Consider the following 115,042-nt stretch of genomic DNA (forward strand, 5'->3'; position numbering starts at 1 on the left):
CGGGTAGAAGTAGTTCTTCCGGGCGAACACGTTGTGCTGGCCGATCTCGGCGTCGATGGCCAGGCCGAACTTGACCGCCATTTGCACGGCTTCCTTGTTCAGCACCGGCAGCGTCCCGGGCATGCCCAGGTCGACCAGACTGGCCTGCGTATTGGGCTCGGAGCCGAACGTGGTGGCGCTACCGGAGAAAATCTTCGATTGGGTGGTGAGCTGGGTATGAATCTCCAGCCCGATGACGACTTCCCATTGCATGTGTTTTCTCCTTAGAAGCCTGCAGGTGAACGCAGATGCCAGTCAGTGACCTGCTGGTATTGATGGGCAACGTTCAGCAAGCGGCCTTCCTGGAAGTACGGCGCGAGCAGTTGCACGCCCACCGGCAGACCGTCGGCGAAACCGGCTGGCATCGACAGCCCCGGCAGGCCCGCGAGGTTGGCGGTGATGGTGTAGAAATCTTCCAGGTACGCGGAAATCGGGTCGGCGTTCTTGGCACCGATTTTCCAGGCCGGATTCGGCGTGGTCGGGCCGAGGATCACGTCGACATCCTTGAACGCGCTCATGAAGTCGTTCTTGATCAGGCGACGAATCTTCTGCGCCTGGAGGTAATACGCATCGTAGTAACCGGCGGACAGCGCGTAGGCACCGACCATGATCCGGCGCTGCACTTCCGGGCCGAAACCTTCCCCACGGGAACGCTTGTACAGGTCGGTCAAGTCTTTCGGGTCTTCGCAGCGGTAGCCGAAACGCACGCCGTCGAACCGCGACAGGTTGGAGGAGGCCTCTGCCGGTGCGATCACATAATAAGCAGGGATCGCGTGTTGCAGGTTCGGCAGGCTGACCTCCTTGACCACGGCGCCGAGTTTTTTCAGCTCCTCGACGCTGGCCATGACCAGATCGGCGATACGGGAGTCGAGGCCCGCGCTGAAATATTCCTTCGGCACGCCAATGCGCAGGCCTTGCAGCGAACCGTTCAGGCCGGCGCTGTAATCGGGCACCGGCTCATCGATGCTGGTGGAGTCGTTGATGTCGAAACCGGCCATGCCTTGCAGCAGCAGGGCGCAGTCTTCGGCCGTACGCGCCATCGGGCCTGCCTGATCGAGGCTTGAGGCGTAGGCGATCATGCCCCAGCGCGACACGCGACCATAGGTCGGTTTCAGGCCGGTCAGGTTGGTCAGCGCCGCCGGTTGGCGAATCGAACCACCGGTGTCGGTGCCAGTGGCGGCAGGTAACAGACGCGCCGCCACCGCAGCTGCCGAACCGCCGGACGAACCGCCCGGCACGTGTTCGAGGTTCCACGGGTTCTTCACCGCGCCGTAATGGCTGGATTCGTTGGCCGAGCCCATGGCGAATTCGTCCATGTTGGTCTTGCCCAGCGTCACCGTGCCCGCCGACGCCAGCTTGGCGACCACGGTCGCGTCATACGGGGCCTTGAAGTTGTCGAGCATCTTCGAAGCGCAGCTGGTACGAATGCCCTGGGTGCAGAACAGGTCCTTATGGGCCAGCGGGGCGCCCAACAGTGCGCCGGTCTCACCACCGGCACGGCGCGCGTCTGCAGCCTGGGCCTGAGTGATGGCCAGGTCTTCGGTGACAGTAATAAAGCTATTGATCTGCGGGTCCAGCTGGGCGATACGCGCCAGCAGCGAGCGGGTCAGCTCTTCGGAAGAAAACGTTTTGTCGGCGAGTCCGCGAGCGATCTCTGCCAGAGTCATTTCATGCATTGCAGGCACATTCCCTTAGTCGATGACTTTCGGAACCAGATACAGGCCGTCTTCGACCGCTGGTGCGATGGCTTGATAGGCGTCGCGGTGATTGACCTCGCTGACGACGTCTTCACGCAGACGTTGCGAGGCTTCGAGCGGGTGCGCCAGTGGTTCGATGCCGGTGGTGTCCACCGCTTGCATCTGGTCGACCAGCCCGAGAATGCTGTTCAGTGCTTCGGTTGTACGCGGGATATCGGCGTCATTGAGTCCCAGTCGGGCCAGATGAGCGATTTTTTCCACGTCGGAGCGATCAAGCGCCATGGGGTTCTCCAGTGGAATGCGCACGGCATGGACCGTACGTCAGATTGCGGAACACTACGCGATTCAGACAGTCATAAGGCCGCGATCGTCGAGGGTAGTGCTCGGAAAAACCGCCAATTTAGCATATTGGCTCCTTGCCCAAAATCCCTGTCGTTGTTAGAGTTTGCCGCACTTTTTTACCCACGCGTTCCCTAGGGTCCCTTTCCCATGTTCAAGAAACTGCGTGGCATGTTTTCCAGCGATCTTTCCATCGACCTGGGCACTGCCAACACCCTTATTTACGTGCGTGAGCGCGGTATTGTCCTGAACGAGCCATCGGTTGTGGCCATTCGGACCCACGGAAATCAGAAGAGCGTCGTTGCTGTCGGGATGGAAGCCAAGCGTATGCTGGGCCGTACCCCGGGCAACATCGCGGCCATTCGTCCGATGAAAGACGGCGTGATCGCCGACTTCAGCGTGTGCGAAAAGATGCTCCAGTATTTCATCAACAAAGTGCACGAAAACAGCTTTCTGCAGCCAAGCCCGCGCGTGCTGATCTGCGTCCCTTGCAAGTCCACTCAGGTTGAACGCCGCGCGATTCGCGAGTCGGCCCTGGGTGCTGGCGCCCGCGAAGTGTTCCTGATCGAAGAGCCCATGGCCGCTGCCATTGGTGCCGGTCTGCCGGTCGAAGAAGCCCGTGGCTCGATGGTCGTCGACATCGGTGGTGGTACCACTGAAATCGCGCTGATTTCGCTGAACGGTGTGGTTTATGCCGAATCCGTGCGTGTGGGCGGCGACCGTTTCGACGAAGCGATCATCACTTATGTTCGCCGCAACTATGGCAGCCTGATCGGTGAATCCACCGCAGAGCGCATCAAGCAGGAAATCGGCACGGCCTACCCCGGCGGCGAAGTGCGTGAAGTCGACGTACGTGGCCGTAACCTGGCCGAAGGCGTGCCACGTGCCTTCACCCTGAATTCCAATGAAGTGCTGGAAGCGCTGCAGGAATCCCTGGCGACCATCGTTCAGGCCGTGAAAAGCGCGCTGGAGCAATCGCCTCCGGAGCTGGCATCGGATATTGCCGAGCGCGGTCTGGTCCTGACCGGTGGCGGCGCCCTGCTGCGTGACCTCGACAAGCTGCTGGCCCAGGAAACCGGCCTGCCAGTGATCGTCGCCGAAGACCCGCTGACCTGCGTCGCTCGCGGCGGTGGTCGTGCGTTGGAAATGATGGACAAGCACACCATGGACTTGCTCTCCAGCGAATAAGTCGCCGGATGGCTCCATGCTGTCGAACGGGTGGCGCTTACGGCGCTGCCCGTTTGTGCATGACCTGTTGACGTCTTCTCTTGATGTTGCAAGGCTTGCACACCTTCTTTCCCTCAATCCGCACCAGGCCGGTTTCATGTCGCATGAGTAAGCACAGCCAAACACAAGCATCCCTGGAAGGAGCGGCCCATTAAACCGCTTTTCTCAAAGGGCCCGTCGCTGGGCGTTCGTCTGCTGGTGCTGGTCGTCCTCTCCGTGGCCGTCATGGTCGTGGACGCGCGTTTCACGCTGCTCAAGCCTGTCCGTAGCCAAATGTCGCTGGTGCTGATGCAGTCCTACTGGATCGCCGATTTGCCCGAGCGTCTGTATCAGGGGGTGGCCAGCCAGTTTGGCAGCCGCACCGAACTCGCGGCCGAAAACGAAAAACTCAAGACCGAAAATCTGCTGCTCCAGGGCCGCCTGCAAAAGCTGGCCGCGCTGACCGAGCAGAACGTGCGCCTGCGCGAGTTGCTGAACTCGTCCGCGCTGGTCAACGAAAAGGTTGAGGTCGCCGAGCTGATCGGCATGGACCCGAACCCTTTCACCCATCGCATCATCATCAACAAGGGTGAGCGCGACGGTGTGGTGCTGGGTCAGCCGGTGCTGGACGCGCGCGGTCTGATGGGGCAAGTGGTCGAGTTGATGCCGTACACCTCCCGTGTGCTCTTGCTCACCGACACCACCCACAGCATTCCCGTGCAAGTGAACCGCAACGGTCTGCGGGCGATTGCCAGCGGCACTGGCAACCCGGAGCGCCTTGAGCTGCGCCATGTGGCCGACACCGCCGACATCAAGGAAGGCGATCTGCTGGTCAGTTCCGGTCTGGGTCAGCGCTTCCCGGCGGGTTACCCAGTGGCCACGGTCAAGGAAGTGATTCACGACTCCGGCCAGCCATTCGCGATCGTCCGCGCCGTGCCGACTGCTGCGCTGAATCGCAGCCGTTACTTGCTGCTGGTGTTCTCGGATGGCCGGTCCCCTGAAGAACGTGCCGCCGACGCGGCGCAACAGCAGGAATCGCTGGATCGTCAGGCCGCCGATCCATCTGCCGTGCCGTCTGCAACCGTGCCCGGTGTTGCACCTGCAGCGACCCCGAATAAACCGGTGGTGCCTGCAACCGTGCCGAAACCTGCTGCGACTGGGCACGGCACGTCGTCCGCCCCGACCGCTGCACCTGCAACGACGCCCGCTGCGACGCCCGCCACTGCGGCCAAGCCTTCGAGCAAACCACCTGCCAAGCCCCCCGCCAAGCCTGCTGCGACCCGACAGGCCACGCCAGCGGCGGCCCCGGCGGCGACGCATGAGAGGGAAGAATAATGGCGCGTCATGCTCCTGCACGAAACGGCTGGGTGGTCTGGTTGACCTTCGCCATCGGCCTGCTGCTCAGCGTTTCGCCGCTGCCGCAATTCATGGAGATTTTCCGCCCGCTGTGGCTCGCGCTGCTGTTGGCGTTCTGGGCATTGGCCTTGCCACACAAGATCGGCATGGTCACCGCGTGGATGCTCGGCCTCGCTGAAGATGTGTTGTACGGGACGTTACTGGGGCAGAACGCGTTGATCCTGACGCTGATCACCTTTCTCGTGCTGTCGTTGCAGCAACGTCTGCGCATGTTCCCGATGTGGCAGCAATGCCTGGTGATTCTGGTGATCTTCGGCCTGGCGCAGTTGGTGCAGCTGTGGCTCAGCGCCCTCACCGGCAACCGTCAGCCGACGCTCGCGTTGGTGTTGCCCGCATTGGTCAGCGCCTTGCTCTGGCCGTGGGTGAGCTACGGGCTGCGCGGGTTGCGGTTGCGCTTGAAGATCAATTGAGTGGTTCAAGGAGCAGGCACTGCTCTGACCACGGCCAGAAGCAGAGCGTCGTGCATCGACAGCTTCCCCACTTGAGGAGTAGCGGTTCCGATACAACGCCTAAGCTTGTGATCACTGACACGGAGACGTCCCATGCCCCAACTCCTTCTCGCCTCCGGCTCCCCGCGCCGTCGTGAATTGCTGACGCAGATCGGCGTGCCGTTCACCACGCTCAGCGCCGATATCGACGAAACCCCTCTCAAAGACGAAACTCCGGCGGCCTATGTCGAACGGCTGGCCCGGGGCAAGGCTGACGCCGGGCTGCTGCAACTGGCCAACGACCCGGCGTACCCGACCGCTTGTGTCCTTGGCGCCGATACGGCGGTGGTCCTCGACGGGCGCATTCTCGGCAAACCGGTCGATGAAGCGGACGCATTGGCCATGCTCGCCGCGCTGTCCAATCGCGAGCATGAGGTGCTGACCGCCATTGCCGTGGTCGATGAGCAGCATTGTGAAACCCGCGTGGTTAGCAGCCGCGTGCGCTTTCGCACCCTATCCCCCGAAGAAGCCCGTGCCTACTGGGCCAGTGGCGAACCCCAAGACAAAGCGGGGAGCTATGGCATTCAAGGGTTGGGCGCCGTATTTGTCGAACATCTGAGCGGCAGTTATTCGGCCGTCGTCGGCCTGCCTTTGTGCGAAACCGCAGAAATTCTCCAGCGTTTTGGCATACCCTGCTGGCAATGCTTGGAAGGTGAAAAGCCATGAGTGAAGAAATTCTGATCAACATCACGCCGATGGAGTCGCGCGTGGCCGTCGTTGAGAACGGGGTTTTGCAGGAAGTCCATGTCGAAAGGACCCAGCGTCGCGGGATCGTCGGCAATATTTACAAAGGCAAAGTCGTGCGTGTACTGCCGGGCATGCAGGCAGCGTTCATCGACATCGGTCTGGACCGAGCAGCCTTCATTCACGCGTCGGAAATTTCCATGCGCGAAGGCCCGGCGGTGGAAACCATCAGTTCGCTGGTGCACGAGGGCCAGAGCCTGGTGGTGCAGGTCACCAAAGACCCGATCGGCAGCAAAGGCGCGCGCCTGACCACCCAGTTGTCCATCCCTTCCCGTTACCTTGTGTACATGCCACGCACGGCCCACGTCGGGATTTCCCTGAAGATCGAGGACGAAGTCGAGCGCGAGCGGCTCAAGCAAGTGGTCAGTGATTGCGTGGCCAAGGAAGGGATCAAGGAAAAAGGCGGGTTCATTCTGCGTACGGCCGCGGAGGGCGCTGGCGCCGATGAAATCATGATGGACATCCGCTACCTGCGCCGCCTGTGGGACCAGATCGGCGAGCAAATCAAAACCATCAGCCCGGCCAGCGTCATCTATGAGGACTTGGGTCTGGCCTTGCGTACCCTGCGCGATCTGGTCAGCCCACGCATTGAGAAAATTCGCATCGACTCGCGGGAAACCTTCCAGAAGACCACCCAGTTCGTGGCCGAGTTGATGCCGGAAATCGCCGACCGGCTGGAACATTACCCAGGCGAGCGACCGATTTTCGACCTGTATGGCGTCGAAGACGAAATCCAGAGAGCGCTGGACCGCAAGGTGCCGCTCAAGTCGGGCGGCTATCTGGTGATCGACCCGGCGGAAGCGATGACCACCATCGACGTCAACACCGGTGCCTTCGTCGGCCATCGCAACCTCGAAGAAACCATCTTCAAGACCAACCTCGAAGCGGCCACGGCCATCGCCCGGCAACTGCGACTGCGCAACATCGGCGGGATCATCATCATCGATTTCATCGACATGGAAGACGGTGAACACCAGCGCCAAGTGTTACGCACGCTGGAGAAACAGCTGGAGCGCGACCACGCCAAGACCAACATCATCGGCATCACCGAGCTGGGCCTGGTGCAAATGACCCGCAAGCGCACTCGCGAAAGTCTGGAACAGGTGCTGTGCGAACCGTGCAGCAGCTGTCAGGGGCGCGGCAAACTGAAAACCCCGGAAACCATCTGCTACGAGATTTTCCGCGAGATCCTGCGCGAGGCGCGGGCGTATCAAGCCGTTGGCTATCGGGTGCTGGCCAACCAGAAGGTGGTCGATCGACTGCTGGACGAAGAATCTGGCAATGTCGCCGAGCTTGAGGTGTTCATTGGCCGGACCATTCGTTTTCAGGTCGAAACCATGTATTCCCAGGAACAATACGACGTTGTGCTGCTCTGATTGGGCTCAAAACATTGCGAGCCGCCGCGCCATTCACCGCGCGGTGGTTGACCAGACAATAAGGCCTCTGACGGGCTGATGGCATGGATGCCTTTTAAAGAGAATTTTGCGTGGCGAATGAGCACTTCCCGGACATAACCGTCACCGCACGACTGAGTCGGATGCCATTGAAGGGCGCGCTGCAGGGAGGCGCAGCCATATGGAGCGCCTGACCCGATTCCTTGCCGCACTGACCCGTTGGGGCCTGAGCCTGTGTGCGCTGGTATTGGTGCTGATCGCGCTGTACGTCAGCGTCGGACGCCAGCTGGTGCCGATGGTCGCCGAATACCGGGCGGACGTAGAGAGCAAGGCGCAGGCCGCCGTGGGCATGCCAGTGAGCATCGGTCGGCTGGAAGGCAGCTGGAGCGGCTTTGCGCCGACTTTCACGGCGCGGGACGTGATGGTGGGGCAGGGGTCTGCAACGGTGCGTCTGGACCACGTGCGCGCGGTGCCGGATCTGTGGGCCAGCCTCAAGGCGTGGCAGGTCCGTATCGCGCGGCTCGAACTCGATGGCCTGCAACTGGGGCTCAAGGAAGACAAGAACGGCCATTGGGCGCTCCAGGGCGTGCCGCTGCCGAACGACACGCCGTTCGATCCCGAGCAAGTACTGAGAAACATGCAGATGATCTCGACGCTGTCGTTGTTCGACAGTCAGATCACCTTGCAGCCTTACGAACAGGCCCCGCTGACCCTGACCTACGCCAGCATGACCCTCAAGACCGGGCGCTTTCACCAGCGGCTCGATGCGCGCGTGACCCTGCCTGACGGCCAGCCGCTCTCGCTGAACGTGCGCTCGAAAATGCGTGCCGAGGCCTGGCGGGATGCTGAGGCCGAGGCTTATCTGAGCCTGCCGCAAAGCGAGTGGTCCAAGTGGCTGCCGAAAAGCGTGACGCGGGACTGGAAGATCAAGACCCTCAAGGCAGGCGGCGAATTCTGGCTGACGTGGGGCAAGGGCACGCTGCAATCCGCCGTGGCGCGGCTGAATGCGCCGCTCTTCAAGGGTGCGTACGCCGATCGCAAAGCTTCGAAGATCGACAACCTTGCGCTCAACGCCTGGTTCCAGCGTGACGGCACCGGCTTCGCGGTGTCGCTGAACTCATTGGCGATGGACATCGCGAGCAAGCGCTGGGAAAGCCGACTTCAGATCAAGCAAACCGCAGCGACATCCGACGCAGAAGAGCTCTGGCATCTACAGGCCGATCGGCTGGATCTGACGCCGGTGACGCCGCTGCTCGATTCGCTCGGGCCGCTGCCGGACAAATTGATGGAGGTGCTTGATCACCTGAAGGTCACCGGCGGCTTGCGCAACGTGCTGGTCGATTACCGACCGCAGACCGAAGGGGCGAAGCGCCTGAGCTTCGCTGCCAATCTGGACAAGGTTGGCATCAGCGCCTATCACGGGGCGCCAGCGGCTGGAAACGTCAGCGGCGCGATTAGCGGAGACTTGGGGCAGGGCGAGCTGCGGCTGAACACCGACGATTTCATGCTGCACCTCGACCCGATCTTCAAGAATCCGTGGAATTATCGCCATGCCGATGCGCGGCTGACTTGGGCGCTGGACGACCAGGGTTTCACGCTGATCGCGCCCTATATCAAGGTCGTCGGCGATGAGGGCAAGATTGCCAGCGATTTCCTGATCCGCTTGCATTTCGATCACACTCAGGAAGATTACATGGACCTGCGGGTCGGCCTGGTGGATGCCGACGGTCGCTACACGTCGAAATACTTGCCTGCCGTTTTGAGTCCGGCGCTGGACCATTGGCTGCGGACGGCGATCGTCAGCGGCAACGTCGATCAAAGCTTTTTCCAGTATCAAGGCTCGATCAACCACGACGCCCCGGATGTCGCGCGGGTCATCAGCCTGTTCTTCAAAGTGCGCAACGCTGAGCTGGCGTTCCAGCCGGGCTGGCCGTCACTGACGGGTGTCGATGGCAATGTGTTCGTCGAGAACAGCGGCGTGCGCATTCGCGCGACCAAAGGCAAATTGCTCGGTACGGACGTGTGCAACGTCGCAGTGGACGTGCCCCATGTCGCGTCCGGCCGGGCCAGCCATTTGCTGGTGGACGGCGACTTCAACGGCAGCCTGCAAGATGGCATGAAGATTCTTCAGGAAGCGCCGATCGGGACTGCCCAGACCTTCACGGGTTGGCAGGCCGAAGGGCCGCTTCAGGGGCATATCAACCTGGACATTCCGTTAGTCAAAGGCCAGGAGCCGAAGGTCGCCGTGGACTTCAACACCGACGGCGCGCGGCTACGGCTGCCGGATCCGGTGCTTGACCTGACCCAGCTCAAAGGCAATTTCCGCTTCGATTACGCCAAAGGCCTGAGCGGCAAGAACATCAAGGCCGTGGCGTTCGACAAACCCGTCAGCGCCGAAATCTTTGCCGAAGGCAAGCCGGGAGCGCCCATCACGCGGATCACGGCCAGCAGCCAGATCGCGACCAAGCGCCTTACGGACTGGCTGAGCGTCACCCAACCGCTGCCGATTTCAGGTGACCTCCCGTATCAGTTGCAACTGACGCTCAATGGCGCTGAAAGCCCGCTGTTGATCAATTCAAACCTCAAAGGGGTGGCGATTGACCTGCCTGCGCCGTTCGGCAAAACCGCCGATGAGACTCGCGACACCGATTTCCGCATGAACCTGCAGGGTGCCGAGCGGCGCATCGGCGTGGGCTACGGCAATCTGGCGAATTTTGCGTTTGCCGCGCCAGGCGGAAAATTTGCCGAGGGCCGGGGCGAACTGTTCATCGGCGACGGTGGGGCGATCGTGCCGGACGCCAAGGGATTGCGAGTGCGCGGATCGTTGTCCGAACTGGACATTGCGCCGTGGCAGGCGATGGTTCAGCGCTACGCCGGAAATGATCCGGGCGGCAGCGCCAAACAGCTGGTCAACAGCGTCGATCTGCAAATCGGCAAGCTGACCGCCATGGGCACAACGCTGGATCAGGCCGATGTGCAGCTCAAACGCAGCGACGCCAGCTGGTCAGTGTCGCTGGACAGCCCAAAAATCAAAGGCACGGCTACGCTGCCGGACAATCAGGCGATTCCTGCGGACATCAGCTTGCTGTACGTGCGTTTGCCAGCGCCCGATCCGAATGCCGCCGTGGTCGAGAACGCTCCCGATCCGCTGGCGGACGTCGATCCGCACACCATTCCGGCGATGAACATCAAGATCACCCAGCTGTTTCAGGGCGATCAATTGGTCGGCGCGTGGTCGTTGAAGGCTCGGCCCACTGCTGCGGGGCTTCAGCTGAACGACATGGACCTCGGGCTGAAGGGCATTTCGCTGGTGGGTAACGGCGGCTGGGAAGGCACGCCGGGTGCCACCAGCAGTTGGTTCAAAGGCCAAGTGGCGGGGAAAAACCTCGCAGACGTGCTTAAAGCGTGGGGCTTCGCGCCGACGGTCACCAGTCAGGAATTCGAGATGAACGCCGATGGGCGCTGGCCGGGTTCGCCTGCCTGGGTCGGGCTCAAGCGCTACTCCGGCAGCCTGGACGCCACGCTCAAGAACGGGCAGTTCGTCGAAGTGGAAGGGGGCGCGCAGGCGCTGCGGGTGTTCGGCCTGCTCAACTTCAATTCCATCGGCCGCCGTTTGCGCCTTGACTTCTCGGACCTGCTGAACAAAGGCCTGAGTTACGACCGGGTCAAAGGCCTGTTGGTCGCCAGTGATGGCGTCTACGTCACTCGCGACCCGATCACCATGATTGGCCCGTCGAGCAATCTGGAGCTCAATGGCACGCTGGACATGGTGCGTGACCGGGTCGATGCCAAATTGCTGGTGACCCTGCCGGTGACCAACAACCTGCCGATTGCCGCGCTGATCGTCGGTGCGCCGGCCATTGGTGGCGCGCTGTTCCTGGTCGACAAACTGCTGGGCGACCGCGTCGCACGTTTTGCCAGCGTGCAATACAAAGTCGAAGGCCCGTGGAAAGAGCCCAAAATCACCTTCGATAAGCCGTTCGAAAAGCCGCAGTAGGCAGAAGCGATTGGCCTCCATCATGAATTGGGCTGATACATGGCCTGTAGGAGTGAGCTTGCTCGCGATAGCGTCCCATCAGCCGACATAATCGTCACAGATACATCGGATCGCGAGCAAGCTCACTCCTACAGCGAACATCGTGCTTCGTCTGGAGTACAGTGCAGTTCTATCGATCAAGGAGCGTTTCATGTCCTTCGCAGTGATTCAGATGGTCAGTCAGAGCGATGTCGAGGGCAATCTCGTTCAGGCGCGCAAGTTGTTGGAGCAGGCCGCTGCGTCGGGCGCGAAACTGGCGGTGCTGCCGGAAAACTTCGCCGCGATGGGCCGTCGTGACATCGCGGCCATCGGTCGTGCCGAGGCACTGGGCGAAGGTCCGATCCTGCCATGGTTGAAACTTGCCGCTCGCGACCTCACGTTATGGATTGTCGCCGGGACCGTGCCGCTGCCGCCGAAAGATCGGCCGGAGGGCAAAGTCACGGCGTGTTCGTTGTTGATCGACGATCAAGGCGAACAGGTGGCGCGTTACGACAAGCTGCACCTGTTCGACGTGGACGTCGCCGATGCGCGCGGGCGGTATCGCGAGTCTGACGATTATGCGCATGGCAACAACGTCGTGGTCGCCGATACGCCTGTTGGAAAACTGGGGTTGAGCGTGTGTTACGACCTGCGCTTCCCCGAGCTGTACACCGCCCTGCGTGAAGCGGGCGCCGAATTGATTACCGCGCCGTCTGCATTCACCGCCGTCACCGGCGCGGCGCACTGGGACATCCTGCTGCGTGCGCGGGCCATCGAAACCCAGTGCTACGTGCTGGCGGCCGCGCAGGGCGGGGTTCATCCGGGGCCAAGGGAAACATTTGGACACGCGGCGATCATAGATCCATGGGGCCGCGTGCTGGCCGAGCAGGCACAGGGTGAAGCGGTGCTGCTCGCCGAGCGAGACAGTGACGAACAAGCGTCCATACGGGCGCGAATGCCGGTGACGAATCATCGGCGATTTTTTTCGCAGGACGCCGTGCGGCCTGCCAACACCCCGGAGTGAATATGAGCGACTTGTCCTCTGTCAGCGAACACCTTCTGGCGCCAGGCGGCCTGAGCATCGACAGCCTGCAATCGGTGCTGGGTGAGCTTGCCGGTCCCGGAATCGACGCCGCTGACTTGTATTTCCAGGGCCAGATTTCCGAGTCCTGGGCGCTGGAAGACGGCATCGTCAAGGAAGGCAGCTTTAACCTCGATCAAGGCGTTGGCGTGCGCGCCCAGTCCGGTGAAAAGACCGGCTTCGCCTACAGCAACGCGATCACCCCGGACGCATTGAGCCAGGCTGCCCGCGCTGCTCGCTCGATCTCCCGCGCCGGTCAGAATGGCCGCGTGCAAGCCTTCACCACTCAGGACGTAACCCAACTGTACGCGCCGGACAATCCGCTGGAAGTCCTGACCCGGGCTGAGAAAGTCGAATTGCTCAAACGCATCGACGTCGCCACCCGTGCGCTGGACCCACGTATTCAGCAGGTCACCGTGAGCATGGCCGGGGTTTGGGAGCGCATTCTGGTGGCGTCCACCGATGGCGGCCTGGCCGCCGACACCCGTCCGCTGGTTCGCTTCAACGTCAGCGTGATCGTCGAACAGAACGGCCGTCGCGAACGTGGCGGGCATGGCGGCGGCGGGCGTACCGACTACCGCTATTTCCTCAATGAAGACCGCGCCATGGGCTATGCCCGGGAGGCGCTGCGTCAGGCCTTGGTCAACCTCGAAGCGATTCCGGCACCGGCGGGCACGCTGCCAGTGGTGCTGGGTTCGGGCTGGTCCGGCGTGCTGTTGCACGAAGCCGTGGGCCATGGCCTGGAAGGCGATTTCAATCGCAAGGGCAGTTCGGCCTACAGCGGTCGCATGGGCGAAATGGTGGCCTCCAAGCTGTGCACCATCGTCGATGACGGCACCCTGGCCGGGCGTCGGGGTTCGCTGAGCGTCGATGACGAAGGCACCCCAACCGAATGCACCACGCTGATCGAAAATGGCGTCCTCAAGGGTTACATGCAGGACAAGCTCAACGCGCGGCTGATGGGTGTTGCGCGCACCGGCAACGGTCGTCGCGAATCCTATGCGCACCTGCCGATGCCCCGCATGACCAACACCTACATGCTCGGGGGGCAGAGCGACCCTGCAGAAATCATCGCGTCAGTGAAAAAGGGCATCTACTGCGCCAACCTCGGCGGCGGTCAGGTGGACATCACCAGCGGCAAGTTTGTTTTTTCCACCAGCGAGGCCTATTTGATCGAGGACGGCAAAATCACCGCGCCGGTCAAAGGCGCGACGTTGATCGGCAACGGCCCGGAGTGCATGAGCCGAGTATCGATGGTCGGCAACGATCTGTCGCTGGACAGCGGCGTGGGCACCTGCGGCAAGGATGGGCAATCGGTGCCGGTAGGCGTGGGTCAGCCAACGTTGAAGATCGACGCGATCACTGTGGGTGGCACAGGGTCGTAAGCGAGGAATGCAGCACTGTGGGAGTGAGCTTGTTCGCGATTGCGGAATGTCAGACGCTTGATTTGAAAATGACACACCGTAATCGCGAGCAAGCTCACTCCTACAGATGGGAGCGATCCGCGCCGCGGGTAGCGGGGCAGAATTAACGCAATCCGCGCTTGGTTTCGTCCAGATCGCGGATGTATTTGAAGATTTTGCGTGTCGCGGTCGGGGCCTTGTTTTGCCGGGCCTCGTGCTGAGCGTGACGGATCAGCGAACGCAAATGCTGGCGGTCGGCTTCCGGGTACTCATTGACGAACTGTTCAAGGACGTCGTCAGTGCCGCCGACCAGGCGATCACGCCAGCGCTCGAGATTGTGAAAGCGCTCGTTGTACTGGCGCGTGGAGGCGTCGAGTTGATCGAGCAGAACCAGGATCTCATCCAGGTTCTGATCGCGCATCAGCCGGCCAATGAACGAAATGTGGCGCTTACGCGCGATGTGCGCGGTGTGCTTGGGGGCATCGGCCAGGGCCCGACGCAACTCGTCGGTCAACGGCAGTTTGGCCAGCACATCGGGCTTGAATGTCGTTAAGCGTTCACCCAGTTCGACCAGCGCGTGGAGCTCTCGCTTGACCTGAGTTTTGCTTTTCTCTCCTTCGAAGGAGTCGTCGTAAGAATCAACCATGGGGGCAGTCCGCAAATAAACGCCGCCATGATAACCAGTCAGGGACCAAATGTCCGGCCTGGCTGCCGAAATCGGAATTTGATGGAGTAAGTCATGAGTGCATCAGAAAGCGTCGGTCCGCAGGCCCTCCCGGCACTGCAACAGCAGGTCGAGCAGATCGTCGCCGAAGCCAAACGCCAGGGCGCGACCGCCTGCGAAGTGGCGGTGTCTGTGGACCAGGGGCTGTCGACGTCGGTTCGTCAGCGCGAAGTCGAAACTGTCGAGTTCAACCGCGATCAAGGCTTCGGCATCACCTTGTATGTCGGCCACCGCAAAGGCTCGGCCAGCACGTCGGCCAGCGGCCCGGACGCCATTCGCGAAACGGTCGCAGCGGCGTTGGCCATCGCCAAACACACGTCTGAAGATGAAAGTTCGGGCCTGGCCGATGCTGCGTTGATGGCCAAGGAACAGCCGGATTTCGACCTGTTCCACCCTTGGAACATCACACCGGAAGAGGCCATTGAGCGCGCATTGATCTGCGAAGCGGCGGCATTCGACGCCGACAGTCGGATCAAAAACGCAGACGGCACCACTCTCAACGTGCATCAGGGATGCCGCGTGTACGGCAACAGCCACGGCTTCATCGGTGGTTATGCCTCAACGCGTCATAGCCTGAGTTGCGTGATGATTGCCGAAAAAGACGGCCAGATGCAGCGCGATTACTGGTACGACGTCAACCGTCAAGGCGAGCTGCTGATGGACGCAACACTCATCGGTCAGAAAGCCGCCGAGCGCGCCGCGAGCCGTCTGGGCGCACGCCCGGTGCCGACTTGCGAAGTGCCGGTGCTGTTTTCCGCTGAACTGGCGGGTGGCTTGTTCGGCAGCTTTTTGGGGGCGATTTCCGGGGGCAACCTGTACCGCAAATCGTCGTTCCTCGAAGGCGCGATGGGTCAACGGCTGTTTCCGGAATGGATGACCATCGACGAGCGTCCTCACCTGCGCGGCGCCATGGGCAGCGCGGCCTTCGACGGCGACGGCCTGGCCACGTACGCCAAGCCGTTCGTCGAAAATGGTGATCTGGTTTCCTACGTACTCAGCACTTACTCGGGCCGCAAGCTTGGCCTGCCAAGCACCGCCAACGCAGGCGGCGTGCACAACCTGTTCGTCTCCCACGGCACTGAAGACCAGGCCGCGCTGATTCGCCGCATGGGGCGTGGATTGCTGGTCACCGAGCTGATGGGTAGCGGACTGAATATGGTCACCGGCGATTATTCCCGTGGCGCGGCGGGCTTCTGGGTCGAGAACGGCGAGATTCAATTCCCGGTTCAGGAAGTGACCATTGCCGGCAACATGCGCGACATGTTCAAACAAATCGTCGCCGTTGGCAGCGATCTTGAGCTGCGCAGCAACATCCGCACGGGGTCGGTGTTGATCGAGAAGATGATGGTGGCGGGGAGCTGATTTTCCCAGCTTCATAGCATCACCCCAAAGGCCTGTCCCGGTTTCGGTGCAGGCTTTTTTGCTTTCTACATAACTCGACACACCGCTGAACCTTGTGGGAGCCGGCTTGCTGGCGAAAGCAGTAGATCAGTCGCCTCATCTGCCATTGACCCACCGCATTCGCCAGCAAGCCGGCTCCCACAAGGTGCAGATGTCAATCCAATGTCGGGGTTGTTTTGATTCTTAAACTCATTTAATAATGAATCTCATTCGTTAAGTGAGCCTGAGGTCATGCCGACCGTTTTGCACGAGTCCCCTTATCTGGAAAACTGGCGCGCGCTGAGTCTGCGGATTCGCTGCGCTTTCCATCCCAACGAGCCCCGTGCCAGCGAGCATTACCTCGCCGAAGGCCGCTACCTTGCGCGCTTCACTGCAACCCCGCACGTGCTGATCGCCGAAAGCACCTTTCGGCTGCTGATTGACACTGCCCATGACACCGCGTTGCCCTGGCATTGGCGCTCCCTGTGTCTGGATCAGGCCTGGCGCCCGTTACGGGATTTGCAGGCGCTCGCCCATTCCCCGCTTCAACGCCAGCGCTGGCAGGCTTTCGCTCATCAATTGGCGACCTGCGTGCTGCAGCCCTCGATTTCGCTCGCTGAACTGACGCAAGGATCTGCCGATGAACCCTACCGGTCTTGAACGCGACTTCATGGCGCCTTTTCCGGTGGACGTATTCCGGAAGCGCCCGCGCATCAACCCAAAAAGCTCACCGCTGGCGGCATTGCAACGCCTGCGATCACTCACGTAACCGACCGAGGAGACGCGCCATGGAGCATTGGAAAAGCACCATTCTGAAAGGCAATAGCTGCTTCAACCGTGGCGATTTGGTCGACGCCCGCGAACTCTATCTGCAAGCCCTGGCCCTTGCCCAAGTGCTGCTGGAACGTTGGAAAGACCCCGACGAAGCGGTGGCGGCGTTCGTGATTTCCCACCACAACCTGGCCGATCTGCATCTGAGCCTGAACCAACCGGAAGAAAGTGCCGAATACCTGTGCTCGGCGCACCAACGGCTGCTCCACGTGATCCAGAACCCGCGCCTGACCCCGGCGCTGCGTCAGGCTGCGTTCCGTCACAGCAACAAGACCTACAGCGAACTGTTGGGCTTCATCGGCGAACACGGTGAATACCCACGCACTCACCGACTGCTCAACAGCAGCGGCGAACACTCACGCTCGGCGCTACAGCGCAACGCGGCTGCCGCCGGCACCTTGTCCTTTGGAGTCCATTGATATGCCGTATACCTTGCCAGCCTTGCCCTACGCCTACGATGCCCTTGAACCGCACATCGATGCGCAGACCATGGAAATTCACTACACCAAGCACCACCAGACCTACATCAACAACCTCAACGCAGCCGTCGAGGGCACCGAATACGCCGAATGGCCCATTGAGACGCTGGTCGCCAGCGTCGGCCAACTGCCGGAAAAACTGCGCCCGGCGGTGATCAATCAGGGCGGCGGTCACGCCAACCATTCGCTGTTCTGGGAGGTCATGAGCCCCAACGGCGGTGGCCTGCCCAGCGGTGCGCTGGCCAAAGCCATCGACGAACAACTGGGCGGCATCGACGCTTTCAAAGAGGCGTTCACCAAAGCCGCACTGACCCGTTTTGGCAGCGGCTGGGCCTGGCTGAGCGTCACACCCGAGAAAAAACTGGTGGTCGAGAGCAGCGGCAATCAGGACAGCCCACTGATGAACGGCAACACGCCGATCCTCGGGCTGGACGTCTGGGAACACGCCTACTACCTGCGCTACCAGAACCGTCGCCCGGAATACATCTCAGCGTTCTACAACGTCGTGAACTGGGACGAAGTCGCCAAGCGCTACGCGGATGCGTTGATCTGATTTTCAATAATAAAAAGTAGACGATTTATGCCTTCGGATTTACTCACCCTCAGCAGCGGACGACTGTTTCGTCTGGCCATCGGTTCGGTGTTGCTTTTGGTTGGCACCGGGCTGCTCATCGCCCAAGGGCTGACGTGGCTGAGCCTCGAGCCCCGCATGCTGAGGGCGCTGGAAGGTGGGGCGTTATGTGCACTGGGCACGGCGCTCGGTGCGGTGCCGGTGTTAGTGATTCGTGGGATGCCGGTGAAGGTGTCCGACGGGTTGCTGGGTTTCGGCGCGGGGATCATGCTCGCGGCGACCGCGTTTTCGTTGATTGTGCCAGGCTTGAGCGCGGCACACGATCTGGGCTTTTCGCCTTGGGGCGCGGGTGCGCTGGTCAGTGGCGGCATTCTGGTCGGGGCGGTGGGGTTGTTCATCGTCGACACGCTGGTGTCGCGCGACCCGCAACTGTCTGAGGCCTCGGACAAGCCGGCGATCCCGTCGAATATCTGGCTGTTCGTGATCGCGATCATCGCGCATAACATTCCGGAAGGCATGGCGGTGGGCGTGTCGGCAGGGGGCGGCCTGGCCCATGCCGATAGCCTGGCGATGGGTATCGCGTTGCAAGACGTGCCGGAAGGGCTGGTGATCGCGCTGGTCCTTGCGACGGCGGGGATGTCCCGTCTGAATGCGTTTCTGATCGGCGCGGCATCGGGGCTCGTGGAACCGGTGTTCGCCGTGCTCTGTGCCTGGCTGGTGGAAATCGCTGCGTTGCTGTTGCCCGTGGGTCTCGCCCTGGCGGCCGGAGCGATGCTGCTGGTGGTGACTCATGAAATCATCCCCGAATCCCGCCGTAACGGGCACGGCAAAATCGCCAGCTTCGGGCTGCTGGTCGGGTTTTGTCTGATGATGGTGATGGACACGGCGCTGGCCTGACAGATTAATCGAGTCAACGTTCTGTGGGCGTGAGCTTGCTCACGAAGACTGAGCTCCAGGCGCTACATCCTCTAAGGGCGTGACGCCATTCGTGAGCAAGCGCACTCCCACAGGCGTTTACCTGGCCGGCGTCTGTTGAGTTTTTTCGATTCGAGACACGGTCGCCGTATCCGGCTTGCCCCCGAAAAACCCGTCGATGACTTCCTGAAATACCCCAGGCTGCGGGGCGACACGGGCAAACAGCGTCATGCTCGAACGCAACTTCACGTCATCCGGCGCGCCCATGATCTCGGTGGCACTGCGATGCTTCCACTGTAATAACGCGCGACAGCAGCTTTCCAGCCGAGCGCCCAGACTGGGGTGATGAAGGTAGGCCAGCGCCTCTTCGCGTCCGGAAATGCCATAGCGCTGCGCCATCTCGCTATGCCCCAGGCCCTTCAACTGGGGAAAGATGAACCACATCCAGTGACTGCGCTTGCGCCCGTTACGCAACTCCGACAGGGCGCGCTCGAAGATGGGCTCCTGTGCATCGAGAAAACGTTGCAGATCGTATTCGTCGTTCATGTCGAAGTCTCCCGCATCGTTCCGCCATGGTTGGCGAGGCATAACGTGTATGACTGCGGTGAGTCGCAGGGTTCCGAGGGATTCAACCTTATTGTCCGCAGGGGAATAAAAACCCTTATAATCCTGCGCCTATTTTTCCTGATGCGAGAATCGCCGTGAGCTTACCGCCGTGCCCCAAATGCAATTCCGAATACACCTACGAGGACGGCACCCAGTTCGTCTGCCCGGAATGCGCCCACGAGTGGTCGGCCGACGGCGCGGCTGACGCCAGCGACGACGTGAAAATCATCAAAGATGCGGTGGGCAATACGCTGCAAGACGGCGACACCGTCACCGTCATCAAAGACCTGAAAGTCAAAGGCTCGTCGCTGGTGGTCAAGGTCGGCACCAAAGTCAAAAACATCCGCCTTGTCGACGGCGATCACGACATCGACTGCAAAATCGACGGCATCGGCGCCATGAAGCTGAAGTCGGAGTTCGTCAAGAAGGGCTGACCTCCCGGCTGAGGTGCAACGCCTGTGAGAGCCGCCTTGGTGGCGAAAGCCGTGAGTCAGTCGACTCCTTTGTATCTGACCCAGCGCTTTCGCCAGCAAGCCGGCTCCCACAACGTCGGTTGCAGATTTTATGACCTCTGCAAAGCTCCTGCGGGAGCCGCCTTGGTGGCGAATGCGCGCATCAGAGTACTGGGAAGAAAACGCGGCGTTCGACGCCATGCATATCCTCTGTAGGCGCGTGGCTTGTCCCGCGATCTGCCGGGGACCGGCAGCAACCCCTAACCATGCATTGTGTCCGGTACACCGCGTTTGCAGGTTTTACGACGGGTTCCCCGCCGATCGCGGGACAAGCCACGCTCCTACAGATTACTGCCGACTCAACACGGCAAATTCATCCCGAACGTGTTCTCCCCCCGCTCGCTGCGCGCAAATACGGTACCGCCGTGCATCAGTGCAATCGCTTTGACGATCGCCAGCCCCAGTCCATGATTCGCGCCGCTGTTGCTGCGTGAGGCGTCGACCCGGTAGAACCGTTCGAAGAGTTTCGGCAGGTGTTCACCGGAAATCTGCGCGCCGGGATTGGTCACTCCGATGCTCACATGGTCCCCCTCATTCAGAATGTCCACATGAATGACCTGTCCCGGCGAGGTGTGCTGTACGGCGTTGTGCAGCAGGTTGATCAGCGCGCGGCGCAGGTGGGCTTTTTCGATGGGGGCGCTGGCATCGCCGCGCACCTGAACCTGCACCTGAGCGTCTTCGAGGATAAAGTCCAGATAATCCAGGGTCGTCGCCACTTCCTCGGCCAACGACGCTTCGGTCAATGCCGTGGCCTTGCTGCCTTGGTCGGCACTGGCCAAAAACAGCATGTCGTTGATGATCGAGCGCAGCCGCTCCAGCTCTTCAAGGTTGGATTGCAGCACTTCGAAATAATGCTCGGCGGACCGCCCTCGGGTCAGCGCGACTTGGGTCTGGCCGATGAGGTTGGTCAGCGGCGAGCGCAGTTCGTGGGCAACGTCGGCGTTGAACGATTCCAGCCGAGAATACGCGTGCTCGACCCGTTCCAGCGTCGAGTTGAAGGAGGTCACGAATTGATCCAGTTCGGGCGGCAGCGATGACAATTGCAGCCGACCCGACAACCGCGGCGGCGCCAGCTTGCGGGCTTCCAGCGAGAGGTTGAGCAGCGGCTTGAGACCGATGCGCGCCACCCAGTAACCCAAGGCCGATGCCAGGGCGATGCCGATGGCGGCCAGACTGATCAACGCGATCAGCAGCGAATGCTGGGTTTGCCAGAACGTCTCGGTGTCGATGGCGGTGAGGAAGCGCAGGGGAGGGCGCTGGTCCTTCGCCGGAAACTCGCTGACCAGTACTTTGAACGGGTAATCGTGGTCGTTCAGGTTCAGGTCGCGCATGCCCAACGGACCTTTGGCGAAGGCGCGAATCTGGGCGTCGGGGTTGCCGAACTCGTAGGTTGGGTTATCGCTGACGACCCAGAAGCGCAAACGCTTGTCCTCTTCGCTGAGGAGTCTGAGCTTGGTGCTGAGTTTGCCCCAATGCTCCAGGTCACCGAAGCGCTGAACCTGCGACTCCAGCACGCTGTAACGCGCATCGACTTCGGCCTCCGGCAGCAGGCCCAGGCCTTTGTCCACTTGCAAATACAACGCCCAGCCGATCAGCAGAAACACCAGCAGCGCCACGAGGGCGAACATGCCACTCAGGCGCAGGGCGATGGAGTTACTCGCCACGACGGCTCTCCAAGACGTAACCCATGCCACGAATGGTGTGCAGCAATTTCTGTTCGAACGGCCCGTCCAGCTTGGCGCGCAGGCGTTTGATCGCAACCTCGACGACATTGGCGTCGCTGTCGAAATTGATGTCCCAGACCATTTCGGCAATCGACGTCTTGGAAAGGATTTGCCCCTGTCGCCGGGCCAGCACGCTGAGCAGCGAGAACTCCTTGGCCGTTAAGTCCAGACGCGAGCCGGAGCGCGTAGCCTTGCGACTGATGAGATCGATCCACAGGTCAGCGATGCTGATCTGCACTGGCTCGTGGCCACCGCTGCGCCGGGTCAACGCTTGCAGGCGCGCCACCAACTCCAGAAAGGAAAACGGCTTGCCGAGATAATCATCGGCCCCTTCGCGCAGGCCGCGAATGCGGTCGTCGACGTTTTCCCGGGCGGTGAGCATGATCACCGGGGTCTGCTTGCGCGCACGCAGGGCACGCAACACGCCATAACCGTCGAGGCCGGGCAGCATGACGTCGAGGATGATCACCGCGTAATCGCTTTCCAACGCCATGTGCAAGCCTTCAATCCCTTCCCGGGCAACGTCCGTGGTGTACCCCTGTTCGGTCAGACCCCGGTGCAGGTAGTCAGCAGTTTTTTCTTCGTCTTCGATAATCAGGACACGCATGGGTGCATTCTCAAGGCTGCGGTGCTCGCGACGGTGCTGCTCACTTTTCGGCGACGAGCAACGCTGCCGTTTTCTTGTTCGTTGAAGGTGCGGTGGGTGTCACGGTCGGATGCCTGCGGTGGAAGATTCGTTCCAGCTGCAGGTAGATGACCGGCGTGGTGAACAGCGTCAGCGCCTGACTCACCAGCAAGCCGCCCACCACCGCGATGCCCAACGGCTGACGCAGCTCTGCACCCACACCATAGCCAAGCATCAGCGGCAGGGCACCGAGCAAGGCTGCCAACGTGGTCATGATGATCGGCCGGAAACGCGTCACGCAGGCTTCATAAATAGCGTCGTGCGGCGACAGGCCGCGCTGGCGTTGCCCCTCCAGCGCGAAGTCCACCAGCAGGATGCCGTTCTTCTTGACGATGCCGATCAGCAACACGATGCCGATCAGGCCCATGATCGAGAAATCCTGACCCATCAACCACAGCAGCAACAGCGCACCGATACCCGCCGAAGGTAGGGTCGAAATGATCGTCAGCGGGTGAACGAAGCTTTCGTACAGCACGCCGAGGATGATGTACACCGCCACCAGCGCCGCCAGAATCAGCCACGGCTGGTTGGCCAGCGAACTCTGGAAGGCCTGAGCTGCGCCCTGAAAATTGCCGATGATCGAGGATGGCATGCCGATTTCGGTCTTCGCTTGATCGAGGATCTGCACTGCGTCACCCAGCGCCACGCCTGCCGACAGGTTGAACGACAGATTCGCCGCCGGGAACATGCCGTCGTGGGCGATCGACAGCGGCCCCATCTTCGGCGCACCGACCTTGGCCAGCGCCGACAGCGGCACCATGTCGTTGGTCAGCGGCGAGCGCAGGTAGAAGTAATTCAGGCTCTCGGCCTTGCCGCGCTGCGACGGGTCGAGTTCGAGGATGACTTTGTACTGGTTGATGTCGGTCTGGTATTCGTTGATCTGTCGCTGACCGAAGGCGTCGTACAGGGCCTGATCGACGTCCGCCGTGGTCAGGCCAAAACGCGCGGCGGCGCTGCGGTCGATGTCCAGATGCGTGACGCTGCCCCCCAGTTGCAGGTCGTTGGACAGGTCACGAAACGCCGGGATCGATTTCAGTTTTTCCGTGAGCTTTTGCGTCCATTCGTTGAGCAGGGCACCGTTGTTGCTCTTCAGCACATATTGATACTGCGCGCGGCTCGGGCCGGAACTCAGGTTGATGTCCTGACCGGCGCGCAGGTACAGCACGATGCCCGGAATTTTCGCCAGTTTGGGGCGGATGCGGTCAATGAACTGGCTCGCCGACACGTCGCGGTCCTCACGGTCTTTCAGCGCGATCCACACCCGGCCGTTGGCGATGGTCTGGTTGCTGCCGCTGACGCCCACCGAGTGCGAGAAGGCTTTGACGGCCGGGTCGGCACCGATGATCTTCGCCAACTGTTTGTGTTTCTCGACCATGTCCGGGTAGGAAATGTCCGCAGCCGCTTCGCTGGTGCCTAGCACCATGCCGGTGTCCTGAACCGGGAAGAAGCCCTTGGGAATCAGCACATAGCCCGCCACAGCCAGCACCAGGGTCAGGCCGAAGATACCCAGCATCAGACGCTGATGGGCAAGCGCGTAACGTACGCCGCGCGCGTAATGCGCCAGCAGGCGCTCGCCGAAGCCGGGGTTGGCGTGGGCATCATGTTTCGGCGCGCGCATGAACAGCGCCGCCAGCGTCGGCGCGAGGGTCAGTGACACCATCACCGAAATCAGAATGGTCGATGTCGCCGTTAGCGCGAATTCCTTGAACAATCGCCCGACCACGCCGCCCATGAATAGCAGCGGGATGAACGCGGCAATCAACGAGAAACTGATCGACACCACGGTAAAGCCAATCTCACCGGCGCCTTTGATCGCGGCCTCGCGCATGCTTTCGCCCGCTTCGAGGTGTCGGTGAATGTTTTCCACCACCACGATGGCGTCGTCCACCACAAAGCCGACCGCCACCACGATCGCCACCAGCGTCAGGTTATTGAGGCTGAAACCGAGGACGTACATCAGCGCGAAACTGGCCACCAGCGACACACCAAGCACAGCGGTCACGATCAGGGTGGCCGAGAGTTGACGCAGAAACAGCGCCATCACCGCGATCACCAGCACGATGGCGATCAAAAGCGTCATTTCCACTTCGTGCAGCGAGGCCCGAATGGTTTTGGTGCGGTCGCTGAGTACCATAACCTCCACCGACGCCGGGAGCATTTCCTGCAAACGCGGCAACTCGCCGAGCACCCGATCCACGGTCTCGACAATGTTGGCGCCGGGCTGCCGGAAGACCACGATGTTCACGCCTTGCTGATCCCCGGACCAGGCGTTGACGTAAGCGTTTTCTGCGCCATCGACGACTTTCGCCACATCGCGCAGGTGAACCGGGGCGCCGTCTTTGTAGGAAACGATCAGCTGATCGTAATCCTTTGCGCGAAACAGCTGGTCGTTGGACGCGAGCGTCGAGACGCTGTCTTTGCCGTACAAGGCCCCTTTGGCCAGGTTGAGGCTGGTCTGTTGCAGTGCAACCCGTAGATCGGCAAGGGTCAGCCCGATGGACGCGAGTTTATCTGACGAGGCCTGCACGCGAATGGCGGGGCGTCGCTGGCCGGTGATCGCGACTTGGCCGACACCGTTGATCTGACTCAACTGACGGGCGAGAAGGGATTCAGTGACATCGCTCAGTTCGGTGGCAGGCATCAGGTTAGAACTGACGCTGAGGATCAGCACGGGGCTGTCCGCCGGATTGACTTTGCGCCAGGTCGGCGCCGTCGGCAGGTCTTTGGGCAGTCGCCCCGACGCGGTATTGATGGCAGCTTGCACTTCTTGCGCAGCGGTGTCGATACTCTTGTTCAGCACGAATTGCAGGGTCAGGTTGGTCGAGCCCAACGCGCTGCTGGATGTCATTTGAGTCATGCCGGGAATGGCACTGAACTGCACTTCCAGCGGCGTGGCCACCGAGGACGCCATGGTTTCCGGGCTGGCCCCGGGCAACGTGGCCGAGACCTGAATCGTCGGAAATTCCGCTTCCGGCAGCGGCGCCACCGGCAGGCGCGGGAAGGCGATGCAACCCAGTAGCACCAGCGCGAAGGTCAGCAGAACCGTGGCGATCGGGTGATTCACGCACCACGCGGAAATCGAACCGTGGCCCTTCATTTCGCGGCTCCCGCCGCGCCCGTGGCAGCATCGGCCAAGGTGTCCACCGGCTGCGCCTTAATCACTTCGATGCGCGCGCCGTTTTTCAGCCGCGACTGGCCATCGCTGACCAACACGTCATCGGCATTGACGCCACTGATCAGAGTCAGATCGCTGTCCTGATACAGCACCTTTACCGGGACCACCTCAACGACATCGCCCTTCACGCGGTACACGTAGTGCTGGTCGATGCCCCGTTGCACCACCTGGGGCGGCACCTTCAATGCATCGCGGTCGATGGCGGTCTGAATGCGTACGGTGACCAACTGACCGGGCCAGAGTTTTTCGGCCGCGTTATTGAACACGGCTTTGGCGCGGATGGTGCCCGTGGTGGCGGTCACCTGATTGTCAATCAACGTCAGTTTGCCCTCGCCCAAAAGCGTGCCTGTCGCACCTTCGCCCATGTACGCATTGACTTTGGCGGGATCAGGCGATGCCAACAGGTCGTGCAACGTCGGAAGCATCTGTTGCGGCAGTGAAAACTCCACCGACACCGGGTCGATCTGGGTCACTGAAAACAGGCCGGTGGCATCGCTCACCCGTAGGAAGTTGCCTTCATCCACGTTGCGAATGCCGACGCGCCCTGTCACCGGGGAGCGAATCTGCGTGAAAGACAGTTGAACCTGCGAAGCGTTGATCGAGGCCTGATTGCCCAGCACCGTGGCCTTCAACTGATTGACCAGCGCCTGCTGCTGATCGAATTGCTGCCTGGAAATGCTGTTGTCGACGGTCAGCAGCTTGTAGCGTTTGAGGTCCACCTCTGCCACGTCCAGCTGCGCCTGGCTCTGGCTCAACTGCGCCTTGGCCTGTTCGAGGGCTGCGCGAATGGAGCGGTCGTCGATAGTGGCCAGCAAATCGCCGGTCTTGACCTGCTGCCCTTCCTTCACCGCCAGTCGGGTCAGGATGCCGTCGACCTGGGTGCGAATCACCACGCTCTGCAGCGAGAGCACCGAGCCGATGCCGGTCATGTAACGGGGCACGTCCTGCCTGACCACATGAATGACCTGAACGGGCACTGCCGTTGGAGCACTGACTTTTTTCTCCACAGGACGTTTGACTGCCCAGATGCCGACCGCAACCAGCACCACAAGAACAGCAACGCCTAGCACAGATTTTTTACGGTTGGGCATACAGATATAACGCCAGCGAAAAAGTGAGAAACGGACAATTGACCGCTTCTTTATAAACCTTCGACCCGGTCAGCAGAATGACTGCTGCCTGTCAATATTGTCAGCTGCAGAAGGGCGGAGCATGAAGTTGCATCAAGAAAGCGCATCAGATGGCGATAACAAAGGGAGGGAAGGGAATATTCCTACAAACAAGTGCCCAAACGTTGGTCCATTGTCGGTGACTCGACTTAACTGTGACAGGCGGGACATCACTCCGGAGTGTAGCGATGAACAGTAAAAAGACAGTTTCGACGCTTTTTTCTATCGCGTTTATCGGGGCTTTCATGCTGTCTGGCGCAGCGGCCTCTGCACAAGGAAGTGCCCTCATGTTTCACGGACAGCTTGTCAACGGGGGATGCGAAGCGAAAGTGTCCATGGCGCCAAGTCAACTGCACGATCGCAAGTCCTTGACCGTGAATGCCGGTCTCACCCTGGGGCTGGTCAATCATGACGACGCCTGTGAGGGTGCCGCGGTGCCGGTATCCATGGCGTATGTCGAGCAGATCCCGGCCGCGGCCGGTGCGCACAGTGGGGTCGTGACCCTGACCTATCAATAACGGCGGCGAACGCGCCAGATCCTGACTTCGCTTCGAACGCAAAAGACCGCCCCAGTCAATTCGGCTCAGGCGGTTTTTTTTGCGTCCGGGGATTGCCCGTGGTGACGAATCCTTACACCGCCCCGGCAATCCTTCATTCACCTTTTTTTCAGACGATATCCCGCGAAGCCACGCCGTTCGTGGGTTGTGTCATAGCTCTGTCATGTCCTACGGAAATGTCCGGCGCACTGCACTGTCATTTCTGCAAGTTCAAAGTACATAGCCTGACAGCCGCCTATCAGGCGTTTCCTTATAGTTCTCATCGTCCTCTTGGGCACACACGAATTGACACAAGGAACGTCGTTAACATGAAAAAGATCTCTCTTTCTCTGGCTATCGTGGCCGCAATGGGCTTGGGTGCAGTGGGCAGTGCCAACGCAGCGAACAATGGCAAGCTGGTCTTCAATGGCACCCTCACCAATATCACCTGTGACATCGGTGCCGGTACCGGTGCCAGCCCCGGCACTAATCCGGGCGAAATCAACGTCGACATGGGCAACGTCTCGTTCTCCGAGATTGGCCGCTTCGCCGACAACAAACTGGCCACCGCGTCGCCAATTCAACTGCTGGTCAACTGCACCGGCGGCGCTGCGCAATACAACACCGTCGACATGCGCTTCGTCGCGCGTCAGGGCAGTGGCCTGGATAACCTCGATCAGAAGCTGCTGCGCACCACCGGCGCTGCCGACGGCGTGGGCATTGGCCTGCTCAATTCTTCGTATCAGTTGATGGACCTGAGCGGTAACGAAACCATCGACGCACCGCTGGTCCAGGATGGCGCAGGCGGTGCCACGGCTGAACTCAACTTCGGTGCGGTGTATGTGCTCAACGGCGCAAGCACCAACCCTGGTAATGCGGATGGCTTCCTGCCGTTCGTGATGGATTATCAGTGAGGCCTCGGCGGGGCCAGCATTGCTGGCCCCGCCACCCTCCGATCAAGAGACGCCCCTCATCATGTTTTTTCATCTTCTACGACGCCCGGCGCTGTGGTTATGCGCAGCACTGGCGATGACCCCGGCCGTTCAAGCGCAGGCCGGTATCGTGTTGAACACCACCCGTGTGATCTACCCGGCCACGGACAAGGAAGTCAGCCTGCAAGTTCACAACACCGGCACCTCCGAAATCCTCGCCCAGTCGTGGCTCGAAGCTGACAACGAGAGTCCGTCGGCCAGCCATCCATTGTTCGTGATCACCCCCGCGCTGGCGCGACTGGCTGGCAATGCCAAGCAATTGATCCGGATCATCTACGCCGGGGAAGGCTTGCCGAATGACCGGGAATCGGTGCTGTGGCTCAACGTTCAGGAGATTCCGCAGGTCGCTCGTGAAAACGAGCTGCAGATCGCCATCCGTCAGCGCATCAAATTGTTTTATCGGCCCCGAGGCTTGACCGAAGACCCGCTGCAGGCCGCGCAGGCCCTGCAATGGCAACTGCGCGACGGGCAACTCGAGGTCGTCAATCCCGGCCCCTATCACGTCTCGATGATCAAGCTTTCGGCAGCTCATCGGGGGGAGGTGGCGTTTGAACAGGACAGTCGAATGCTCACTCCCCATTCGCGCGTGCGATTCCCGTTGAAAGAAGGGCGTCGCAATGACCTGTTGGACCTGACATTCATCAGCATCAACGATTTCGGGGGCCAGGAGGCCTACCGCGCGAAAGTGTCAACCGACCGACCCACTCAGGCGACCAAGTCCGAGTCACGCCCCGACTAGCCACCGCCACGCCGGTCGGGATTTTTCGTTACCCCACCTTTTCAAGCCGGAAATGCATCCGGCTTCTGCGTCGCACGCCTGTGAGAAAGGAATCCACGGGTGCATCGACACTCAGAGTGCGAGTGAAATCAGCTAATGGAACGGCGAGACAACAACACCCCGAAACGTAGTTCGAAACCCGACCTGCCCGACAAACCAAGGCCTGCTTGCACGCTGCGCATCCCCATGGAGCGTCATCCCCTGGCCGCTCGCGTCACCGCTGCCGTTGCGTGGATGGTCAGCGTGAGCGCCCTGGCAATGACCGACGGCAGCGCTGACAGCGAGGCATCCGCATCGACCGCCTCAACCCTGAAATTCAACACGTCGTTCATCCAGGGAACCGATCAGCCCGCTGATCTGGAGACGTTTCTGCAAGGCAACAGCGTGGTGCCGGGGACTTATCGTGTCGACATCTACGTGAATCGGACCTTGAGCGGACGGCGCGACGTGCAGTTCATGGCGAACGCGACAACTGGCGTGATCGAAGCCTGCCTGACCCTTGAGATGCTGACCCAATTCGGCATGGACACCTCCGCGTTGAACACTACTGACAGTGTGCCCGACCGCTGCTTCGATCTCGCCGCCAACGTCCAATTCGCTCAGGTCGAATATCAGCCCACCAGCCTGCGGCTGAACATCAGCATTCCGCAGGCCATGATGCTGCGCAGCGTACGGGGCTACGTCCCGCCCGAGTTATGGGATGAGGGTGAAACGGCAGCGTTCATCAATTACAGCTTCAATGGCGCTCGTCGTACGCGCGGCGATCAGACTCAAGATCAGTATTACCTGGGTCTGCGCAACGGACTGAACCTGGGGGCGTGGCGGCTGCGCAATGAATCCTCGCTGGCCTACGGCGATGCACAGCCTTACCGCTTTCGCAGCAATCGGACCTTTCTCCAACGCGACGTGACAGCGCTGAAAAGCCAGCTGACCCTGGGTGAAACCTTCACCGATTCCCAGGTCTTCGACAGTGTGCGTTTTCTCGGCGCCACGCTGGCGTCCGATGACGGCATGCTTCCCGACCGCGAACGGGTCTATGCGCCGATCATTCGAGGCATCGCCGAGACCAACGCGACCGTGGAAGTGCGGCAGAACGGTTTCATGCTCTTCAGCGGCAACGTGTCGCCGGGGCCCTTCGTAATATCAGATATTTACCCCAGCGGCTCCAACGGCGATCTGGAGATCACCGTGGTCGAGGCCGACGGCCGCAAGCGCGTTTTCGTACAGGCCTATGCGTCACTGCCGATCATGGTGCCAAAGGGGGCGTTGCGCTACAGCCTCGCCGCGGGGCAGTACGACAGCCATGACGCTTCGGGAGCGTCACCGGCATTTACCAGCGCGACGTTGATCTACGGCCTGACCGAGCAGGTCACGGTGGCTGGCGGTACGGAAATCGCCGAAGACTTTCGGGCGGGCAACATCGGGGCAGGGGTCAACACCGGCCTGGGCGCGGTGTCGCTGGACCTCACCCAATCCGTCAGCGAGCAGCCCCGCACAACCCAGACCGGACAGAGCTTTAGAGTGCGTTACGCCAACACCTTGGATCTGACCCATACCACGCTGGCAGTGGCCGGCTATCGCTATTCCACCGACGGCTATCGCACGTTCGCCGAGCATGTCGAAGAGCGCTCGGCGTTGAACGGCGTCGGCCTCGGGCGCGCCAAGGACCGCGTCGAATTCAGTCTCACCCAGGCGCTGCCCGCGCAGTCTGCGTCGCTGAGCTTTACCGGTTCCGAGCAACGTTACTGGGATTCCGCCAGCAAGACTCGACAGTTTTATCTGACGTGGAACGCGGCTTGGCGCAGCCTCAGCTATGGCATTTCCGTCGAGCGTAATCAGACTTTTCTGATTGACGGCCAGCGCCAATCGGATAACCGCGTCGCTTTGACATTGAGCCTGCCCTTGGGGAACAGCCCGTCATCTTCGAGAGCCTTCCTCAATGCCGTGCGCGACAGCGCTGGCGATCACGACCTTCAGGCGGGGCTCAGTGGTCAGGTATTCGATGATCGAAGCACCTTCTATTCGCTGCAGACCGGGCATGACAGCCGTTCGGGGGCGTCCGCTTCCGGCAAGATCAACACGACCACCTCATTCGGGCGGTTCGATGCCGGGTATGGCCAGGGCCGCGATTACCGGGCGTTCAATGTGGGCGCAGCGGGCTCGGTGGTCGCCCACGCGGGCGGCGTGAACCTTGGCCAGCCGCTCGGCGAAACGTTTGCCTTGGTGCAAGTCAAGGATGTCGCCGGGGCGCGGCTGAACAATGACAGCCACATCGAAACCGCCGCAAACGGCTACGCGGTGTTGCCCTATGTCCAGCCGTATCGCGGCAACTGGGTCAGCCTTGACACCCGCCAATTGGGCGCCGATGTGGAGCTGGAAAACCCGGTCACGCAGGTCATTCCTCGTCGGGGAGCCGTATCCCGGGTGAACTTCAAGGCGAAGGTCGGGCGTCGCGTGCAGTTCGAAATGACGCGCGAAGACGGCAGCCGCCTGCCGCTCGGCGCAATGGTCGAAGACGACCACGGCAAGTCGCTCGCGGCGGTCGACCCCACCAGCCGTGCATTGGTATTGAGCGAGGAGGATAGCGGCACCCTGGTGGTCAAATGGGCCGATCAGCAGTGCCAGGCGCGGTTCGCGTTACCGCCGCGTGACCCGCAGCGCACCTATGACCGAATCAAGGTGACGTGCCAATGAAACAGGTGATTGCGATGTGCCTCGTTGCGCTGCTCGTTCCTTTGTGGGCATGTCCGGCACAGGCCGTAGTGTCATTGGGCGGTACCCGGTTGGTGTTCGACGGTCGGTTCCGAGAGGCGATCCTCGACGTCAGTAATCCGGGTCAGGCGCAGGTGCTGATTCAAGCGTGGATCGCGAAGCCAGGCGCCGCTCCTTCAGCCCAAGCGGATTTGCCGTTCGTCCTTACGCCTCATCTGGCGCAGATTCCGGCGATGGGGCGGCACAGGCTGCGGGTGCTGTATGAGGGCGTCGGCATGCCGCTGGACCGCGAATCCTTACTGCACCTGTACGTGCTGGAAGTGCCCCGCCGCAGCGAGGCCCGGCAGCAGTTGAGCATCGCGGTGCGCCAGCGCATCAACATGTTTTACCGACCAGAAGGTCTCGCTGGCGATCCTGCTGACGTGCCGCTACGTCTTCGCTGGCAGCGGGGAAAGCCAGATTCCCACACCCTCAATGTGCGCAATCCAACGCCTTTTCATGCCTCCCTGCTGAACATTGCATTCAATGGGGTCGAGGTCAGTGAAGACCTGATGATCGAGCCGTTCTCCGAGCGCTTATTGCCCCTGCCGAAGACGCTACCGGAAGGGCTGTCACGTCTTGCCGGGGAGGGATGCCTGAGCTTCAAGGCCCTGACCGATTACGGCGGTCAACGCGACTTTTCCACCCAAGGACATGACTCGGAGCCGTTCACGGCGCGCCTGCGCGACGCCTCCGGTCGCACCCCTGCGTCTCCTCAATTCATCGAGAAATGCTGAACATGACACCGTTCATATTGACCCGTTGGTGCACGACGTTTCTGTGCGCACTGCTGCTTCCCGCAACCGGCATGGCCATGACCTGCAAAACCCAAGACACGGGCGACACCGTGATGCGTGCCGACCTCAGCAGCAGTGTCGCGATCCCGGCGAGTTTGCCTGATGGTAGCGTCGTCTGGCGTTCGGAACGGCTGAACGCGGTCGTTGAATGCTCCCGCGAAGCAGCAGGGCCTGCGGAAGAGGTTGTGCTGTACTTGAATCCTGAAAATGTCCAGATCGGTCAGGGTATTCGTGCGGGGCTGACACTCAATGGCGTCGATTACCTGCAAAGCAGCGGGCGGGTGCCTACACAACAGGTGCTCCCCGCCTGCACTGAGGGCTTGGGCAATATCGCGGCCTGTCCGAAGGTCAGCTTCAATTTGCCGTTTTCAGTGTTCATCGAGAAATACGGCCCCACTCCGCCGTCCGGGGCCGCCAGCGATGTGTCCGACTACCGCATGTTCCAGGTCGACAGCGGCAACGGCATGAACCCGCTGCCGGACAACAACCTCAACTACATCATCAACAACCTGACGGGCCTGCGATTCGTGGCGTGTAATGCGCAGCTGCGCGTGCTGCCAGAGACCGTCGACTTCGGGAGCGTGCCGATCAAGAACGTTCGCGTGGGCGAAGTGGCGACGTTTGAGCGATTCGCCCTGGCGACGAGCCGAACCTGTGATTCGCCCTTTAGCCTCAATGCCCGATTCACCCCGGTGTCCGGCACGCTGGCGGGCGATGTGCTAGTGCCCGTCAACAATGACAGCATCGGCATCCGCATCACCCACGCCCCTGCCCACCGACCGATTCGCTTCAACGAGCCGTTTCACATCATTGACCTGCTGGACGACACCTATTCCGGTACGGCGGATTTCAACGCCGAGTTGGTGTGGCAAACCAACGCCCCAACCCCCGGCCCGTTCTCGGCGGAGGTGTTCGTGGACCTGTTCTACGAGTAGCCGTTGCTCGGTTGCCATGGGCGGTGGAGGGCGATTCAGGTATGCTGCGCGGCCTGCGGGCAACGCCTGTTCGCCCATCGATCTTCCAGCGCTCACGGAGCTTCCATGACCACCCCCGAACACACGCCAGCTCCCGACAGCGCGGACGTTACCGCCGATACCTACGCCGAGCCGGGTGAGAAAAAAGCCGCCATTCCCGCCTTCGGTTTCCCGTTCAAACCGGGCGAATTGCTGCAGGCGAAGAAGCCCTCGTCGCACTACAAGGGCGCAGGCAAATCGAATCACGACAAACGCCCAGGCGCGGCGCCTTCAGGCACCCGCCGCTCAATGGGCAAGCGCTGATCACGTTAGACAGGGCTGTGTCGGCTGTTCTGCGTGAATTTACTGGCGAAAGCGGCCGGCCTGTCACTGCGACTGCGACTGACACAGCGACTTCGCGAGCAAGCTCACTCCCACAGCCCTGAATTGTCGAGCCTGCGGCGTGTTCAGCCCTCTTTGCGAAAGCTGTCCCGGTACTGTGTCGGCGTGACTCCCAGCCGTTGGGTGAAGATCAGCCGCATGCGCGCGGCGCTGCCGAAACCGCAGTGATACGCCACTGCCTTGATCACCATTTCGCTGCCTTCCAGCAAATGCCGGGCAGCGTCGATGCGGGCGCGTTGCACAAACTCGGCGGGGGTCACTTTTGCCTCGCGGGCGAAAACGCGGGCGAAGCTGCGCGGACTCATTGACACGACTTCAGCCAAGCGTTCCACCGAGAAAGGCTCGCTGATGTGCTCCATCACGTAGCGTTGAATCTTCGTCACCGGCGAATCATCGTCTGTCGATGCACTCAGGTAGGGGCTGAACTGCGATTGCCCGCCTTGGCGCTGGGCCACCACCAACAACCGCTTGGCGACCGCCAGCGAGATGGCTGGGCCATGGTCCTCAGCGACGAGCGCCAATGCCATGTCGATCCCCGCCGTGACCCCTGCCGAGGTCATCAGCTTGCCGTCGCGCACATAGATCCGGTCAGGCTCGACCCTGGCGTTCGGGAACAGGTCGGCCAACTGCTGAGCATGGCTCCAGTGGGTGGCGGCCTGTTTGTCGTCAAGCAATCTGGCGTGCCCGAGGATGAAGGCTCCGGTGCAAATGGAGCCGTAACGGCCCGCTAACGGCGTCACTTCATTGAGCCACGCCGTGATGTGCGGCATTTCTGCGCTTTCAGGTAACGAAGGGCCGCCTGGCACCAGAACGATGTCGAATTGCTTGGGTGCATCGGCCAAATCGTATTGGGCGCCGAGGGGCATGCCATTGGAGGCGAGGATGGGGTAGGGCGCCGCGCCGATGGTCACGATCTGATAGCCCTCGCCCTGAGGCACGAAGCGGTTGGCTTCGGCGAAAACGTCCAGTGGGCCTGCAACGTCCAGGGACTGAACATCGGGGAACAGTACAATCGCAACGCTTTTCATCGATGAGTCTCAGGCGCCCGGCAAAGGGATGAAGATATAGCCTATTTCTTCGGCACCGTAGTGACGTTATCCCACTCGGTGATCAGCGCTTTCTGGTTCTTGCGGTCGTACAAGCACAGCTCAGTGCCGGTTTTGTTCTTCATGAACGCCTGCTTGTACTGGCCTTTGATCAACAGCGCGTTGTACCCGACGCTGTCGTCGAACATCGCAGCGGCGCCGGCAGGTTTGGCGTTTTTCAGGGTACTGGCTGCGACACAGCTGTCGATCAGGGTTTTGTCGAAGGCTTTCCAGGCGTCCGGGCTGGATGCACTGGCCTGACCTGCAACGGCCGTCAGGGCCAGCAGCACTAAAGTGGTCCGTTTCATAGGCGTCTCCATCATGGTCTTATCAGCGTAATGACAGCGCGTTTGACTGAATCAGCGGCGTTCTAGTTCGCGACGCTGCACGTAGTACATTTCAGCCCGTTCATACAGACGCCGCGCCGTCAGATTGCTCTCCATGACCTTTAGATCAACATACCCTTCGCGTCGCGTGGCGAACGTCTTGAAGATGTGATTCAGCAATGCAAGCCCTACACCCCGACGCTGCATACGTGGATGCACCACCAGATTGCGGATGAACGCGCTGCGCCAGCATTGCGCAACAGCGACCACCCCTGACGGGTCTTGCACCACAAAACACAGCCCTGGGTCGAATTCCGGATCGTCCTCGAAGCCGCTCAGCCACGTCGCGAAATCGGCCACCCGCCCTCCACCCAAGTCAGTGCCGAGCGTGAGCAGCTGGTGCACCGCAGGGGCGTTTTCGAAGCAGAAGTCCACCGGATACGACAACTCGGGCCATGTCACCGGCGGCCGGGGCCGGCGCAGGTCGCGACGCATCAACCAGTAATGATCTGATGACGCGTCGTTAATGTCGGGCTTTACAGACCCTGGGCTTCCACCGTACGGGCGGCTTCGATCAAACATCGTGTCAGCTCGGGTGAGGAGAACTTGGTCAGCACAGCATTGGCGCCTGCCGCCTTGGCTTTTTCGGCGTTCATCGCGCTGTCCAGCGAAGTGTGCAACAGCACGTAAAGCGCTTGGAAGTCCGGGGTTTCGCGCAAGGTACGGGTGAACGCATAGCCGTCCATTTCCGACATCTCGATGTCCGACACCACCACATTGATCTGTTGCGCGGTGCCTTGCAGGTCAAGCAGATGATCGATCGCTTCACGGGCGCTGCGGGCGGTGTGGCATTCGATACCAAGGTTGCGCAACGTGATTACCGACTGCTGCAACGCCACCTGGCTGTCGTCGACGACCAGAATCCGTGCCTTACTCAAGACTTCGATTTCTTCCGGCTTGAGCTCGGCAGCCTCCGCGACGATCTGCGCTGGGGCAATACCGTGGATGACCTTTTCGATGTCCAACACTTGAACCAGCGTCCCGTCGACCTGCGTCACGCCGGTGATGAATGATTTGTTGCCCGAGCCAAAGGGCGGCGGGCGAATGTCGGTGGTCAGGCAATGCACGATCTTGCTTACCGCTTGAACGTGCAGCCCCTGTTTGGAGCGGCTGACGTCGGTGACGATCAGGCAGCCCCCGTCCGGATCGAGCAACGGGCGCTCGCCGATGGCACGGCTGAGGTCAATCACTGACAGCGAGTTACCCCGTAGGGTCGCAACACCTTTGACGTGCGGGTGCGATTCCGGAAGGCGGGTGAGGGGAGGGCAGGGGATGATTTCACTGACTTTGAGCAGGTTGATTGCCATCAGCTTGCCGCTGCGTAACGTGAACAGCAGAAGCGAAAGCGAATCCGCGCGAACGTTTTTGGACATGTGAACCTTCTGTCATGCAGTGTCTGAATGCGCCTGAACGCGCAAACAGCTATCGATGACGGTTTATCGACCCTGTGCACTCAGGCTTTAGCTTTTTGCCGAAGCGCGTCGGACTGTTCGTAGTCATAGTGACTTTTTACGTGTCTTTTTGACCCCATAAAGGCCCGAGTCAAAAAGACTCTTTAGTGCTAACAGATTGATTAAGCTGATAAATTTATCTGGCACGATTCCTGATCTATCACAGGCATTCTTTCTCCACCAAGCCTCAGGAGTTCATCATGTTGAATGCTTCGGATCGTGCCATCGTCAAGTCCACTGTCCCGTTGCTGGAAAGCGGGGGCGAGGCGCTCACCACGCACTTTTACAAGAAGTTGCTCGACAGATATCCACAGGTCCGCCCGCTCTTCAATCAGGCGCATCAGGTGAGTGGCGACCAACCCCGCGCCCTGGCCAACGGTGTCCTGATGTACGCCCGCCACATCGATGAGCTCGAACAATTGGGCGGTCTCGTCACCAAGATCATCAACAAGCACGTTGCGTTGCAGATCCTTCCGGAACATTACCCGCTGGTGGGTGAATGCCTGTTGGAAGCGATTCGCGAAGTGCTGGGAGCGGAAATCGCCACCGACGAGGTGATCACGGCCTGGGGCAATGCTTACCAGCAACTGGCCAGCATCCTGATCGGCGCCGAAGAGAACATCTACGAGGAAAAGGCCGAGGCCCCTGGCGGCTGGCGCAGTGCGCGTGAATTCAAGGTGGTCAACAAAGTGGCCGAAAGCGCCGAGATCACCTCCTTCTATTTCGCCCCAGCCGATGGTCAGCCCATCATCGACTTCATGCCCGGTCAGTACATTGGCATGCAGCTGTTGCTGGATGGCGATGAGATCCGTCGCAACTACTCGCTGTCAGCGCGGGCGGGAGACAATCAGTATCGCATCAGCGTGAAACGCGAACCTGGCGGTCGCGCCTCCAATTTCTTGCATGATCGCGTGCACGTGGGCGACAGCATCAATCTGTTCCCGCCATCCGGGGAATTCACCCTGGCGCACAGTGACAAGCCTTTGGTGTTGATCAGCGGAGGTGTCGGTATCACGCCAACCCTGGCCATGTTGCAAGCGGCGCTCGACACACCACGTCCGATTCACTTCATTCACTGCGCGCGCAATGGTTCGGTTCATGCGTTTCGCGACTGGGTGGAAGGCCTGGCAGGGCAGCATCCTCAATTGAAGCGGTTTTATCTGTACAGCGAGGATGACGGCGTCAGTCCTGCGGCCGACGCGGTGGGCATGCTGGATCAAGCGCGATTGGAACAGTGGCTGCCTGAGGATCGCGACCTTGATGCCTACTTCCTCGGACCGAAGGGTTTCATGGCCGCCGTGAGACGCCAGTTGAAGGCGGCGGGGGTGCCGGAAGCGCAAGCGCGGTACGAATTCTTCGGTCCCGCCTCGGCGCTTGAATAACCCTGCGCTGCGACAAATAGACGCATCCTTCTATATATATGGAAGGGTGCGGCGTTTCGCCCCTGCGTCAAAGCGTCGCACGCTTCTATATATAGAAGGGGGTGGCGGGTGTAGCCACTCAGATCAGGGTATCGGGGTTAATGTCTGGCTAATGGGAGTGTGCTCAACATCTTATCCGACGTGCGGCGGCGACGATGGTAGAATTGCCGGCTTTCCGGGCGCCCGGCGCACGCGACAACGTAGATCTTCGATCTGAACGGGCACTACATCCAAAGGGTATGTGAATGACTGACGAGACGTTTTACCTGCGGCGCGAAAAGCAGTTCCTGGTGTTGCTGGGCATCATCTGCCTTGCACTGATTGGTGGCGCTTTGTACATGCAGGTCGTGCTGGGCGAGGCGCCTTGCCCACTGTGCATCCTGCAACGCTATGCGCTGTTGTTCATCGCCATCTTCGCATTCATCGGCGCAAGCATGCGCGGGCGCACGGGGCTGAGCATTTGCGAAGTGCTGGTGACGCTAAGTGCCGTAGGCGGCGTCATCGCGGCCGGGCGGCACGTCTGGATTCAGACTCATCCTACTGAAAGCTGCGGCATCGACGTCTTGCAGCCGATCGTAGACGGTTTGCCGCTTGCCTCGCTGTTTCCGCTGGGTTTTCAGGTAGCTGGCTTCTGCGAGACGCCATACCCGCCAGTCTTGGGACTTTCACTTGCACAATGGGCACTGATTGCTTTTGTTCTCACCGTGATTCTGGTACCCGTAGGCATCATCCGGAACAGGATGAAAGCGCGTTAATTACAAAGTGTTGCGCAAAAAATCGCCACAAATGCCCCAGGAACTCTGGGGCCTTTTCCGGTTTTGTCGGTGCGACATAAGCGCGCATTCTTACTGAATCGGAAATTAACTGTTGCGCAGAAACTCATAGTCAATAAAACTTTACGTATCTACAATCGCCCCCACTTAACGCCCCCCCATCACGTATGGACGGCGTAAATCGAGGTCGTGAAGGGGATTTGCCCCTTCGTAGACGCCGTTTGGTTGGCCTCTTGAGTCAAATTCTGAATGTCTGCGCCAAGGGATTTGGACCGCATCGGCGGTTGCCACCATTCGAATAAGAAACCACAGCTAAACCCGGATTTGTTACGAGGCCGAACGCTTCCTGACAGGCCCCTGTTCAATCCAAAGAATTTGCCAGCACCTGGCAGGGTGAAGTGTTGGCGGTCGAAACCCAACTGCGATGCGAAAGCTGCTTTTAGAGGTCGTGAGATGAGTAAAAAAAGGTACCCCAGATTTTTTGGCTTCTTGGCCCTTTTCAGCATGCTCCTGCTTAGCGGGTGCGATTACACCCTGCTGGATCCCAAGGGCCATGTCGGCGTGCAAGAGCGCGATCTGATCATCACCGCGACCTTGCTCATGCTGCTGGTGGTGGTGCCGGTCATCTTCATGACCATCATCTTCGCCTGGAAGTATCGCGCGACGAACAAGAGCGCTACCTACACGCCTGACTGGGCGCATTCGACCCGTATCGAACTGATTGTCTGGCTGGTTCCGTTGGCCATCATCATCGTGCTGGGCTATGTGACCTACAAGTCTACTCACGCTCTGGACCCGTACCGTCCGCTGGAGTCCGACGTGAAGCCTGTGACCATCCAAGTGGTCGCGCTCGACTGGAAATGGCTGTTCATCTACCCGGAACAGGGTATTGCCACCGTCAACAAAATTGTGTTCCCGGCCCACACCCCGATCAATTTCCGCATCACCTCCGATTCGGTCATGAACTCGTTCTTCATCCCTGCCCTGGGTGGCCAGATTTATGCGATGGCCGGCATGCAGACTAAACTGCACTTGATCGCCAACGAAAACGGCGAGTTTGACGGTATCTCCGCAAACTACAGCGGCGCGGGTTTCACCGGTATGAAATTCACGGCAACCGCTACCGATCAGGCCGGTTTCGACGCTTGGGTGGCAGAGGTCAAGAATTCACCTAAACAGCTGGCAACGGCTGAGTACACCGCTCTGGCCAAACCTAGCGAACGTAACCCCGTTGAACTCTACTCCACGGTCACTCCTAACCTGTTTCAAATCATCATCGACAAATATGAAGGTATGAAGCCGGGCAAGATTGTCCACGAGAAGAAAGAAGTGGCCGGTATGGAAGGGATGGACATGGGTAAGCATTCAGCTGCTGAGGCAGAGGAGTAAACGATGTTTGGTAAATTAACGCTCGACGCGGTTCCGTTTCACGAACCGATAGTCATGATCACGCTCGCGATGATCGCTATCGGCGGTGTGGCGGTTCTCGGTCTGATCACGTACTTCAAGAAGTGGACCTACCTCTGGACCGAGTGGCTGACGTCGGTCGACCACAAGAAAATCGGCGTGATGTACATCGTCATCGCCATGGTCATGCTGCTGCGTGGTTTTGCCGACGCCATCATGATGCGTTCCCAGCTGGCCCTGGCCACCGAAGGTTCGCCTGGCTACTTGCCGCCTGAACACTATGACCAGATCTTCACCGCCCACGGTGTGATCATGATCATCTTCATGGCGATGCCATTCTTCACTGGCCTGATGAACATCGTTGTGCCTCTGCAGATCGGCGCGCGTGACGTTGCCTTCCCGTTCCTGAACTCCTTGTCCCTGTACCTGCTGATTTCCGGCGTGGTGCTGGTGAACGTGTCCCTGGGCGTCGGCGAATTCGCACGCACCGGTTGGGTAGCCTATCCGCCGCTGTCGGAGCTCGGCTATAGCCCTGGCGTGGGTGTGGACTATTACATCTGGGCACTGCAGCTATCGGGTCTGGGTACGACACTGACGGGCGTTAACTTCCTGGTTACCGTTCTGAAAATGCGCACCCCCGGCATGAAACTGATGGACATGCCGATCTTCACCTGGACCTGCACCTGGGCCAACGTCCTGATCGTGGCTTCGTTCCCGATCCTGACCGGCACCCTGGCGTTCCTGACCCTCGACCGTTACCTGGACTTCCACATCTTCACGAACGAGTTGGGTGGTAACCCGATGATGTACGTGAACCTGTTCTGGGCGTGGGGTCACCCTGAGGTTTACATCCTCATCCTGCCGGCGTTCGGGGTCTTCTCCGAAGTCATCTCGACGTTCACTGGCAAGCGCTTGTTTGGCCACCATTCGATGATCTACGCTTCTGGCGCAATCTCGGTGCTGGGCTTCATGGTATGGCTGCACCACTTCTTCACCATGGGCTCGGGTGCGAGCGTCAACGCCTTCTTCGGTCTGGCGACGATGCTGATTTCCATCCCGACGGGTGTGAAGCTGTTCAACTGGCTGTTCACGATCTATCAGGGCCGTCTGCGCTTTACCGCGCCAGTGTGCTGGACCCTGGGCTTCATGATCACCTTCTCCATCGGTGGTATGACCGGCGTACTGCTGGCCATCCCGGGTGCTGACTTCGTTCTGCACAACAGCCTGTTCGTGATCGCGCACTTCCATAACGTGATCATCGGTGGTGCGGTATTCGGTTACATCGCCGGCTTCGCGTTCTGGTTCCCGAAAGCGTTCGGCTTCAAGCTGAACGAGAAGTGGGGCAAGGCAGCGTTCTGGTTCTGGATCTCGGGTTTCTACGTCGCTTTCATGCCGCTGTACGCCTTGGGCTTCATGGGCATGACCCGTCGTCTGAACACCACGGACAACCCGGACTGGACGCCTTACCTGCACGTTGCCTTCTGGGGCGCCGCGCTGATCGCAGTCGGTATTGCCTGCCAGCTGATTCAGATCTACGTAAGTATCCGTGACCGTGAACAGAACCGCGACCTGACCGGTGACCCATGGAATGGCCACACCCTGGAGTGGTCGGTGTCTTCGCCTCCGCCGTTCTACAACTTCGCAGAGCTGCCAAAGGCTGACGAAATCGACGCGTTCTATGCGGCCAAGCGTGATGGCGAAGCGTACAAGGTCCCGGCCAAGTACCACGACATCCACATGCCTAACAACACCGCGACCGGCATGATCATGGGTGGTCTGCTGACCGTCTTCGGTTTCGCGATGATCTGGCATATCTGGTGGCTGGCAATCGCGAGTCTGGTAGGCACTGTCGTTTACCTCGTCATCCACGCTTCACGTGACGATCAGGGCTACATGGTTCCTGCTTCGGAAGTGGCACGTATCGAAGGCGAGCAGCACAAGATCCTGGCTTCGGTGCGCGCTGCCGAGGCGAACTCTCCTGTCAATAAGCTGGAGCAGGCATAAACAATGTCGAACTTAGTATTTGAAGGGGCGAAAGGTCACGATCACGATCATGACCACGCCCATGATCATCACGATGCCGGCGAGATGAAGATCTACGGCTTCTGGATCTACCTGATGACCGACTGCATCTTGTTTGCGTCGATCTTCGCAATCTATGCAGTGCTGGTGAACAATGTTGCCGGCGGTCCTTCGGGCCACGACATCTTCGAACTGCCTTACGTGCTCGGCGAAACCGCCTGCCTGTTGCTCAGCTCGATCACCTACGGCTTCGCCATGCTGGCGATGCACAAAGGCAACAAGGCGGGCGTACTGGGCTGGTTGTTCATCACCTTCCTGTTCGGCCTGGGCTTCATCGGCATGGAAGTCAACGAGTTCCACCTGCTGATCGAAGAAGGCTACGGCCCTAACCGCAGCGGTTTCCTGTCGGCGTTCTTCACGCTGGTCGGTACCCACGGTGTGCACGTGACCAGCGGTCTGATCTGGATGGCAATCATGATGTACCAGGTCAGCAAGCACGGCCTGACGTCCACCAACCAGACCCGCTTGAGCATGCTCAGTCTGTTCTGGCACTTCCTGGACGTGGTCTGGATCTGCGTGTTCACCGTTGTCTATCTGATGGGGACCCTTTAAATGGCTAACTCACCACATTCTCATGACGACGCCAGCCACGGCAGCTTCAAGTCGTACATGGTCGGTTTCGTCCTGTCGATCATCCTGACCGCGGTTCCATTCGGTCTGGTGATGTTCCCGACCCTCTCGAAAGTCGCCACCCTGTGGATTGTGCTGATTTTCGCGGTCGTGCAGGTCCTGGTTCACCTGGTGTACTTCCTGCACCTGGACCGTTCCGCAGCCCAGCGCAACAACGTGATCGCGTTTGCGTTCGCGACGTTGGTGATCTTGCTGCTGGTAGGTTTGAGTGTCTGGATCATGTTCAGCATTCACACCTTCATGATGGCGAAGTGAGGAAAACCTGATGTCACTGAAGCACTTTATCCAAATCACCAAACCGGGGATCATTTTCGGTAACGTGCTTTCGGTGGCTGGTGGCTTTTTTCTCGCATCCAAGGGGCATGTCGATTTCGGCCTGTTCCTCGTTGCAATGATTGGTACGTCGCTAGTCGTTGCATCCGGTTGTGTCTTCAACAACTGCATCGACCGCGACATCGACCAGAAGATGGAACGCACCCGTAATCGTGTGCTCGTACAAGGGCTCGTCTCGCTAAGACTGGCCCTGGTCTATGCCACGGTTCTGGGGGTTGTCGGCGTCGGCCTGCTGTATTTCAAGGCCAACGCGCTGGCGGCACTGTTTGCCGTTATCGGGTTCGTGATTTATGTCGGCTTCTACAGCCTGTACCTGAAACGCAAATCGGTTCACGGCACACTGGTCGGCAGCCTTTCCGGGGCAATGCCGCCTGTGATTGGCTATGTGGCCGTCAGCAACAGCTTCGACCTGGCTGCGCTGACCCTGTTGGTCATGTTCAGCTTGTGGCAAATGCCTCATTCGTATGCGATCGCGATCTTCCGTTTCAATGACTACCTGGCTGCCTCGATTCCGGTTTTGCCGGTCAAACGTGGCATTCGGGTCGCCAAGCGGCACATCCTGATCTACATCCTGGCGTTCCTGCTGGCGACCCTGATGCTGACGTTCGGCGGCTACGCCGGGCTCAATTATCTGGCAGTCGCAGCGGCCATGGGCATGTACTGGTTGTACATGGCCTGGACGGGCTACAAAGCCAAGGACGACACCGTATGGGCACGTAAGCTGTTCGTGTTCTCCATCTTCACGATCACTGCTCTGAGCGTGGCCATGTCGCTGGATTTTCAGGTAACTAAGGAACTGCTGATTACATACGCGGCTCCTTGACCTGCCTGAGTGCAGTTGAAAAAAGACCCCGTTGTTCTCAGGAACAACGGGGTTTTTTATTGAGTTATCCGAAAGCTTCAATGCGGATTGGTTACCGGCATGAGTGGGAAGAATCCGGTTTTTGCGTACTCAAGGGCTATTCAGCCATGACAAAAGCCATCGCTTTGCCGCATCATGTGGCTGTTTTGTACAAGGATCGTAGCGAAATGCCTTCGATCCAGTCGTAGAGACATAACAAACAGAATTATGACTGACCAAATCATTCCAGAAATCCGGCCCAACCATGACTCGATGCCTTTGGTATCGATCATTGCGCCCTGCTACAACGCAGAAAAGTATCTGGACGCCGCCATTGCCAGCATCTTCGCTCAGGATTACCAGAACTTCGAAGTCATCATCGTGGATGACGGTTCGAGCGATAACAGCGTTGCCATGCTGCAGGCGTTGCAAAGCCAATACGACTTTCAGCTCTATCGCCAGGCTAACCAGGGCGTTAGTGCCGCGCTTAACCATGGGCTCAAGCACGCGCGCGGCGAGTACGTGTGCACGCCTGACCTCGACGACATCATGCTGCCGTCATCCGTGCGCTTGCGCGCCGATTACCTGAATCAGCATCCCGAGGTTGGCTGCGTGGGCGCGCTGATCATCTACATGGATTCGGATGGCAACGACACCAAGATGCAAAAGCTGTCGGGCATCAAGAAGCTCAGCTTTGATGAAATCCTCGGCGATGCCGTCGTGGTGGGCGCGCCGGTTTCGCTGTATCGCATGGAAGCGTTAAGGGTCGTGGATTTCTATGACCCTGAGATTCGCGTCCAGGATTTCCAGATGACCCTCAAAATCGCCAGCAAAGGCTATGAGGTGCATGTACTGCCGGTAAACGTTACGCGCTATCGCCGTCACCCGAACAACCTGTCGCGTCGCTACAAAGTGCTGCTCGACGCCGACATGCGCACCATCGCCCCTTATCGCGCGCATCCGGCCTACAATCGCGGCTTCACGGCGATCATCAACAAAGCGCTGAAATACGCCGTGGTGAGCGACAAAAAGTACGCCTGGAGCCTGTTGCGCTCGATTCCGCTTCGGCAATTCAACAAAACCACTTTTCGCCGCTTCAAGCGCCTGTTGCTGCACCGCCAGAGCAGCTGACCCGCTACCTCGCGCCTGCTCTCGTTCACGGACCCCGCATGAAATTCCTCGAACTGCTCAAGACCCGCAAGACCCGAAAACACCTGCGCAGCCTGGACAAGCTCCAACGCGCCGCGGAAAAAATCCGGCTGCGTTATCCGCACTACGAAGTGGGCACGGGGACCTACGGCATTCCTGAAGTGTTCGAGTTCGGCGATGACACGATCCTGCGCATCGGCTCATACAGCTCCATCGCCGCGGGGGTGAAGATTCTGTTGGGCGGTGAGCATCGCACGGACTGGCTGACCACCTACCCATTCCCGGCCATGATGAGCGGCTTGGAAGACATCAAGGATTACGCGCCGAGCAAAGGCGATGTGGTCATCGGCAGCGACTGCTGGATCTGCGCCGGCGCGACCATTCTGTCCGGCGTGACCATCGGCCATGGCGCCATCGTCGCAGCGGGCGCAGTGGTAGCCCGCGACGTGCCACCCTTTGCCGTGGTAGGTGGTAACCCTTGCAAGTTCATTCGCTGGCGTTTTGAAGAAAGCATTCGTGACCAACTCCTGCACGCCGCCTGGTGGGATTGGCCGATGGAGGAGGTGAAGTCGGTCGCGCGGATGCTGTCCGGCGCGGATCTGGACGCTTTTCTGGATTACCTTCGGACCCGCAAACCCGCCTGACGCCACGTAGCGGGGCCGCTATGGGGATCAGGGTTACGTAGGCTCGATGCCGTCCACGGCCTTTGGCGGCCCCAGCACGATTGCCAGATGCCGCAGGTCATCGATCTCCACGCTCACGCTCTTGCCCGACGGGCTGGCCTTCAGCGTCCCCAGCGCAAACACGGTAAAAAATCGCACCTCGTCAGCGTGACTCAACAGCTCGCTGATGTAGCGGCTGGACCGATACGCCTTCATCTGCGCGGGCGAGACGTACAGCGTTGCGAGCCTGCCCTGTAACCGGTCGAAGAATTTGAATTTGAACCCCGTGCCATAACGCTCCACCAGCCCGCCGCCGTACAACACGCGTCGTTCGTCACCCAGTTGGGCGAATTTGATGTGGCGAAAGTACGCGCGCAGCGAGACCTCGCCCTGACCTGGAATCCGTAAGGTCAGCAGCGCGAACTCCTCTTTGGTGAGCTGCGCCTGCGCCTGACGGAAGCTGTCCACCAGCCGCTCCAGATTGTGGGTGCGGGTTTCCCTCGGCTCTTTGCTGTTTACCGCGTCGGGGGCGGGCGTGGAGGCTGTCGGCTGATGATCAGGTGTCTTGTCAGACTTCGCCGTCGAGGCGTCGGATTTTGCCCGCTCTTTCGGTGCAGGATCGAACACATCGATGTAGTCGTCGAGCTTGCGCTTGACCTTGCGCAGTGTGGTTTCTGCCAACGTCTCCGAGGCGCTGGGGTTGTCTGCGTCAGCCTCGGACTCGTCGACCCACTCACAATCGGCATGATGCTCGTAGTTGGGATTGGCCCTGAAATGTGCCGCGACGAACGTCGGATTCTCCTGCGGCCTCACGTCGTAACGCACGCCCGTGATTTTCACACCCTGCGCCCGGCAGGCTTCAGTCGAACACAGAAAGTTGAACCGCGCCCGAGGTGGCTCCTGGGAAAAATACTCGCGCCGCGCCGCCACGATCGACAGCTCCTGCTGCAGCTCGACACAAAACGCGCGGGTGATGCTCTTGCTGGTCTTCATGAATGCGGCCGGTCCTTCGCCGAAGTGATCTCCCGGCATGATGCTGAATTGCCAGACGACGAGCAATTGAAATGACGCGACGTGGGACTAGGGGGCAGGCACCGCCAGCCATTGCGCCACGACTTTCTGATACGCGCCGGTGGCTTTGGCCAAATGCAGCCACTGATCAACGTAGGCCTTCCAGCTAACGTCGTCGCGAGGCAGCAAATACGCCTTCTCGCCGTATTGCATATAGCGTGACGGATTGACGGTGCACAGCCCTGGGATGCGCTTCTGTTGATAGAGCGCCTCAGACGCATCAGTGATCATTACGTCAGCTTTGCCATCGAGCAGCTGCTGAAAGATGGTGGTGTTGTCGTGGAATGCCAGCGAAGCCTTCGGTAGGAATGCATGGGCAAACGCCTCGTTGGTCCCGCCTTGAGGCTCGATCAGGCGTACGTGTGGCTGATTGATCTGGTCGAGGGTCTGGTACTTCGCCTCGTCCTCGCAACGGACCAGCGGCACCTTGCCATCGACGTCCAGCGTGTCGCTGAAAAACGCTTTTTTCTGCCGCTCGAGTGTCACCGAAATCCCGCCGACTGCCACATCGCACTTGCCCGCCGTGAAGTCTGTCATCAGGTATTTCCACGTCGTCGGCACCCACTGCACCTTCACGCCCAGGCTTTGTGCAAGGGACTGGGCCAACTCAATATCAATGCCTTCGTACTGGCCGTCAGACTTGAGAAAGGTGTACGGCTTGTAATCGCCGGTGGTGCAGACTGCCAACTCGCCTTTCTGCTGGATTGCGTCCAGATGCGATGTCTGCTCGGCGGCCTGAGCGTGTGTGATGGTGAGCAGGGTCATGAGCAGAGTGGCTGCGGTGCGTGTGTTCATTGCGTTTATCCCGAGGCTTTATCATTCGCGTCTCGTTATAAAAGCATGGGCGCGAGAAAGGAAGCCTCGGCTCATTTAGCTTGAGGTCCTTGCGCCCGTTTTTTTGCGCGTTGATGCCGATACCACGCCACGCCAGCCGCGATCACAACCACACCCATCAGGATCGGCAGGCGGTAGGGCTTCAGATTGCCGAGGAAATGCTCCAACGCTTCCCCCGCCCAGTAGCCGCCCATGACGAACAGTGTGGCCCAGACCGCAGCACCCAGCAGATTGACCAGGGAAAAACGAATGGGCGACAGGCGACTTGCGCCGATCACCAGCGGCCCCACCAGACGCATGCCGTAGAGAAAACGCACCGAGAAAATCGACGCCGTGGGGTAGCGCTCGATCAACGCGGACACCCGGTCGATGGCTGCTTGCTGGCGATGCAGCTTGGGCATGATGCGAGGGCCGAAATAGCGCCCGGTCCAGAACAGAATCTGGTCACCCAACATACCGCCGAGGGTCGCGACGGCGATCACGTCAATCAACCGTAGCGACGTTTGATGAGCCGCCAGCCCCCCAAGAATCAGGATCGTTTCACCTTCGAGCAGGCAGCCAATGAATACCGCCCAATAACCGTAATTGGCGAGCAGATAGTTGATGTCGATGTGTTCGAACATGAGATCGGGCGGCCTCGAAAACGATTAATGACCGCAGGGGCATCCAGCGGAAGGCATGCCGTTCGACTAAAGGGTCGAGCAACAGTTCTATCGTGTCGTACCCCGCCAAGCTTTATCCCTGGGGGAATTGACCCGGATCTGAAAGACACTTCATCAAGTGGTCGTAGACCAATCTGACACGCGGCGGGACAGGGCCTGACTGCGTACGGTAAATCATCAGATCGATGGGTGGCGGCGCGATTTCATCCAACACTTCGACAAGCCGCCCTTCGCTGAGCCAGGGCTCGGCCAGGTAGTGCGGCATCTGGGCATACGCGAGGCCCGCGAGGACGAATTCCAATTCCGTTTCCGGGTCGTCGCAACTGAACGCGGAAGAGGGCGCAAGGTAAGTCTGGCCACCGGCAAAAAACCATGGCCATGGTCGTCCATTCTTGCGATCAATCAGCATCGACAGCGGCATGGCCTTTAGCGCTTCGAGACTGGTGGGGATGTCTGTTTCGGCGATGAGCGTCGGGGCTGCGACGACTTTTAACGGCACGTCACCCACGGCGCGCGCGATGTAGCGTCGGTCCTTGACAACGCCGACCCGGATGCCGATATCAATTCGCGACGCCACCGCATCGGTCAATTCGTCATCCAGACTCAAGTCGATCTGGAGTCCCGGGTTTTCCTGCATCAACGGCTTGAGGAACCGCGCTAGATACAACTTGCCGATGGCATGGGGCGCGGTAATGCCTACTCGCCCGGCGACGGTTGTCTGCTGCGTTTTCGAATGCTCGACGAACAGATTATCGAATCGGTCCAGCGTCTCCTTCGCCTGTTGCGCGATCTGCGTGCCGAACGCCGTGACATGCGCCTGCCGCGTGCTGCGATGAAACAGCGGCTCGGCAAACATCCGCTCCAGTTCTTTCACTGCCCGCGTGACCTTCTGTGGCGATGTGCCCAGCCGCTGCGCCGCCTCCCGAAAACTCGGCGCCTCAACGGCGACCAAAAACACCCGAAGCATTTCCATGCGGTTGAGCACTGATCGACCTCTCCAGACACTGTTCCACAAAGTGGAATTCTAAAAGCCAAACTCTTCCATTTTCTGGATCGAAACGCTACTGCAAACTTGCGCTCAACCACTACCCACCATGCAAGTGCAGGAGACTCGTTATGAGCAATGGCATCCAAGGCAAAGTCGTCGTTATCACCGGTGCAAGCAGCGGCCTGGGCGAATCCACCGCCCGCCATCTGGCCAAACTCGGCGCCAAAGTCGTCCTCGGCGCGCGTCGTCAAGAGCGGATGGACGTCATCGTCCAAGAGATTAAAGCCGCAGGCGGCGAGGCATCGGCCTACACCGTCGACGTCACCCGCCGTGCAGATCTCGAAGCCCTCGTCGCCCACGCGGTTCAGGATTTCGGCAAAATCGACGTCATCGTCAACAACGCAGGCTTCATGGCCATCGCGCCGATTTCCGAACTGCGTGTTGATGAATGGGACCGCATGATCGACATCAACGTCAAAGGCGTCCTCTACGGTATCGCCGCCGCATTGCCGAAGTTCGAAGCCCAGGGCTTTGGCCACTTCATCAACATCTCGTCGGTCGCCGGCATCAAAGTCTTCAGCCCGGGCGGCTCGGTCTACAGCGGCACCAAATACGCCGTCCGCGCCATCTCCGACGGCCTGCGGCACGAAGTCGGCGGCAAAATCCGCACCACCACCATCGAGCCCGGTGCCGTGGATTCCGAATTGAAACTGGGCAGCGGCCACCAGCCGAGCGCTGACGTCGTGAACGAGTTCTACAAAATGGCGATCCCGGCAGAATCCGTGGCACGCGCGATTGCCTTCGCGATTGAACAGCCGGGGGATGTGGACATTAACGAGATTGTGCTGCGGCCGACTGCGCAGGATTTCTGACTGGAAACGAGTGTTGCCTGCAAAGCGTTTCAAGCCAGCAATACTCGAAAACTTGAGTCGTTTGCATTACATCAGTGGGAGCGAGTTCGTTTGCGAGAGGCCGGATGGCCGACTTAACTTCGTCGGCCATCCAAGCTCTTTGCTTGCAGGAAATTCCACAATCTGTTCTGTGAATCTATTCATGCCGAAGTTCAATCCTTGGGCCGGTCGAGCGAAATGCATCGCGGTGTTTTGTAGGATTAATCATCAAATTATGTAAGGGGAGGATGAAAAGCCGATTTGCGGTAGATGTCCAGTTGTTACCAAAACTTTTCCTCGTTAGCTTCTCGGGGTCCAGCCACCCCTGCTCCACCAGTCCATTCGGAGTAGATTGTTCTTACAGGGAAGCGTTATGCCAGATGATGAAAAGTTTCGCGTCGTTTTAAGCTATGCCCAAATGGCAGCCATTTTAGAGCACGAGTCGCTTTCTGAAACCGAGATAAGCTTTAATCGAATATTTGGCAGTCTGCGACTCGTCGGCGGCATCGTCGAGTTGGCAGGATCACGAGTGCTCTGCGCTGCCCCCGAGCCCTTTTTCACCAAAATAGGTTGCGTTGCCATGGGCGTGCATGGTTCGGATCAAGCATCCGCAGGCATGCATCAACTTGTCACCGGAAAGGCAACCGACTCCTTCGCATTCAAGATAGGCGCATCCACCGCCGGGGGGATTGGCGCATCTCGGACCACTGCTCGCGTTGTCGGATTGGCAACTGAATTCGCTGTGCCCCTGTCCACTGCATCTTTGTACAACGCATTCAGGGTCTCTTCCGTACGGGCCGGGAAGATGACAATTGCGGTGAGTGAGAAGTTTCCAAATGCGCCTAGGCAAGGTTTAGGCGGACATACAAAGTAGCTTCATATAGGCAAAGATGTAGAGGCGCTTCAGAAAAGGCTGAAGCGGAAGAAAAATGCAAATGCTATGTCTACATTTAGTAATCTGGAGACAGCTGAATGGGTAGTAAGTAGGGTACTGCAAACGCATAGGTACAAAATTCTAGGCTACTCGAAGCTCAACTTATTAAGGAGAAATAACCGCCTAACATTGAAAATGAGCTTCACAGAAGACGTAGGGTGGGGAGTTACCCGCGCAGCGCCTGATATCCCTGTCGGGATGAAAAATGTCGTCATCGTTGTCGAGTTTACGGAGTTCAACCATATGCCAGCCTTCATTGTGACGGCGTATCCCGTGTTGTGAGGCGCTATGCGTGGCTATATGCAGCTTATTGATTTCATGCGAGCGCTGAGTGATGGCGTTCAGGAGTATTTGCCTGAAGCTCAACGCACTGCGATCCAGAGTCTCGACGAGGTGGTTGACTGTTGGATGGAGAAAAAATCGTGCCTCGCGATCCGCTCGCTAGAGCGGGATATCGTGTCATTTATCAAGAAAGACGAGGCGGGTGATGGTTCGGTTTACGAGATGCTTTCTTGGTACGACTTGCTGTTTGCCTTGGAGCGATTCGGTTGCGACGAGACTGTGCTGTTGCTGAAAGTGCTCTCGATGATCAGAAAACGGGTATCTGAGGAAGGTCGTTCTGTCACGGATGACATCTGGCGATGGATGAAACGAAAAGCTCCGACCCTACAGAAGTGAACAGCGTACAGCGGGCGGGCTGAGAAACCGGAGAAAGATCAAGACCCGTCATTAGGCCTTGATCGATTTTCGCCCACAAAAAAACCGGCTCAAACATGGCCGGTTTCTTTTTCTTCAAGTCACGTAACCCCTTGAAGGTCTTGCTGTTTGGTGCCCCGAGGGAGACTCGAACTCCCACTCCTTTCGAAAACGGATTTTGAATCCGCCGCGTCTACCAATTCCGCCATCAGGGCTCAATGGCGGCGAAGTATAGAGACGTGCCTACCGTTGGTCAATCATGTTTCGTAGTCAATTTTCAGGTTTTCGGCTAAACTTCCCGGCCCTGCTAGACGAACCCCATCATGCGTGTCGCCGACTTTACCTTCGAACTCCCTGATGCCTTGATCGCTCGCCATCCTTTGGCCGAGCGGCGTGGCAGCCGTTTGCTGACCCTCGACGGGCCGAGCGGCGCACTGGCTCATCGCCAATTCGCTGATTTGCTGGAGCATTTGCGTCCTGGCGATCTCATGGTTTTCAACAACACCCGGGTGATTCCTGCGCGGTTGTTCGGGCAGAAAGCGTCGGGCGGCAAGCTCGAAATTCTGGTCGAGCGGGTGCTGGACCAGCACTGCGTGTTGGCTCATGTACGCTCGAGCAAATCGCCGAAAGCGGGGTCGTCGATCCTGATCGATGGCGGTGGCGAGGCCGAGATGGTGGCGCGTCACGATGCGTTGTTCGAGCTGCGTTTCGCCGAACCGGTGCTGCCGCTGCTGGAGCGTGTCGGGCACATGCCGTTGCCTCCTTATATAGATCGTCCGGACGAGGACGCTGACCGCGAACGTTATCAGACCGTTTACGCGCAGCGAGCAGGAGCGGTGGCGGCGCCGACGGCGGGGCTGCACTTCGACCAGGCGATGATGGACGCGATTGCCGAGAAGGGCGTCGAGACAGCATTCGTGACATTGCACGTGGGGGCGGGGACGTTTCAGCCGGTGCGTGTGGAGCGGATCGAAGATCACCACATGCATCATGAGTGGCTGGAGGTCTCGCAGGACGTGGTCGATGCCGTCGCCGCGTGCCGCGCTCGAAGCGGTCGGGTGATCGCAGTCGGTACGACGAGCGTGCGTTCGCTGGAAAGCGCGGCTCGCGATGGCGTGCTCAAGCCGTTCAGCGGCGACACCGACATCTTCATTTATCCGGGGCGGCCGTTTCATGTCGTCGATGCCCTGGTCACCAATTTCCATTTGCCTGAATCCACGTTGCTAATGCTGGTTTCGGCCTTCGCCGGTTACCCGGAAACCATGGCGGCCTACGCGGCGGCGGTGGAAGACGGTTACCGCTTCTTCAGTTACGGGGATGCCATGTTCATCACCCGCAATCCCGCGCCGACGGCTCCCAAGGCATCGGCCTCAGAGGATCAAGCATGAGTCGCACCTGTCGTATGTCTTTCGAGCTGCTGGCCACCGACGGCAAGGCTCGTCGTGGTCGCCTGACCTTTCCCCGTGGCGTGGTCGAGACTCCGGCGTTCATGCCGGTGGGCACCTATGGCACGGTCAAGGGCATGTTGCCTCGGGATATCGAAGCCACGGGTGCGCAGATCATCCTCGGCAACACGTTTCACCTGTGGTTGCGGCCTGGCACTGAAGTGATCAAGGGCCACGGCGACCTGCACGATTTCATGCAGTGGAAAGGGCCGATTCTGACCGACTCCGGCGGCTTCCAGGTCTTCAGCCTCGGCGCCATGCGCAAGATCAAGGAAGAAGGTGTGACTTTCGCCTCGCCCGTGGATGGCGCCAAAGTGTTCATGGGCCCGGAAGAGTCAATGCAGGTCCAGCGCGACCTGGGCTCTGACATCGTGATGATTTTTGACGAGTGCACGCCATACCCGGCCGATGAAGACGTTGCGCGCACATCGATGGAGTTATCGCTGCGTTGGGCCAAGCGTTCGAAGATCGCCCACGGCGATAATACGGCCGCGTTGTTCGGCATCGTCCAGGGCGGCATGCATGAAAACCTGCGTATGCGCTCGCTCGAAGGCTTGAACGAGCTGGATTTCGACGGTCTGGCCATTGGCGGTCTGTCGGTGGGCGAGCCCAAGCACGAAATGATCAAGGTGCTGGACTACCTGCCAGGGCGTATGCCGGCTGAAAAACCTCGTTACCTTATGGGTGTAGGCAAGCCGGAGGACCTGGTTGAAGGTGTGCGTCGCGGAGTCGACATGTTCGACTGCGTCATGCCGACGCGCAATGCTCGCAACGGTCATCTGTTCATCGACACCGGTGTGCTGAAGATTCGTAACGCGTTTCATCGCCACGATGATTCGCCGCTGGATCCGACTTGCGATTGCTACACCTGCCAGAACTTCTCCCGCGCTTATCTGCATCACTTGGACAAGTGCGGCGAAATGCTGGGGAGCATGCTCAATACGATCCACAATTTGCGGCATTACCAGCTGCTGATGGCTGGTTTGCGCGAGGCTATTCAACAAGGTACATTGGCCGCCTTTGTCGACACCTTCTATGCCAAACGCGGGCTTGCGACGCCGCCGCTGGACTGAAATGACAGCCGGTCTTACCGCTTCCTATTATTAAAAATATGCAACTGGAGTGTTTAATGAGCTTTTTCATTTCCAACGCCATGGCTGACGCGGGCGCGCCTGCTGCCGCGGGTCCAGCGGGTTCGGGCTTCGAGTGGATCTTCCTGGTTGGCTTTCTGGTCATCTTTTATCTGATGATCTGGCGCCCACAGGCCAAGCGCGCCAAAGAGCAGAAGAACCTGCTGGGCAACTTGCAGAAGGGCGATGAAGTCGTCACTTCCGGCGGTATCGCGGGCAAGATCAACAAAGTGACCGACGACTTCGTTGTGATCGAAGTGTCCGACACCGTAGAGCTGAAAATCCAGAAGGGCGCCATCGCTGCCACCCTGCCTAAAGGCACTCTGAAAGCCATCTGATTCCAGTCTTTTACCAATCGACGGGGCGCGCAAGGCGCCCCGCGTTATAAGCAGGCGGCGTGATGTTGAACAAATACCCTCTGTGGAAATACATCCTGATCCTGGCAGTGCTGGCGATCGGCTTTATTTATTCCGCACCCAATCTCTACCCTGACGACCCGGCCATTCAGGTCAGCGGCGCGAGCACTGCGCTGCAGGTCAATCAGGCTGATCTGGATCGCGTAAGCAAGGCGCTTACCGATGCTGGCATCGCGGTCAAGGGCGCGTCTCTTGCCGAGAATGGCAAGGGCGGTTTGTTGCGTCTGACCAAACAGGAAGACCAGCTGCCGGCCAAGGATGTCGCGCGCAAGGCGCTGGGCGACGACTACGTCGTCGCGTTGAACCTGGCACAAACCACGCCGAAGTGGCTGCGCAACATTGGCGCTACGCCGATGAAACTGGGCCTCGACCTGTCCGGTGGTGTGCACTTCCTGCTCGAAGTCGATATGGACAAGGCCCTCAATGCCCGCCTGAATGTCTACGAAGGCGAAGTGAAGAGCCTGCTGCGTAAGGAGAAACTGCGCTATCGCAGTCTGCCGCAGGACGGCAACGCCATTCAGCTGGGCTTCAGTGACACTGACTCCCGCGAACAGGCCCGTGCCCTGATCCGCAAGGATTACAGCGATTTCGACATCACTACGACTGATCGTGGCGAGATGCCAATCCTGCGTCTGGCCATGACCCAGGCCAAGGTCGCCGAGATCCGCGAATACTCCATCAAGCAGAACTTGACCACGGTCCGTAACCGCGTCAACGAGCTGGGTGTGGCCGAGCCACTGGTTCAGCGTCAGGGTGCCAACCGCATCGTGGTCGAACTGCCAGGCGTGCAGGACACTGCCGAAGCCAAACGTATTCTTGGCAAAACCGCCAACCTTGAGTTCCGTCTGGGCGCAGGCCCGGATGACACCAAGGCCACCACCGAAATGTTCGAGTTCCGCGAAGGCGGTCGTCCTGCCGCCGCGGTCGAGCGTGGTCTGATCATCACCGGTGACCAGGTGACCGACGCCAAGGCAGGCTTCGATGAACACGGTCGTCCGCAGGTGAACATCAAGTTGGACGGGCATGGTGGCGATCTGATGAGCCGTGCTACCCGCGCGAACGTCGGACGCAGCATGGCGGTGATCTTCATCGAGCAGCGTCCGCAGACCACCTACACTAAGCAGGTCGTAGACGGCGTCGAGAAAGACGTGCCGGTTCAGACCTTCAAGGAAGACAAGAAAATCATCAGCCTGGCGACCATTCAGTCGCCGCTGGGTAGCCAGTTCCGCATTACCGGTTTGAACGGCCAGGGTGAGTCGTCTGAACTCGCGCTGCTGCTGCGTGCCGGTGGTCTGGCTGCGCCGATGTACTTCGCTGAAGAGCGCACCATTGGCCCGAGCCTGGGTGCCGACAACATCACCAAGGGTATCGACGCTTCCTTATGGGGCATGCTCTTCGTATCGCTCTTCATTCTCGCCATCTACCGATTCTTCGGTCTGATTGCGACTGTAGCGCTGGCTTTCAACATGGTCATGCTGCTGGCGCTGATGTCGCTGCTGGGTGCAACGCTGACCCTGCCGGGCATCGCCGGTATCGTGTTGACCATGGGCATGGCGGTGGACGCCAACGTGTTGATCTTCTCGCGGATTCGTGAGGAGCTGGCCAACGGCATGAGCGTGCAGCGAGCGATCAACGAAGGTTTCGACCGCGCTTACACCGCGATTCTCGACGCCAACCTGACATCGCTTCTGGTCGGCGGCATTCTCTATGCCATGGGCACAGGGCCGGTCAAAGGTTTCGCCGTGACCATGTCCCTCGGGATCTTTACCTCGATGTTCACAGCCATCATGGTGACCCGCGCAATGGTCAACCTGATTTATGGCGGGCGTGACGTCAAGAAGCTGTGGATTTAAGGGGCTGACATGAAACGTACGATCAACTTCATGGGCGTTCGCAACATCGCGTTCGGCATCACCATGCTCCTGACGATTCTGGCGTTGTTCAGCTGGTTTCATAAAGGACTCAACTTCGGTCTGGACTTCACCGGCGGTACGCTGATCGAGCTGACTTACGAGCATCCGGCCGATCTGGGCAAGGTGCGCGAAGAACTGGTCGCTTCGGGGTATCACGAGGCCATCGTGCAGAGCTTTGGTGCGACCACCGACCTGCTGGTGCGCATGCCGGGTGAAGACCCGCAATTGGGTACCCAAGTGGCCGAAGCGCTGCGTAAAACGGGCGCTGATAACCCGGTCACGGTCAAGCGCGTTGAGTTCGTCGGCCCACAGGTGGGTGAGGAACTGCGCGACCAGGGCGGCATCGGCATGTTGCTGGCCCTTGGCGGCGTTCTGATTTATCTGGCCTTCCGATTCCAGTGGAAGTTTGCGGTCGGCGCCATCGTTTCGCTGATTCACGACGTCGTGGTGACGATGGGTATCCTGTCGTTCTTCCAGGTCACGTTCGACCTGACCGTTCTCGCTGCCGTGCTGGCGATTATCGGTTACTCGCTCAACGACACCATCGTCGTGTTCGACCGGGTGCGTGAGAACTTCCGTCTGCTACGCAAGGCCTCGCTGATCGAGAACATCAACATCTCGACCACACAAACCCTGCTGCGGACCATGGCGACGTCGATCTCTACCCTGTTGGCGATCGTCGCACTCTGGATCTTTGGCGGCGACAGCCTGCACGGATTCTCGGTGGCCCTGTTCATCGGCGTTCTGGCGGGGACTTATTCTTCGATCTACATCGCCAACGTGGTGCTGATCTGGCTGAATCTGCGTTCAGAAGACCTGCTGCCGCCGGTGACTGCAGAGAAGGTCGACGATCGTCCCTGACGTTTTGTTCTGACCGGTCATCCTGTTGAAAGGCGCGAGTGTGAACTCGCGCCTTTTTTCGTGCTCCAAGGCTGGGAGTGGCGTGAGCAATCGCGCTGAATAGGGTCAGGAGGTTCACGTGAACAAGTCGTTGCTCGTTGGTGCAGTATTGGGTGCTGTCGGTGTGACTGCCGGTGGTGCTTTGGCCACCTACAGCCTCGTTAAAAACAACGGTCCTGAGTACGCCGATGTACTCGCCGTCGAGCCTGTCAAAGAACAGATCAAGACGCCCCGCGAAGTGTGCAAGGATGTCGCGGTCACCCACCGCGCGCCGGTCAAGGACCAGCATCAAATCGTGGGTAGCGTCATCGGTGCAGTGGCTGGCGGGTTGCTCGGCAACCAGGTTGGTGGCGGTAACGGCAAGAAAATCGCGACGGTTGCAGGCGCCGTCGGTGGTGGCTACGCCGGTAATAAGGTTCAGGAAGGCATGCAGAACCGCGACACCTACACCACCACCGAAACCCGTTGCAATACGGTCAATGACATCAGCGACAAAGTCGTTGGCTATAACGTGAAATACAAACTGAACGACAAAGTCGGCCAGGTGCGTATGGACCGTGATCCCGGCAGCCAGATTCCGGTCAACAAAGAAGGTCAGTTGGAATTGAGTCAGGCGGGTCAGCAGTAACGCTTGATGTACTCCAGAAAAAACGCCCCTCTCGAAGGGGCGTTTTTTTTTGCCTGTCCTGCACGCTACTACAAGAAAGTTCATATCTATAAAGTCTTGAGTAGGTAGTAACTATATATTTTTAATCGCAATCCCCGCCCCGTAAGCTGCTGACGTGATCGAGTGCCTTCCGTCTCTCTCGGCTCACCTGAACAACTCTAATAAAAACCAGCTATGCCATGCGGGAATAAAAATGCAAAAAAGCCCTGTATCTCTAGGTCTCACGTCAGCTGCCGCCTTTGGATTGAGTCTGGCGTTCCCAGGTTTCGCCGAAGCTGATTTCTTCGAAGACAGCAAAGCCGAACTCGAATTTCGCAACTTCTATTTCAACAGCGATTTCCGCCAGGACGGCGCGAGCCAATCCAAGCGCGATGAATGGGCTCAAGGCCTTATCCTCAATGTTGAATCGGGGTTCACGGAGGGGCCGGTGGGCTTTGGCGTTGATGCCATGGGCCTGTTCGGTTTGAAACTCGATTCCGGGCCTGACCGCCGCAACACCGGACTGTTGCCGGTCGGGGATGACAAAGCCCCCGATGATTACGGCCGTTCGGGCGTTACGGCCAAGGCACGCATTTCGAAGAGCGTGCTTCGGGTCGGGACGTTGATCCCCAAGCTGCCAACCGTGGTTCCCAACGATGGGCGCCTGTTACCGCAGACATTCCGCGGTGCGCAAGTCACCTCCAAGGACATCACCGACATGACCGTCAATGTCGGTCGTCTGACCAGCAACACCGAACGTAACGACAGCGGCCACGAAGACATTGAAGTCGATGGCAAGGGTATCAAGGGCGGCCGGCCCAGTGACAAGTTCGACTTCGCCAGTGCCAGCTACAACTGGACCAAAGGGCTGACCACGTCTTACAACTACGGCGGCCTCGAGAATAACTACAAGCAACACATCGTTACGCTGCTGCACAGTTTTCCGCTGGGCGATTCCCAGTCGATCAAGAGTGACCTGCGTTATGCGCGCTCGCTGAAGGATGGCAATACCAACGTCGACAACACTGCACTGGGCGCGCGTTTTACCTACAACGTCAGCGGTCACGGTTTTGGGGTGGCCTATCAAAAAATGAGTGGCGATACCGGTTTTCCCCACTTGGCCGGGACTGACTCTTTCCTCGTCAACTACGTGATGATCTCGGCAGATTTCGCCAGTCCAGAGGAGCGCTCGTGGCAGGCACGGTACGACTACGATTTCGCCACCGTTGGCGTGCCGGGTTTGACGTTCATGACGCGCTATCTCAAAGGCGACAATTTCGCTCGCGGTAACAAAGAAGGCACCGAGTGGGAGCGCAATACCGACATCGCGTATGTGTTTCAGAGCGGCGTGCTGAAGAACCTCGAACTGAAATGGCGTAATGGCAGCTACCGCAGCAACGGCGGCAACGACATCGACCAGAACCGCGTCATCGTCAGCTACACGCTGCCGCTGCTCTGAGTCGCCACGTACTCAGCAACATCCCGACAACGCTCACCCCGGCCATTGCCGCATTGGAGCCTGAAATGCCCACAAGAAAGACCCTCATTCACCTCGCCGTGGCCTTCGCGCTGTTCAACAGCTATGGCGCGTACGCCGCGAACACCGCTGACTTGCCGTGCAAGACCACGGAAGAGTGCGCGGCCCAGGCAGCGAAAATCGGCGCGACGGTTGATAAGTCAAAGACCAAAGGCAGTAAGACCGAGAGCCAGTTTTCCTGGCTGAACCGGATCAATAAAGCCTCGATCGTCATGCTCACTGAAGAAGGCATCGTCAAACCCGAGATGGGTCAGAAGATCGCCACGGGCGTGCGTTACGCCATCGATCAAGCTGATCAGCCCAATGGCAAGCGGCCAAGCGATGTGCTTCAGCTTGAAGAAATCATGACCGACAAGATCGGTCCCGAGGCCTCGCTGATCCACTCTGGTCGCAGTCGTCAAGACATGCTCGCGACCTATCGCCTCGCCAAGCTGCGCTCCGATGTGCTCGCGTACAGCGAAGCCATGAATGCAACCCGCAAGCGCCTGCTGGACCTCGCGGATAAGAACATCGACACCTTGATTCCCGCCTACACCAACGGCGTGCAAGCGATGCCGATCACTTACGCGCATTACCTGTTGGCGTACGAAGCGGCGTTCGACCGTGACGGCCAGCGGATTCGTGAGCTGTATCAGCGCTTGAACCAAAGCCCGATGGGCACTGCGGTGCTGGCCAACTCGGCGTATCCGCTGAATCGCGAGCGGATGGCTGAGCTGCTGGGTTTTGACGGCGTGCGTGAAAACTCCCTGGATTCCAGCCAGGTCTCCACCTACGACATCCCGATCGAAGCGGCCAACATCGCATCGTCTTCGGCGATTCGCGTCGGCGCATTGATTGGCGACATCCATACCCAATACCACCAGATTCGACCTTGGCTGTTGTTGGACGAGGAAAAGACTTACACCAGCAGCGCCATGCCGCAGAAGCGCAATCCGGGTCTGCTGATGCGTGCGCGGGAAACGGCGTCTGATGTTGTAGGCTTGGCGCAAGCTGTGACGTTGCGCGCCCATAACGTCACCACCGGCATGACCGATTACAAATTTGCGTTCGATTCGCTGGGCGTCTTCGAATCGACCAAAGACATGTTCGGCGCGATGGATGCCGTGCTCGACGCCTTGCAGGTCAACCCTCAGCGTGCGCGGGATGAGTTGGAGAATGAATGGACCACGTCCATGGAACTCGCCGACACCTTGGAACGGACGCAAAAAGTGCCATTCCGCATTGGCCACAGCTTCGCGTCGCTCATCGTCGAACAAGCACGCGATCAAGGGCTGACACCGAAAACCTTCCCGTACGCCGACGCCCAGAAGCTCTATACCAAGGCCGCCGACAAGTATCAGTGGAAGCCGAACACCCTGCCGCTGGATGAGGCCACCTTCCGCGCTTCGCTGTCGCCGGAGAACATGGTCAGGACCCGTAAAGGCACCGGTGGTCCGCAGCCGGAAGAGGTCAAACGCATGCTGGCCGAGGCGCACAAAAACCTCGAAGCGGACCAGACCTGGCTGCGCGAGCGCCGGGAAAAGCTGACCCAGGCGGAAGGCAATCTGGACCGAGCGTTCGAGAAACTGCTGTCCTCGAAAGGCTGATGCCGAAAAAGCCGTGAGAGCCGTCTCGCTCTCACGGCCATCCAACATCAAAGTCCGTCAGCCATATTCATGTAGGAGGCGCCGGAGGCACGACGGCAGCGATCTGGCGCGTAGCGGCAGCAAAACCTGACGACTCGGTCTTAACAGTCAGATCGAGTATCCAAGCCCTTCGCCAGCATCAACAACCCTCGTCACTCATCATCAGCCCTGCGCAACACCCGTAGGAGACGCCGGAGGCACGACGGCAGCGATCTGGCGCGCAGCGGCAGCAAAACCAGACGACTCGGTCTTAACCGTCAGATCGAGTATCCAAGCCCCGCTAGCCTCACCCGTCCCGATCGTTAAAACGGAATGTAGCCCTAAACCTTACGGACCGTCTCAAACGCAAACGCATTCTGCCAACGCGCAATGGCCAGACACGCCACGCAGTTGCCCAGTACGTTGGTCAGCACCCGGCATTTCATCAGGCGCTCTACCCCCAGCAGCAACCCCACGCCCTCCATCGGCACGATGTGCAACAGATTGAGTGTGGCGATCAACGTAAAAAATGCCGAGCCCGCCATACTGGTCGAACCCAACGACGTCACCAGCGAAATCAGCAGCAACGTCAGCAGATCCGACCCCGTAAGTTCGATCCCGGAAATCTGCGCCAGGAACAGCACCGCCACGATCAAGTAGATATTCGAGCCGCTCAGGTTGAAGGTGTAACCCGTGGTCAACACCAGTCGGGTGAGTTGTCGATCGCATCCCAGAGTCTGCATTTTCTCGATCAGCCCGGGCAGGGCCGCGACCGAAGAACCGGTGAAGGTGACCAGCAGCAGCTCGTCTTTGACGTGTTTCACCAGCGACCAGAGCGACACGCCGGACAGATGCGCCACCGGTATCAGCACCAATACAACAAAAGCGCCACTGGCCACGTACATCACCGCGACGAACTTCAGCAAGGGCAGCGCTGACGCGGGACCGAATTTGCCGAGGGTAAATGCAATGGCGCCGAACGCGGCGAGGGGCGCGAAACGCAGAATCAGCCTCAAGCCTTTGAACAGCAGCTCCACCAGCTTTTCCAGCAACACGTGCAAGCGGTCTGCCTGGCGATGCCCTTTGGCGCGCATCATCACAAACCCAAACACTAGGCCAGCCAGCATGACCTGCAAAATCGGGTTTTGAGTGAGCGCGCGAAACAGGATGGAACCGACGGCGGACCAGGAAAATCCTGATGTCGCTGCGGGAATATGCCCGAGATACAGGGAAGCGTTCGAGTTGCTCAGCGTGCCGCCCCCGCCGGGGTGAGTCAGTTCCGCGACCAGGCAACCGATGGAAAGCGACAGCACCGCCATCCCCTGAAAATAGACCCACACCTTGCAGGTCAATCCGCGCTGCCTGACTTCCAGCCCCGCCACGCCAGAGGCAATCAGCAGAAACATCATGAAGGGCATGATCCAGCCAATTACCCTGATGAAGCCGTCACTCAACGGTTTCATCTCAATCGCCAGCTTGGGATCGAAGACGCCCAGCAGCACGCCACACAGGATGGCCAAAAGAAGTTGCAGCGTGGCACTGCTCAAAAGCCTGGTCGGCATCGGCGTTCCGAGAGGTTTGTCTTTATTGTCATGAGCGCGCCTTGTCAGCACCTTGGCGATTGGGCACGCTTGCCGGCCACTGTCGCGTTGACCGGGCGGCAATCATAAAACCTCGTTGCGGGATAGACCACCATGGAGCTTCGACATCTGCGTTATTTCGTCATGGTGGCCGAAGAGCGACATTTCACGCGCGCTGCGGCTCGGTTGAACATGCAGCAACCGCCGTTGAGTCAGCAGATTCGGGCGCTCGAAGAGGAGCTGGGTTTCGAGCTGTTCAAGCGCCATCCCAAGGGGGTGGATTTGACGGCGGGCGGGCAAGTTTTCCTACAGGAAGCGCAGGAGATTCTCGCGCGGGTCAAAGAGGGGTCGCTCAAAGCGTCGCGCGCAGCCCACGGCATCGAAGGACAACTCGGGGTAGGGTTCACCAGCTCGGCTGCGGCTCATCCGCTGATCCCGCGGATCATTCGTGCCTACCGCGAGCGCTTTCCGGGTGTCGCCGTTGTGTTGAAAGAGGGCAGTGCTCAGCAATTGACCGAAGCGGCCATTGAGGGCAGCGTCGATGTCGGCATCTTGCGGGCGCCGGTAGGGCAGCATCAGAGCATCGAATTTCATCGCCTGCTCAACGAAGAAATGCTGCTGACCCTGCCGGTGGGGCATCGTCTGCTGGCAGGGCACGACTTGAGCAACGGAGCGCCTTGCATCTCGCTCAACGATTTGGCCGACGAGCCCTTCATTCTGGTTCGCCGTCCGGGGGCGCCAGGAATGTACGCCAATTTGATCAAGGCCTGTCAATGCGCTGGTTTTAACCCGAAAATCGCCTTCGAGGTCGAGCGGATGCTGACCAACGTCAGTCTGGTGGCCGCGGGTGCGGGGATTTCCATCGTGCCCGCGTCGATGAAAGATGTGCACAAGGAGAGTGTCGTGTACTGCCCCATCATCGACGCCCGGCCTCGGCTTCATGCGCCGATCACGTTGGTCTGCCGCACTTTCAACCAGCTGCCGCCGTTGCGGAACTTCATCGACTTGTCCCGCGAGTTGAGCGGCAGGCGAATCACTAAACAGTGATGCCTTACGCGACTTCGGGTGGGGGATTCAGGCGGCCCCACACGGAGCGTGCAGGTTTCGAAAAACCAGGCATAAAAAAACCGGCGCCTGGCCGGTTTTTTTGCAGCAATGCCGCTTAGCGCTTGAGCGACGTTGGCACGAACGGCGCGATCGAGGTCAGCACGGCTTTGAAGCATTTGGTGTTGCCTGCCACGATGTGGCCTTTTTCGAGGAAGTCGTGACCCCCGTTGAAGTCGCTGACCAGCCCGCCGGCTTCTTGAATGAGCAAAGCGCCCGCGGCCATGTCCCATTCGGACAGACCCGACTCCCAGAACGCGTCGAAACGACCGGCAGCCACGTAGGCCAGGTCCAGGCTCGCTGCGCCAGCACGGCGGATGCCTGCGGTCTGGCCGACCAGCGAACGGAACATGTTCAGGTAGTTTTCGAGGTTATCCAGTTGGTTCTCGCGGAACGGGAAACCGGTGCCAAGCAGGGCACCGTCCAGGCTCTTGCGAGGGCTGACGCGCAAACGACGGCCGTTCAGCTGAGCGCCGCGACCACGGCTGGCGGTGAATTCTTCCTGACGAACCGGGTCCAGAACCACGGCATGTTCCAGACGGCCACGGTATTTGCAGGCGATGCTGACCGCGAAATGCGGCACGCCGCGGACGAAGTTAGTGGTCCCGTCCAGCGGGTCGATGACCCACAGGTAATCCGCGCCCTCGCCGCTGCCTTCTTTAAGGCCGGTCTCTTCCCCAAGGATGCCGTGAGTCGGGTAGGCCTTGAGCAGCGCGTCAATGATGGTTTTTTCAGCAGCGCGATCGATTTCGGTTACGTAGTCTTTCGCGTCTTTTTCGTCGACCTTGATGGTGTCCAGGCGCTCGATGGAGCGGAAAATCAATTCGCTGGCGCTGCGGGCGGCGCGCAGCGCGATATTCAGCATGGGCTGCATGGATGTAATCACCTAGGTCGTTAAAGAGAGCCGGGCATTCTAGGGGGTCTTGGCGCCGATTTCCAGCGCGAACACTCGCTTTACCCTGCGTCCGGTCGTCTCATGAACGATGGATGCGCGCTGGTCCGCACCGGTTTTAGGGTGTATGTAGAAGCTTTGGCGCAAGGGTTCATAGCCTTGAGCCGGGCGCTTCTGTAAGATTCGTCCCCCTTTCCAGCCGCTAGCGAGACTGCCCCAGTGCTGCAAAACATTCGTGTCGTTCTGGTCGGAACCAGTCATCCGGGGAATATCGGTGGCGCGGCGCGTGCCATGAAGAACATGGGGCTTTCGCGTCTGGTGCTGGTCGATCCTGCGCAGTTTCCTCATCACGAAGCCGACGCCCGCGCTTCGGGGGCCAGCGACATCCTGGAAAGCGCCCAGGTCGTCGCGACCCTGGAGGATGCACTGGTCGGCTGCAATCTGGTGATGGGCACCAGCGCGCGGGATCGTCGCATCCCCTGGCCATTGCTGGATCCGCGCGAAGCGGGCGTGAAGGCCGTTGATCATGCGGCTCAGGGGGAAGAAATCGCGTTGGTGTTCGGCCGTGAATATGCCGGCCTCACCAATGAAGAGTTGCAACGCTGTCATTACCACGTGCACATCCCCTCCGACCCCGAATTCAGCTCGCTCAATCTGGCTGCAGCGGTTCAGGTGCTGGCCTACGAAGCGCGCATGGCGTGGCTGGCAGCGGACGGTCAGGCGAGCAAGATCGAAAAGGTCGAAGTCACGTCCGTGCGCAGCAGCGAGCTGGCGACCATGGATGAGATGGAGAAATTCTATGAGCACCTGCAGGCGACGCTGGTGAATATTGGCTTTCTCGATCCGGAGAAGCCGCGTCATTTGATGGCACGGCTGCGTCGGCTTTACGGCCGTTCCGCCGTCAGCCGCTCTGAAATGAACATTTTGCGTGGCATCCTCACCGAAACCCAGAAAACGGCCAACGGTGAGCCCTATAAGCGGAAGGATCAGTGATGTTCGAGCGTTTGCGAGAAGACATTCAAAGCGTGTTTCACCGTGACCCTGCAGCCCGTAACGCGTTCGAAGTCCTGACCTGCTACCCCGGGATGCACGCGATCTGGCTGCACCGGTTGTCCGGCTGGCTGTGGAGCAGGGATTTGGAATGGCCTGCACGGATGGTCTCGAACTTCGGTCGCTGGTTGACCGGGATCGAAATACACCCCGGGGCCAAAGTCGGACGGCGCTTCTTCATCGACCATGGCATGGGCATCGTCATTGGCGAGACTGCGGAAATCGGCGATGACGTGACGCTCTATCAAGGCGTGACGCTGGGCGGTACCAGTTGGAACAAAGGCAAACGCCACCCGACGCTAGAATCTGGCGTGGTGGTGGGAGCAGGCGCCAAAGTGCTGGGGCCGTTCACGGTCGGCGCGGGCGCCAAGGTGGGTTCCAACGCCGTGGTCACCAAGCCGGTTCCGGCGGGGGCGACGGTGGTGGGGATTCCGGGGCGCATCATCGTCAAGGCTGACGAAGACGAGACCCACGCCAAGCGCAAGGCCATGGCCGAAAAGATCGGCTTCGACGCCTACGGGGTCGGCGAAGACATGCCTGACCCTGTCGCCAAAGCCATCGGGCAACTGCTGGACCATTTGCAAGCGGTCGATTTGCGTATGGAAGACATGGGCAAGGCGCTCAAGAGCCTCGGCTGTGAATACCGCGAGCAAGCGCTCCCGGAGCTGCGCAAGGACGTGTTCGATTGCATCGAAGAGCGCAACGAGACAAAGGTCGGCCAAGGCATATGACGCAAACGGTTTGAACAGGGTCGTTGCAACATGCCATTTGGCCGCCGTTCTTGCTATTATGCCGCCCGCTCATCAGGGGTAATCCCGACTGCTTTGCTAGGTCTTATAGTTGACTTAAATACTCGGAAATAGCATACTCGCTCTCATTCCGAACCTCCGCGGTACACGTCATGCGACTGACTACAAAGGGCCGATACGCCGTCACTGCCATGCTCGATCTGGCGTTGCACGCGCAGCATGGGCCAGTGTCTCTGGCCGATATCTCCGAGCGGCAAGGGATTTCCCTTTCCTACCTCGAGCAACTGTTCGCCAAGCTGCGCCGCGGCAATCTGGTGTCGAGCGTGCGTGGGCCCGGTGGCGGCTACCAGCTGTCACGCAACATGCAGGGCATCCAGGTGGCGCAGGTGATCGACGCGGTCAACGAATCGGTCGACGCGACGCGCTGCCAGGGGCTCGGTGATTGCCACGCTGGCGATACCTGTCTGACCCACCATCTGTGGTGCGACCTCAGCCAGCAGATTCACGAATTTCTAAGCGGTATCAGCCTGGCTGACCTCGTCACTCGCCGTGAAGTGCAGGAAGTCGCCCAACGCCAGGATCTTCGTCGTTGCAATACCAAGACGCAGTTTCTGGACAAGATTGAAACATCCGCCGTTGAGTGAACGCAGATGAACGCGCGGCGCGCCTGCCTGATAGGAGATATTCAATGAGATTGCCGATTTACCTCGATTATTCCGCGACGACTCCGGTCGACCCGCGTGTTGCGCAGAAAATGAGCGATTGCTTGCTGGTGGATGGCAACTTCGGTAACCCGGCTTCGCGCTCTCACGTCTTTGGCTGGAAAGCTGAAGAGGCGGTCGAGAATGCACGTCGTCAGGTCGCTGATCTGGTTCACGCTGACCCTCGCGAAATCGTCTGGACCTCCGGTGCGACCGAGTCAGACAACCTGGCGATCAAGGGCGCGGCGCATTTCTATGCGACCAAGGGCAAGCACCTGATTACCAGCAAGATCGAACACAAGGCTGTCCTCGACACCATGCGCCAACTGGAGCGCGAGGGTTTCGAAGTCACTTACCTGGATCCAACCGAAGACGGTCTGATCACGCCTTCCATGATCGAAGCGGTGTTGCGCGATGACACCATTCTGGTCTCGATCATGCACGTCAATAACGAAATCGGCACCGTCAACGACATCGCTGCGATTGGCGAACTGACCCGTTCGCGCGGCGTGCTGTTCCATGTCGACGCCGCTCAGTCCACGGGCAAAGTCGAGATCGACCTGTCCAAGCTGAAAGTCGACATGATGTCCTTCTCGGCGCACAAGACCTACGGCCCTAAAGGCATCGGCGCGCTGTACGTCAGCCGCAAACCCCGCGTCCGTATCGAAGCGACCATGCACGGCGGCGGGCACGAGCGCGGCATGCGTTCTGGCACCTTGGCCACTCACCAGATTGTCGGCATGGGCGAAGCGTTCCGTATCGCCAAGGAAGAGATGACCGCTGAGAACGTTCGCCTCAAGGCGCTCAGCGATCGCTTCTACAAGCAGGTCGAACATCTCGAAGAGCTGTACGTCAACGGCAGCCTGACGGCGCGTGTACCGCACAACCTGAACCTGAGCTTCAACTACGTCGAAGGCGAGTCGCTGATCATGGCACTCAAGGATCTGGCCGTATCGTCCGGTTCTGCCTGCACCTCGGCGTCGCTTGAGCCTTCCTACGTGCTGCGCGCGCTGGGCCGCAACGACGAATTGGCACACAGTTCGATCCGTTTCACCTTCGGCCGCTTCACCACCGAAGAAGAGATCGACTGGGCCGCGCAGAAAGTCTGCGAAGCCGTCACCAAGCTGCGCGCTCTGTCGCCACTGTGGGACATGTTCAAAGACGGCGTCGACATCTCGAAAATCGAGTGGGCCGCACACTAATTCAAAGTCGCCACATGAATGCGGCGCTTTGAAAACATTTTTGAAGCGTCGCGAGAGCGACAGACGTATCTGATGAGGAACGAATCATGGCTTACAGCGAAAAGGTCATCGACCACTACGAGAACCCGCGCAACGTCGGCAAGATGAACGCGGAAGATCCTGATGTGGGTACCGGCATGGTCGGCGCTCCAGCGTGCGGTGACGTCATGCGTCTGCAAATCAAGGTCAACGAGCAGGGCATCATCGAAGACGCCAAGTTCAAGACTTACGGCTGCGGTTCGGCCATCGCTTCCAGCTCCCTTGCAACCGAGTGGATGAAGGGCAAAACACTGGCAGAAGCGGAGACCATCAAGAACACTCAGCTGGCTGAAGAATTGGCGCTCCCGCCGGTGAAGATTCACTGCTCGGTACTCGCTGAAGATGCCATCAAGGCCGCTGTTCAGGATTACAAGCAGAAGAAAGGCCTGCTCTGAGCAGTCACCATCCCGCTTGCAAGTAAGGAGTCACGATGGCTATCAGCATGACCGAAGCGGCCGCCAATCACGTACGTCGTTCCCTCGATGGGCGCGGCAAGGGTGATGGCATTCGTCTGGGCGTCCGCACCACAGGCTGTTCCGGCCTTGCGTACGTACTTGAGTTCGTCGACGAACCGGAAAGCGAAGACACCGTTTTCGAGCACCACGGCGTCAAGGTGATCATTGATCCCAAGAGCCTGGTTTATCTCGACGGGACTGAGCTCGATTTCGTCAAGGAGGGGTTGAACGAAGGTTTCAAGTTCAACAATCCCAACTCGCGCGGTGAATGTGGCTGCGGCGAAAGCTTCAACGTCTGAGGCTTATCGTGGGTACTCCTTGTCATTTCGCTTTATTCGATCTGCAGCCGGGTTTTCGCCTGGATCTCGACGCGTTGGCCACGCGCTATCGTGAGCTTGCCCGTAGCGTGCACCCCGACCGCTTCGCCGACGCCTCCGAGGCAGAGCAGCGTGTTGCGCTGGAGCGCTCGGCGAGTTTGAACGACGCCTATCAGACGCTGAAAAGCGCGCCGAAACGGGCGCGTTATCTGTTGGCGCTCAAAGGCGAAGTGCCGCTGGAAGTCACCGTGCACGACCCTGAGTTCCTGATGCAGCAGATGCAATGGCGCGAAGAGCTCGAAGACTTGCAAGAAGAAGCGGATCTGACTGGCGTGGCGACGTTCAAGCGTCGGCTCAAAGTGGCGCAGGAAGAACTGAACGAAAGCTTCGCGGCCTGTTGGGACGACGCTGCGCAGCGCGAACAGGCCGAGCGCCTGATGCGCCGCATGCAATTCCTCGACAAGCTCTCCTACGAAGTGCGCCAGCTGGAAGAGCGCCTCGACGATTAACCCCGCGCCGCCTTTTGGGCGGCGCGCCAGTGATATCAGAAAAGTAATGGCTCTACTGCAGATCGCCGAACCCGGCCAAAGTCCAAAACCTCATCAGCGTCGTCTGGCCGTCGGGATCGATCTCGGCACCACCAACTCGCTGGTCGCTGCCCTGCGCAGTGGCATCAGTGAGCCGCTCCCTGATCAGAACGGGCAGGTCATTCTGCCGTCGGCCGTGCGTTATCACGCCGATCGCGTGGAGGTCGGCCAGTCCGCGAAGGACGCTGCCGCGACGGATCCCCTGAACACCATCATCTCGGTCAAGCGCCTCATGGGGCGTGGCATTGCTGACGTGAAGCATTTGGGTGAGCAGCTGCCTTACCGCTTCATCGGCGGCGAGTCGCACATGCCGTTCATTGAGACCGTTCAAGGCGCGAAAAGCCCTGTCGAAATCTCGGCTGACATCCTCAAAGTGCTACGCCAGCGCGCCGAAGCGACGTTGGGCGGCGAGCTGGTGGGGGCGGTGATCACCGTGCCTGCCTATTTTGACGACGCGCAACGCCAAGCCACCAAGGACGCCGCCAAGCTGGCGGGCCTTACCGTATTGCGCCTGCTCAATGAGCCAACGGCAGCAGCGGTGGCCTACGGTCTTGACCAAAATGCCGAAGGCGTGGTCGCGATCTACGACCTTGGCGGCGGCACGTTCGATATCTCGATCCTGCGACTGACCGGCGGCGTTTTCGAAGTCATGGCCACGGGCGGGGACAGTGCGCTGGGCGGCGACGATTTCGACCACGCGATTGCCAGCTGGATCATCGCCGAAGCCGGTTTGTCCGACGACCTCGACCCTTCCGCCCAGCGCAGCCTGATGCAGACCGCCTGCGCTGCCAAGGAAGCCCTCACCGATACCGACGCGGTCGATGTCGTGCATGGCGCCTGGACAGGGGTGCTGACCCGCGCCACCTTCGATGCGCTGATCGAACCCATGATCGCCCGCAGCCTCAAGGCCTGCCGTCGTGCCGTGCGTGACTGCGGCATCGAGCTGGATGAAGTGGAAGCGGTGGTCATGGTCGGCGGTTCCACTCGCGTACCGCGTGTTCGTGATGCAGTTGCCGAATTGTTCGGTCGTCAACCGCTGACGGAAATCGACCCGGACCAAGTGGTTGCCATTGGTGCAGCGATTCAGGCTGATACCTTGGCAGGCAACAAGCGTGACGGCGGCGAATTGCTGCTGCTGGACGTGATTCCACTGTCCCTCGGTCTCGAGACCATGGGCGGCCTGATGGAAAAGGTCATCCCGCGCAACACCACTATCCCGGTGGCTCGCGCGCAGGAGTTCACTACCTATAAAGACGGCCAGTCCGCGATGATGATTCACGTGCTCCAGGGTGAGCGTGAGTTGATCAGTGACTGCCGTTCGCTGGCGCGCTTTGACTTGCGTGGCATTCCAGCCATGGTCGCTGGCGCGGCGAAAATTCGTGTCACCTTCCAGGTCGATGCCGATGGTCTGCTGAGCGTTTCCGCTCGCGAGTTGGCGTCAGGCGTGGAATCGAGCATTCAGGTCAAGCCTTCCTACGGCCTGACCGATAGTGAAATCACCCGCATGCTCAAGGATTCGTTCCAGTACGCCGGCGATGACAAGGTCGCCCGAGTACTGCGCGAGCAGCAAGTCGACGCCCAGCGCCTGGTCGAGGCTGTCGAAGGCGCGCTGCAGGCTGATGGTGAGCGTTTGCTGGACGCCGAAGAGCGCATGGTCATCGACATGCAGGTCGATGAACTTCGCGAACTGATCAAAGGCACCGACGGGGCGGCTATCGAGCAGCAGACCAAGCGTTTGTCGCAGGTAACCGATGCCTTCGCTGCTCGCCGCCTGGACTCGACGGTGAAAGCCGCCTTGTCGGGACGCAACCTGAATGAGATTGAGGAATAACTGATGCCACAGGTGATTTTTCTGCCGCACGCGGAGTTTTGCCCGGACGGGCTGGTGGTCGAGGCAGAGACTGGCACGTCGATCCTCGAGTTGGCTCATGACCACCATATCGAGATGGAAAGTGCGTGTGGCGGTGTGTGCGCCTGCACCACGTGCCATTGCATCATTCGTCAGGGCTTCAATTCGCTGGAAGAAGCCGACGAGCTGGAAGAGGACTACCTGGATCGTGCATGGGGCCTGGAAGCGACATCGCGACTGGCCTGTCAGGCCAAGGTCGGCACCGAAGACCTGACCGTCGAGATCCCGAAATATTCGCTTAACCATGCCGCCGAAGCGCCGCACTGACGGAGAGATTGTCATGAGCTACGGTTGGAATGACGTGCAACGCATTGCCGAAGAGCTGGCCGAGACCCACCCGGGGCTTGATCCGTACTCGGTAGGCTTCGTCAGACTGCAACAGATGATCCAGCAACTGCCCGATTTCGACAACACATCGGGCAGGGTCGGCGAGAAGGTACTGGAAGCCGTCCAGACCCTTTGGGCAGATGAAATAGACTGATCATCTCTGCCCGTTAGGCAATACACCAGAACCCGCGTATAATTCGCGGGTTTAATTTTTCGCAATAATCACTGTTTCTGGAGTTACACCATGGCTGTTCAACGTACTTTCTCGATCATCAAGCCTGATGCTGTTGCTAAAAATGTAATCGGCGAGATCACCACCCGCTTCGAAAAAGCCGGTCTGCGCGTCGTCGCTTCGAAACTGAAGCAACTGTCCAAGGCCGAAGCAGAAGGTTTCTACGCTGAGCACAGCGCCCGTGGTTTCTTCGGCGACCTGGTGGCTTTCATGACGTCCGGTCCGGTTGTCGTTCAAGTGCTGGAAGGCGAAAACGCCATCCTGAAAAACCGCGAGCTGATGGGCGCTACCAACCCTAAAGAAGCCGCTGCCGGCACCATCCGTGCTGACTTCGCAGAATCCATTGACGCCAACGCCGTTCACGGTTCGGACTCCGAAGCTGCTGCGGCTCGCGAAATCGCTTACTTCTTCGCTGCTACCGAGGTAACCACTCGCTAAGCTGCTGCTTCGAGTGAGGGTGAATCCATGACTGATACGACTGGCAAAATCAACCTGTTGGGGCTGACCCTTCAGGAAATGGAAAAATTCTTCGAGTCCATCGGGGAGAAACGCTTCCGCGCCGGTCAGGTCATGAAGTGGATTCACCACTATGGCGTCGACAATTTCGAAGCCATGACGAATGTCGGCAAGGCGTTGCGCGAAAAGCTCGAGCGTCGTGCCGAAATTCGGGGTCCCGAAGTCGTCAGCGAGGACATTTCCAGCGACGGCACCCGCAAGTGGGTCGTTCGCGTGGCGTCCGGCAGCTGCGTCGAGACTGTTTACATTCCCCAGGGCAAGCGCGGCACTTTGTGTGTCTCCTCCCAGGCGGGCTGCGCGCTGGATTGCAGTTTCTGCTCCACGGGTAAGCAAGGCTTCAACAGCAACCTCACCGCCGCCGAAGTTATCGGTCAGGTGTGGATTGCCAATAAATCCTTCGGCAGTGTCCCGGCTACGGTCGACCGTGCCATCACCAACGTGGTGATGATGGGCATGGGTGAGCCATTGCTGAACTTCGACAATGTCATAGCGGCCATGCATCTGATGATGGATGACTTTGGCTATGGCATCTCCAAACGCCGGGTGACGCTGTCGACCTCCGGCGTGGTTCCGATGATCGATGAGCTGGCCAAGCACATCGACGTCTCACTGGCCCTTTCGCTGCACGCGCCCAACGACGCGCTGCGCAACCAGTTGGTGCCGATCAACAAGAAGTACCCGTTGAAAATGCTGCTCGAATCCTGCCGCAACTATATGTCGGCACTGGGCGAGAAGCGCGTGTTGACCATCGAATACACCTTGCTCAAGGACGTCAACGACAAGCCTGAGCACGCTGTCGAGATGATCGAGCTGCTCAAGGACACGCCGTGCAAGATCAACCTGATTCCGTTCAACCCGTTCCCGCATTCGGGCTATGAGCGCCCGAGCAATAACGCGATCCGGCGTTTTCAGGATCTGCTGCACCACGCTGGATTCAACGTCACTGTGCGGACCACGCGTGGTGAGGACATCGATGCTGCCTGTGGCCAACTGGTCGGGCAGGTAATGGACCGCACTCGCCGCAGCGAACGTTACATCGCTGTGCGCGAGCTCAGTGCCGAGACCGAAGGGGCTCAGGTCGCTGCGGCTCGCACCTGACTGCGAAATTGACTGAGAGGATCTCTATGTCCCTGCGCGCTGCGCTGCTGCTGTGTTTTGTCACGCTCCTGGCGGGTTGTGTTTCCACTGGCAACGTCGATCCGCTGAGTACCGGCAAGGGACGTGAAGATGCTCGTCAGGCGTATGTGCAGTTGGGACTGGGTTATCTGCAGCAGGGCCAGATGGAGCGCGCCAAGGCGCCGCTGAAAAAGGCCCTGGAGCTGGACAACTCAGATGCTGACGCCAACGCAGCGCTGGGCCTGGTGTTTCAGGCCGAAGCGGAACCCGAGCTTGCCGATCAGTACTACAAGAAAGCGTTGTCCGCTCGCCCCAAGGATGCGCGCATCCTCAATAACTACGGCAGTTTTCTTTACCAGCAGAAGCGCTACAAGGACGCCTATGAGCGTTTCCAGCAGGCGGCCGATGACAACCTCTATGCCGAGCGCGCCAGGGTATTCGAGAATCTGGGCATGACCTCGGTGATGCTCGGCAATCGGGACCAGGCCGTCGACGAATTTACCAAGGCCCTCCGCCTCGACGCCCAGCAACCGCGCGCTTTGCTGGAAATGGCTGAGTTGTCTTACGAAGACAGGCATTATGTGCCAGCGCGTGATTACTACGACCGTTTCAGCCAGCTGAGCGAGCAGAATGCACGTAGCCTGTTGCTGGGTACCCGCCTGGCGAAGATCTATGACGATCGCAACAAGGCAGCCAGTTATGGCCTGCAACTCAAAAGACTCTATCCCGGTACGCCGGAATATCAGCAATACCTGTCGGAGCAATGATGAAAGCGGCGCATCCCGAAGTTGTAGCAGCCACTCGTACGAACCCTGGTGAAACCTTGCGCCAGGCTCGCGAGAGTAAAAACTGGTCGCTGCCAGATGTGGCTTTGAGGTTGAACCTCACCGCGACTTCCCTCGGTTATGTGGAGTCCGGCGATTTTGACAAGCTTCCGGGCCATACCTTCGCGCGGGGCTATATACGCGCCTACGCCAAACTGATGGGCCTGGATCAGGCCGCTCTGGTCGCACAGTTCGACCAATACACCGGAACCGACGGCAAAGGCAGCAACGTTCATGCCTTGGGGCGTATCGAGGAACCTGTTCGCCTGTCCCACAACATCCTGCGCATCGTCAGCCTGTTGCTGCTGGTCGCGCTGATAGGCGGCGGTTTTGTCTGGTGGCAGGATCAGGCAACCTTGCGCGGGAAAGAGCCAACCAGTCTGGGGCTGGAGCACGTCGAGGTCGAAAGCGCCGATGGCACGACGCAGATTCACCCGCTGGACGAGCCTGAAGACCAGGCGGTCGCAGAAGGGCAGAGCAATACAGCACCACTGCCACTGAACAATATGGATGCGTCCACGACCGCGCCGACGACCTCCGCTGCGCCGACCGCGCCCGGGGCGACAGCCAGCGCACCTGTCACCCCTGCCAATCCGGTCCACGGCACGTCTGCGACGCCTGCTGCTTCCGCGCACACCGCTCCGAGCCCTGGCACACCCGCCACACCCGCAACAGCGGCCGTCCCCGCGCCAGCACCAGCGTCGACGCCGACGGAAGCCGCGCCGACGCCAGCCGGTTTCGGCCAAGTGCAGTTGCAGTTCACGGCCGACTGCTGGTTCCAGATCACCGACGCGAACGGCAAGGTGCTGACCAGCGGCCTCAAGCACTCGGGCGACAGCGTCAACGTTAGCGGCAAGCCGCCATTGGCGGTCCGTCTTGGCGTGGCCCGTGCTGCACAGGTCAGCTACAACGGTCAGCCGGTAGACGTCACACCTTTTACCTCGGGCCAGACGGCTCGCATGAAGCTGGGGCAATAAGTCATGCACGGCGAATCTCCGATCAAGCGTCGCGAATCTCGTAAAATCTGGGTCGGCTCCGTGCCGGTTGGCGGTGATGCGCCGATCGCGGTACAAAGCATGACCAACAGCGACACTAACGATGTGGCCGCGACGGTTGCCCAGATCAATCGTCTGGAAGCCGCGGGCGTAGACATCGTTCGTGTGTCCGTTCCTGACATGGACGCTGCCGAAGCGTTCGGGCGTATCAAGCAGCTGGTGAAAGTGCCGCTGGTGGCCGATATCCATTTCGACTACAAAATCGCCCTGCGCGTGGCCGAACTGGGTGTCGATTGCCTGCGCATCAACCCCGGCAATATTGGTCGCGAAGATCGCGTGCGTGCGGTGGTCGATGCCGCCCGTGATCGCGGCATTCCGATCCGGATCGGCGTCAACGCCGGTTCCCTCGAAAAAGACCTGCAGAAGAAGTACGGCGAGCCGACTCCGGCGGCGCTGGTGGAATCGGCATTGCGCCACGTCGAACACCTTGATCGCCTCGATTTCCAGGACTTCAAGGTCAGCGTCAAGGCGTCCGATGTGTTCATGGCCGTAGAGGCCTATCGCCTGCTGGCCAAGCAAATCGTCCAACCCTTGCACCTCGGGATCACTGAAGCGGGTGGTTTGCGTTCAGGCACGGTGAAATCGGCCGTCGGCCTAGGTATGCTGCTGGCCGAAGGAATTGGCGATACCATCCGTATCTCGCTCGCTGCCGATCCTGTCGAAGAAGTCAAAGTCGGCTACGACATCCTCAAGTCGCTGCACCTGCGTTCCCGTGGTATCAACTTCATCGCTTGTCCGAGCTGCTCGCGGCAGAACTTCGATGTGGTCAAGACCATGAACGAGCTGGAAGGGCGCCTCGAGGACCTGCTGGTTCCGCTGGATGTAGCGGTGATCGGCTGCGTGGTGAACGGCCCGGGTGAAGCCAAGGAGGCCCATGTCGGCCTGACGGGCGGCACGCCTAACCTGATTTACATCGACGGCAAACCGTCGCAAAAGCTGACCAATGACAATCTGGTGGAAGAGCTTGAACGCTTGATCCGCCAGAAAGCGGCCGAGAAGGTCGAGGCCGACGCAGCGTTGATCGTTCGTGGCTAATCCCCTTTTCAAGGAATTTTTGTGAGTAAGTCCCTGCAAGCCATTCGTGGCATGAACGACATCCTGCCGGACCAGACGCCGCTGTGGCGCTATTTCGAGGGCACCGTATCGCGTTTGCTGGATAACTACGGTTATCGCCAGATCCGCATGCCCATCGTCGAGTTCACCGACCTGTTCAAACGCTCCATTGGCGAAGTCACCGACATCGTCGAGAAGGAGATGTACACCTTCGAAGACCGTAATGGCGATTCCCTGACCCTGCGCCCCGAAGGCACGGCGGCCTGTGTACGCGCCGTGCTGGAACATGGCATCACTGGCGGCGGCCAGGTGCAGAAACTCTGGTACATCGGCCCGATGTTCCGCCACGAACGTCCACAGAAAGGCCGCTATCGGCAGTTCCACCAAATCGGCCTGGAAGTGTTCAACCTGGACGGTCCGGACATTGACGCCGAACTGATCGTGCTGACCTGGCGCCTGTGGGAATTGCTGGGTATTCGCAGTGCCGTGAAGCTCGAACTCAACAGTCTGGGCACCAGTGAAGCGCGCGGGCGTTATCGTGAGGCGCTGGTCGAATACCTGTCGGCTCGCCACGACCAACTGGATGAAGACAGCCAACGCCGTCTGAAAACCAACCCGCTGCGCGTCCTGGACACCAAGAACCCTGAAACTCAGACGGTTCTAGGGGATGCCCCGAAACTGGCGGATTACCTGGACGAAGAATCGCGCGTTCACTTCGAGGGCTTGAAGGCTCGCCTGGACGCTGTCGGCATTCCTTATGTGATCAACCCGAAGTTGGTCCGTGGTCTCGATTACTACAGCAAGACTGTTTTCGAGTGGGTCACCGATCAACTGGGTGCTCAGGGTACCGTTTGCGCGGGAGGCCGCTACGATGGTCTGGTCGAGCAGATGGGCGGCAAGCCAACCACCGGCGTCGGTTTCGCCATGGGCATCGAACGTCTGGTGCTGTTGCTGGAAACCCTGGATAAAGTCCCCCAGGAAATCTCCCGCACCATTGACGTTTATGTCTGTGCATTCGGCGAGGCGGCTGAACTGGCGGCATTGGCGTTGTCCGAACGTCTGCGCGATCAGGCGCCGACGCTGCGTTTGCAGGTCAATGCTGGCGCTGGCAGCTTCAAGAGCCAGTTCAAGAAGGCCGATAAGAGCGGCGCGCTGTATGCGCTGATCCTGGGTGATGAAGAGCTGGCGCGCAAGGAAGTGGGCGTCAAGCCTCTGCGTGGACAGGGCGAACAACAAAATATTGCCTGGGATGCTCTTTCCGAGCACCTGGCCGCCTGCGTTCCGCAGGTTTGAAGCTAAATAAGTGGCCGATTGAGCGACGCGAATAGGAGTAATGGGGTGTCGAATACCGATGATGAACAGCTGGCGGCGGTAAAGGACTGGTGGCAGCGTAACGGCAAGCCCCTGGTTACCGGCGGTCTGCTTGCGGTGATCGTGGTGTTGGGCTGGCAGGCCTGGCATCGCTATCAGAACAATCAGGCACAAGGTGCTTCGGCGTTGTACCAGCAATTGCTGGAAACTGCTTTGACTCCAAGCGGCCAGGCCGATCCCGGTCAGGTGGCGGCCATCGCCGGTAAGCTGAAAAGCGATTTCGGCGGCACAGCCTACGCTCAGTACGGAAGCCTGTTCGTGGCCAAGGTGGCGGTCGATACCGGCAAGCTGGACGATGCGGCCAATGAACTGAAAGCCGTCAACGACAAGCCGGTTAACCCGACCCTTGGCGAAATTGCCCGTCAGCGTCTGGCTCGCGTCTACGCGGCTCAGAACAAGGCGGAAGAGGCGCTGAAGCTGCTCGACGGTCAGGTCGACAAGTCCTTCGAAGCCAGCCGTGAAGAATTGCGTGGCGACCTGCTGGTACAGCTGGGTCGTACCGACGATGCGTACGCTGCATACAAGAAAGCCAAGGCTGCGCTGTCCGAGCAATCGGCAGTGGGTGGCCTGCAAATGAAGCTCGACGATCTGGCGAAAGGGGATGCGTGACGTGATTCGTTGGAAACATGCAGCATTGCTGGCTCTGGCCGTTGTGGCCGCGGGTTGCAGCAGCAACAGCAAAAAGGAATTGCCTCCGGCCGAGCTGACGGACTTCAAAGAAGAAGTGGTTTTGCAGAAGGTGTGGAGCCGTTCGGTGGGTGATGGTCAAGGCGACATCTACAACATGCTGGTTCCGGCCATCGATGGCGAGAACATCTACGCTGCCGACGCCAATGGTCTGATCATGGCGATCAATCGCAGCAACGGCGACGTGGTCTGGAAGAAAGAGCTCGAGCAGCCTGTTTCCGGCGCTGTCGGCGTAGGGTCTGGCCTGGTCATGGTCGGCACGCTGCGTGGCGAAGTGATCGTCCTCGACGAATCCACCGGCGAGCAGAAATGGAAAGCCAAGGCCACCAGCGAAGTGCTGTCGGCTCCGGCCACCAACGGCGACGTGGTCGTCGCTCAGACTCAAGACGACAAGGTCATCGGTTACGATGCCGCGACAGGCAATCAGCGCTGGATCTACGAAAGCAGTCCCGCCGTGCTGACCCTGCGTGGCACCGGTGCGCCGATCGTGACCAACCAGCTGGCGGTTGCCGGCCTCTCGACCGGTAAGGTCGTGGCCCTCGACACCACCAACGGTGTGCCGGTCTGGGAGCAGCGCGTAGCCATTCCAGCAGGTCGCTCCGAGCTGGATCGCGTGGTCGACATCGACGGCGGTCTGCTGTTGAACGGCAGCACGCTGTACGTGGCGACGTATCAAGGTCGCGTTGCGGGTCTGGAACTGCAAAGCGGCCGTGTGCTGTGGCAGCGTGATGCCTCCAGCTACTCGGGTGTGGCGCAAGGCTTCGGCAGCGTTTACGTGTCGCTGGCCAATGGCACCGTTGAGGGCGTCGATGAGCGCTCTTCCACGGCGCTGTGGAGCAACGACTCACTGGCCCGTCGCCAACTGGGCTCTCCGGAAGTGTTCTCCAGTTACGTGGCCGTTGGCGACATGGAAGGCTATCTGCATTTGCTCAGCCAGGTTGACGGTCATTTCGTCGGCCGTGAAAAGATCGACAGCGACGGTCTGCGGGCGCGTCCGTTGGTCTCCGGCAACACTATTTACGTCTTTGGCAACAGCGGCAAGCTGGAAGCCCTGACGATCAAGTAGTGGCTGTCTATGCTAGAGGGGCCGCACGGCGGCTTTCCTCTGGCGGCCCTGCATAGGCGGGGCTTGCGGCGTGTTGAATGCCGCTCCGAACTCCGGCCGCTGCCCTGCAGCGGCTTTTGTATTTTCTGAAATAACGAAGTGGAGAGCCGCATGGTTCCCGTAATCGCCCTGGTGGGTCGACCGAACGTCGGCAAGTCCACCTTGTTCAACCGCCTGACCCGTAGTCGCGACGCCATCGTCGGCGACTTGTCCGGTCTGACCCGTGATCGCCAGTACGGCGAGGCCAAGTGGCAAGGGCGCACCTACATCGTGATCGACACCGGCGGTATTTCCGGTGATGAACACGGCATGGACGAAAAGATGGCCGAGCAGTCGCTGCTGGCCATCGAAGAAGCCGATGTCGTGCTGTTTCTGGTGGACGCCAAGGCAGGTTTTACCGCTGCCGACCAGATGATTGGCGAACACCTGCGCAAGCGCAACAAGACCTCGTACGTGATCGCCAACAAGGTCGACAACATCGACCCTGACATGGCCCGCGCCGAGTTCGCGCCGCTGGGTATGGGCGATGCGATCCCGATTGCAGGCGCCCATGGTCGTGGCATCACGCAGATGCTGGACATCGCCCTGCGCGAATTTCCTAAAGATGCTGACGAAGTCGAAGAAGGCGAAGAGGAAGACGTTGCCGAAGGCGAGGAAGCCAAGCGGATTCCCGGCCCGAGCGAGAAAGACGGGATCAAGATCGCCATCATTGGCCGTCCGAACGTCGGTAAATCAACGCTGGTCAACCGCATGCTCGGTGAAGACCGGGTCATCGTTTACGATCAGCCCGGTACCACCCGCGACAGCATCTACATCCCCTTTGAGCGCAACGACGAGAAGTACACGCTGATCGACACGGCGGGCGTGCGCAAGCGCGGGAAGATCCACGAAGAAGTCGAAAAATTCTCCGTGGTGAAAACTCTGCAGGCGATCAAGGACGCCAACGTGGTGATCTTCGTCATGGACGCCCGTGAAGGGGTGGTCGATCACGACCTGAACCTGCTGGGCTTCGCGCTGGAAGCCGGTCGCGCACTGGTCATCGCTCTGAACAAGTGGGATGGCATGGTGCCCAGCGAGCGCGACTACGTGAAAACCGAGCTGGAACGCCGGTTGTTCTTCGTCGACTTCGCGGACATCCACTTCATCTCCGCGCTGCACGGCACGGGTGTCGGTAACCTGTACCAGTCGGTGCAGAACTCATTCAAGTCAGCGGTCACCCGCTGGCCGACCAGCCGTCTGACGCAGATCCTCGAAGACGCTGTCACCGAACACCAGCCGCCGATGGTCAACAGCCGCCGCATCAAGCTGCGTTACGCTCACTTGGGCGGCGCTAACCCGCCGATCATCGTGATCCACGGCAACCAGGTCGAGCGCGTACCCAAGTCGTATGTGCGTTATCTGGAAAACACCTACCGCCGAGTGCTCAAGCTGGTCGGTACGCCGATCCGCATCGAGTTCAAGGGCGGCGAAAACCCGTACGAAGGCAACAAAAACACGCTGACCGACCGCCAGGTCAACAAGAAGCGTCGCTTGATGTCGCACCACAAGAAAGCCGAGAAAAAGCGCAAAGACAAGCGCTGACTGTCGTCTGAACCCTGTGGGAGTGAGCGTGCTCACGAAGTCAGGCTACCGGCCGCTGAAAATCTGGCGGATGTATGGCCCTCTTCGCGAGCGTGCTCGCTCCCACAGGAATGCGAGCGTTCACCAGCATCCACTTCGCCAAAAAAAGCGGCTTTTTTTGTTGCGCTGACATGGGCTATTCTGCGGTTTCCCCAGCCATCCTGGAGCCGGGTGTGGAGCAGGAACACCCTATGATCACCAGCAAATTGCCGAACGTTGGCACCACCATTTTCACCGTGATGTCCCAGCTTGCAGCTGACACCGGGGCGATCAATCTTTCTCAGGGTTTTCCCGATTTCGATGGGCCAGACGCGCTGCGTGAAGCCCTTTGTCGCCGCACCATGGACGGCTTCAATCAATATGCGCCGATGGCAGGCCTGCCGGCGTTACGGCAACAGGTTGCAGCCAAGATCGCCCGCTCTTACGGCCGCGACGTCAATGTCGACACCGAGGTGACCATCACACCCGGCGCGACCCATGCCATTTTCTGCGCCATTCAGACCGTCGTTCGTGCCGGCGACGAAGTCATCGTGTTCGACCCGAGCTACGACAGCTATGAGCCATCGGTGGAGCTGGCCGGGGGCCGCTGCGTCCACGTACAGCTCAAGGGGGATGACTTCTCCATCGACTGGGACCAGCTCACCGCAGCGCTTAGCCCCAAGACGCGCATGATCATTATCAATACCCCGCACAACCCGAGCGGCGCGCTGATCACCCGCGCTGAACTCGATCAGTTGGCGGCACTCATTCGCGACCGTGATATTTATCTGGTCAGCGACGAGGTGTACGAACATCTGGTGTTCGACGGCGTGAAGCATGCCAGCGTATTGGCCCACGACGAACTCTATGCGCGGGCGTTCGTGGTCAGTTCCTTCGGCAAGACGTATCACGTCACGGGCTGGAAAACCGGCTATCTGGTTGCCCCGCCTGCGTTGACCGCCGAGATGCGCAAGATCCACCAGTTCGTCGGCTTCTGCGGCGTGACGCCGTTGCAGTGGGCGTTGGCCGATTTCATGGCCGCCTGCCCTGAGCACGTCGAGGAGCTGCCAGCGTTCTATCAGGCCAAGCGAGACTTTTTCTGTGACCGTCTGGAGGGTTCGCGCTTTACGTTCACCCGTGCCGCCGGAACATATTTTCAATTGGTCGATTATTCGCGCATCCGTCCGGATCTGAACGATGTGGACATGTCGCTGTGGATGACCCGTGAGCATGGCGTGGCGAGTATTCCGCCTTCCGTGTTCTATCAGAATCCACCCGAGGGTCAGCGCCTGATTCGTCTGTGCTTCCCCAAGCGAGAGGAGACGCTACGTCTGGCGGCGGAGAAACTATGCGCGATCTGAGTTTATTGCCGAACCTCAATCTGGCGCTGGTCCAAACCACGCTGGTCTGGCACGACTGTCAGGCGAACCTCGCGCACTTCGACGAGTTGCTGACCCAGGCGAAGGGCGCTGATCTGGTGATTCTGCCCGAGATGTTCACCACCGGCTTCACGATGGAATCGGAAACGCTGGCTGAACCGGAGGCCGGCATTACTGCGCATTGGCTGCTGGAGCAGGCCAAGCGTCTGGATGCCGTCGTGACTGGCAGTATCATCGTCCGCGCCGAGGACGGCACGCATCGCAATCGCTTGCTCTGGGCCCGTCCGGACGGCGAGTTGTTGCACTACGACAAGCGCCACCTGTTCCGCATGGCGGGGGAGCACGAGCACTACAGCCCTGGGGAACGTCAGGTGCAGTTCGAGCTCAAGGGCTGGCGCATTCGCCCGCTGATTTGTTACGACCTGCGGTTTCCTGTGTGGAGCCGCAGCGCTCAAGACACCGACCTGCTGCTCTACACGGCCAACTGGCCGGGGGCCCGGCGCCAGCACTGGAACAGGTTATTGCCCGCACGGGCCATCGAGAATTTGTGCTATGTCGCGGCGGTGAATCGTGTAGGCACTGACGGCAAGGGCTTTGCCTACACCGGCGACAGCCAAGTGCTGGACTTCCAGGGCGAGAGCCTGCTGAACATTGGCGAGGCCGACGGCGTGTTTCATGTCAGCCTGTCGGCCGAGGGGCTGGCAGCTTACCGCGAGAAATTCCCGGCGTATCTCGACGCCGATACATTCGAAATACGTTGATGCCCCAGTGCCTCTCGCGCACGACCGCGTTCTGTGACCTCGGTCTTGTGCGGGAAAGTGCGCACTTCAGTTCTGTATAACGTGGCCGATACAACGTGCACAGAACAGGAGTTCACCATGACCACCATCAATACCAGTGCGCTGAGTGCCTACGCCAACCCCCTGTCGGTCACGCTCAAAGGCGATCAGTCCACCAAGAGCGATGCAGCCAATGCCAGCGTGAGTCTGCGCGGCAACGTCTACACCGAGCCCGGTCAGAAAGCGGGCAGCAGCGAGCCACCGATGTCCCCTCGCGAGCAGATGATCAAGCAGCTCCAGGAGCAGATCAAAGAGACCCAAAGGATCCTTCAGCAGCAGCAACAACAGCTCTCAAGTGCCGCGAACAGCAAAGCGCCGGAGCAGGAAAAAGCGGCGCAGGTGATGGCTATCCAGCAGCAGATATCTGGAACCATGGCGCAGTTGACCGCGCAGCAAGCCGCGTTGCTGGAATTGATGAAGGGCACGGTCAGCACTACGGCCTGATAAAGCACCACAAACGAAAAGGCCCTGAGCGCGAGCGTCAGGGCCTTTTTTTGTAATCGGAAAACGCTGTGGGAGCGAACTCATCCGCCTCCACAGGATGACCGTTACCGATTCACTGGCATCACGCCGCTTGCGCCGCGCCTTCCGCCTGGATCAACGCACGGTTCAGCGCGCTGAACAGGGCCTTGAAGCTGGCGGTGGTGATGTTTTCGTCGATGCCCACGCCGTGGACCGCGCGCTCGCCATTCACCCGCAGTTCGATATAAGCAGCGGCTTTTGCCGTGGTGCCGGCGCCGATGGCGTGCTCGTTGTAGTCCATGATTTCCGCCTTGACCGGCAGACCCGCCACCAGCGCTTCCAGCGCGCCGTTACCACGGCCTTTCCAGTGCAGATTGCTTTCGCCATCACCCTTGCCAGTGACTTCGACTTCTACGGCGCTGTGACCGTTTTCTTCCTGGAGGCGATGGCTGACCAGCGCGTACGGCTTGTTGGCTTGCAGGTATTCAGTTTTGAACAGCGCGTAGATCTGCTGCGCGGTCATTTCCAGGCCCAGGCGGTCGGTCTCGCCCTGAACCACCTGGCTGAATTCGATCTGCATGCGACGTGGCAGGGAGATGCCGTATTCCTGTTCCAGCAGGTACGTGATGCCGCCTTTGCCGGACTGGCTGTTCACACGAATGACGGCTTCGTAGCTGCGGCCAATGTCCGCCGGGTCGATCGGCAGGTAAGGCACTTCCCACAGCGCATCGTCTTTCTGCTGAGTGAAGCCCTTGCGAATAGCATCCTGGTGCGAGCCAGAGAACGCGGTGTGTACGAGGTCGCCCACGTACGGGTGGCGGGGATGAACCGGGATCTGATTGCACTCTTCGACGACTTTACGCACGCCATCGATGTCGGAAAAGTCCAGCTGCGGGTTCAGACCTTGGGTGTACATGTTGAGGGCAACGGTCACCAGGTCGACGTTACCGGTACGCTCGCCGTTGCCGAACAGGCACCCTTCGACACGGTCAGCACCCGCCATCAGGCCCAGTTCAGTGGCGGCCACGCCCGTGCCACGGTCATTGTGGGTGTGCAGGCTGATGATCACGCTGTCACGACGATTGATGTTGCGGCAAAACCATTCGATCTGGTCGGCGTAGATGTTCGGAGTGGCGACTTCGACGGTGGCCGGCAGGTTCAGAATCACCTTGTTCTGAGGCGTGGCGTTCCACACTTCGACCACCGCGTCGCAGACTTCCTTGGCGAAGTCCAGCTCTGTGGCGCTGAAGGTTTCCGGCGAGTATTCGAACTGCCACTGGGTCTCGGGCTGCTGAGCGGCGTATTTGACGAACAGCTTGGCAGCATTGACCGCGATGGCCTTGATGCCGTCCTTGTCCTGGTTGAACACGATCCGGCGGAACGATGGAGAGGTCGCGTTATACAGGTGCACGATGGCCTTCTTGGCACCGCGCAGGGATTCGAACGTGCGGGCGATCAGGTCTTCGCGGCCTTGGGTCAGCACTTGAATGGTGGTGTCGTCCGGGATGTGGCCTTCTTCGATCAGCGTGCGCACGAAGTCGAAATCGGTCTGCGATGCCGCTGGGAACGAGGCTTCGATTTCCTTCACGCCTACTTGCACGAGGGTTTCCCAGAAGCGCAGCTTTTTGACCGAATCCATGGGCTCGATCAGCGATTGGTTACCGTCGCGCAGGTCAGAGCTGCACCAGATCGGCACCTCGGTGATGGTCTTGGAAGGCCATGTGCGATCAGGCAAGTCAATGACAGGAAACGCGCGGTACTTCTTCGAGGGATCTTTGAGCATGGTCATGAAAAGTAATCCTTTGTGGACTCAGGGCCGAAAGAAGGCGGCCAGCCGATTGATAAGAGAAACAGATGACAGGTCGAGGCACCGCGGTTTCAGCTTGGCAGTCGTGCACTGACGAGGCTGAGGCAGCGGTGTTGACGCAACAGAATGAGGGTTTGAGAGGTTTTCATGTGCCCAACCGTAACCAATGGGGTGAAAGGTGGCAAGCAGTTGGGAAAAATTGAGAGGGAATCTCAAAAGCAGCGCTGTGCAGCTATTTTTTGACGGATTGCTACATGCTTTCAAGATTTTATTGCTGGCCCGTTTTGGATCGTGCAACCGGGGTCAACTGTAGGCGTGAGCTTGCTCGCGATAGCGTGGCGTCAGGCACCGAGTCGCTGCGGCAATGTTGGTATCGCGAGCAAGCTCACTCCTACAGCTGAAAGGCGCGTCTAGGGCTGGAACGCGTTAATGAAAATCGCTGGATCGACCCGCGCGTCGTTCAGGCTGACGTTCCAGTGCATGTGCGGTCCGGTGGCGCGGCCTGTCGAGCCGACGCGGCCCACCACGCCGCCACGGGGCACGGCGTCGCCGACTTTCACGTCGATCTTCGACATGTGACAGAACATGCTGATGAAGCCTTGACCGTGATCGACGAACACCGTGTTGCCGTTAAAGAAGTAATTGCCGATGAGGATCACTTTGCCGGCGGCCGGCGACTTGATCGGCGTCCCGGCGGGCACAGCGAAGTCCAGGCCCGCATGAGGATTGCGCTCTTCGCCATTGAAGAAGCGCCGTACGCCAAATTTGCTCGACAGCGGGCCATCGACCGGTTTGTCCAGCAGCAGATTGCTCGGCGTCACGGGGCTGAAAGTGCGATAGGCGCGCACCTGCACGTCCAACTCCTGCTCGATGCGTTTCAGGTCATCGGGGTTTGGGTTTACCTGCCGCTGATTCTTTAGCGTGATGTGCTGTTCCGGGTATTTCTTGCTGCCGACCGTGAATGGCAAGTTGCGACCGCCGCTGCTCACCTGCTGCGAGGTGCCAGGTTTGATGGTCAGCGGGATGCCGACGATCGCCAGCCAGCGCGCGTCCTGATCCTTGACCACTAGCACCGGTTTGCCCTGCCACGTGGCTTTCGGTGCCTGTGCTGCAAGGCCCAGGTCCACCACCGCAACGCCGCCCGGGACCGGTTTGTTCAGCAGCCGCGAGAGGTAGCTGTCGGCGTGGGCAGGAAGGGCGAGACACAAAGCAAACGCAGCGCCTGCCAGGGAACGAGAGATAAAAGGCAGCATCGATCAATCCAGAAGAGAAAGGGTGACGGGCGTCAGGTGATTGTCTTCGACCCGGACGTGCAGTTCGCCCTCGGCCAGTTTCGCAGTGAGGCGTTGTCCGGTATGCGTCTGCTCGGCGGCACGAATCGCTTTGCCGCGCTCGTCGAGTAAGATGCTGTAGCCGCGCCCAAGGGTGGCCAAAGGGCTGACGACGTTCAGTGTCTGCACCTGACTTTGCAACTGCAAGCGGCGTGTCTTGAGGTTTTCCCGGATCGCTCGGGGCAGGCGCTCGGCCAGCACGTCGAGACGCTGACGTAAAAACGCCAGGGTGCGGCCGGGGTGTTGCGTAGCCAGTCGGCTCTCCAGATGACTCATGCGCACCTGGCGCTTGTGCATCTGTTGCTCGAAGGCGCGACGCAGGCGCATGTCCAGATCGTCCAGCCGTTGGGCACGCTGGCGCAGGCGCTCGCCGGGGTGACGCAGGCGGCGGGAAATGCCGTCCAGCCGCAACTGTTCACGCATCAAGCGATCACGCATGCGCGTGACGAGCCGGCGTTGCAGGTTCTCGACCCGGCGATGCAGGTCGCTGGAGTCCGGGGCCAACAGCTCGGCGGCGGCCGAAGGCGTCGGGGCGCGCACGTCAGCCACGAAGTCGCTGATCGACACATCGGTTTCATGGCCGACGGCACTGACGATGGGCGTTACGCAGGCGTCGATGGCGCGGGCCACGGCCTCCTCGTTGAAGCACCACAAGTCTTCAAGCGAGCCGCCGCCCCGGGCCAGGATCAGCGCGTCAAAGCCCCGGGCGTCCGCCAGTTTCAAGGCCCGCACGATCTGATTGATCGCCTCGCGTCCTTGCACAGCCGTGGGGATCAGGGTCAATTCGACTTGCGGGGCACGACGGCGGAACACGCTGATGATGTCGCGAATCACTGCGCCCGTCGGCGAACTGACGATGCCGATGCGTTGCGGGTGCAAGGGCAGGGCGACCTTGCGCTCGGCGCTGAACAGACCTTCGGCGTTGAGCTTTTCTTTCAATGCGTCGAAGGCCAGACGCAACGCGCCATCACCAGCAGGCTCGACGGTATCGAGAATCAACTGATAATCGCCACGGCCTTCGAACAGCGAGACCTTGCCCCGCACCTTGACGGCCAGCCCGTCTTTCAGCGCCTGACGCACCCGTGCAGCGTTACTGCGAAACAGCGCGCATCGCACCTGAGCGCCGGTGTCCTTGAGGGTGAAATACACATGGCCGGACGCCGGGCGAGACAGGTTGGAAATCTCCCCCTCGACCCAGATGTTCGAGAACACATCTTCCAGCAGCACGCGGGCGCGGCCGTTGAGTTGGCTGACAGTGAGGACTTCCCGGTCAAGGCCGAGTCTTGCGAAGGGGTCTTTGATCATGGCGGGCATGATAAAGGCAACGAGGCCTGGGTCACCACATTTGATATCAGGCAGTGCGTCCTTTGGGGAAGCACAGTCACCTGTGGGGGCCGGCTTGCTGGCGAAGGCAGTAGTTCAGTTGCCGATGACCTGTCTGTCTCCAGGTCTTCGCCAGCAAGTCGGCTCCCACACGAGCGGTGTTCAAATATCGCCACGGAGTACTCATCAGCATTTCGAGTATGCTGTGCGCCGCGGCTCATCCAAGGAGGACACAATGCTCACCAGCCTCGCCGAGTTGTCGGGCGTTTTCGATCAGCTGGGTTTGACCCCGACCGACTGGCTGTTCATTGAAGGCGGTGTCATCGCTGCTTATCTGGTCTTCGCCATTGCGGGTTTCGGGACGGCCCTGGTCGCTGGCCCCGTCCTCATCCATTTCATGCCGCTCTCGCGGATCATCCCTTTGCTGGTAATGCTGGATTTCCTCGCTGCATTCGGTCACCTGCTGCCTTCGCGGCAAGCGGTAGTGCGGTCTGAGCTGATGCGCATGGTGCCGTGCATGGCGGTGGGTTGTACCTTGGGCGTGCTGTTTCTGCTAAATCTGAAATCCGACGTGCTGCTTCTGTTAATGGGGCTGTTCCTGATGGGCTATTCGGTCTATAGCCTGGCGGTGAAAGTGCGGCCGACCCAGTTGTCTGCCGCATGGTCGATTCCGATGGGCACGATAGGCGGATTATTCGGTGCCTTGTTCGGCAGCGGCGGCTTTCTTTATGCGATTTATCTCAACGGCCGCCTGACCGATAAACTCCAGGCCCGCGCCACGCAAAACGCGCTCATCAGTTGCAGCACCATCGTGCGTCTAAGCCTGTTCGTGATCACCGGCGTGTACGCGCAAGTCTCGCTGTTGGTGCTGGCCGTCTGCTTGTTGCCCGCGATGATTGTGGGTTCCTGGATGGGTCGTCGATTGGTGATGCGGCTGTCGCGGGAAATGTTCGTCCGCCTGGTGACCTGGATGGTGCTGATCAGCGGCATCACGCTGATTGGTCGCTACCTCGCGGGTTGACGGTCTGGGGAGCTGACGGCTCTACTTGACGTCATCGGCGGTGGGATTAAGCTGCCGCCCCCGATCCCGCGTCTGACAGGCCCGTCATGAACACCCAAAGCATCATCGTCCCGCAAATTTCCAGCTTCCCGGCCCATGAGGCCAAGGCACGGGCGATCCTGCGCTGGCTGGTGAAGCTCGACGTGGTCGAGGAATCGCTGACAACGTGCGGGCGCAGTTTCAACCGTATGGCCTATGCCATAGCCCCCGGTGCCCGGCGCTTTGTCGAAAACCCCGATGCGCTGCCGTATGGCCAGGCGATCAACGGGCTGGAAATCGTTCTCAAGCGCTGCATTTACACCCCGCAATTGGGCTTCAAGGAAGAGGCGGGGTGTCCCGAATGTCGGCGTGAGATCGGTGAGGCGTTGTTCGACAGTCTGGAAGAGTGGATGCCCGGCCATACCGACAATTTCATGTGCCCGGAATGCCGCCACGAAGACGACATCAATGGCTTCCTGTTTCTCGACCCTTGCGGCTTTTCCAACCTCGGTTTCATCTTCAACAATTGGCTGGACGCGGGGTTCAAGCCCAGCTTCGTGGAAGCTTTCGCCGAACGTCTGGATCGTCCGGTGTCCTTCGTCAAAGTCCGCCTATAAAGAGTGAGGGCGACGATAGCGCTGAGCAATCGGGCAGATTATCAAATAGGCAGATCTTTACATTGAGCAGGGACAGGTGTCTGGGTATAATGGCGCGCTTCCATTTTCCCGCTCGGGAGCCCAGCGATGCTGCGTATCAGCCAAGAAGCCCTTACATTCGACGACATTCTCCTTGTGCCCGGTTATTCCGAGGTGCTCCCTAACGAAGTCAGTCTGAAAACCCGATTGACCCGTGGCATCGAACTGAACATCCCCCTCGTTTCCGCCGCTATGGACACCGTCACTGAAGCTCGTCTGGCGATCGCCATGGCTCAAGAAGGCGGCATCGGCGTCATCCACAAGAACATGACCATCGAGCAGCAAGCTGCCGAAGTGCGCAAGGTCAAGAAGTTCGAAGCGGGTGTGGTCAAGGATCCGATCACCATCGAGGCCGATGCCACGGTGCGTGACCTGTTCGATCTGACCCGTCAACACAACATCTCCGGGGTTCCGGTCCTGCATGACGGCGAACTCGTCGGCATCGTGACCTCCCGCGACGTGCGCTTCGAAACCCGTCTGGATATTCCTGTCCGTGAAGTGATGACGCCGAAAGAGCGTCTGGTCACCGTGCACGAAGGCGCCGACAAATACGAAGTCCGCGACCTGCTGCACAAACACCGTCTCGAGAAAGTCCTGATCGTCGACGACAAGTTCGCGCTCAAGGGCATGATGACCGTCAAGGACATCGAAAAATCCAAAGCCTACCCACTGGCCAGCAAGGACGATCAAGGTCGCCTTCGGGTTGGCGCTGCCGTCGGCACCGGCAAAGACACCGGCGAGCGCGTCTCCGCGCTGGTCGCCGCGGGCGTTGACGTCATTGTTGTCGACACCGCACACGGTCACTCCAAAGGCGTGATCGATCGCGTTCGCTGGGTCAAGCAGAACTTTCCAGACGTGCAAGTCATCGGCGGCAACATTGCCACTGGCGCTGCGGCTCGCGCGCTGGTCGAAGCGGGTGCTGATGGCGTCAAGGTCGGTATCGGGCCTGGCTCCATCTGCACCACCCGTATCGTCGCAGGCGTTGGCGTGCCGCAAATCAGCGCCGTCGCCAACGTGGCCGCTGCGCTGGAAGGCACCGACGTTCCCTTGATCGCTGACGGCGGCATCCGCTTCTCCGGCGACTTGTCCAAAGCCATCGTGGCCGGTGCCTACGCCGTGATGATGGGTTCGATGTTCGCCGGTACTGAAGAGGCGCCGGGTGAAATCGAGCTGTTCCAGGGCCGTTCCTACAAAGCCTATCGCGGCATGGGCTCGCTGGGCGCCATGTCTCAGGCACAAGGGTCTTCGGACCGCTACTTCCAGGACTCGTCCGAAGGTGCCGAAAAATTGGTGCCGGAAGGTATCGAAGGCCGCGTTGCCTACAAAGGCTCGCTGTCCGCGATCATCCACCAACTGATGGGCGGTCTGCGCTCCTCCATGGGTTACACCGGCAGCGCCGACATTCAGGAAATGCGCACCAAGCCTGAATTCGTGCGCATCACCGGCGCCGGCATGGCCGAGTCTCACGTCCACGACGTGCAGATCACCAAGGAAGCGCCCAACTACCGGGTCGGCTAGCCTCCCGGCGGCAAGTTATAAGCTACAAGCTGCAAGCTGATCGTAGTGCCAGCGCTTTCAAGGCCCGGCACCACATACGGCTTGCAGTCTCCCTACATCTTGCGGCTTGGACCTGAAGCTTGCAGCTGCGCCACTTGCAGCTTGAAGCTTGAGGCTCGAAGCTGCTCTAGAAGAGTCTCCCAATGGCCCTCGACATTCACGCCCACCGCATCCTGATCCTGGACTTCGGTTCCCAGTACACCCAACTGATCGCCCGTCGCGTCCGTGAGATTGGTGTGTATTGCGAACTGCACCCGTTCGACATGGACGATGAAGCGATTCGCGAATTCGCGCCCAAAGGCGTCATCCTCGCCGGTGGCCCCGAGTCCGTACACGTCGCCGACAGCCCACGCTGCCCGCAAGCCGTGTTTGACCTGGGGGTTCCGGTTTTCGGTATCTGCTACGGCATGCAGACCATGGCCGAACAGCTGGGTGGCAAGGTCGAAGGTTCCGAAATGCGTGAATTCGGTTATGCCCGTGTCGACGTAGTGGGCAAGAGCCGCTTGCTCGACGGCATCGAAGATCACGTCGACGCCGACGGCCTGCTGGGTCTCGACGTCTGGATGAGCCACGGTGACAAGGTCACCAGGTTGCCGTCCGAGTTCCACATCCTGGCCAGCACCCCGAGTTGCCCGATTGCCGGCATGGCTGACGATGCCCGCGGCTACTACGGCGTGCAGTTCCACCCGGAAGTGACGCACACCAAACAGGGCGGTCGCATACTGTCGCGGTTCATCCTCGACATCTGTGGCTGTGAAGCCTTGTGGACGCCGTCGAAGATTGCAGAAGACGCCATCGCCCAGGTCCGTGCCCAGGTCGGCACCGACAACGTGCTGCTGGGCCTGTCTGGCGGCGTCGATTCCTCGGTGGTTGCGGCGCTGCTGCACAAGGCCATCGGCGATCAACTGACCTGTGTTTTCGTCGATAACGGCTTACTGCGTCTGCACGAAGGCGAGCAGGTGATGGCCATGTTCGCCGAGAACATGGGCGTCAAAGTGATCCGCGCCAACGCCGAGGCCCAGTTCCTCGACAACCTGGCCGGCGAGAGCGATCCGGAGAAAAAGCGCAAGATCATCGGCCGTACCTTCATCGACGTGTTCGATGCCGAGTCGAGCAAGCTGCACAACATCAAGTATCTGGCTCAAGGCACCATCTACCCTGACGTGATCGAGTCCGCTGGTGCCAAGAGCGGCAAGGCACACGTCATCAAGTCCCACCACAACGTCGGTGGCCTGCCGGAAGAGATGAACCTGAAACTGGTCGAGCCATTGCGCGAGCTGTTCAAGGACGAAGTGCGTCGCCTCGGTCTGGAGCTTGGCCTGCCGTACGACATGGTCTACCGCCACCCATTCCCGGGCCCGGGCTTGGGCGTTCGTATCCTCGGTGAAGTGAAGAAGGAATACGCCGACCTGCTGCGTCGCGCCGACCACATCTTCATCGAAGAACTGCGCAAAGCCGACTGGTACCACAAAGTCAGCCAAGCCTTCGTCGTGTTCCAGCCTGTGAAATCGGTCGGCGTCGTCGGCGATGGCCGCCGTTACGCTTGGGTCGTCGCCCTGCGCGCCGTCGAAACCATCGACTTCATGACCGCTCGCTGGGCGCACCTGCCGTACGAACTGCTGGAAACTGTCAGCGGTCGTATCATCAACGAAATCGAAGGCATCTCCCGCGTCACCTACGACGTCTCGAGCAAGCCGCCTGCGACGATTGAGTGGGAATAAGGTTTGGCCCGCAGGCCTCCCTCGGTCCGTTGTACAAGGGAGGCCTTCTGCAATTGCCCCAGGCATGCCTGACTTCTACGCCCCATGAAGGCGGTCTACGGCCATCACATCAGTGAGTGGCCGCCTCGGTGTGTCGGCTTCCGGCCTTGAAGCCATGACGGGTTGCCGTCGATGCGATGGCGAAAGCCACCAGCAGAAGACCCAGCAACGCCCACGGAAATGAGCTGACGCCCAAGCTGTCCAGCAGGACGCCGCCGAGGATGCCCGCGCCGGCGATGGCGCAATTCCATACCACGACGTTCATCGACAGCGCTGCGTCGGTGGCGTCTCCCGCGCTGTCGGCCAAGGCGGTCTGCAGCAGCGTCGCCGCCCCGCCGAACGAAAGCCCCCAAATGAAGACAGCGGCGTAGAGGCCGCCGGCCGAAACGTCGAACGTGGCCAAGAGCAACGCAATGAGCGCGAAGCTGCCCAGGCTGACGAGCACGGTTCGGCGCAGGTAGTGATCGACCAGACGCCCGGTGATCCAGATGCCGAGCAGTGACGCTGCGCCGAAAACCAGCAGGATGAGATCGACGCTCTGTTCGAGTCCGGCTTGTGCGGCCACGGGGGCGATGTAGGTGTACAGCACGTTATGCGCGAGCATCCAGGTAAAGACCACGCCCAGGACCGGGCGGACCCCAGGCTTGCGCAGCACGGCCAGAATCGGCTCGCGCTGGCTGGCCGTCTTGCCGGGATAGTCCGGCACTGTGATGAGAATCCACAGGGCGAGCCCGAGGGTCATCGCTGACATCACCGCGAACGACCAGCGCCAGCCCAGCAGATTGCCCATCCATGTGCCGAGCGGCACGCCAAGGGACAGCGCGATAGGGGTGCCGACCATAGCGATGGCGAGCGCACGCCCTTGATTGACTGGCGTGACCATGCGTCGTGCGTAACCTGCTATCAGGCTCCACGCCAGGCCTGCCGCTGCCCCTGCAAAAAATCGCGCGACGAGCGTAAGCGCAAAGCTGGTTGACCAGGCTGTTATCGAATTGAAGATCAGAAAACCGACGACGGTGGCAAGTAGCACCCGACGGCGGCGCCAGCTTTGGGTGGCCAATGTGAGGGGAATGGCGGCCAGCATGGAGCCGAGCGCATAGGCCGTGACCATTTGGCCGGCCAGTGAGGGGGAGATGTCCAGGCCCGCACTGATGGCCGGCAGCAGTCCCGCTGGCAGCGTTTCAGTCATGATGCAGATGAAACCTGTCATCGCGAGCGCCAGTAAGGCGCCTATTGGGAGTTTGTTACGTTCAGCATGCATAGGCTCGGGTCCGTAGTATGTGTATCGATCGGTATTAATCTAAGCGCGGACGTGAATGGTGGTCAATCAATTCTGTATCGACTAGTATTAAACTCGTTGAATCGAGGAGAACAGGCATGGCAACGATGGGGCGCCCACGCGCATTCGACCGAGCCCAAGGGGTTGACGAAGCGATGATGCTGTTCTGGGAGCATGGCTACGACTCCACGTCTCTCAGCCAGCTCAAAGCAGGCATCGGAGGCGGTATCACGGCCCCGAGTTTCTACGCGGCCTTCCGTTCCAAAGAGGCGCTGTTCAGGGAGGTCGTTGATCGGTATCTGGCTACCTATGGCCGGGTGATAGACCCGCTTTACGACGTGTCCCTGTCGCCCAGGGAAGCGATCGTCAGCACTTTGAAAGGCTCAGCCCGCATGCAATGCGCAGACGGGCATCCGAAGGGGTGCATGGTCGGTCTCGGCGTGATGAGCGTTTGCGCGCCTGCCGATGTTCGTATTCGGGAACCCCTGGACACTGCGCGCGCGCGCAACCGAGCGGGATTACACGCCTGCATAGAGCGTGCGATAGATCTCGGTGATCTGCCCGCAGGAACCGTAGCATCAACATTGGCGGCGGTCTTCGAAGGCTTTCTGCTGGGCATTTCGACGATGGCGCGAGATGGCATTTCAATTGAAGTGATTGAGGGCGCGATCGACCGATTGATGGCGGTCTGGGACGTTCAGTCAGTGTGACTGAGAGCGGGCCGCAGGCGGCTTGGCCAGCCTGCTGCCATAGCACCTTGACGCCGGATGCGGTTCTCTTGAGACGCATCCGGCTTCTTCGTATCACGGGATTTCTTTCAAGCCCATCAGGTTTAGCGCCTTCCTCAACTCGTCGATGCTCTGGAAACGCCGTCCACTGATCATGGGCCACTCAGCGCGCTGAATGTACACATCCGTGCCCTCGACCCTGATCGGCGTGTGTACCAGCGAACCGCCCCGACTGCGGTGGATCAGTTCCGAGGCGTCACCCGCCTGTTGAATCGCGAAGTTGCCAGGGTTGCGTAAGCGCGATTCCATAGAGACCGGGGTTGTGGAGGGAATGCGCTGGCAACCCGGCACAGTCATGCGCAGACGAATATCGCCTTTGACAGTGCCGGCGGGTCGCCCCAACGCGTCGACGACTTCTTCTCCAGGGTCGATGGAGTAACCGATCGGCTCGCCGGGAGGTACGTCCGTGATGCGCAGGCCGATGACGCCTTCCAGTTCCGCCACACCTGCGGCGCCGTTCATGGTGTTGACGTGGGCATTGCCCACCAGTGCGATCCATTTGCCGCTGCCCAGCGCTGCCTGATCCGCTCGGATGACGGTGTCAGCGAAGTAATTCATCATTTTCAGGCGCACGTTGTCGGCGGGATCGGGCAGGCCAGCGGTGCGGTAGCTGGCGATGCAGTCAATGGCGCGGATTCTCATACGGTGCGTGTTGGCCGTCTTGACCAGATTCAAAAAGGTGTACCGCCCGGTTTTATCAGTGAAATGCCCCCGGTCCAGATCCTGCAGATACGTGTGCAACGCTTCGGGCATTTCACCGGTCCGCGCGAACGCATCCAGGTCAGCCTGGTGCAGGTCAGTGAGCAGGTGTTCCATGTAGAGCGTGTTGACGTTCTGTTTGGCCAGCACACTCATGTTGTCGATCAGAAACTGCTTGCTTGCCACGCTGTTGTGGCTTTCACCGATCACCAATCCCCGCGCTTGCTCATAGAGCTGCTTGAGCGCCGTTTTGGGCGAGGCATTCGCCGCGATCAGCGGCATCGCCGGACGATCAGGCAAATGCAGGTCAGCGTAGAACGCGTTCACGTCCTTCAGCAGGCGCTGGCGAACCACGAAAAATTGATCGATAGGATCGTTTGGGGTCAGGGAGAAGTAGCGCCCACTGAACGGTTTGTCACTGGGGGATTCCACCCGTGCACGCAACCCTTCCCGCGTGTCGGGCGGCATATCGTACGGGGTGGGCAATGCCGGTTCAGGGGCGGCGGCAGGAACGCGACGGCCGGCCAGTTTTCCCGGTACGCCTCCGCCACCGCGCAGGCCTCGGGTAGGTAGGGTCTCCCATGCGCCCGCGTCGTTCAGCCGCACCGGCAGGTTGCGAGAGAACGAAAAGGGGTTTTCCGGATCGACGATGACCCAGCTGTTCAGGTCCTTGATGTAGCGAACCTGATACGCGACGTCGTTGATTGCAATGAATGTCTGGCCATTCGCGGAGAGGTAAATGCCTCGCATCCAGCCTTCCGTGGGCGGCGGCGCGTAGCTGTCCAGCAGCTCGTTGGTCTCGAAGGATGTCAGTGGGTGGGACGTTTCTGCCTGCTCGGCAGTGCTAGAAGGCGGGACGTCCGGTGCGCCGGCAGACAGGGTTTCGTTGTCCGGTATTTCGGGCAAGGTGACAGGCTCGTCGCTCACAGGCAACTCAGGTAACTCAGGCAACTCAGGCAGTCCCGGCGCCGCGGCTTGCACGAGGAACAGCGCATTGAACAGCACATCGACGCTACCGAAGATCGCCCCGATCACGCCGTTTTTACGTTCGGCGGTGGTGTGCCCATGTATCGCCCGATCGATGTTCAGACCCACGTCTGCCAGGCCCGCACCAACGGCTGCCAGGGCAATCGGCCAGTCGAGGGCAGCCAGCGCACCGAAGGTCTTGCCGAATGCTTTCAGGTAGCCCATCCACATTTGCTTGCGCAGCTCGCCATTGCCGTGCAGGGAGAATTCAGCATCGGCCTCCATGCGCGCGCGTGTCGCGTCGCGCAGATGGGTGAATGGGTCGCCGTCGATTGGACGGGCTTTGCGGTTAATCACCGACTGCGAATGCGGCCCCCAGTGGCTGAACATCAGGTCCAGCGCGTGGTGGAGGCCGGTCTGATGGCTATTTTCGGCGTGCGTGGAAAGGGCAAAGTGCGCCATGAACCGCCCGCGGTTGTCGACCTCGTTGGTGTGGGTCATCAGCCACCACTGCAGGTCGTCCGGGGTGTCGAAGACGTGAAAGGCATGGACGTCACCCGGTACGTAGAGAAACTGCCGGCCACTGTCCTCGACGATGCGCAGGATGTCGCTCGCTTCGTATCCTGCGATGTCCAGCTGCGCCACATGCACACCAGCCGCCAGCGACGCCGGCGATTGCAGCATGGCCAATGTGATCGGTTGGCTGACGTCCAGGTTTAGCGCCTTCATCAGTGCATTGAACTGCTCCGACGTCAGGGCGTTGCTTTGACGATCTTCAACGGCTTTGGCGATGAAGTTGGCTTTCGCCAGTGTCCGGAAATCATCGGCACAGTCGCGCCAGAAGGCGGTTAGCTTGTCGTTGAACCGGGTTTTGAAATCCAGCGCCCAGAAGTCGCGCATCACGTCGACGGGCAGCAAGCGCACTTCGTTGGTTTCGTTGAAGACATCAGCGTCCGGACCTGCGGTGTAAAAGCCGCTCAGGGTTTGCAAGGCATCGGCACTATCCTGGGCCTCGACACTGAAACGGCGCATGACCAGTTGCGGCAGCGTCAGTGACTCGACCGGTTTATCAAGGTGTTCCCAGCCGTTGAATGTGCGCGGACTGCTCTCGCTGCGGTCGAAGCGATGCCAGTACACCGCGTCCGGTTCCAATGCGCCAAGGCCGTACTGGTTCAATATGTCCCTGGCGGCCTCGCGGGCCATTTCGCGCAGGTCGGGACACGCGTCGACCACCTTGTGGATGAGCGCGTCCAGCGCCTGGCGGTCTGCGCTGATCGCCGGGGTGTCAGTGATGATGGAAAGCATGATCGTCGTCCGTGATGAATGAGTCTTGAGCTTCCCGGTTTTCATCACACTGTGGGTGTTAGATATGTATTTTCCACGCCTCTTCAGAACCGGACGCGACGTCCACGTGCGTCCGGTCAGCCACAGGGTGTTCACGTCAAGCCTGTCAGCTTGAGGGCAAAGGCGAGTTCTTCGAAGCTGTCGAAGCGGCGCCCGCTGATCAGCGGCCAGTCGGGACTCTGGAGAGTCAGGTGCTCATCGCTCACCGTGATGGGCAGGTACGTCACCACCCCTTTCTGGTTCTTGTAAATCAGCAGCGGCGAGTCGCCCGAGCGCTGGATCGCGAAGTTGCCAGGGCGTCGCAGGCGATAGCCCAACGACGTGGGGGTGCGCAAGAAATGAGTGCGCACGTCCGTCGTCACCTTCTGTAATCGCAGGTCGCTTTGGACCCTCCCGGCCGGGGCGCCCATGGCCGTCAATACGTCCTCGCCGGGGTCAGGTTCGAAACCGGTGACGCCGCCTTCCGGCACATCCCGGATGCGCAACCCCATCACACCTTCGATTTCCGCCACCCCGGGCACGCCTTTGAAGGCATTGGCGTGGGCATTGCCCACCAGTGCAATCCATTTGCCCCCTGCACGTGCCGGTGCATCCGCGGCCATCACCGTGTGTACGAAATAATTCATGATCTTCAGCCGCACGTTGCGTTCAGGATCAGGCAGACCTGCGACGCGATAACTCGCCATGCAGTCGATCGCGCGAATGCGCACGCCATACTTCTGCGCCGTGCGCACCAGATTCTGGAAGGTGTAAGTGCCTGTCGAGTCGGTGAAGTGGCCCCAGTCCAGGTCTTCGAGATAGGCCTTGAGCGGTGCCGGCATGCGACCGGTCCTGGCGAACGTGTCCAATTCGGCCTGATGCAGATCGGTCAATACATGTTCCAGGTAGAGCGTGCGCACATCGGCGAGCAATTCGTTGCTGCGGAATGAAAGGATTCCCTCGGTGGTTTCATCAGTGGGCGCCGCTTCTGGAACGCTGGCCTCGATCTCTTTCAATGGCGGAATTCACGTCGGTTCAGGCAGGTCCGCGATGGGCGGCGCCGCAACGGGTGTCGCGGGCGTTTGATCGGCGACGACGGTTTTCAATTCAGGTGTCGCCGCAGACAGCAGGAAAACGCTGTTGAACAACACGTCGATGCTGCTCAGGACAGCGCCCACCACGCCATTCTTTCGCTCGGCCGTGGTATACCCATGGATCGCCTGATCAATGTTCAAGCCGACATCGGCAAGCCCCGCGCCCACAGCCGCCAGCGCGACAGGCCAGTCCAGCGCCGCAAGCGCGCCGAAGGTCTGGCCGAAGGCTTTCAAATGACCCATCCACATCTGCTTGCGCAGTTCGCCATTGGAATGAAGGGCATAGTCGGCGTCCGCTTGCATGCGGCTTCGCATGCAGTCGCGTAAATGGGTGAACGGGTCATCCGCCACGGTCTGGTCGTTGCGATTGACCACCTTCAGGGTGTTCGGGCCCCAGTGACTGAACATCATGTCCAGTGCGTGATTCAGGCCCGCAGCGTGATCACGTTCGGCGTGCTGGGCGAGCGGAAAGTGCGACATGAAACGGGCGCGATTGGTCGGCTGATTCGTCTGAGTCATCAGCCACCCCTGCAAATCATCGGGGGTGTCGAACACCTGAAAGGCATTGACCTCGCCAGGCATATAGAGAAACTGACGGCCACCAGGCTCGATGATGCGCAGCATGTCGGTGGCTTCGTAGCCAGCGATGTCGAGCTTGGCAATCCGCACCCCGGCCTGGTGCCTGCTGTCGGCTTGCAACGCCATGAGGGTGACGGGTTTCATCGGGTTGATGCCGAGCGCCATCATCAGCGAGCTGAATTGTTCGTCGTCAAGGTGATGGTGGCGATGGTCCTCGATGGCCTTGGCGATGAAATTGGCTTTCACCAAGGTTCTGAAATCGTCCGCGCAGGTCTGCCAGAAGCTGGACAGTTGCGTGTTGAATCGGGTTTTGAAATCCAGGGTCCAGAAGGCCTCCAACACATCTTGAGGCAAGAGCCGCACTTCATTGGCTTCGTCGTAGGCCTGGGCCTCAGGGCCTTCGGTGTAGAAACCGCTCATGGCCTGTAGGTCGTCTTCGGCGTCCTGATCATTGGCATTGAAGCGGCGCATGACCAGTTGCGGCAGCGTCAGGGATTCGATGGGCGTGTCCAGATGTTCCCAGCCGTTGAACGTCAGCGTGCTGCTTTCGGTACGGTCGAAACGGTGCCAGTAGACCGTGTCCGGTTCCAGATCGCCGAGGCCGTGCTTGCTCAGGATTTCGGTGGCGGCCACGCGTGCCATCTGACGCATGTCGGGACAGGCATCGGTCACTTTTCGGCCGATCGCATGGAGCGTTTGCCGGTCTGCGCTCAACGCAGCGGTGTCTTGGGGAAAGGGAGGCATGATCGTCGTCCTTGATGGATGAACGATGAGCTTCCCGGTCTGCGTGACTGAATTGGTACTAAATATGTACCGCAGCCACTGCTTGCTTATCTTACTGTAATCGCCTGTGTATCGTATCGGCCCCTTACACCTGCTCGCGTTCGCGACGTTGTTCTGTTTCCGTTGCTTGAGGTTTTGTGCTGATGTCCTTCACTCGTCGACAAGTTCTCGGAGGTCTGGCAGGTCTCGCCGTGGTCGGGCTGGGGGCCGGCGGCGTTTCGCGGTATTGGCTCGGCAGGTCCGGGCCGGGGGAGGGGCACGACTACGAATTGATCGCCGCGCCACTGGACACGGAGCTGGTGGCCGGCCACCAGACCCCGGCCTGGGCCTTCGGCGGCTCGGCGCCCGGGACCGAGTTGCGGGTTCGCCAGGGCGAATGGCTGCGGGTGCGCTTCATCAATCGATTGCCGGTCGAGACCACGATTCATTGGCACGGCATTCGCCTGCCGCTGGAAATGGACGGCGTGCCGTACGTGTCGCAGTTGCCGGTCAAACCGGGCGAATACTTCGACTATGTGTTTCGCGTTCCGGATGCGGGCAGCTACTGGTATCACCCCCACGTCAGCAGCAGCGAGCAGTTGGGGCGGGGCCTGGTCGGGCCGCTGATCGTCGAAGAACGCGAGCCTACGGGCTTTTTGCATGAACGCGTGGTCAATCTGAAGAGCTGGCATGTGGACGAGCAGGGCGCGTTCACTGACTTCAGCGTCACCCGTGAGGCGGCGCGCGAAGGGACGGCGGGGCGGCTGTCCACCATCAATGGTGTGCCCCAAGGCGTCATCGAACTGCCCGCGGGACAGATCACTCGGGTGCGCATTCTCAACCTCGACAACACCGTCACCTATCGCCTGAACCTGCCGGATACCGAGGCGATGATTTACGCACTGGACGGCAATCCGATCAAACCGAGACCCTTGGGCAAGGATTACTGGCTGGGCCCGGGCATGCGCATCTGTCTGGCGATCAAGGCGCCCGCCGCCGGTGAAGAACTGTCATTGCGCAACGGGCCCGTGCGCCTGGGGACATTCCGTTCAGTAGCGAACCACGACGCTCCGGGCGAGTGGCCTCCGGCATTGCCTGCCAATCCGGTGGCCGAACCTGACCTGGCGAACGCAGAAAAACTCAACTTCAATTTCGAATGGGCGGGAGCGGTGTCGGTCAATGTCGACAACGGACAGCCGCCGAGCCTGTGGCAAATCAACGGCCAGGCATGGGACATCAACGACAAGACCTGCGCCGACCGCCCCATCGCCAAATTGCAAAAGGGCAAGAGCTACCTTTTCGAACTGAAGAACATGACCCAGTACCAGCACCCCATTCACCTGCACGGCATGACGTTCAAAGTCATCGCGTCCAATCGCAAAGAGGTGGTTCCTTATTTCACCGATACCTACCTGTTAGGCCGAAACGAGCGCGCACGGGTCGCTCTGGTAGCGGATAATCCCGGCGTGTGGATGTTCCACTGCCATGTGGTCGATCACATGGAAACCGGTCTTATGGCAGCTATCGAGGTTTCGTAATGCGGCAGCCGCAAATCATTGATCGCAGCCGTGATCAGCATTTCATGCGCGAGGCCCTGGCGCTGGCCGCCGAGGGGGCGATGCTGGGCGAGGTGCCGGTGGGCGCCGTGGTGGTTCACGACGGCGTGATCATTGGCCGCGGCTATAACTGCCCCATCAGCGGCAGCGACCCCAGCGCCCACGCCGAAATGGTCGCCATTCGCGCGGCCGCGCGGGCAATGAGCAACTACCGCCTGCCCGGCAGCACGCTTTACGTCACCCTGGAGCCGTGCAGCATGTGCGCGGGTTTGATCGTGCATTCGCGCATCGCCCGCGTGGTCTACGGTGCGACCGAACCCAAGGCAGGTGTGGTGCAGAGCCAGGGAGAGTTCTTCACCCAGCCGTTTCTCAACCATCGGGTACTGTTCGAAGGCGGGGTGCTCAGCGAGGAGTGCGGGACAATGCTGAGCGAGTTTTTCAGGATGAGAAGGGCGAAAGGGTAGAGGGCGCGGGATCGCCAAATCCTGACACACCGCCTTCTTTGTACCAACGGAGGAACGACGGCCGCGAAGGCGGTGGGTCAGGTGTGGGGGAGTCGTTTGGCGCGACGCTTCGCTGCCGTCGTACCTCCGGCGGCTCCTACAGGATGTGTGTTGAACGGGATTTCGGTGACCGGCGTTGCAGCGCCGGTTCGGTGGTAAATCGAGGGTTTTTGGCCACCGCGGAATGTGTGTCGAACGGGATTTCAGTGACCGGCAGTGGATCGTCGATTTGGCGTGAATCGAGAGTCTTCGGCCGCCACCGCAGCTGTAGGAGCCGCCGGAGGAACGACGGCCGCGAAGGCGGTGGGTCAGCTGCGGGGAGTCGTTTGGCGCGACGCTTCGCTGCCGTCGTGCCTCCGGTGGCTCCTATGGAAGATGTGTTGAACGCAACTTGGGTGACCGGCACAGATCGCCAATTTGGCGCGAATCGAGAGTCTTCGGCCACCACCGCAGCTGTAGGAGCCGCCGGAGGGACGACGGCCGCGAAGGCGGTGGGTCAGTTGCGGGGAGTCGTTTGGCGCGACGCTTAGCTGCCGTCCGATTACCCACCTTTGGGAGGTGCTCCGCTATGACCAGCATTGGCGATCCATGCAACCACGGAATTGCCGCGAAAGCTCAAAGCGGCGCCTTGTCTTCCGGCGGTTTGGTCTTGTCCACGCCCGGCACGTGCAACGAGCCTTCTACCACCTGACTGCCTTCCAGCTGAGGCTGCGTGACCCACGTCAGGATGTCGTAATACCGACGGATGTTGGCCACGAAGCTGACCGGCTCGCCGCCTCGGGCGTAGCCGTAGCGGGTCTTGCTGTACCACTTTTTCTGAGAGAGACGGGGCAGCATCTTCTTCACGTCGAGCCACTTGTTCGGGTTCAGCCCTTCGTTCTCTGCCAGCTTGCGCGCATCGTCGAGGTGCCCGGTGCCGATGTTGTAGGACGCCAGTGCGAGCCATGTGCGATCTGGCTCTTGAATCGTGTCATCCAACTGTTCTTTCACATAGGCGAAATATTTGGCGCCGCCTTGAATGCTCTGTTTCGCGTCCAGCCGGTTGGTCACCCCCATGGCCTGCGCCGTGCTTTGCGTCAGCATCATCAGCCCGCGCACGCCGGTCTTGGACGTCACAGCCGGTTGCCAGAGGGATTCCTGATAGCCGATGGCCGCCAGCAAACGCCAGTCCACCTGTTCTGCCTTGGCAGCAGACTGGAAATGTTTCTCATACTTGGGCAATCGCTCCTGCAAATGCTGGGCGAAGGTGTAAGCGCCGACATAGCCGAGCACGTCCACATGCCCGTAATAGCGGTCTTTGAGGCGCTGGAGCATGCCGTTTTTCTGCATTTTGTCGAGGAAGGCGTTGATCTCGTTCAGCAAGCTGTTGTCATCGCCCAGCGCGACGGCCCAACGCTGATCGCGTCCATCGCCGAGATCGAAGGCCACCCGTACATTGGGGAAATACACCTGATTCATGGCGAGCTCGTTCGAGTCCACGAGCGTGAGATCGATCTGACCTTCGTCCACCATGCGCAACAGGTCGACAACCTCGACCTGATCGGACTCTTCGTAAGTGATGCCGGGATATTTGACCTTCAGCGCAGCCAACTGCTCGGCGTGGCTGCTGCCCTTGAGCACGAGAATCTTCTTGCCCACCAGATCACCCGGGTCTGTCGGGCGGTTCTGGCCGTTGCGATAGATCACCTGCGGGGTGACTTCAAGGTAGGAGTGCGAGAAGCGCACCTGCCTGGCGCGGTTGTCGGTGCTGATCAGGCCGGCTGCTGCCAGGACCGGGCCACCCGGTTTATTCATTTGGTCGAACAGGTCGTCCAGGTTGTCAGCCGTTTCAATCTTCAATTCGACGCCCAGATCGTCGGCGAAACGCTTGACCAGTTCGTACTCGAAACCGGTTTCACCGTTGCGATCCTGAAAGTACGTGGCGGGGCTGTTGCGGGTGACAACGCGCAGGACGCCATCCTCCTTGACCCGTTCCAGTGTGTTGGGTTTTTCAACACAGGCGCCGAGCAGCAGGAAGATTCCGGTTGCGATGAGCCACTTGGCACAACGTGGGCGGAAATCTGATGGGGAAAACATCGGTGCAGTATACGCAAAGCGCGCTGACCGCCATATCTCGACAGCGAAGGCGGCGTCTGATAGAGCGCAGGATTTTTATCCTCATCAATGTAAGAAACCGTCTTGCACCGACATTCGGGCAGTTGTAAGCCTTCGTTTCGGGTGCCGAAAGGTCGTGTTTAGGCTAGAATGCACGGCCTCAAAGCACACCCCCTTCCCCGAGGCTGTCCCGACGATGTTGATCCTGCGTGGTGCTCCCGCCCTTTCCGCCTTCCGCCACAAGAAATTACTTGAGCAGCTGAACGTCACAGTTCCGGCTGTCAGTGGCCTCTACGCTGAATTCGCCCACTTCGCTGAGGTTACCGGCGTTCTGACCGAGGAAGAGCAACACGTCCTCGCGCGACTCTTGAAATACGGCCCGAGCGTCCCGGTTCAAGAGCCTCGCGGTCGGCTGTTTCTGGTGCTGCCGCGCTTCGGCACCATCTCGCCGTGGTCGAGCAAGGCCACCGACATCGCACGTAACTGCAGCTTGACCAAGGTCCAGCGCATCGAGCGCGGCATTGCCTTTTATGTAGAAGGCCAGTCCAGCGACGCTGAAGCGCAGATCATCGCCGACAACCTCCACGACCGCATGACCCAACTGGTCCTCAATGCGCTTGAAGACGCCGCCGGGCTGTTCAGCCACGCCGAGCCCAAGCCGCTGACCGCCGTGGACGTGCTGGGTGGCGGTCGTGCCGCGCTGGAAAAGGCCAACGTCGAACTGGGCCTGGCCTTGGCGGAAGACGAAATCGATTACCTGGTCAATGCCTTCGTGGGCCTCAAGCGCAACCCGCACGACATCGAACTGATGATGTTCGCCCAAGCCAACTCCGAGCACTGCCGCCACAAGATCTTCAACGCCAGTTGGGACATCGACGGCCAGAGCCAGGAAAAAAGCCTGTTCGGCATGATCAAGAACACTTACCAGATGCACAACGAAGGCGTGCTGTCCGCTTATAAGGACAACGCTTCGGTAATCGTCGGCAGTGTCGCGGGTCGTTTTTTCCCGAATCCTGAAACCCGCCAGTACGGCGCGGTGCAGGAACCGGTGCACATTCTGATGAAGGTCGAGACCCACAACCACCCGACCGCCATCGCTCCGTTCCCGGGCGCTTCCACCGGTTCCGGCGGCGAGATTCGCGACGAAGGCGCGACTGGCCGTGGCGCCAAGCCAAAAGCGGGCTTGACCGGCTTCACCGTTTCCAACCTGAACATTCCGGGTTTCGAGCAGCCTTGGGAACAGCCGTACGGCAAGCCTGAGCGCATCGTGACCCCGCTGGACATCATGATCGAAGGCCCGCTGGGCGGCGCCGCATTCAACAACGAATTCGGTCGTCCAGCCCTGACCGGCTATTTCCGTACCTTCGAACAGTCGATTACCACGCCGCGTGGCGACGAAGTGCGCGGCTATCACAAGCCGATCATGCTGGCTGGCGGCATGGGCAACATCCGTGAAGACCACGTGCAGAAGGGCGAGATCACGGTCGGCGCCAAGCTGATCGTGCTGGGCGGCCCGGCCATGCTGATCGGCCTGGGTGGCGGCGCGGCTTCCTCCATGGCCACCGGCACCAGTTCTGCGGACCTGGACTTCGCCTCGGTTCAGCGCGAAAACCCTGAAATGGAACGCCGTTGCCAGGAGGTCATCGACCGTTGCTGGCAGCTGGGCGACCAGAACCCGATCGCCTTCATCCACGACGTGGGGGCGGGCGGTCTGTCCAACGCGTTCCCTGAACTGGTCAACGACGGGGGCCGTGGCGGTCGTTTCGAGCTGCGCAACGTGCCGAACGACGAACCGGGCATGGCCCCGCTGGAAATCTGGAGCAACGAATCCCAGGAGCGTTACGTCCTGGCCGTGAGCGCACCGGATTTCGAACGTTTCAAAGCGATCTGTGAACGTGAGCGTTGCCCATTCGCAGTCGTCGGTGAAGCCACCGAAGAGCCGCAACTGACAGTCACCGACAGCCACTTCGGCAACAGCCCGGTGGACATGCCGCTGGAAGTGCTGCTGGGCAAGGCGCCGCGCATGCATCGTTCGGCCAGTCGCGAACAAGAGCTGGGCGACGATTTCGACCCGAGCACCCTCGACCTCGAAGAAAGCGTGCAGCGCGTGCTGCATCACCCCGCCGTGGCCAGCAAAAGCTTCCTGATCACCATCGGCGACCGCAGCATCACCGGTATGGTCAACCGCGACCAGATGGTCGGCCCGTGGCAAGTGCCCGTGGCGGACGTCGCCGTGACCGCCACCAGCTTCGACGTCTACACCGGCGAATCGATGGCCATGGGTGAGCGCACCCCGCTGGCACTGCTGGACGCTCCGGCGTCCGGCCGCATGGCGATTGGCGAGACACTGACCAACATCGCCGCGTCAAGCATCGCGAAGATCTCCGACATCAAACTGTCGGCCAACTGGATGTCCGCAGCCGGTCACCCTGGCGAAGACGCACGTTTGTACGACACCGTGAAAGCGGTCGGCATGGAGTTGTGCCCTGAGCTGGGCATCACCATTCCGGTGGGCAAGGACTCGATGTCCATGAAAACCCGCTGGAGCGACGAAGGCACGGAGAAAACCGTCACCTCGCCGCTGTCGCTGATCGTCACCGGTTTCGCGCCGGTCACCGACATTCGCAAGACCTTGACCCCTCAACTGCGCATGGACAAGGGCGAGACGGACCTGATCCTGATCGACCTGGGTCGCGGCCAGAACCGCATGGGTGCGTCGATCCTCGCGCAGACCCACGGCAAGCTGGGCAGCGCCGCGCCGGACGTTGACGACGCTGAAGACCTGAAGGCGTTCTTCGCCGTGATTCAGGGCCTCAATGCCGATGGCCATCTGCTGGCTTACCACGACCGTTCCGACGGCGGCCTGATCACCACCGCACTGGAAATGGCGTTCGCCGGCCACTGCGGGCTGAATCTGGAACTCGACACCCTGACTGGCAAGCGTGAGAAAGTCGCGGCCATTCTGTTCAACGAAGAGCTCGGCGCCGTGATTCAAGTGCGTCAGGACGCGACCCCGGTGGTGCTGGCGCAGTTCAGCGCCGCTGGTTTGGGCGAAGACTGCGTCGCTGTGATCGGCAAACCGGTCAACAACAGCGAGGTGGTCATCAGCCTGAACGGCGAGGCGCTGTTCAAAGGTGATCGTCGTCTGCTGCAACGTCAGTGGAGCGAGACCAGCTACCAGATCCAGCGTCTGCGCGACAATGCCGATTGCGCTGATCAGGAATTCGACGCCCTGTTGGAAGAAGACAACCTGGGCTTGAGCGTCAAGCTGGGTTACGACGTCAACGAAGACATCGCTGCGCCTTACATCAAGAAAGGCGTTCGACCACAGGTGGCGGTGCTGCGCGAGCAGGGCGTGAACGGCCAGGTTGAAATGGCAGCGGCTTTCGACCGTGCCGGATTTGCTTCGGTCGATGTGCACATGAGCGACATCCTTGCAGGCCGTGTTGACCTCAGCGAGTTCAAAGGCCTGGTGGCGTGCGGTGGTTTCTCCTACGGCGACGTTCTCGGTGCGGGCGAAGGCTGGGCCAAGTCTGCGTTGTTCAACAGTCGTGCGCGTGATGCGTTTCAAGGTTTCTTCGAACGTTCCGACAGCTTCGCATTGGGCGTGTGCAATGGTTGCCAGATGATGTCCAACCTCAGCGAGCTGATTCCGGGCAGCGAATTCTGGCCACACTTCGTGCGCAACCGCTCCGAGCAGTTCGAAGGGCGTGTCGCGATGGTGGAGGTGCAGAAGTCGGCGTCGATCTTCCTGCAAGGCATGGCCGGGTCTCGCATGCCGATCGCCATCGCTCACGGTGAAGGTCACGCGGAGTTCAAATCACCTGACGCGCTGCTGGAAACCGATGTGTCCGGCACCGTCGCTCTTCGCTTCGTCGACAACCACGGCAAAGTCACCGAAACCTACCCCGCCAACCCCAATGGCTCGCCGCGCGGGATTACCGGCCTGACCACCCTCGACGGTCGCGTCACCATCATGATGCCGCACCCTGAGCGCGTGTTCCGCGCCGTGACCAACTCGTGGCGTCCGGACGAGTGGACTGAAGATGGCGCGTGGATGCGGATGTTCCGCAACGCGCGCGTCTGGGTCAATTAATCGCTGATGTACAAGCTCGCCTTCTTCGTACCGCCGAGCCATGTGGAGCAGGTCAAAAGCGCGTTGTTCGCCGCCGGTGCGGGGCGAATCGGTGCTTACGACAGCTGCTCATGGCAGGTGCTCGGCATGGGCCAGTTCCGCCCACTGGACGGCAGCCAGCCGTTCATTGGGCAGACCGGCGAAGTCGAGCAAGTCGAAGAGTGGAAGGTCGAGCTTGTCGTCGCCGATGAATTGATCCAGCAGGTTGTGGCGGCCCTCAAAAGCAGCCACCCCTACGAAACCCCGGCCTATGACGTGTGGAAGCTCGCGGATTTCTGAAGCAGATTGCGTGTCTTTGGCACACCGCAAAAGTAGGAGCCGGCTTGCTGGCGAAGGCGGCGGGTCAGTTAAAACGATGTTGACTGGTCCACCGCCTTCGCCAGCAAGCCGGCTCCTACCATAGGTGTCTCCCGCAGGAGGTTGTGTCGCCTGTCAGGTCGGTTTGACCATCCCCCGCACCGCCTCGCTCAACCCTTGCGCACCATCCCCTACCAACACATGCCACACGCCGTTCCCCAGGCTTCGCACCCCTTGCGACCCCAACGCTTCCAGTTGACCCGCCGCCAACGACTGGCCTTCCTTCAATTGCACCCGCAGTCGGGTCAGTGCCACGCATTCCACGTCTGCAATGCCTTTACCACCCAGCGCCTTGAACCATTGCGCTGCCTGTGCGATGTCGACTGTTTGACGAGGAGCCGCAACGACCGGCTCCCCAGCCACTGGCGTCTTCGCCGCATGGGGGAGGGCGTTGCGCAGTTCGTCTGCCAGGCCATCGGCCATTGGCCCGACCACCACTTGCAGACTTCCCGCATTCCCCGGACGCACCACCGCCATCGCGCCCAGCGCTTTCAGTTCGTTGTCCTGCGCTTTGTTGCGGTCCACCAGTTGCAGACGCAAGCGTGTGGTGCAGGCGTCAATCCCGAGTAGATTGTCAGCGCCGCCCAACGCATTGATGTAAGCGCCGGCGCGGTCGCTTTGGGCCAATTGAGCGGTAGTGGCGACGACCTGTTCACGCCCGGGTGTTTTCAAGTTGAAGCGCTTGATGCACTGGTCGAACACCACGTAATAGATCAGCGCGTATGCCAAGCCCACTGGAAACACCAGCCAGCCATTGGTGGACTTGCCCCAGCCCAATGCCATGTCGATAGCGCCGCCTGAAAACGTGAAACCCAAATGGATGTTGAGCAGGTTCGTGACCGCCATCGACAAGCCGGTCAGCAGTGCGTGCAGCACATAGAGCATCGGCGCGAGGAACATAAACGCGAATTCGATCGGCTCGGTCACGCCAGTCAAGGCCGAAGTCAGGGCCATCGACAGCAGAATCCCGCCGATCAGCTTGCGGTTTTCGGGCAGCGCATTGCGGTACATCGCCAGACAGGCCGCAGGCAGACCGAAAATCATCATCGGGAACATGCCGGTCATGAACTGGCCCGCATGGGGATCGCCCGCAAAATAGCGCGCCAGATCGCCGGTGACTGCACGGCCGGTATCAGGGTCGGTGAAGCTGCCAAACACGAACCACACCAGGTTATTCAGGATGTGGTGCAGACCGGTGATGATCAGGATTCGGTTCATCACGCCGAAGAAAAACGCGCCGATGCTGCCGCTGTCCAGCATCAGTTGGCCGAGGGTGTTGATGCCCTGTTGCACCGGTGGCCAGATCAGCCCGAACACCAACCCCAGCACCACCGCCGACAGCCCTGTGACAATCGGCACGAACCGACGCCCGCCAAAAAACGCCAGGTATTCGGGCAGATGAATGTCCTTGAAGCGGTTGTACATCGCGCCGCCCAGCAGGCCCGAGATGATCCCGGCGAGCATGCCCATGTCGATGTGCGGGTCGAGCACCTTGAGGGTCGAGGTCATGACCAGATAGCCGATCGCACCGGCCAGACCCGCCGTACCGTTGTTGTCGCGGGCGAAGCCCACGGCGATGCCGATGGCGAAGATCAGCGCCAGGTTGCTGAAGATCGCGTTGCCCGCCGAGTGAATGATCGCGATGTCCAGCAGGTCGGTATCGCCCAGACGCAGCAACAGACCGGCAATCGGCAGAATCGCGATGGGCAGCATCAACGCGCGCCCCAGCCGCTGCAACCCTTCGATGAAATGTTGGTACATGACGTCGCTCCTTGAGGTGATCGTTCTTGTTATTCAGGCGATGGCTTTTGGCGTCAGAACCTGCGTTTGAAAGGTGCGGCAGGCCTCACGCACGGCTTCGGCACTGGTCAGGTTCATCACGTGTTGAGCCAGTGCCTCACATTGGCGGACGTCCAGCTCGCGGACCTGAGCCTTGATTTCCGGCACTTGAGGCGGACTCACTGACAGCTCGCGCACACCCAGCCCGATCAGCGCAGCCGTGGCCAGCGGGTCGGACGCCAGCGCGCCACACACACCGACCCAGCGGCCTTTATCCTGGGCGGCGGTGCAGGTCATGGCGATCAGGCGCAAGAGGGCGGGGTGCAGCGCGTCGACGCGCGCCGCGAGCCCCGCATGGTCCCGGTCCATGGCCAAGGTGTATTGCGACAAATCGTTGGTGCCGATGGACAGAAAGTCCGCGTGTTCGGCCAGTTGCCCGGCGAGCAAGGCAGCAGACGGCACCTCGATCATCACGCCCAATTCAGGGCGCTCGCTGATGCCGGCTTCCAGGGCCAATGCGTCGATGCGCGCCCGCACCGCCAGCAGTTCGCTGACCTCGCTGATCATCGGCAGCAGAATGCGGCAACGCGCCAGCGGCTTGACCCGCAACAGCGCCCGCAGCTGTTGATCGAGCAGCCCGGGACGGGCCTGGCCCAGACGAATGCCGCGCAGGCCCAGCACTGGATTGGCTTCGGCGGGGAGGGGCAGGTATTCCAGTTGCTTGTCGCCGCCGACGTCGATGGTGCGGATGATCACCGGTTTCTCGGGCATGGCGTCGAGCACCGACTGATAGGCCGACAGCTGCTCGTCCTCAGTGGGGGCGATTTTGCGATCCACGAACAGAAACTCGGTGCGCAGCAGGCCCACGCCATCGGCGCCATTGAGCTGCGCGTTTTCAGCGTCGGCTCGGGACGCGACGTTGGCCGCGACCTCAATGCCGACGCCGTCCTGCGTGTGTGCAGGGAGATGCGCCTGTTGCTGCTGTAGCTGGCGCTGTTCGAAGCGCTGTGTGCGAAGGGTCTGAATGTCCTGTAGGCGAGCCGCATCGGGCTTGAGTTCCAGCCGCCCGTTGTCGGCATCCAGCACCACGTCTTGATCGGACGCGACGTCGAGCAGCGCCGACCCCAGTGCCACCAGGCACGGCAGACCCTTGCTGCGGGCGAGGATGGCGACGTGGGACGTGGCGCCGCCATCCGCCATGCAAATCCCGCCGACGCCACGCTGCACCAGCATCAGCAGGTCTGACGGGGTCAGTTCGCGAGCGATGACGATAGCGCCGGCCGGTACTTCAATGTTTCGCGCATCGCCGAGCAACGTCAGCAATACCCGTTGACGCAGGTCGCGCAGGTCGTTGGCGCGTTCGGCGAGCAGAGGATTGCCGAGGTTTTCCAGTACCGCGCACTGGGCCAGCACAGCCTGACTCCAGGCGTGGGTCGCGCTCTGCCCTTGATCGATGGCGTCGTAGGCCGCGTCGAGCAGGGCCGGGTCTTCGAGCATCGCCAGGTGCGTGGCGAAGATCGCGCTCTGTTCGTGATGCTGATGGTCGAGAGAGGTGCTGACGTCGGCACGAACCTGTACCAGGCCCTCAGTGAGAATCTGGCGTTGTTCGTCAGGACGGTGGCCGCCGAAGTCTTCTTCCAGCTCAATCGTGTCGAGCCGGAACAATGGGCCGCTGGCCAGGCCGGGGGATGCGGTCACCCCGCGCAGTACGGCGTGTTCGAGATCTCCCTTTTCGTTGCCCAGGGGCGTGACAGGGGCCATTGGCGCTTGCGGTTTTTCGTCCGGGGAGGGCGTGGACAGCGTCTTGAGCAGCGCCTGCAACGCCACGTCGCTGTCATGCCCCAGACACACCACTTCCACCTCATCCTGCTCGGCCACGCCAAGGCCCATCAGGCCGGTAACGCTGTCGGTCGAGGCACTGGCCCCGGCGAAATGCAGCTCGGCATGGCTCGAGAATTGGCGGGCCGTATGACGCACCAGCGCGGCAGGACGCGCATGCAATCCGCCGCTGTGAGCCACGCGAATGGTGCCGCGGGCCTGTTTGGCCCGAACATCGGTGTTTGCGGCCGCTTGCGTGTCTTGGGCCACACCTTCGATGATCAGCAACGGTTCGCCCACGTTCACCGAGCCAAAAGGCCGGGCGGGCGTCACGCTGTAACGATCACTGTTCAGCAGAATCAGCGGGCTGACCAAGCTACGGCTTTCGCGGGCCACCTTGTCCAGATCGAAGCGCAATAGCGGTTGGCCGTCCTTCACCCGTTGGCCGTCTTTGACCAACGCTTCAAAGCCTTCGCCATTCAGCCCCACGGTGTCGATGCCCACGTGCAGCAGCCACTCGCTGCCGTTATCGGCCCGCAGATTCACGGCATGGCGAGTGCGCGCGACATTAATGACCACCCCGGCGAAGGGCGCGTGCAGCACGGCATCCAGTGGATCAATGGCAATGCCGACGCCCATGGCGCCCTCGGCGAACACCGGGTCAGGCACTTGGGCCATCTCCAGTACCGCTCCGCTGAACGGGGCGCTGAACGTCATTTGTTTGTTGTTATGCATGACATCGTCCTTGTTGGCGTCGCTCGAAGGCGCGGAATCAATGGGTTTTGGTGACTTTGCTCAAGTGTCGTGGCTGATCGGGATCCAGCCCCCGGGCTTCGGCCAGGCCCGCTGCCATCACGTAAAAACTCTGGATCGCGAGAATCGGGTCAAGGGCCGGGTGGTCGGCGCAACTCAGGGTCAGGT

At 60.0% G+C, this 115,042-nt stretch carries 103 protein-coding genes, 1 tRNA gene and 1 pseudogene (1 of these 105 cut by a window edge); 74 read left to right on the plus strand and 31 right to left on the minus strand.

The window, feature by feature from the left end; genetic code table 11:
* From gatB to gatC, 3 genes and pseudogenes are all read right to left on the minus strand, one after another.
* Positions 1-252, minus strand: a pseudogene (gene gatB / locus B3N48_RS00005) (Asp-tRNA(Asn)/Glu-tRNA(Gln) amidotransferase GatCAB subunit B); the annotation flags it as partial.
* Positions 253-263: 11 nt separating this feature from the next.
* Complete coding sequence (gatA, locus tag B3N48_RS00010) at positions 264-1,715, minus strand: Asp-tRNA(Asn)/Glu-tRNA(Gln) amidotransferase subunit GatA (protein ID WP_296178054.1); 1,452 nt, start codon at positions 1,713-1,715, stop codon at positions 264-266.
* A 15-nt stretch (positions 1,716-1,730) separates the two neighbouring features.
* The gene (gatC, locus tag B3N48_RS00015; RefSeq protein WP_296178057.1) at positions 1,731-2,018 is read right to left on the minus strand and encodes an Asp-tRNA(Asn)/Glu-tRNA(Gln) amidotransferase subunit GatC; all 288 of its coding nucleotides are present in this window, start codon (positions 2,016-2,018) and stop codon (positions 1,731-1,733) included.
* A gap of 207 nt (positions 2,019-2,225) precedes the next feature.
* On the opposite strand from gatC, the gene mreB reads away from it, so the two are divergent.
* The 8 genes from mreB to tldD all read left to right on the plus strand — a co-directional run bounded on the left by mreB (position 2,226) and on the right by tldD (position 13,804).
* Positions 2,226-3,263, plus strand: coding sequence for a rod shape-determining protein MreB (gene mreB, locus B3N48_RS00020; RefSeq protein WP_020292894.1), 1,038 nt, complete (start codon positions 2,226-2,228; stop codon positions 3,261-3,263).
* 219 nt (positions 3,264-3,482) lie between these two features.
* On the plus strand, positions 3,483-4,616 hold the full coding sequence (mreC, locus tag B3N48_RS00025) for a rod shape-determining protein MreC (protein WP_414704180.1): 1,134 nt from the start codon (positions 3,483-3,485) through the stop codon (positions 4,614-4,616).
* Positions 4,616-5,107: a rod shape-determining protein MreD gene (gene mreD / locus B3N48_RS00030; protein WP_065990112.1), complete on the plus strand. Its 492-nt coding sequence runs from the start codon at positions 4,616-4,618 to the stop codon at positions 5,105-5,107. Before mreC ends, mreD begins: the two co-directional genes overlap by 1 nt.
* 132 nt (positions 5,108-5,239) lie before the next feature.
* Positions 5,240-5,851, plus strand: a complete 612-nt coding sequence (locus tag B3N48_RS00035) for a Maf family protein (RefSeq protein WP_296178089.1) — start codon at positions 5,240-5,242, stop codon at positions 5,849-5,851.
* Positions 5,848-7,305: a ribonuclease G gene (gene rng, locus B3N48_RS00040; protein ID WP_296178090.1), complete on the plus strand. Its 1,458-nt coding sequence runs from the start codon at positions 5,848-5,850 to the stop codon at positions 7,303-7,305. The genes B3N48_RS00035 and rng overlap by 4 nt, the downstream gene beginning before the upstream one ends.
* A 199-nt stretch (positions 7,306-7,504) precedes the next feature.
* Positions 7,505-11,320: a YhdP family protein gene (locus B3N48_RS00045; protein WP_296178093.1), complete on the plus strand. Its 3,816-nt coding sequence runs from the start codon at positions 7,505-7,507 to the stop codon at positions 11,318-11,320.
* Positions 11,321-11,510: 190 nt separating this feature from the next.
* The gene (locus B3N48_RS00050) at positions 11,511-12,362 is read left to right on the plus strand and encodes a carbon-nitrogen hydrolase family protein (RefSeq protein WP_296178095.1); all 852 of its coding nucleotides are present in this window, start codon (positions 11,511-11,513) and stop codon (positions 12,360-12,362) included.
* A 2-nt stretch (positions 12,363-12,364) separates the two neighbouring features.
* Complete coding sequence (gene tldD / locus B3N48_RS00055) at positions 12,365-13,804, plus strand: metalloprotease TldD (protein WP_296178097.1); 1,440 nt, start codon at positions 12,365-12,367, stop codon at positions 13,802-13,804.
* 142 nt (positions 13,805-13,946) lie between these two features.
* Here tldD and yjgA read toward each other — a convergent pair whose 3' ends face one another.
* Positions 13,947-14,468, minus strand: coding sequence for a ribosome biogenesis factor YjgA (yjgA, locus tag B3N48_RS00060; RefSeq protein WP_296178099.1), 522 nt, complete (start codon positions 14,466-14,468; stop codon positions 13,947-13,949).
* Positions 14,469-14,561: 93 nt separating this feature from the next.
* Here yjgA and pmbA point away from each other — a divergent pair, with 93 nt between their 5' ends.
* The 5 genes from pmbA to B3N48_RS00085 all read left to right on the plus strand — a co-directional run bounded on the left by pmbA (position 14,562) and on the right by B3N48_RS00085 (position 18,704).
* Positions 14,562-15,908, plus strand: a complete 1,347-nt coding sequence (gene pmbA, locus B3N48_RS00065; protein ID WP_296178103.1) for a metalloprotease PmbA — start codon at positions 14,562-14,564, stop codon at positions 15,906-15,908.
* Between the two features lie 270 nt (positions 15,909-16,178).
* Positions 16,179-16,586 (plus strand): FagA protein, encoded by a 408-nt coding sequence (locus B3N48_RS00070; RefSeq protein WP_296178106.1) that lies wholly within the window; start codon positions 16,179-16,181, stop codon positions 16,584-16,586.
* A 128-nt stretch (positions 16,587-16,714) separates the two neighbouring features.
* Complete coding sequence (locus B3N48_RS00075) at positions 16,715-17,176, plus strand: hypothetical protein (RefSeq protein ID WP_296178108.1); 462 nt, start codon at positions 16,715-16,717, stop codon at positions 17,174-17,176.
* A 1-nt stretch (position 17,177) separates the two neighbouring features.
* Positions 17,178-17,789: a superoxide dismutase gene (locus B3N48_RS00080; protein ID WP_296178110.1), complete on the plus strand. Its 612-nt coding sequence runs from the start codon at positions 17,178-17,180 to the stop codon at positions 17,787-17,789.
* A gap of 27 nt (positions 17,790-17,816) precedes the next feature.
* Complete coding sequence (locus tag B3N48_RS00085; RefSeq protein WP_296178113.1) at positions 17,817-18,704, plus strand: ZIP family metal transporter; 888 nt, start codon at positions 17,817-17,819, stop codon at positions 18,702-18,704.
* 117 nt (positions 18,705-18,821) lie between these two features.
* On the opposite strand, the gene B3N48_RS00090 is transcribed toward B3N48_RS00085, so the two are convergent.
* Positions 18,822-19,268 (minus strand): DUF1810 domain-containing protein, encoded by a 447-nt coding sequence (locus B3N48_RS00090; RefSeq protein WP_296178116.1) that lies wholly within the window; start codon positions 19,266-19,268, stop codon positions 18,822-18,824.
* Between the two features lie 155 nt (positions 19,269-19,423).
* Between B3N48_RS00090 and B3N48_RS00095 the strand changes: the two genes are divergently transcribed.
* Complete coding sequence (locus B3N48_RS00095; protein WP_296178118.1) at positions 19,424-19,762, plus strand: zinc ribbon domain-containing protein YjdM; 339 nt, start codon at positions 19,424-19,426, stop codon at positions 19,760-19,762.
* A 377-nt stretch (positions 19,763-20,139) separates the two neighbouring features.
* On the opposite strand, the gene B3N48_RS00100 is transcribed toward B3N48_RS00095, so the two are convergent.
* The 4 genes from B3N48_RS00100 to B3N48_RS00115 are packed head-to-tail and all read right to left on the minus strand — an operon-like array spanning position 20,140 to position 26,515.
* Complete coding sequence (locus B3N48_RS00100; protein WP_296178120.1) at positions 20,140-21,504, minus strand: heavy metal sensor histidine kinase; 1,365 nt, start codon at positions 21,502-21,504, stop codon at positions 20,140-20,142.
* Positions 21,494-22,171 carry a heavy metal response regulator transcription factor gene (locus B3N48_RS00105; RefSeq protein WP_296178122.1) on the minus strand — a complete coding sequence of 226 codons (678 nt, stop codon included), beginning with the start codon at positions 22,169-22,171 and terminating at the stop codon, positions 21,494-21,496. The genes B3N48_RS00100 and B3N48_RS00105 overlap by 11 nt, the downstream gene beginning before the upstream one ends.
* Before the next feature lie 40 nt (positions 22,172-22,211).
* On the minus strand, positions 22,212-25,346 hold the full coding sequence (locus B3N48_RS00110; RefSeq protein ID WP_296178124.1) for a multidrug efflux RND transporter permease subunit: 3,135 nt from the start codon (positions 25,344-25,346) through the stop codon (positions 22,212-22,214).
* A complete protein-coding gene (locus tag B3N48_RS00115; RefSeq protein ID WP_296178126.1) occupies positions 25,343-26,515 on the minus strand; it encodes an efflux RND transporter periplasmic adaptor subunit in 1,173 nt (390 codons plus the stop codon). Before B3N48_RS00115 ends, B3N48_RS00110 begins: the two co-directional genes overlap by 4 nt.
* A gap of 266 nt (positions 26,516-26,781) precedes the next feature.
* On the opposite strand from B3N48_RS00115, the gene B3N48_RS00120 reads away from it, so the two are divergent.
* The 7 genes from B3N48_RS00120 (at position 26,782) to B3N48_RS00150 (ending at position 33,724) form a co-directional block, all read left to right on the plus strand.
* Positions 26,782-27,111 carry a hypothetical protein gene (locus B3N48_RS00120; RefSeq protein ID WP_296178128.1) on the plus strand — a complete coding sequence of 110 codons (330 nt, stop codon included), beginning with the start codon at positions 26,782-26,784 and terminating at the stop codon, positions 27,109-27,111.
* 347 nt (positions 27,112-27,458) lie between these two features.
* Positions 27,459-28,043, plus strand: coding sequence for a fimbrial protein (locus B3N48_RS00125; RefSeq protein WP_296178129.1), 585 nt, complete (start codon positions 27,459-27,461; stop codon positions 28,041-28,043).
* Between the two features lie 61 nt (positions 28,044-28,104).
* Positions 28,105-28,860 (plus strand): fimbrial biogenesis chaperone, encoded by a 756-nt coding sequence (locus B3N48_RS00130; RefSeq protein WP_296178132.1) that lies wholly within the window; start codon positions 28,105-28,107, stop codon positions 28,858-28,860.
* Positions 28,861-29,133: 273 nt separating this feature from the next.
* Positions 29,134-31,593 (plus strand): fimbria/pilus outer membrane usher protein, encoded by a 2,460-nt coding sequence (locus tag B3N48_RS00135; RefSeq protein WP_414704181.1) that lies wholly within the window; start codon positions 29,134-29,136, stop codon positions 31,591-31,593.
* Positions 31,590-32,387, plus strand: a complete 798-nt coding sequence (locus tag B3N48_RS00140; protein ID WP_296178135.1) for a fimbrial biogenesis chaperone — start codon at positions 31,590-31,592, stop codon at positions 32,385-32,387. The genes B3N48_RS00135 and B3N48_RS00140 overlap by 4 nt, the downstream gene beginning before the upstream one ends.
* A 2-nt stretch (positions 32,388-32,389) precedes the next feature.
* Positions 32,390-33,382: a fimbrial protein gene (locus tag B3N48_RS00145; RefSeq protein ID WP_296178137.1), complete on the plus strand. Its 993-nt coding sequence runs from the start codon at positions 32,390-32,392 to the stop codon at positions 33,380-33,382.
* 105 nt (positions 33,383-33,487) lie between these two features.
* Positions 33,488-33,724, plus strand: coding sequence for a hypothetical protein (locus B3N48_RS00150; RefSeq protein ID WP_296178141.1), 237 nt, complete (start codon positions 33,488-33,490; stop codon positions 33,722-33,724).
* 143 nt (positions 33,725-33,867) lie between these two features.
* Here the strand turns inward: B3N48_RS00150 and B3N48_RS00155 are convergent, their stop codons facing one another.
* From B3N48_RS00155 to B3N48_RS00170, 4 genes are read right to left on the minus strand one after another with little or no spacing between them, the layout of a single operon-like run.
* The gene (locus tag B3N48_RS00155; RefSeq protein WP_296178143.1) at positions 33,868-34,830 is read right to left on the minus strand and encodes a GlxA family transcriptional regulator; all 963 of its coding nucleotides are present in this window, start codon (positions 34,828-34,830) and stop codon (positions 33,868-33,870) included.
* 41 nt (positions 34,831-34,871) lie between these two features.
* The gene (locus B3N48_RS00160; protein WP_296178144.1) at positions 34,872-35,195 is read right to left on the minus strand and encodes a hypothetical protein; all 324 of its coding nucleotides are present in this window, start codon (positions 35,193-35,195) and stop codon (positions 34,872-34,874) included.
* 51 nt (positions 35,196-35,246) lie between these two features.
* Positions 35,247-35,708 carry a GNAT family N-acetyltransferase gene (locus tag B3N48_RS00165; protein ID WP_296178147.1) on the minus strand — a complete coding sequence of 154 codons (462 nt, stop codon included), beginning with the start codon at positions 35,706-35,708 and terminating at the stop codon, positions 35,247-35,249.
* Between the two features lie 41 nt (positions 35,709-35,749).
* Positions 35,750-36,646: a chemotaxis protein CheV gene (locus B3N48_RS00170; protein ID WP_296178150.1), complete on the minus strand. Its 897-nt coding sequence runs from the start codon at positions 36,644-36,646 to the stop codon at positions 35,750-35,752.
* A 278-nt stretch (positions 36,647-36,924) separates the two neighbouring features.
* Here B3N48_RS00170 and hmpA point away from each other — a divergent pair, with 278 nt between their 5' ends.
* The 9 genes from hmpA to B3N48_RS00215 all read left to right on the plus strand — a co-directional run bounded on the left by hmpA (position 36,925) and on the right by B3N48_RS00215 (position 46,004).
* Positions 36,925-38,106, plus strand: coding sequence for an NO-inducible flavohemoprotein (hmpA, locus tag B3N48_RS00175; RefSeq protein ID WP_296178152.1), 1,182 nt, complete (start codon positions 36,925-36,927; stop codon positions 38,104-38,106).
* A 284-nt stretch (positions 38,107-38,390) separates the two neighbouring features.
* On the plus strand, positions 38,391-38,900 hold the full coding sequence (locus B3N48_RS00180) for a disulfide bond formation protein B (protein ID WP_296178155.1): 510 nt from the start codon (positions 38,391-38,393) through the stop codon (positions 38,898-38,900).
* Between the two features lie 471 nt (positions 38,901-39,371).
* The gene (gene cyoA / locus B3N48_RS00185) at positions 39,372-40,307 is read left to right on the plus strand and encodes a ubiquinol oxidase subunit II (RefSeq protein WP_296178158.1); all 936 of its coding nucleotides are present in this window, start codon (positions 39,372-39,374) and stop codon (positions 40,305-40,307) included.
* A gap of 3 nt (positions 40,308-40,310) precedes the next feature.
* Entirely contained in the window at positions 40,311-42,329 is a 2,019-nt protein-coding gene (gene cyoB, locus B3N48_RS00190) for a cytochrome o ubiquinol oxidase subunit I (protein WP_296178160.1), read from the plus strand.
* Positions 42,330-42,332: 3 nt separating this feature from the next.
* Positions 42,333-42,959, plus strand: coding sequence for a cytochrome o ubiquinol oxidase subunit III (locus tag B3N48_RS00195; protein ID WP_296178162.1), 627 nt, complete (start codon positions 42,333-42,335; stop codon positions 42,957-42,959).
* Entirely contained in the window at positions 42,960-43,292 is a 333-nt protein-coding gene (gene cyoD / locus B3N48_RS00200; protein ID WP_296178165.1) for a cytochrome o ubiquinol oxidase subunit IV, read from the plus strand.
* 10 nt (positions 43,293-43,302) lie between these two features.
* The gene (gene cyoE / locus B3N48_RS00205) at positions 43,303-44,193 is read left to right on the plus strand and encodes a heme o synthase (protein ID WP_296178167.1); all 891 of its coding nucleotides are present in this window, start codon (positions 43,303-43,305) and stop codon (positions 44,191-44,193) included.
* A 246-nt stretch (positions 44,194-44,439) separates the two neighbouring features.
* Positions 44,440-45,342: a glycosyltransferase family 2 protein gene (locus B3N48_RS00210; protein ID WP_296178170.1), complete on the plus strand. Its 903-nt coding sequence runs from the start codon at positions 44,440-44,442 to the stop codon at positions 45,340-45,342.
* Positions 45,343-45,380: 38 nt separating this feature from the next.
* The gene (locus B3N48_RS00215; RefSeq protein WP_296178171.1) at positions 45,381-46,004 is read left to right on the plus strand and encodes a CatB-related O-acetyltransferase; all 624 of its coding nucleotides are present in this window, start codon (positions 45,381-45,383) and stop codon (positions 46,002-46,004) included.
* Between the two features lie 33 nt (positions 46,005-46,037).
* Here B3N48_RS00215 and B3N48_RS00220 read toward each other — a convergent pair whose 3' ends face one another.
* From B3N48_RS00220 to B3N48_RS00235, 4 genes are all read right to left on the minus strand, one after another.
* Positions 46,038-47,015: an ATPase gene (locus tag B3N48_RS00220; protein ID WP_296178173.1), complete on the minus strand. Its 978-nt coding sequence runs from the start codon at positions 47,013-47,015 to the stop codon at positions 46,038-46,040.
* Positions 47,016-47,102: 87 nt separating this feature from the next.
* The gene (locus tag B3N48_RS00225; RefSeq protein ID WP_296178176.1) at positions 47,103-47,888 is read right to left on the minus strand and encodes a transporter substrate-binding domain-containing protein; all 786 of its coding nucleotides are present in this window, start codon (positions 47,886-47,888) and stop codon (positions 47,103-47,105) included.
* 71 nt (positions 47,889-47,959) lie between these two features.
* The gene (locus B3N48_RS00230; protein WP_296178179.1) at positions 47,960-48,550 is read right to left on the minus strand and encodes a DedA family protein; all 591 of its coding nucleotides are present in this window, start codon (positions 48,548-48,550) and stop codon (positions 47,960-47,962) included.
* Positions 48,551-48,662: 112 nt separating this feature from the next.
* Positions 48,663-49,574, minus strand: a complete 912-nt coding sequence (locus tag B3N48_RS00235; protein ID WP_296178181.1) for a LysR family transcriptional regulator — start codon at positions 49,572-49,574, stop codon at positions 48,663-48,665.
* A 131-nt stretch (positions 49,575-49,705) separates the two neighbouring features.
* On the opposite strand from B3N48_RS00235, the gene B3N48_RS00240 reads away from it, so the two are divergent.
* From B3N48_RS00240 to B3N48_RS00255, 4 genes are all read left to right on the plus strand, one after another.
* On the plus strand, positions 49,706-50,449 hold the full coding sequence (locus B3N48_RS00240) for an SDR family oxidoreductase (protein ID WP_296178185.1): 744 nt from the start codon (positions 49,706-49,708) through the stop codon (positions 50,447-50,449).
* Between the two features lie 391 nt (positions 50,450-50,840).
* Positions 50,841-51,341 (plus strand): hypothetical protein, encoded by a 501-nt coding sequence (locus B3N48_RS00245; protein WP_296178188.1) that lies wholly within the window; start codon positions 50,841-50,843, stop codon positions 51,339-51,341.
* 6 nt (positions 51,342-51,347) lie between these two features.
* A complete protein-coding gene (locus B3N48_RS00250) occupies positions 51,348-51,683 on the plus strand; it encodes an RNase A-like domain-containing protein (protein WP_296178810.1) in 336 nt (111 codons plus the stop codon).
* Between the two features lie 6 nt (positions 51,684-51,689).
* On the plus strand, positions 51,690-52,079 hold the full coding sequence (locus B3N48_RS00255; protein ID WP_296178190.1) for a hypothetical protein: 390 nt from the start codon (positions 51,690-51,692) through the stop codon (positions 52,077-52,079).
* Between the two features lie 148 nt (positions 52,080-52,227).
* Here B3N48_RS00255 and B3N48_RS00260 read toward each other — a convergent pair.
* Positions 52,228-52,312, minus strand: a tRNA-Leu gene (locus B3N48_RS00260).
* Positions 52,313-52,420: 108 nt separating this feature from the next.
* On the opposite strand from B3N48_RS00260, the gene queA reads away from it, so the two are divergent.
* The 8 genes from queA (at position 52,421) to B3N48_RS00300 (ending at position 61,670) form a co-directional block, all read left to right on the plus strand.
* Entirely contained in the window at positions 52,421-53,485 is a 1,065-nt protein-coding gene (gene queA / locus B3N48_RS00265) for a tRNA preQ1(34) S-adenosylmethionine ribosyltransferase-isomerase QueA (RefSeq protein WP_296178193.1), read from the plus strand.
* A 14-nt stretch (positions 53,486-53,499) separates the two neighbouring features.
* Positions 53,500-54,615, plus strand: coding sequence for a tRNA guanosine(34) transglycosylase Tgt (tgt, locus tag B3N48_RS00270; RefSeq protein ID WP_296178811.1), 1,116 nt, complete (start codon positions 53,500-53,502; stop codon positions 54,613-54,615).
* A gap of 56 nt (positions 54,616-54,671) precedes the next feature.
* Positions 54,672-55,010, plus strand: a complete 339-nt coding sequence (gene yajC, locus B3N48_RS00275) for a preprotein translocase subunit YajC (protein WP_296178196.1) — start codon at positions 54,672-54,674, stop codon at positions 55,008-55,010.
* Positions 55,011-55,072: 62 nt separating this feature from the next.
* Complete coding sequence (secD, locus tag B3N48_RS00280; protein ID WP_296178199.1) at positions 55,073-56,941, plus strand: protein translocase subunit SecD; 1,869 nt, start codon at positions 55,073-55,075, stop codon at positions 56,939-56,941.
* A 9-nt stretch (positions 56,942-56,950) separates the two neighbouring features.
* Positions 56,951-57,862 carry a protein translocase subunit SecF gene (secF, locus tag B3N48_RS00285; protein ID WP_296178202.1) on the plus strand — a complete coding sequence of 304 codons (912 nt, stop codon included), beginning with the start codon at positions 56,951-56,953 and terminating at the stop codon, positions 57,860-57,862.
* A gap of 118 nt (positions 57,863-57,980) precedes the next feature.
* The gene (locus tag B3N48_RS00290; RefSeq protein WP_296178204.1) at positions 57,981-58,529 is read left to right on the plus strand and encodes a glycine zipper 2TM domain-containing protein; all 549 of its coding nucleotides are present in this window, start codon (positions 57,981-57,983) and stop codon (positions 58,527-58,529) included.
* A 232-nt stretch (positions 58,530-58,761) separates the two neighbouring features.
* Positions 58,762-60,006 carry an OprD family porin gene (locus tag B3N48_RS00295; RefSeq protein ID WP_296178207.1) on the plus strand — a complete coding sequence of 415 codons (1,245 nt, stop codon included), beginning with the start codon at positions 58,762-58,764 and terminating at the stop codon, positions 60,004-60,006.
* Positions 60,007-60,071: 65 nt separating this feature from the next.
* The gene (locus B3N48_RS00300) at positions 60,072-61,670 is read left to right on the plus strand and encodes an argininosuccinate lyase (protein ID WP_296178209.1); all 1,599 of its coding nucleotides are present in this window, start codon (positions 60,072-60,074) and stop codon (positions 61,668-61,670) included.
* A 359-nt stretch (positions 61,671-62,029) separates the two neighbouring features.
* Here B3N48_RS00300 and B3N48_RS00305 read toward each other — a convergent pair whose 3' ends face one another.
* Entirely contained in the window at positions 62,030-63,250 is a 1,221-nt protein-coding gene (locus B3N48_RS00305) for a cation:dicarboxylate symporter family transporter (RefSeq protein ID WP_296178212.1), read from the minus strand.
* A gap of 132 nt (positions 63,251-63,382) precedes the next feature.
* Between B3N48_RS00305 and B3N48_RS00310 the strand changes: the two genes are divergently transcribed.
* Positions 63,383-64,315, plus strand: a complete 933-nt coding sequence (locus B3N48_RS00310; RefSeq protein WP_296178214.1) for a LysR family transcriptional regulator — start codon at positions 63,383-63,385, stop codon at positions 64,313-64,315.
* A gap of 115 nt (positions 64,316-64,430) precedes the next feature.
* Here the strand turns inward: B3N48_RS00310 and suhB are convergent, their stop codons facing one another.
* Positions 64,431-65,246: an inositol-phosphate phosphatase gene (suhB, locus tag B3N48_RS00315; RefSeq protein ID WP_296178216.1), complete on the minus strand. Its 816-nt coding sequence runs from the start codon at positions 65,244-65,246 to the stop codon at positions 64,431-64,433.
* A 237-nt stretch (positions 65,247-65,483) separates the two neighbouring features.
* On the opposite strand from suhB, the gene trmJ reads away from it, so the two are divergent.
* The 22 genes from trmJ to B3N48_RS00425 all read left to right on the plus strand — a co-directional run bounded on the left by trmJ (position 65,484) and on the right by B3N48_RS00425 (position 84,859).
* Entirely contained in the window at positions 65,484-66,257 is a 774-nt protein-coding gene (trmJ, locus tag B3N48_RS00320; protein ID WP_296178221.1) for a tRNA (cytosine(32)/uridine(32)-2'-O)-methyltransferase TrmJ, read from the plus strand.
* Entirely contained in the window at positions 66,257-67,045 is a 789-nt protein-coding gene (gene cysE / locus B3N48_RS00325; protein WP_296178224.1) for a serine O-acetyltransferase, read from the plus strand. Before trmJ ends, cysE begins: the two co-directional genes overlap by 1 nt.
* A gap of 170 nt (positions 67,046-67,215) precedes the next feature.
* Positions 67,216-67,707 (plus strand): Fe-S cluster assembly transcriptional regulator IscR, encoded by a 492-nt coding sequence (gene iscR, locus B3N48_RS00330; RefSeq protein WP_296178226.1) that lies wholly within the window; start codon positions 67,216-67,218, stop codon positions 67,705-67,707.
* 44 nt (positions 67,708-67,751) lie between these two features.
* Positions 67,752-68,966 (plus strand): IscS subfamily cysteine desulfurase, encoded by a 1,215-nt coding sequence (locus B3N48_RS00335; protein WP_296178228.1) that lies wholly within the window; start codon positions 67,752-67,754, stop codon positions 68,964-68,966.
* Between the two features lie 86 nt (positions 68,967-69,052).
* Complete coding sequence (gene iscU, locus B3N48_RS00340; protein ID WP_296178230.1) at positions 69,053-69,439, plus strand: Fe-S cluster assembly scaffold IscU; 387 nt, start codon at positions 69,053-69,055, stop codon at positions 69,437-69,439.
* A 35-nt stretch (positions 69,440-69,474) separates the two neighbouring features.
* On the plus strand, positions 69,475-69,798 hold the full coding sequence (gene iscA / locus B3N48_RS00345) for an iron-sulfur cluster assembly protein IscA (protein WP_296178232.1): 324 nt from the start codon (positions 69,475-69,477) through the stop codon (positions 69,796-69,798).
* A gap of 8 nt (positions 69,799-69,806) precedes the next feature.
* Positions 69,807-70,325, plus strand: coding sequence for a co-chaperone HscB (gene hscB / locus B3N48_RS00350; protein WP_296178234.1), 519 nt, complete (start codon positions 69,807-69,809; stop codon positions 70,323-70,325).
* A 46-nt stretch (positions 70,326-70,371) separates the two neighbouring features.
* Positions 70,372-72,234, plus strand: a complete 1,863-nt coding sequence (hscA, locus tag B3N48_RS00355; RefSeq protein ID WP_296178236.1) for a Fe-S protein assembly chaperone HscA — start codon at positions 70,372-70,374, stop codon at positions 72,232-72,234.
* Positions 72,235-72,237: 3 nt separating this feature from the next.
* The gene (gene fdx, locus B3N48_RS00360) at positions 72,238-72,579 is read left to right on the plus strand and encodes an ISC system 2Fe-2S type ferredoxin (protein ID WP_296178239.1); all 342 of its coding nucleotides are present in this window, start codon (positions 72,238-72,240) and stop codon (positions 72,577-72,579) included.
* 13 nt (positions 72,580-72,592) lie between these two features.
* Positions 72,593-72,793, plus strand: a complete 201-nt coding sequence (gene iscX / locus B3N48_RS00365) for a Fe-S cluster assembly protein IscX (protein ID WP_296178241.1) — start codon at positions 72,593-72,595, stop codon at positions 72,791-72,793.
* A 90-nt stretch (positions 72,794-72,883) separates the two neighbouring features.
* Positions 72,884-73,309, plus strand: coding sequence for a nucleoside-diphosphate kinase (gene ndk / locus B3N48_RS00370; RefSeq protein WP_120125639.1), 426 nt, complete (start codon positions 72,884-72,886; stop codon positions 73,307-73,309).
* A gap of 27 nt (positions 73,310-73,336) precedes the next feature.
* Complete coding sequence (gene rlmN, locus B3N48_RS00375; protein ID WP_296178253.1) at positions 73,337-74,485, plus strand: 23S rRNA (adenine(2503)-C(2))-methyltransferase RlmN; 1,149 nt, start codon at positions 73,337-73,339, stop codon at positions 74,483-74,485.
* Positions 74,486-74,511: 26 nt separating this feature from the next.
* On the plus strand, positions 74,512-75,270 hold the full coding sequence (gene pilW / locus B3N48_RS00380; RefSeq protein WP_296178256.1) for a type IV pilus biogenesis/stability protein PilW: 759 nt from the start codon (positions 74,512-74,514) through the stop codon (positions 75,268-75,270).
* Complete coding sequence (locus B3N48_RS00385) at positions 75,270-76,304, plus strand: RodZ domain-containing protein (protein ID WP_296178258.1); 1,035 nt, start codon at positions 75,270-75,272, stop codon at positions 76,302-76,304. The genes pilW and B3N48_RS00385 overlap by 1 nt, the downstream gene beginning before the upstream one ends.
* Before the next feature lie 3 nt (positions 76,305-76,307).
* Complete coding sequence (ispG, locus tag B3N48_RS00390; RefSeq protein ID WP_296178261.1) at positions 76,308-77,417, plus strand: flavodoxin-dependent (E)-4-hydroxy-3-methylbut-2-enyl-diphosphate synthase; 1,110 nt, start codon at positions 76,308-76,310, stop codon at positions 77,415-77,417.
* Positions 77,418-77,438: 21 nt separating this feature from the next.
* Positions 77,439-78,728, plus strand: coding sequence for a histidine--tRNA ligase (hisS, locus tag B3N48_RS00395; protein WP_296178264.1), 1,290 nt, complete (start codon positions 77,439-77,441; stop codon positions 78,726-78,728).
* 45 nt (positions 78,729-78,773) lie between these two features.
* Positions 78,774-79,415, plus strand: coding sequence for a YfgM family protein (locus B3N48_RS00400; RefSeq protein WP_296178267.1), 642 nt, complete (start codon positions 78,774-78,776; stop codon positions 79,413-79,415).
* Positions 79,408-80,559, plus strand: a complete 1,152-nt coding sequence (gene bamB / locus B3N48_RS00405) for an outer membrane protein assembly factor BamB (protein WP_296178269.1) — start codon at positions 79,408-79,410, stop codon at positions 80,557-80,559. The genes B3N48_RS00400 and bamB overlap by 8 nt, the downstream gene beginning before the upstream one ends.
* A gap of 150 nt (positions 80,560-80,709) precedes the next feature.
* Positions 80,710-82,179, plus strand: a complete 1,470-nt coding sequence (gene der, locus B3N48_RS00410; RefSeq protein ID WP_296178271.1) for a ribosome biogenesis GTPase Der — start codon at positions 80,710-80,712, stop codon at positions 82,177-82,179.
* A gap of 230 nt (positions 82,180-82,409) precedes the next feature.
* Positions 82,410-83,558 carry a pyridoxal phosphate-dependent aminotransferase gene (locus B3N48_RS00415; protein WP_296178274.1) on the plus strand — a complete coding sequence of 383 codons (1,149 nt, stop codon included), beginning with the start codon at positions 82,410-82,412 and terminating at the stop codon, positions 83,556-83,558.
* Positions 83,546-84,337 (plus strand): amidohydrolase, encoded by a 792-nt coding sequence (locus B3N48_RS00420; protein WP_296178277.1) that lies wholly within the window; start codon positions 83,546-83,548, stop codon positions 84,335-84,337. The genes B3N48_RS00415 and B3N48_RS00420 overlap by 13 nt, the downstream gene beginning before the upstream one ends.
* Before the next feature lie 117 nt (positions 84,338-84,454).
* Positions 84,455-84,859: a hypothetical protein gene (locus B3N48_RS00425; RefSeq protein ID WP_296178279.1), complete on the plus strand. Its 405-nt coding sequence runs from the start codon at positions 84,455-84,457 to the stop codon at positions 84,857-84,859.
* Between the two features lie 121 nt (positions 84,860-84,980).
* On the opposite strand, the gene leuA is transcribed toward B3N48_RS00425, so the two are convergent.
* The 3 genes from leuA to xseA form a co-directional block, all read right to left on the minus strand.
* A complete protein-coding gene (gene leuA / locus B3N48_RS00430) occupies positions 84,981-86,666 on the minus strand; it encodes a 2-isopropylmalate synthase (RefSeq protein WP_296178282.1) in 1,686 nt (561 codons plus the stop codon).
* A gap of 428 nt (positions 86,667-87,094) precedes the next feature.
* Entirely contained in the window at positions 87,095-87,937 is an 843-nt protein-coding gene (locus B3N48_RS00435) for a peptidoglycan DD-metalloendopeptidase family protein (RefSeq protein WP_296178285.1), read from the minus strand.
* A gap of 3 nt (positions 87,938-87,940) precedes the next feature.
* Positions 87,941-89,320, minus strand: coding sequence for an exodeoxyribonuclease VII large subunit (gene xseA / locus B3N48_RS00440; protein WP_296178812.1), 1,380 nt, complete (start codon positions 89,318-89,320; stop codon positions 87,941-87,943).
* Between the two features lie 253 nt (positions 89,321-89,573).
* On the opposite strand from xseA, the gene B3N48_RS00445 reads away from it, so the two are divergent.
* The 4 genes from B3N48_RS00445 to guaA all read left to right on the plus strand — a co-directional run bounded on the left by B3N48_RS00445 (position 89,574) and on the right by guaA (position 94,350).
* On the plus strand, positions 89,574-90,359 hold the full coding sequence (locus B3N48_RS00445; RefSeq protein ID WP_296178286.1) for a sulfite exporter TauE/SafE family protein: 786 nt from the start codon (positions 89,574-89,576) through the stop codon (positions 90,357-90,359).
* Positions 90,360-90,445: 86 nt separating this feature from the next.
* Positions 90,446-90,994 carry a sugar ABC transporter ATPase gene (locus B3N48_RS00450; protein ID WP_296178287.1) on the plus strand — a complete coding sequence of 183 codons (549 nt, stop codon included), beginning with the start codon at positions 90,446-90,448 and terminating at the stop codon, positions 90,992-90,994.
* Between the two features lie 126 nt (positions 90,995-91,120).
* Entirely contained in the window at positions 91,121-92,590 is a 1,470-nt protein-coding gene (gene guaB, locus B3N48_RS00455; protein WP_296178290.1) for an IMP dehydrogenase, read from the plus strand.
* 182 nt (positions 92,591-92,772) lie between these two features.
* Positions 92,773-94,350, plus strand: a complete 1,578-nt coding sequence (gene guaA, locus B3N48_RS00460; protein ID WP_296178292.1) for a glutamine-hydrolyzing GMP synthase — start codon at positions 92,773-92,775, stop codon at positions 94,348-94,350.
* A 109-nt stretch (positions 94,351-94,459) separates the two neighbouring features.
* On the opposite strand, the gene B3N48_RS00465 is transcribed toward guaA, so the two are convergent.
* The gene (locus tag B3N48_RS00465) at positions 94,460-95,650 is read right to left on the minus strand and encodes an MFS transporter (RefSeq protein WP_296178294.1); all 1,191 of its coding nucleotides are present in this window, start codon (positions 95,648-95,650) and stop codon (positions 94,460-94,462) included.
* Positions 95,651-95,766: 116 nt separating this feature from the next.
* Here B3N48_RS00465 and B3N48_RS00470 point away from each other — a divergent pair, with 116 nt between their 5' ends.
* Positions 95,767-96,378 carry a TetR/AcrR family transcriptional regulator gene (locus tag B3N48_RS00470; RefSeq protein ID WP_296178297.1) on the plus strand — a complete coding sequence of 204 codons (612 nt, stop codon included), beginning with the start codon at positions 95,767-95,769 and terminating at the stop codon, positions 96,376-96,378.
* A 93-nt stretch (positions 96,379-96,471) separates the two neighbouring features.
* Here the strand turns inward: B3N48_RS00470 and B3N48_RS00475 are convergent, their stop codons facing one another.
* From B3N48_RS00475 to B3N48_RS00485, 3 genes are all read right to left on the minus strand, one after another.
* The gene (locus B3N48_RS00475; protein ID WP_296178299.1) at positions 96,472-99,426 is read right to left on the minus strand and encodes a membrane-targeted effector domain-containing toxin; all 2,955 of its coding nucleotides are present in this window, start codon (positions 99,424-99,426) and stop codon (positions 96,472-96,474) included.
* A gap of 131 nt (positions 99,427-99,557) precedes the next feature.
* Entirely contained in the window at positions 99,558-100,460 is a 903-nt protein-coding gene (locus B3N48_RS00480) for a membrane-targeted effector domain-containing toxin (protein WP_296178304.1), read from the minus strand.
* 9 nt (positions 100,461-100,469) lie between these two features.
* Complete coding sequence (locus tag B3N48_RS00485; protein WP_296178308.1) at positions 100,470-101,861, minus strand: dermonecrotic toxin domain-containing protein; 1,392 nt, start codon at positions 101,859-101,861, stop codon at positions 100,470-100,472.
* 182 nt (positions 101,862-102,043) lie between these two features.
* Here B3N48_RS00485 and B3N48_RS00490 point away from each other — a divergent pair, with 182 nt between their 5' ends.
* Together B3N48_RS00490 and tadA are read left to right on the plus strand one after the other, a co-directional pair.
* The gene (locus B3N48_RS00490) at positions 102,044-103,417 is read left to right on the plus strand and encodes a multicopper oxidase family protein (protein ID WP_296178309.1); all 1,374 of its coding nucleotides are present in this window, start codon (positions 102,044-102,046) and stop codon (positions 103,415-103,417) included.
* Positions 103,417-103,899 (plus strand): tRNA adenosine(34) deaminase TadA, encoded by a 483-nt coding sequence (gene tadA, locus B3N48_RS00495; protein ID WP_296178312.1) that lies wholly within the window; start codon positions 103,417-103,419, stop codon positions 103,897-103,899. Before B3N48_RS00490 ends, tadA begins: the two co-directional genes overlap by 1 nt.
* 654 nt (positions 103,900-104,553) lie before the next feature.
* Here the strand turns inward: tadA and mltF are convergent.
* Positions 104,554-106,014, minus strand: a complete 1,461-nt coding sequence (gene mltF, locus B3N48_RS00500; protein ID WP_296178314.1) for a membrane-bound lytic murein transglycosylase MltF — start codon at positions 106,012-106,014, stop codon at positions 104,554-104,556.
* 214 nt (positions 106,015-106,228) lie between these two features.
* On the opposite strand from mltF, the gene purL reads away from it, so the two are divergent.
* Positions 106,229-110,128, plus strand: coding sequence for a phosphoribosylformylglycinamidine synthase (gene purL / locus B3N48_RS00505; RefSeq protein WP_296178315.1), 3,900 nt, complete (start codon positions 106,229-106,231; stop codon positions 110,126-110,128).
* A gap of 6 nt (positions 110,129-110,134) precedes the next feature.
* Complete coding sequence (gene cutA, locus B3N48_RS00510) at positions 110,135-110,446, plus strand: YqfO family protein (RefSeq protein WP_296178317.1); 312 nt, start codon at positions 110,135-110,137, stop codon at positions 110,444-110,446.
* 153 nt (positions 110,447-110,599) lie between these two features.
* On the opposite strand, the gene nagE is transcribed toward cutA, so the two are convergent.
* The 3 genes in view from nagE to B3N48_RS00525 are tightly spaced (at most 37 nt apart) and all read right to left on the minus strand, a layout consistent with a single transcriptional unit that may run on beyond the window.
* On the minus strand, positions 110,600-112,285 hold the full coding sequence (nagE, locus tag B3N48_RS00515) for an N-acetylglucosamine-specific PTS transporter subunit IIBC (RefSeq protein WP_296178320.1): 1,686 nt from the start codon (positions 112,283-112,285) through the stop codon (positions 110,600-110,602).
* A 33-nt stretch (positions 112,286-112,318) separates the two neighbouring features.
* Positions 112,319-114,856: a phosphoenolpyruvate--protein phosphotransferase gene (gene ptsP, locus B3N48_RS00520; RefSeq protein WP_296178321.1), complete on the minus strand. Its 2,538-nt coding sequence runs from the start codon at positions 114,854-114,856 to the stop codon at positions 112,319-112,321.
* A 37-nt stretch (positions 114,857-114,893) separates the two neighbouring features.
* Positions 114,894-115,042: the end of an SIS domain-containing protein gene (locus B3N48_RS00525; protein WP_296178323.1), read on the minus strand. The gene runs 874 nt beyond the window's last position; only the last 149 of its 1,023 coding nucleotides appear in the window; its start codon lies beyond the right edge, outside the window; the stop codon is at positions 114,894-114,896.

The sequence above is a fragment of the Pseudomonas sp. UBA1879 genome (assembly GCF_002338065.1).
Classification (GTDB): domain Bacteria; phylum Pseudomonadota; class Gammaproteobacteria; order Pseudomonadales; family Pseudomonadaceae; genus Aquipseudomonas.

What these genes read in the sequence shown, in the direction of transcription:
- guaB (WP_296178290.1), top strand. Translation starts at nt 91,121, where the DNA reads ATGCTGCGTATCAGCCAAGAAGCCCTTACATTCGACGACATTCTCCTT.
- B3N48_RS00035 (WP_296178089.1), top strand. Translation starts at nt 5,240, where the DNA reads ATGCCCCAACTCCTTCTCGCCTCCGGCTCCCCGCGCCGTCGTGAATTG.
- leuA (WP_296178282.1), bottom strand. Translation starts at nt 86,666, where the DNA reads ATGACCATGCTCAAAGATCCCTCGAAGAAGTACCGCGCGTTTCCTGTC.
- nagE (WP_296178320.1), bottom strand. Translation starts at nt 112,285, where the DNA reads ATGTACCAACATTTCATCGAAGGGTTGCAGCGGCTGGGGCGCGCGTTG.
- cutA (WP_296178317.1), top strand. Translation starts at nt 110,135, where the DNA reads ATGTACAAGCTCGCCTTCTTCGTACCGCCGAGCCATGTGGAGCAGGTC.
- B3N48_RS00160 (WP_296178144.1), bottom strand. Translation starts at nt 35,195, where the DNA reads ATGAAACGGACCACTTTAGTGCTGCTGGCCCTGACGGCCGTTGCAGGT.
- gatC (WP_296178057.1), bottom strand. Translation starts at nt 2,018, where the DNA reads ATGGCGCTTGATCGCTCCGACGTGGAAAAAATCGCTCATCTGGCCCGA.
- iscR (WP_296178226.1), top strand. Translation starts at nt 67,216, where the DNA reads ATGCGACTGACTACAAAGGGCCGATACGCCGTCACTGCCATGCTCGAT.
- B3N48_RS00115 (WP_296178126.1), bottom strand. Translation starts at nt 26,515, where the DNA reads ATGCCCAACCGTAAAAAATCTGTGCTAGGCGTTGCTGTTCTTGTGGTG.
- B3N48_RS00305 (WP_296178212.1), bottom strand. Translation starts at nt 63,250, where the DNA reads ATGCCGACCAGGCTTTTGAGCAGTGCCACGCTGCAACTTCTTTTGGCC.
- tldD (WP_296178097.1), top strand. Translation starts at nt 12,365, where the DNA reads ATGAGCGACTTGTCCTCTGTCAGCGAACACCTTCTGGCGCCAGGCGGC.
- B3N48_RS00180 (WP_296178155.1), top strand. Translation starts at nt 38,391, where the DNA reads ATGACTGACGAGACGTTTTACCTGCGGCGCGAAAAGCAGTTCCTGGTG.
- B3N48_RS00195 (WP_296178162.1), top strand. Translation starts at nt 42,333, where the DNA reads ATGTCGAACTTAGTATTTGAAGGGGCGAAAGGTCACGATCACGATCAT.
- B3N48_RS00220 (WP_296178173.1), bottom strand. Translation starts at nt 47,015, where the DNA reads ATGAAGACCAGCAAGAGCATCACCCGCGCGTTTTGTGTCGAGCTGCAG.
- B3N48_RS00130 (WP_296178132.1), top strand. Translation starts at nt 28,105, where the DNA reads ATGTTTTTTCATCTTCTACGACGCCCGGCGCTGTGGTTATGCGCAGCA.
- iscA (WP_296178232.1), top strand. Translation starts at nt 69,475, where the DNA reads ATGGCTATCAGCATGACCGAAGCGGCCGCCAATCACGTACGTCGTTCC.
- suhB (WP_296178216.1), bottom strand. Translation starts at nt 65,246, where the DNA reads ATGCAGCCCATGCTGAATATCGCGCTGCGCGCCGCCCGCAGCGCCAGC.
- queA (WP_296178193.1), top strand. Translation starts at nt 52,421, where the DNA reads ATGCGTGTCGCCGACTTTACCTTCGAACTCCCTGATGCCTTGATCGCT.
- cyoE (WP_296178167.1), top strand. Translation starts at nt 43,303, where the DNA reads ATGTCACTGAAGCACTTTATCCAAATCACCAAACCGGGGATCATTTTC.
- B3N48_RS00295 (WP_296178207.1), top strand. Translation starts at nt 58,762, where the DNA reads ATGCAAAAAAGCCCTGTATCTCTAGGTCTCACGTCAGCTGCCGCCTTT.
- B3N48_RS00465 (WP_296178294.1), bottom strand. Translation starts at nt 95,650, where the DNA reads ATGCATGCTGAACGTAACAAACTCCCAATAGGCGCCTTACTGGCGCTC.
- B3N48_RS00425 (WP_296178279.1), top strand. Translation starts at nt 84,455, where the DNA reads ATGACCACCATCAATACCAGTGCGCTGAGTGCCTACGCCAACCCCCTG.
- B3N48_RS00225 (WP_296178176.1), bottom strand. Translation starts at nt 47,888, where the DNA reads ATGAACACACGCACCGCAGCCACTCTGCTCATGACCCTGCTCACCATC.
- B3N48_RS00485 (WP_296178308.1), bottom strand. Translation starts at nt 101,861, where the DNA reads ATGCCTCCCTTTCCCCAAGACACCGCTGCGTTGAGCGCAGACCGGCAA.
- B3N48_RS00120 (WP_296178128.1), top strand. Translation starts at nt 26,782, where the DNA reads ATGAACAGTAAAAAGACAGTTTCGACGCTTTTTTCTATCGCGTTTATC.
- B3N48_RS00050 (WP_296178095.1), top strand. Translation starts at nt 11,511, where the DNA reads ATGTCCTTCGCAGTGATTCAGATGGTCAGTCAGAGCGATGTCGAGGGC.
- B3N48_RS00135 (WP_414704181.1), top strand. Translation starts at nt 29,134, where the DNA reads ATGGTCAGCGTGAGCGCCCTGGCAATGACCGACGGCAGCGCTGACAGC.
- B3N48_RS00075 (WP_296178108.1), top strand. Translation starts at nt 16,715, where the DNA reads ATGGAGCATTGGAAAAGCACCATTCTGAAAGGCAATAGCTGCTTCAAC.
- B3N48_RS00335 (WP_296178228.1), top strand. Translation starts at nt 67,752, where the DNA reads ATGAGATTGCCGATTTACCTCGATTATTCCGCGACGACTCCGGTCGAC.
- B3N48_RS00070 (WP_296178106.1), top strand. Translation starts at nt 16,179, where the DNA reads ATGCCGACCGTTTTGCACGAGTCCCCTTATCTGGAAAACTGGCGCGCG.
- B3N48_RS00240 (WP_296178185.1), top strand. Translation starts at nt 49,706, where the DNA reads ATGAGCAATGGCATCCAAGGCAAAGTCGTCGTTATCACCGGTGCAAGC.
- fdx (WP_296178239.1), top strand. Translation starts at nt 72,238, where the DNA reads ATGCCACAGGTGATTTTTCTGCCGCACGCGGAGTTTTGCCCGGACGGG.
- B3N48_RS00170 (WP_296178150.1), bottom strand. Translation starts at nt 36,646, where the DNA reads ATGTCCAAAAACGTTCGCGCGGATTCGCTTTCGCTTCTGCTGTTCACG.
- cysE (WP_296178224.1), top strand. Translation starts at nt 66,257, where the DNA reads ATGTTCGAGCGTTTGCGAGAAGACATTCAAAGCGTGTTTCACCGTGAC.
- B3N48_RS00435 (WP_296178285.1), bottom strand. Translation starts at nt 87,937, where the DNA reads ATGCTGCCTTTTATCTCTCGTTCCCTGGCAGGCGCTGCGTTTGCTTTG.
- B3N48_RS00150 (WP_296178141.1), top strand. Translation starts at nt 33,488, where the DNA reads ATGACCACCCCCGAACACACGCCAGCTCCCGACAGCGCGGACGTTACC.
- secD (WP_296178199.1), top strand. Translation starts at nt 55,073, where the DNA reads ATGTTGAACAAATACCCTCTGTGGAAATACATCCTGATCCTGGCAGTG.
- der (WP_296178271.1), top strand. Translation starts at nt 80,710, where the DNA reads ATGGTTCCCGTAATCGCCCTGGTGGGTCGACCGAACGTCGGCAAGTCC.
- tgt (WP_296178811.1), top strand. Translation starts at nt 53,500, where the DNA reads ATGTCTTTCGAGCTGCTGGCCACCGACGGCAAGGCTCGTCGTGGTCGC.
- cyoB (WP_296178160.1), top strand. Translation starts at nt 40,311, where the DNA reads ATGTTTGGTAAATTAACGCTCGACGCGGTTCCGTTTCACGAACCGATA.
- B3N48_RS00490 (WP_296178309.1), top strand. Translation starts at nt 102,044, where the DNA reads ATGTCCTTCACTCGTCGACAAGTTCTCGGAGGTCTGGCAGGTCTCGCC.
- B3N48_RS00475 (WP_296178299.1), bottom strand. Translation starts at nt 99,426, where the DNA reads ATGCTTTCCATCATCACTGACACCCCGGCGATCAGCGCAGACCGCCAG.
- B3N48_RS00385 (WP_296178258.1), top strand. Translation starts at nt 75,270, where the DNA reads ATGAAAGCGGCGCATCCCGAAGTTGTAGCAGCCACTCGTACGAACCCT.
- guaA (WP_296178292.1), top strand. Translation starts at nt 92,773, where the DNA reads ATGGCCCTCGACATTCACGCCCACCGCATCCTGATCCTGGACTTCGGT.
- mreB (WP_020292894.1), top strand. Translation starts at nt 2,226, where the DNA reads ATGTTCAAGAAACTGCGTGGCATGTTTTCCAGCGATCTTTCCATCGAC.
- hmpA (WP_296178152.1), top strand. Translation starts at nt 36,925, where the DNA reads ATGTTGAATGCTTCGGATCGTGCCATCGTCAAGTCCACTGTCCCGTTG.
- B3N48_RS00105 (WP_296178122.1), bottom strand. Translation starts at nt 22,171, where the DNA reads ATGCGTGTCCTGATTATCGAAGACGAAGAAAAAACTGCTGACTACCTG.
- iscX (WP_296178241.1), top strand. Translation starts at nt 72,593, where the DNA reads ATGAGCTACGGTTGGAATGACGTGCAACGCATTGCCGAAGAGCTGGCC.
- B3N48_RS00145 (WP_296178137.1), top strand. Translation starts at nt 32,390, where the DNA reads ATGACACCGTTCATATTGACCCGTTGGTGCACGACGTTTCTGTGCGCA.
- B3N48_RS00415 (WP_296178274.1), top strand. Translation starts at nt 82,410, where the DNA reads ATGATCACCAGCAAATTGCCGAACGTTGGCACCACCATTTTCACCGTG.
- B3N48_RS00085 (WP_296178113.1), top strand. Translation starts at nt 17,817, where the DNA reads ATGCCTTCGGATTTACTCACCCTCAGCAGCGGACGACTGTTTCGTCTG.
- B3N48_RS00310 (WP_296178214.1), top strand. Translation starts at nt 63,383, where the DNA reads ATGGAGCTTCGACATCTGCGTTATTTCGTCATGGTGGCCGAAGAGCGA.
- pilW (WP_296178256.1), top strand. Translation starts at nt 74,512, where the DNA reads ATGTCCCTGCGCGCTGCGCTGCTGCTGTGTTTTGTCACGCTCCTGGCG.
- rlmN (WP_296178253.1), top strand. Translation starts at nt 73,337, where the DNA reads ATGACTGATACGACTGGCAAAATCAACCTGTTGGGGCTGACCCTTCAG.
- B3N48_RS00230 (WP_296178179.1), bottom strand. Translation starts at nt 48,550, where the DNA reads ATGTTCGAACACATCGACATCAACTATCTGCTCGCCAATTACGGTTAT.
- ispG (WP_296178261.1), top strand. Translation starts at nt 76,308, where the DNA reads ATGCACGGCGAATCTCCGATCAAGCGTCGCGAATCTCGTAAAATCTGG.
- B3N48_RS00420 (WP_296178277.1), top strand. Translation starts at nt 83,546, where the DNA reads ATGCGCGATCTGAGTTTATTGCCGAACCTCAATCTGGCGCTGGTCCAA.
- secF (WP_296178202.1), top strand. Translation starts at nt 56,951, where the DNA reads ATGAAACGTACGATCAACTTCATGGGCGTTCGCAACATCGCGTTCGGC.
- B3N48_RS00215 (WP_296178171.1), top strand. Translation starts at nt 45,381, where the DNA reads ATGAAATTCCTCGAACTGCTCAAGACCCGCAAGACCCGAAAACACCTG.
- B3N48_RS00140 (WP_296178135.1), top strand. Translation starts at nt 31,590, where the DNA reads ATGAAACAGGTGATTGCGATGTGCCTCGTTGCGCTGCTCGTTCCTTTG.
- B3N48_RS00165 (WP_296178147.1), bottom strand. Translation starts at nt 35,708, where the DNA reads ATGCGTCGCGACCTGCGCCGGCCCCGGCCGCCGGTGACATGGCCCGAG.
- B3N48_RS00210 (WP_296178170.1), top strand. Translation starts at nt 44,440, where the DNA reads ATGACTGACCAAATCATTCCAGAAATCCGGCCCAACCATGACTCGATG.
- B3N48_RS00080 (WP_296178110.1), top strand. Translation starts at nt 17,178, where the DNA reads ATGCCGTATACCTTGCCAGCCTTGCCCTACGCCTACGATGCCCTTGAA.
- tadA (WP_296178312.1), top strand. Translation starts at nt 103,417, where the DNA reads ATGCGGCAGCCGCAAATCATTGATCGCAGCCGTGATCAGCATTTCATG.
- yjgA (WP_296178099.1), bottom strand. Translation starts at nt 14,468, where the DNA reads ATGGTTGATTCTTACGACGACTCCTTCGAAGGAGAGAAAAGCAAAACT.
- B3N48_RS00110 (WP_296178124.1), bottom strand. Translation starts at nt 25,346, where the DNA reads ATGAAGGGCCACGGTTCGATTTCCGCGTGGTGCGTGAATCACCCGATC.
- rng (WP_296178090.1), top strand. Translation starts at nt 5,848, where the DNA reads ATGAGTGAAGAAATTCTGATCAACATCACGCCGATGGAGTCGCGCGTG.
- B3N48_RS00155 (WP_296178143.1), bottom strand. Translation starts at nt 34,830, where the DNA reads ATGAAAAGCGTTGCGATTGTACTGTTCCCCGATGTTCAGTCCCTGGAC.
- purL (WP_296178315.1), top strand. Translation starts at nt 106,229, where the DNA reads ATGTTGATCCTGCGTGGTGCTCCCGCCCTTTCCGCCTTCCGCCACAAG.
- yajC (WP_296178196.1), top strand. Translation starts at nt 54,672, where the DNA reads ATGAGCTTTTTCATTTCCAACGCCATGGCTGACGCGGGCGCGCCTGCT.
- B3N48_RS00450 (WP_296178287.1), top strand. Translation starts at nt 90,446, where the DNA reads ATGAACACCCAAAGCATCATCGTCCCGCAAATTTCCAGCTTCCCGGCC.
- ptsP (WP_296178321.1), bottom strand. Translation starts at nt 114,856, where the DNA reads ATGCATAACAACAAACAAATGACGTTCAGCGCCCCGTTCAGCGGAGCG.
- B3N48_RS00125 (WP_296178129.1), top strand. Translation starts at nt 27,459, where the DNA reads ATGAAAAAGATCTCTCTTTCTCTGGCTATCGTGGCCGCAATGGGCTTG.
- B3N48_RS00090 (WP_296178116.1), bottom strand. Translation starts at nt 19,268, where the DNA reads ATGAACGACGAATACGATCTGCAACGTTTTCTCGATGCACAGGAGCCC.
- gatA (WP_296178054.1), bottom strand. Translation starts at nt 1,715, where the DNA reads ATGCATGAAATGACTCTGGCAGAGATCGCTCGCGGACTCGCCGACAAA.
- B3N48_RS00255 (WP_296178190.1), top strand. Translation starts at nt 51,690, where the DNA reads ATGCGTGGCTATATGCAGCTTATTGATTTCATGCGAGCGCTGAGTGAT.
- hscA (WP_296178236.1), top strand. Translation starts at nt 70,372, where the DNA reads ATGGCTCTACTGCAGATCGCCGAACCCGGCCAAAGTCCAAAACCTCAT.
- B3N48_RS00045 (WP_296178093.1), top strand. Translation starts at nt 7,505, where the DNA reads ATGGAGCGCCTGACCCGATTCCTTGCCGCACTGACCCGTTGGGGCCTG.
- B3N48_RS00470 (WP_296178297.1), top strand. Translation starts at nt 95,767, where the DNA reads ATGGCAACGATGGGGCGCCCACGCGCATTCGACCGAGCCCAAGGGGTT.
- B3N48_RS00245 (WP_296178188.1), top strand. Translation starts at nt 50,841, where the DNA reads ATGCCAGATGATGAAAAGTTTCGCGTCGTTTTAAGCTATGCCCAAATG.
- bamB (WP_296178269.1), top strand. Translation starts at nt 79,408, where the DNA reads ATGCGTGACGTGATTCGTTGGAAACATGCAGCATTGCTGGCTCTGGCC.
- xseA (WP_296178812.1), bottom strand. Translation starts at nt 89,320, where the DNA reads ATGATCAAAGACCCCTTCGCAAGACTCGGCCTTGACCGGGAAGTCCTC.
- B3N48_RS00300 (WP_296178209.1), top strand. Translation starts at nt 60,072, where the DNA reads ATGCCCACAAGAAAGACCCTCATTCACCTCGCCGTGGCCTTCGCGCTG.
- iscU (WP_296178230.1), top strand. Translation starts at nt 69,053, where the DNA reads ATGGCTTACAGCGAAAAGGTCATCGACCACTACGAGAACCCGCGCAAC.
- mltF (WP_296178314.1), bottom strand. Translation starts at nt 106,014, where the DNA reads ATGTTTTCCCCATCAGATTTCCGCCCACGTTGTGCCAAGTGGCTCATC.
- ndk (WP_120125639.1), top strand. Translation starts at nt 72,884, where the DNA reads ATGGCTGTTCAACGTACTTTCTCGATCATCAAGCCTGATGCTGTTGCT.
- B3N48_RS00445 (WP_296178286.1), top strand. Translation starts at nt 89,574, where the DNA reads ATGCTCACCAGCCTCGCCGAGTTGTCGGGCGTTTTCGATCAGCTGGGT.
- cyoA (WP_296178158.1), top strand. Translation starts at nt 39,372, where the DNA reads ATGAGTAAAAAAAGGTACCCCAGATTTTTTGGCTTCTTGGCCCTTTTC.
- pmbA (WP_296178103.1), top strand. Translation starts at nt 14,562, where the DNA reads ATGAGTGCATCAGAAAGCGTCGGTCCGCAGGCCCTCCCGGCACTGCAA.
- cyoD (WP_296178165.1), top strand. Translation starts at nt 42,960, where the DNA reads ATGGCTAACTCACCACATTCTCATGACGACGCCAGCCACGGCAGCTTC.
- mreD (WP_065990112.1), top strand. Translation starts at nt 4,616, where the DNA reads ATGGCGCGTCATGCTCCTGCACGAAACGGCTGGGTGGTCTGGTTGACC.